At 71.3% G+C, this 115343-nt stretch carries 101 protein-coding genes, 1 pseudogene and 2 riboswitches (1 of these 104 cut by a window edge); of the genes and pseudogenes, 61 read left to right on the forward strand and 41 right to left on the reverse strand.

The features are described from left to right. Positions 1-284: 284 nt before the first annotated feature. The 5 genes from OHT01_RS28355 to OHT01_RS28375 form a co-directional block, all read right to left on the reverse strand. A complete protein-coding gene (locus tag OHT01_RS28355; protein ID WP_328555938.1) occupies positions 285-908 on the reverse strand; it encodes a GntR family transcriptional regulator in 624 nt (207 codons plus the stop codon). A gap of 285 nt (positions 909-1193) precedes the next feature. Next, positions 1194-2984, reverse strand: a complete 1791-nt coding sequence (sucB, locus tag OHT01_RS28360; RefSeq protein ID WP_328555939.1) for a 2-oxoglutarate dehydrogenase, E2 component, dihydrolipoamide succinyltransferase — start codon at positions 2982-2984, stop codon at positions 1194-1196. Positions 2985-3130: 146 nt separating this feature from the next. Beyond that, on the reverse strand, positions 3131-4519 hold the full coding sequence (gene lpdA / locus OHT01_RS28365) for a dihydrolipoyl dehydrogenase (protein ID WP_328555940.1): 1389 nt from the start codon (positions 4517-4519) through the stop codon (positions 3131-3133). 315 nt (positions 4520-4834) lie between these two features. After that, complete coding sequence (locus OHT01_RS28370; protein ID WP_328555941.1) at positions 4835-6361, reverse strand: leucyl aminopeptidase; 1527 nt, start codon at positions 6359-6361, stop codon at positions 4835-4837. Between the two features lie 402 nt (positions 6362-6763). Next, positions 6764-7558, reverse strand: coding sequence for an adenosylcobinamide-GDP ribazoletransferase (locus OHT01_RS28375; RefSeq protein ID WP_328555942.1), 795 nt, complete (start codon positions 7556-7558; stop codon positions 6764-6766). Between the two features lie 60 nt (positions 7559-7618). Between OHT01_RS28375 and OHT01_RS28380 the strand changes: the two genes are divergently transcribed. Further along, positions 7619-8386: a hypothetical protein gene (locus tag OHT01_RS28380; protein WP_328555943.1), complete on the forward strand. Its 768-nt coding sequence runs from the start codon at positions 7619-7621 to the stop codon at positions 8384-8386. On the opposite strand, the gene OHT01_RS28385 is transcribed toward OHT01_RS28380, so the two are convergent. From OHT01_RS28385 to cobT, 3 genes are all read right to left on the reverse strand, one after another. Then, positions 8323-9024: a hypothetical protein gene (locus tag OHT01_RS28385; RefSeq protein ID WP_328555944.1), complete on the reverse strand. Its 702-nt coding sequence runs from the start codon at positions 9022-9024 to the stop codon at positions 8323-8325. The two genes, OHT01_RS28380 and OHT01_RS28385, sit on opposite strands and share 64 nt — an antisense overlap. A 61-nt stretch (positions 9025-9085) precedes the next feature. Further along, positions 9086-10882 (reverse strand): phosphatidylglycerol lysyltransferase domain-containing protein, encoded by a 1797-nt coding sequence (locus OHT01_RS28390; protein WP_328555945.1) that lies wholly within the window; start codon positions 10880-10882, stop codon positions 9086-9088. 628 nt (positions 10883-11510) lie between these two features. Next, positions 11511-12653 (reverse strand): nicotinate-nucleotide--dimethylbenzimidazole phosphoribosyltransferase, encoded by a 1143-nt coding sequence (gene cobT, locus OHT01_RS28395; protein ID WP_328555946.1) that lies wholly within the window; start codon positions 12651-12653, stop codon positions 11511-11513. A gap of 122 nt (positions 12654-12775) precedes the next feature. Between cobT and OHT01_RS28400 the strand changes: the two genes are divergently transcribed. Then, a complete protein-coding gene (locus OHT01_RS28400; RefSeq protein ID WP_328555947.1) occupies positions 12776-13852 on the forward strand; it encodes a class I SAM-dependent methyltransferase in 1077 nt (358 codons plus the stop codon). Positions 13853-13898: 46 nt separating this feature from the next. Here OHT01_RS28400 and OHT01_RS28405 read toward each other — a convergent pair whose 3' ends face one another. Further along, positions 13899-15098, reverse strand: coding sequence for a bifunctional adenosylcobinamide kinase/adenosylcobinamide-phosphate guanylyltransferase (locus tag OHT01_RS28405; protein WP_328555948.1), 1200 nt, complete (start codon positions 15096-15098; stop codon positions 13899-13901). A 113-nt stretch (positions 15099-15211) separates the two neighbouring features. On the opposite strand from OHT01_RS28405, the gene OHT01_RS28410 reads away from it, so the two are divergent. Next, complete coding sequence (locus tag OHT01_RS28410) at positions 15212-15424, forward strand: hypothetical protein (RefSeq protein WP_261706966.1); 213 nt, start codon at positions 15212-15214, stop codon at positions 15422-15424. A gap of 320 nt (positions 15425-15744) precedes the next feature. Here OHT01_RS28410 and OHT01_RS28415 read toward each other — a convergent pair whose 3' ends face one another. Together OHT01_RS28415 and OHT01_RS28420 are read right to left on the reverse strand one after the other, a co-directional pair. Beyond that, on the reverse strand, positions 15745-16446 hold the full coding sequence (locus tag OHT01_RS28415; RefSeq protein ID WP_328555949.1) for a class I SAM-dependent methyltransferase: 702 nt from the start codon (positions 16444-16446) through the stop codon (positions 15745-15747). An 83-nt stretch (positions 16447-16529) separates the two neighbouring features. After that, positions 16530-17156 carry a DUF3043 domain-containing protein gene (locus tag OHT01_RS28420; protein WP_328555950.1) on the reverse strand — a complete coding sequence of 209 codons (627 nt, stop codon included), beginning with the start codon at positions 17154-17156 and terminating at the stop codon, positions 16530-16532. A 245-nt stretch (positions 17157-17401) separates the two neighbouring features. On the opposite strand from OHT01_RS28420, the gene OHT01_RS28425 reads away from it, so the two are divergent. The 6 genes from OHT01_RS28425 (at position 17402) to OHT01_RS28450 (ending at position 25211) form a co-directional block, all read left to right on the forward strand. Continuing rightward, positions 17402-18199, forward strand: a complete 798-nt coding sequence (locus tag OHT01_RS28425; protein WP_328558301.1) for a PspA/IM30 family protein — start codon at positions 17402-17404, stop codon at positions 18197-18199. A gap of 30 nt (positions 18200-18229) precedes the next feature. Next, a complete protein-coding gene (gene pspAA / locus OHT01_RS28430) occupies positions 18230-18508 on the forward strand; it encodes a PspA-associated protein PspAA (protein ID WP_328555951.1) in 279 nt (92 codons plus the stop codon). Positions 18509-18643: 135 nt separating this feature from the next. After that, positions 18644-19876: a sensor histidine kinase gene (locus tag OHT01_RS28435; RefSeq protein ID WP_328555952.1), complete on the forward strand. Its 1233-nt coding sequence runs from the start codon at positions 18644-18646 to the stop codon at positions 19874-19876. Continuing rightward, a complete protein-coding gene (locus tag OHT01_RS28440; RefSeq protein ID WP_328555953.1) occupies positions 19873-20556 on the forward strand; it encodes a response regulator transcription factor in 684 nt (227 codons plus the stop codon). Before OHT01_RS28435 ends, OHT01_RS28440 begins: the two co-directional genes overlap by 4 nt. Positions 20557-20712: 156 nt before the next feature. After that, positions 20713-23862, forward strand: coding sequence for an efflux RND transporter permease subunit (locus OHT01_RS28445; protein WP_328555954.1), 3150 nt, complete (start codon positions 20713-20715; stop codon positions 23860-23862). Positions 23863-24098: 236 nt separating this feature from the next. After that, positions 24099-25211 carry a glycoside hydrolase family 19 protein gene (locus OHT01_RS28450; protein ID WP_328555955.1) on the forward strand — a complete coding sequence of 371 codons (1113 nt, stop codon included), beginning with the start codon at positions 24099-24101 and terminating at the stop codon, positions 25209-25211. Positions 25212-25281: 70 nt separating this feature from the next. On the opposite strand, the gene nadA is transcribed toward OHT01_RS28450, so the two are convergent. Then, the gene (gene nadA / locus OHT01_RS28455) at positions 25282-26466 is read right to left on the reverse strand and encodes a quinolinate synthase NadA (protein ID WP_328555956.1); all 1185 of its coding nucleotides are present in this window, start codon (positions 26464-26466) and stop codon (positions 25282-25284) included. Between the two features lie 336 nt (positions 26467-26802). Between nadA and OHT01_RS28460 the strand changes: the two genes are divergently transcribed. Continuing rightward, complete coding sequence (locus tag OHT01_RS28460; RefSeq protein ID WP_328555957.1) at positions 26803-27159, forward strand: HesB/IscA family protein; 357 nt, start codon at positions 26803-26805, stop codon at positions 27157-27159. Between the two features lie 197 nt (positions 27160-27356). On the opposite strand, the gene OHT01_RS28465 is transcribed toward OHT01_RS28460, so the two are convergent. After that, positions 27357-29807 (reverse strand): hypothetical protein, encoded by a 2451-nt coding sequence (locus OHT01_RS28465; RefSeq protein ID WP_328555958.1) that lies wholly within the window; start codon positions 29805-29807, stop codon positions 27357-27359. A 209-nt stretch (positions 29808-30016) separates the two neighbouring features. After that, positions 30017-30238 carry a hypothetical protein gene (locus OHT01_RS28470; RefSeq protein ID WP_328555959.1) on the reverse strand — a complete coding sequence of 74 codons (222 nt, stop codon included), beginning with the start codon at positions 30236-30238 and terminating at the stop codon, positions 30017-30019. Between the two features lie 133 nt (positions 30239-30371). Here OHT01_RS28470 and OHT01_RS28475 point away from each other — a divergent pair, with 133 nt between their 5' ends. Continuing rightward, positions 30372-31346, forward strand: a complete 975-nt coding sequence (locus tag OHT01_RS28475) for a carbohydrate kinase family protein (protein ID WP_328555960.1) — start codon at positions 30372-30374, stop codon at positions 31344-31346. Positions 31347-31477: 131 nt separating this feature from the next. Here OHT01_RS28475 and OHT01_RS28480 read toward each other — a convergent pair whose 3' ends face one another. After that, a complete protein-coding gene (locus OHT01_RS28480; RefSeq protein WP_328555961.1) occupies positions 31478-32860 on the reverse strand; it encodes a cysteine desulfurase/sulfurtransferase TusA family protein in 1383 nt (460 codons plus the stop codon). A gap of 270 nt (positions 32861-33130) precedes the next feature. On the opposite strand from OHT01_RS28480, the gene ctaC reads away from it, so the two are divergent. The 4 genes from ctaC to OHT01_RS28500 all read left to right on the forward strand — a co-directional run bounded on the left by ctaC (position 33131) and on the right by OHT01_RS28500 (position 37626). Further along, a complete protein-coding gene (gene ctaC / locus OHT01_RS28485) occupies positions 33131-34096 on the forward strand; it encodes an aa3-type cytochrome oxidase subunit II (RefSeq protein WP_328555962.1) in 966 nt (321 codons plus the stop codon). Beyond that, positions 34093-35829: an aa3-type cytochrome oxidase subunit I gene (ctaD, locus tag OHT01_RS28490; protein ID WP_328555963.1), complete on the forward strand. Its 1737-nt coding sequence runs from the start codon at positions 34093-34095 to the stop codon at positions 35827-35829. The genes ctaC and ctaD overlap by 4 nt, the downstream gene beginning before the upstream one ends. Further along, on the forward strand, positions 35826-36224 hold the full coding sequence (locus tag OHT01_RS28495; protein WP_328555964.1) for a cytochrome c oxidase subunit 4: 399 nt from the start codon (positions 35826-35828) through the stop codon (positions 36222-36224). The genes ctaD and OHT01_RS28495 overlap by 4 nt, the downstream gene beginning before the upstream one ends. 130 nt (positions 36225-36354) lie before the next feature. Beyond that, the gene (locus OHT01_RS28500; RefSeq protein ID WP_328555965.1) at positions 36355-37626 is read left to right on the forward strand and encodes a L,D-transpeptidase; all 1272 of its coding nucleotides are present in this window, start codon (positions 36355-36357) and stop codon (positions 37624-37626) included. 73 nt (positions 37627-37699) lie between these two features. On the opposite strand, the gene OHT01_RS28505 is transcribed toward OHT01_RS28500, so the two are convergent. Continuing rightward, a complete protein-coding gene (locus tag OHT01_RS28505; protein WP_328555966.1) occupies positions 37700-38101 on the reverse strand; it encodes a hypothetical protein in 402 nt (133 codons plus the stop codon). Positions 38102-38303: 202 nt separating this feature from the next. On the opposite strand from OHT01_RS28505, the gene ctaE reads away from it, so the two are divergent. From ctaE to OHT01_RS28535, 6 genes are all read left to right on the forward strand, one after another. Beyond that, entirely contained in the window at positions 38304-38924 is a 621-nt protein-coding gene (gene ctaE, locus OHT01_RS28510) for an aa3-type cytochrome oxidase subunit III (protein WP_328555967.1), read from the forward strand. 64 nt (positions 38925-38988) lie between these two features. Further along, positions 38989-39798 carry a cytochrome bc1 complex diheme cytochrome c subunit gene (gene qcrC / locus OHT01_RS28515; protein WP_328555968.1) on the forward strand — a complete coding sequence of 270 codons (810 nt, stop codon included), beginning with the start codon at positions 38989-38991 and terminating at the stop codon, positions 39796-39798. Beyond that, complete coding sequence (gene qcrA / locus OHT01_RS28520; RefSeq protein WP_328555969.1) at positions 39795-40871, forward strand: cytochrome bc1 complex Rieske iron-sulfur subunit; 1077 nt, start codon at positions 39795-39797, stop codon at positions 40869-40871. The genes qcrC and qcrA overlap by 4 nt, the downstream gene beginning before the upstream one ends. Further along, positions 40868-42508: a cytochrome bc1 complex cytochrome b subunit gene (qcrB, locus tag OHT01_RS28525; protein WP_328555970.1), complete on the forward strand. Its 1641-nt coding sequence runs from the start codon at positions 40868-40870 to the stop codon at positions 42506-42508. Before qcrA ends, qcrB begins: the two co-directional genes overlap by 4 nt. Before the next feature lie 169 nt (positions 42509-42677). Further along, complete coding sequence (gene trpD, locus OHT01_RS28530) at positions 42678-43742, forward strand: anthranilate phosphoribosyltransferase (RefSeq protein WP_328555971.1); 1065 nt, start codon at positions 42678-42680, stop codon at positions 43740-43742. 85 nt (positions 43743-43827) lie between these two features. Further along, a riboswitch (SAM riboswitch) is annotated at positions 43828-43944 on the forward strand. Positions 43945-44131: 187 nt separating this feature from the next. Further along, positions 44132-45508 (forward strand): aminotransferase class V-fold PLP-dependent enzyme, encoded by a 1377-nt coding sequence (locus OHT01_RS28535; protein WP_328555972.1) that lies wholly within the window; start codon positions 44132-44134, stop codon positions 45506-45508. 66 nt (positions 45509-45574) lie between these two features. Here OHT01_RS28535 and OHT01_RS28540 read toward each other — a convergent pair whose 3' ends face one another. Together OHT01_RS28540 and OHT01_RS28545 are read right to left on the reverse strand one after the other, a co-directional pair. Further along, a complete protein-coding gene (locus OHT01_RS28540; RefSeq protein ID WP_326788250.1) occupies positions 45575-45856 on the reverse strand; it encodes an Lrp/AsnC family transcriptional regulator in 282 nt (93 codons plus the stop codon). A 42-nt stretch (positions 45857-45898) separates the two neighbouring features. Next, complete coding sequence (locus OHT01_RS28545; protein ID WP_328555973.1) at positions 45899-46654, reverse strand: rhomboid family intramembrane serine protease; 756 nt, start codon at positions 46652-46654, stop codon at positions 45899-45901. Positions 46655-46807: 153 nt separating this feature from the next. On the opposite strand from OHT01_RS28545, the gene OHT01_RS28550 reads away from it, so the two are divergent. The 5 genes from OHT01_RS28550 to OHT01_RS28570 all read left to right on the forward strand — a co-directional run bounded on the left by OHT01_RS28550 (position 46808) and on the right by OHT01_RS28570 (position 52462). Next, positions 46808-47047 (forward strand): hypothetical protein, encoded by a 240-nt coding sequence (locus tag OHT01_RS28550; RefSeq protein ID WP_328555974.1) that lies wholly within the window; start codon positions 46808-46810, stop codon positions 47045-47047. Positions 47048-47082: 35 nt separating this feature from the next. Further along, a complete protein-coding gene (locus tag OHT01_RS28555; protein WP_328555975.1) occupies positions 47083-48432 on the forward strand; it encodes an NYN domain-containing protein in 1350 nt (449 codons plus the stop codon). A 465-nt stretch (positions 48433-48897) separates the two neighbouring features. Then, positions 48898-49932: a C40 family peptidase gene (locus OHT01_RS28560; RefSeq protein ID WP_328558302.1), complete on the forward strand. Its 1035-nt coding sequence runs from the start codon at positions 48898-48900 to the stop codon at positions 49930-49932. Positions 49933-50171: 239 nt separating this feature from the next. Continuing rightward, positions 50172-51194, forward strand: a complete 1023-nt coding sequence (locus tag OHT01_RS28565) for a C40 family peptidase (protein ID WP_328555976.1) — start codon at positions 50172-50174, stop codon at positions 51192-51194. A gap of 77 nt (positions 51195-51271) precedes the next feature. Then, the gene (locus OHT01_RS28570; RefSeq protein WP_328555977.1) at positions 51272-52462 is read left to right on the forward strand and encodes a hypothetical protein; all 1191 of its coding nucleotides are present in this window, start codon (positions 51272-51274) and stop codon (positions 52460-52462) included. Between the two features lie 36 nt (positions 52463-52498). On the opposite strand, the gene OHT01_RS28575 is transcribed toward OHT01_RS28570, so the two are convergent. Beyond that, on the reverse strand, positions 52499-53023 hold the full coding sequence (locus tag OHT01_RS28575) for a PadR family transcriptional regulator (protein WP_328555978.1): 525 nt from the start codon (positions 53021-53023) through the stop codon (positions 52499-52501). A gap of 115 nt (positions 53024-53138) precedes the next feature. On the opposite strand from OHT01_RS28575, the gene OHT01_RS28580 reads away from it, so the two are divergent. Further along, positions 53139-54458, forward strand: a complete 1320-nt coding sequence (locus tag OHT01_RS28580) for an MATE family efflux transporter (protein ID WP_328555979.1) — start codon at positions 53139-53141, stop codon at positions 54456-54458. Here OHT01_RS28580 and OHT01_RS28585 read toward each other — a convergent pair. Beyond that, entirely contained in the window at positions 54419-55663 is a 1245-nt protein-coding gene (locus tag OHT01_RS28585) for a glycosyltransferase family 87 protein (RefSeq protein ID WP_328558303.1), read from the reverse strand. The two genes, OHT01_RS28580 and OHT01_RS28585, sit on opposite strands and share 40 nt — an antisense overlap. A 144-nt stretch (positions 55664-55807) precedes the next feature. On the opposite strand from OHT01_RS28585, the gene OHT01_RS28590 reads away from it, so the two are divergent. Continuing rightward, the gene (locus OHT01_RS28590; RefSeq protein WP_328555980.1) at positions 55808-56950 is read left to right on the forward strand and encodes a glycosyltransferase family 4 protein; all 1143 of its coding nucleotides are present in this window, start codon (positions 55808-55810) and stop codon (positions 56948-56950) included. Positions 56951-57250: 300 nt separating this feature from the next. Here the strand turns inward: OHT01_RS28590 and OHT01_RS28595 are convergent, their stop codons facing one another. Then, on the reverse strand, positions 57251-59047 hold the full coding sequence (locus OHT01_RS28595) for an AMP-dependent synthetase/ligase (RefSeq protein ID WP_328555981.1): 1797 nt from the start codon (positions 59045-59047) through the stop codon (positions 57251-57253). A gap of 338 nt (positions 59048-59385) precedes the next feature. Between OHT01_RS28595 and OHT01_RS28600 the strand changes: the two genes are divergently transcribed. The 6 genes from OHT01_RS28600 (at position 59386) to OHT01_RS28625 (ending at position 64727) form a co-directional block, all read left to right on the forward strand. After that, entirely contained in the window at positions 59386-60141 is a 756-nt protein-coding gene (locus tag OHT01_RS28600) for a metallophosphoesterase family protein (RefSeq protein ID WP_328558304.1), read from the forward strand. 125 nt (positions 60142-60266) lie between these two features. Then, on the forward strand, positions 60267-60707 hold the full coding sequence (locus tag OHT01_RS28605) for an SRPBCC family protein (protein WP_328555982.1): 441 nt from the start codon (positions 60267-60269) through the stop codon (positions 60705-60707). A 371-nt stretch (positions 60708-61078) separates the two neighbouring features. Further along, on the forward strand, positions 61079-62248 hold the full coding sequence (locus OHT01_RS28610) for an ArsA family ATPase (RefSeq protein ID WP_328555983.1): 1170 nt from the start codon (positions 61079-61081) through the stop codon (positions 62246-62248). 91 nt (positions 62249-62339) lie between these two features. Beyond that, positions 62340-62825, forward strand: coding sequence for a DUF5304 domain-containing protein (locus OHT01_RS28615; RefSeq protein WP_328555984.1), 486 nt, complete (start codon positions 62340-62342; stop codon positions 62823-62825). Positions 62826-62879: 54 nt separating this feature from the next. Next, a complete protein-coding gene (locus OHT01_RS28620; RefSeq protein WP_328555985.1) occupies positions 62880-63833 on the forward strand; it encodes an ROK family glucokinase in 954 nt (317 codons plus the stop codon). A 129-nt stretch (positions 63834-63962) separates the two neighbouring features. Then, on the forward strand, positions 63963-64727 hold the full coding sequence (locus OHT01_RS28625) for an endonuclease/exonuclease/phosphatase family protein (protein WP_328555986.1): 765 nt from the start codon (positions 63963-63965) through the stop codon (positions 64725-64727). 43 nt (positions 64728-64770) lie between these two features. Here OHT01_RS28625 and OHT01_RS28630 read toward each other — a convergent pair whose 3' ends face one another. Together OHT01_RS28630 and OHT01_RS28635 are read right to left on the reverse strand one after the other, a co-directional pair. Then, positions 64771-65388 (reverse strand): hypothetical protein, encoded by a 618-nt coding sequence (locus OHT01_RS28630; protein ID WP_328558305.1) that lies wholly within the window; start codon positions 65386-65388, stop codon positions 64771-64773. Between the two features lie 139 nt (positions 65389-65527). Further along, positions 65528-66337 carry an alpha/beta hydrolase gene (locus tag OHT01_RS28635; RefSeq protein WP_328555987.1) on the reverse strand — a complete coding sequence of 270 codons (810 nt, stop codon included), beginning with the start codon at positions 66335-66337 and terminating at the stop codon, positions 65528-65530. A gap of 159 nt (positions 66338-66496) precedes the next feature. Here OHT01_RS28635 and OHT01_RS28640 point away from each other — a divergent pair. The 5 genes and pseudogenes from OHT01_RS28640 to OHT01_RS28660 all read left to right on the forward strand — a co-directional run. Then, positions 66497-67282: pseudogene (locus OHT01_RS28640) on the forward strand (lysophospholipid acyltransferase family protein); the annotation flags it as partial. Positions 67283-67570: 288 nt separating this feature from the next. Next, complete coding sequence (gene macS, locus OHT01_RS28645; protein ID WP_328555988.1) at positions 67571-68794, forward strand: MacS family sensor histidine kinase; 1224 nt, start codon at positions 67571-67573, stop codon at positions 68792-68794. A 19-nt stretch (positions 68795-68813) separates the two neighbouring features. Further along, positions 68814-69515, forward strand: coding sequence for a response regulator transcription factor (locus OHT01_RS28650; protein WP_328555989.1), 702 nt, complete (start codon positions 68814-68816; stop codon positions 69513-69515). 155 nt (positions 69516-69670) lie between these two features. After that, the gene (locus OHT01_RS28655) at positions 69671-70699 is read left to right on the forward strand and encodes a 6-phosphofructokinase (RefSeq protein ID WP_328558306.1); all 1029 of its coding nucleotides are present in this window, start codon (positions 69671-69673) and stop codon (positions 70697-70699) included. A gap of 69 nt (positions 70700-70768) precedes the next feature. After that, positions 70769-71764 (forward strand): 2-hydroxyacid dehydrogenase, encoded by a 996-nt coding sequence (locus OHT01_RS28660; RefSeq protein ID WP_328555990.1) that lies wholly within the window; start codon positions 70769-70771, stop codon positions 71762-71764. On the opposite strand, the gene OHT01_RS28665 is transcribed toward OHT01_RS28660, so the two are convergent. Both OHT01_RS28665 and OHT01_RS40200 read right to left on the reverse strand, forming a co-directional pair. After that, positions 71716-73671, reverse strand: a complete 1956-nt coding sequence (locus OHT01_RS28665) for an anthranilate synthase family protein (RefSeq protein WP_328555991.1) — start codon at positions 73669-73671, stop codon at positions 71716-71718. The two genes, OHT01_RS28660 and OHT01_RS28665, sit on opposite strands and share 49 nt — an antisense overlap. A gap of 108 nt (positions 73672-73779) precedes the next feature. Next, complete coding sequence (locus OHT01_RS40200) at positions 73780-73962, reverse strand: trp operon leader peptide (RefSeq protein WP_405917346.1); 183 nt, start codon at positions 73960-73962, stop codon at positions 73780-73782. Between OHT01_RS40200 and OHT01_RS28670 the strand changes: the two genes are divergently transcribed. The 3 genes from OHT01_RS28670 to OHT01_RS28680 all read left to right on the forward strand — a co-directional run bounded on the left by OHT01_RS28670 (position 73961) and on the right by OHT01_RS28680 (position 77109). Beyond that, positions 73961-75178: a glycoside hydrolase domain-containing protein gene (locus OHT01_RS28670; protein WP_328555992.1), complete on the forward strand. Its 1218-nt coding sequence runs from the start codon at positions 73961-73963 to the stop codon at positions 75176-75178. The two genes, OHT01_RS40200 and OHT01_RS28670, sit on opposite strands and share 2 nt — an antisense overlap. Before the next feature lie 130 nt (positions 75179-75308). Continuing rightward, positions 75309-76661, forward strand: a complete 1353-nt coding sequence (locus OHT01_RS28675; protein ID WP_328555993.1) for a class II 3-deoxy-7-phosphoheptulonate synthase — start codon at positions 75309-75311, stop codon at positions 76659-76661. Positions 76662-76821: 160 nt separating this feature from the next. Continuing rightward, positions 76822-77109, forward strand: a complete 288-nt coding sequence (locus OHT01_RS28680) for a (2Fe-2S)-binding protein (RefSeq protein WP_328555994.1) — start codon at positions 76822-76824, stop codon at positions 77107-77109. On the opposite strand, the gene bfr is transcribed toward OHT01_RS28680, so the two are convergent. Further along, positions 77106-77585, reverse strand: a complete 480-nt coding sequence (gene bfr, locus OHT01_RS28685) for a bacterioferritin (RefSeq protein WP_328555995.1) — start codon at positions 77583-77585, stop codon at positions 77106-77108. The two genes, OHT01_RS28680 and bfr, sit on opposite strands and share 4 nt — an antisense overlap. 155 nt (positions 77586-77740) lie before the next feature. On the opposite strand from bfr, the gene OHT01_RS28690 reads away from it, so the two are divergent. Further along, a complete protein-coding gene (locus tag OHT01_RS28690) occupies positions 77741-78373 on the forward strand; it encodes a sulfite oxidase-like oxidoreductase (protein ID WP_328555996.1) in 633 nt (210 codons plus the stop codon). A gap of 22 nt (positions 78374-78395) precedes the next feature. Here the strand turns inward: OHT01_RS28690 and OHT01_RS28695 are convergent, their stop codons facing one another. From OHT01_RS28695 to thiO, 6 genes are all read right to left on the reverse strand, one after another. Further along, entirely contained in the window at positions 78396-78941 is a 546-nt protein-coding gene (locus OHT01_RS28695; protein WP_328555997.1) for a DUF4396 domain-containing protein, read from the reverse strand. Between the two features lie 104 nt (positions 78942-79045). Then, positions 79046-79915, reverse strand: a complete 870-nt coding sequence (locus OHT01_RS28700) for a deoxyribonuclease IV (RefSeq protein WP_328555998.1) — start codon at positions 79913-79915, stop codon at positions 79046-79048. Between the two features lie 163 nt (positions 79916-80078). Next, on the reverse strand, positions 80079-82016 hold the full coding sequence (gene pknB / locus OHT01_RS28705) for a Stk1 family PASTA domain-containing Ser/Thr kinase (RefSeq protein ID WP_328555999.1): 1938 nt from the start codon (positions 82014-82016) through the stop codon (positions 80079-80081). Between the two features lie 366 nt (positions 82017-82382). Beyond that, entirely contained in the window at positions 82383-83177 is a 795-nt protein-coding gene (locus tag OHT01_RS28710) for a thiazole synthase (protein WP_328556000.1), read from the reverse strand. Positions 83178-83180: 3 nt separating this feature from the next. Further along, on the reverse strand, positions 83181-83381 hold the full coding sequence (thiS, locus tag OHT01_RS28715) for a sulfur carrier protein ThiS (RefSeq protein WP_328556001.1): 201 nt from the start codon (positions 83379-83381) through the stop codon (positions 83181-83183). Further along, positions 83378-84544, reverse strand: coding sequence for a glycine oxidase ThiO (gene thiO, locus OHT01_RS28720; protein ID WP_328556002.1), 1167 nt, complete (start codon positions 84542-84544; stop codon positions 83378-83380). Before thiO ends, thiS begins: the two co-directional genes overlap by 4 nt. Beyond that, positions 84542-84655: riboswitch (TPP riboswitch) on the reverse strand. It overlaps the preceding gene by 3 nt. 52 nt (positions 84656-84707) lie before the next feature. On the opposite strand from thiO, the gene OHT01_RS28725 reads away from it, so the two are divergent. The 6 genes from OHT01_RS28725 (at position 84708) to OHT01_RS28750 (ending at position 89702) form a co-directional block, all read left to right on the forward strand. Continuing rightward, positions 84708-85085 (forward strand): hypothetical protein, encoded by a 378-nt coding sequence (locus OHT01_RS28725; protein WP_328556003.1) that lies wholly within the window; start codon positions 84708-84710, stop codon positions 85083-85085. Positions 85086-85117: 32 nt separating this feature from the next. After that, positions 85118-86356, forward strand: a complete 1239-nt coding sequence (locus OHT01_RS28730; RefSeq protein ID WP_328556004.1) for an NAD(P)/FAD-dependent oxidoreductase — start codon at positions 85118-85120, stop codon at positions 86354-86356. A gap of 64 nt (positions 86357-86420) precedes the next feature. Continuing rightward, positions 86421-86792 (forward strand): Rv2175c family DNA-binding protein, encoded by a 372-nt coding sequence (locus tag OHT01_RS28735; protein ID WP_328453378.1) that lies wholly within the window; start codon positions 86421-86423, stop codon positions 86790-86792. Positions 86793-86884: 92 nt separating this feature from the next. Next, a complete protein-coding gene (thiE, locus tag OHT01_RS28740; protein ID WP_328556005.1) occupies positions 86885-87544 on the forward strand; it encodes a thiamine phosphate synthase in 660 nt (219 codons plus the stop codon). A 158-nt stretch (positions 87545-87702) separates the two neighbouring features. Further along, positions 87703-88626: a methylenetetrahydrofolate reductase [NAD(P)H] gene (gene metF / locus OHT01_RS28745; protein WP_328556006.1), complete on the forward strand. Its 924-nt coding sequence runs from the start codon at positions 87703-87705 to the stop codon at positions 88624-88626. Between the two features lie 56 nt (positions 88627-88682). Beyond that, complete coding sequence (locus tag OHT01_RS28750; protein ID WP_328556007.1) at positions 88683-89702, forward strand: hypothetical protein; 1020 nt, start codon at positions 88683-88685, stop codon at positions 89700-89702. Between the two features lie 58 nt (positions 89703-89760). Here OHT01_RS28750 and OHT01_RS28755 read toward each other — a convergent pair whose 3' ends face one another. The 5 genes from OHT01_RS28755 to OHT01_RS28775 form a co-directional block, all read right to left on the reverse strand. Further along, positions 89761-91296: a phytoene desaturase family protein gene (locus OHT01_RS28755; RefSeq protein ID WP_328556008.1), complete on the reverse strand. Its 1536-nt coding sequence runs from the start codon at positions 91294-91296 to the stop codon at positions 89761-89763. Between the two features lie 81 nt (positions 91297-91377). Continuing rightward, positions 91378-92016 carry a DUF4126 domain-containing protein gene (locus OHT01_RS28760; RefSeq protein ID WP_328556009.1) on the reverse strand — a complete coding sequence of 213 codons (639 nt, stop codon included), beginning with the start codon at positions 92014-92016 and terminating at the stop codon, positions 91378-91380. 399 nt (positions 92017-92415) lie between these two features. Beyond that, entirely contained in the window at positions 92416-93045 is a 630-nt protein-coding gene (locus tag OHT01_RS28765) for a TetR/AcrR family transcriptional regulator (protein ID WP_328556010.1), read from the reverse strand. 35 nt (positions 93046-93080) lie between these two features. Then, on the reverse strand, positions 93081-95165 hold the full coding sequence (locus OHT01_RS28770) for a YhgE/Pip domain-containing protein (protein WP_328556011.1): 2085 nt from the start codon (positions 95163-95165) through the stop codon (positions 93081-93083). Then, a complete protein-coding gene (locus OHT01_RS28775; protein ID WP_328556012.1) occupies positions 95152-95973 on the reverse strand; it encodes an ATP-binding cassette domain-containing protein in 822 nt (273 codons plus the stop codon). Before OHT01_RS28775 ends, OHT01_RS28770 begins: the two co-directional genes overlap by 14 nt. A 176-nt stretch (positions 95974-96149) precedes the next feature. On the opposite strand from OHT01_RS28775, the gene OHT01_RS28780 reads away from it, so the two are divergent. The 3 genes from OHT01_RS28780 (at position 96150) to OHT01_RS28790 (ending at position 98358) form a co-directional block, all read left to right on the forward strand. Beyond that, positions 96150-96704, forward strand: a complete 555-nt coding sequence (locus OHT01_RS28780) for an SAV_6107 family HEPN domain-containing protein (RefSeq protein WP_328556013.1) — start codon at positions 96150-96152, stop codon at positions 96702-96704. A 210-nt stretch (positions 96705-96914) separates the two neighbouring features. After that, positions 96915-97685, forward strand: a complete 771-nt coding sequence (locus OHT01_RS28785) for a methyltransferase (RefSeq protein WP_328556014.1) — start codon at positions 96915-96917, stop codon at positions 97683-97685. Between the two features lie 274 nt (positions 97686-97959). Beyond that, complete coding sequence (locus OHT01_RS28790) at positions 97960-98358, forward strand: DUF3040 domain-containing protein (protein ID WP_328556015.1); 399 nt, start codon at positions 97960-97962, stop codon at positions 98356-98358. Positions 98359-98629: 271 nt separating this feature from the next. Here the strand turns inward: OHT01_RS28790 and OHT01_RS28795 are convergent, their stop codons facing one another. The 4 genes from OHT01_RS28795 to OHT01_RS28810 form a co-directional block, all read right to left on the reverse strand. Further along, positions 98630-101032: a transglutaminase family protein gene (locus tag OHT01_RS28795; RefSeq protein ID WP_328556016.1), complete on the reverse strand. Its 2403-nt coding sequence runs from the start codon at positions 101030-101032 to the stop codon at positions 98630-98632. After that, positions 101029-102393: a DUF58 domain-containing protein gene (locus tag OHT01_RS28800; RefSeq protein ID WP_328556017.1), complete on the reverse strand. Its 1365-nt coding sequence runs from the start codon at positions 102391-102393 to the stop codon at positions 101029-101031. The genes OHT01_RS28795 and OHT01_RS28800 overlap by 4 nt, the downstream gene beginning before the upstream one ends. Continuing rightward, entirely contained in the window at positions 102393-103427 is a 1035-nt protein-coding gene (locus tag OHT01_RS28805) for an AAA family ATPase (RefSeq protein WP_328556018.1), read from the reverse strand. The genes OHT01_RS28800 and OHT01_RS28805 overlap by 1 nt, the downstream gene beginning before the upstream one ends. 264 nt (positions 103428-103691) lie before the next feature. Further along, positions 103692-104240, reverse strand: a complete 549-nt coding sequence (locus OHT01_RS28810; RefSeq protein WP_328556019.1) for a beta-class carbonic anhydrase — start codon at positions 104238-104240, stop codon at positions 103692-103694. 427 nt (positions 104241-104667) lie between these two features. Between OHT01_RS28810 and rsmH the strand changes: the two genes are divergently transcribed. The 9 genes from rsmH to murG all read left to right on the forward strand — a co-directional run. Next, the gene (gene rsmH, locus OHT01_RS28815; RefSeq protein WP_328556020.1) at positions 104668-105675 is read left to right on the forward strand and encodes a 16S rRNA (cytosine(1402)-N(4))-methyltransferase RsmH; all 1008 of its coding nucleotides are present in this window, start codon (positions 104668-104670) and stop codon (positions 105673-105675) included. A 22-nt stretch (positions 105676-105697) separates the two neighbouring features. Next, a complete protein-coding gene (locus tag OHT01_RS28820) occupies positions 105698-106270 on the forward strand; it encodes an FtsB family cell division protein (RefSeq protein ID WP_328556021.1) in 573 nt (190 codons plus the stop codon). Between the two features lie 5 nt (positions 106271-106275). After that, entirely contained in the window at positions 106276-108228 is a 1953-nt protein-coding gene (locus OHT01_RS28825; protein ID WP_328556022.1) for a peptidoglycan D,D-transpeptidase FtsI family protein, read from the forward strand. Between the two features lie 194 nt (positions 108229-108422). Further along, on the forward strand, positions 108423-109943 hold the full coding sequence (locus OHT01_RS28830; RefSeq protein WP_328558307.1) for a UDP-N-acetylmuramoyl-L-alanyl-D-glutamate--2,6-diaminopimelate ligase: 1521 nt from the start codon (positions 108423-108425) through the stop codon (positions 109941-109943). 4 nt (positions 109944-109947) lie between these two features. Continuing rightward, positions 109948-111369 (forward strand): UDP-N-acetylmuramoyl-tripeptide--D-alanyl-D-alanine ligase, encoded by a 1422-nt coding sequence (locus tag OHT01_RS28835; protein WP_328556023.1) that lies wholly within the window; start codon positions 109948-109950, stop codon positions 111367-111369. Continuing rightward, complete coding sequence (mraY, locus tag OHT01_RS28840) at positions 111366-112439, forward strand: phospho-N-acetylmuramoyl-pentapeptide-transferase (RefSeq protein WP_328556024.1); 1074 nt, start codon at positions 111366-111368, stop codon at positions 112437-112439. Before OHT01_RS28835 ends, mraY begins: the two co-directional genes overlap by 4 nt. After that, positions 112421-113848 carry a UDP-N-acetylmuramoyl-L-alanine--D-glutamate ligase gene (gene murD, locus OHT01_RS28845; protein WP_328556025.1) on the forward strand — a complete coding sequence of 476 codons (1428 nt, stop codon included), beginning with the start codon at positions 112421-112423 and terminating at the stop codon, positions 113846-113848. Before mraY ends, murD begins: the two co-directional genes overlap by 19 nt. 67 nt (positions 113849-113915) lie before the next feature. Then, positions 113916-115280 carry a putative lipid II flippase FtsW gene (gene ftsW, locus OHT01_RS28850; RefSeq protein WP_328556026.1) on the forward strand — a complete coding sequence of 455 codons (1365 nt, stop codon included), beginning with the start codon at positions 113916-113918 and terminating at the stop codon, positions 115278-115280. A 6-nt stretch (positions 115281-115286) separates the two neighbouring features. Further along, positions 115287-115343, forward strand: partial view of an undecaprenyldiphospho-muramoylpentapeptide beta-N-acetylglucosaminyltransferase gene (murG, locus tag OHT01_RS28855; RefSeq protein ID WP_328556027.1) — the 5' end (the start) only. The gene runs 1035 nt beyond the window's last position; the window shows 57 of its 1092 coding nt (coding positions 1-57); the start codon lies at positions 115287-115289; the stop codon falls past the right edge of the window.

Consider the following 115343-nt stretch of genomic DNA (forward strand, 5'->3'; position numbering starts at 1 on the left):
CGGATGCGGAGGGGGGTTCCCTCATCGGCAAGGGGTGTTCGGGGGGTGCCCTTGGTCTATGGCAGGACAGGGCGGCGGGCCCTTGTAGGAGCCCGTCGGTGACTGTAACTCCCTGATCGATGATCGATCAAAGGATTCCGGAGGAAATCCTCTTCAGATCGGAAAGTCGGCACGGGGTGTCTTGAAGCCAGGCACCGAGTGCCGTGAATATCGACGGTTTTCGCAGGTGGGAGCACGGTTGAGCGCGGGTGTGCTCCGCTGCGCCGACGTCGTCCGGCCGTACCTCACGGGCGAGGGGCGCAGCCGAGGACATGGGCCTTCACGAGGTCCGCGATCAGTGGGTCGCGCCGACGGAAGGCGTCCACGAGGGCCTCGTGCTCCTCCGCGTACGACTGCTGCACGGTCCCCAGCCAGCGGATGGACAGGGCCGTGAAGACCTCGATGCCCAGGCCCTCCCAGGTGTGCAGGAGGACGGAGTTCCCGGCGGCCCGGACCAGTTCGCGGTGGAACCCCACGGTGTGCCGCACCTGGCCGGTGCCGTCGGCCAGCCGGTCGGCCTCGTACAGCGCCGTCACGTGCGGTTCGAGGGCGGAGCAGTCCTCGGCCAGCCGCCCGGCGGCCAGCTCCGCCGCGATGGCCTCCAGACCGGCTCGTACGGGGTAGCTCTCCTCCAGGTCGGCGGCGGTCAGGTTCCGCACCCGTACGCCCTTGTTCGGCGCCGACTCGATCAGCCGCAGCGACTCCAGCTCACGCAGCGCCTCCCTGACCGGGGTCTGGCTGACCTCCAGCTCGGTGGCGATCCGCCGCTCCACGATCCGCTCGCCCGGCTTCCAGCGCCCGCTGACGATCCCCTCCACGATGTGCTCGCGGATCTGTTCGCGCAGCGAGTGGACGACGGGCGCGGTCATGAAGGCTCCTTTGGGAGGGGCGGCGAGACGACGAAACCCCGAGGGCGTTTGACCTTTAGACAATAAGGCCGTGCCCCGGTCGGTGAGGGGTGCTTGGCGGCGCTTTCCCGCAGGTGAGACGAGACTTACACGCAGTCAGAGTGTTCCCGGCGGTACGGGCCCGTACCGGGTGATATCCCGATTCGTCATGCCTGTGTCCTCGTGGGATGCCGGGTGGTCCGGAAACACGGCACCCCCGTCCGGAGGTCCGGACGGGGGTGCCGTGCTCAGCGGGGGTGGTGCGGGTTACAGGCCGAGCTCGACCTCGAACTCGCCCGCCTCCAGGATCGCCTTGACCGCGGTCAGGTAGCGGGCCGCGTCGGCGCCGTCCACCAGACGGTGGTCGTAGGACAGCGTCAGGTAGGTCATGTCGCGGACACCGATGACGGTGCCCTCCTCCGTCTCGATGACGGCCGGACGCTTGACCGTGGCACCGATGCCGAGGATCGCGACCTGGTTCGGCGGCACGATGATCGTGTCGAAGAGCGCGCCGCGCGAGCCGGTGTTGGAGATGGTGAAGGTCGCGCCGGACAGCTCGTCCGGGGTGATCTTGTTCGCCCGGACCTTGCCCGCCAGGTCGGCGGTCGCCTTCGAGATACCGGCGATGTTCAGGTCGCCCGCGCGCTTGATGACCGGGGTCATCAGGCCCTTCTCCGAGTCCACCGCGATACCGATGTTCTCGGTGTCGAAGTAGGTGATCGTGCCCTCGTCCACGTTGATCCGGGCGTTGACGGCCGGGTGGGCCTTCAGCGCCTGGGCCGCGGCCTTCACGAAGAACGGCATCGGGGAGAGCTTGACGCCCTCGCGGGCCGCGAAGGAGTCCTTCGCCTGCGCGCGGAGCTTCATCAGGCGGGTGATGTCGACCTCGACGACCGAGGACAGCTGCGCCTGCTCGTGCAGCGCCTTCACCATGTTGTCGCCGATGACCTTGCGGATGCGGGTCATCTTGACGGTCTGGCCGCGCAGCGGGGAGGCCTCAAGGGCCGGCGCCTTCTTGGCGGAGGCGGCCGGGGCGGCGGCCGGGGCCGGAGCGGCGGCGGCCTTGGCGGCCTCCGCGGCGGCGATGACGTCCTGCTTGCGGATACGGCCGCCGACGCCGGTGCCCTTGACGGCGGCCAGGTCGACGCCGTTCTCGGCGGCGAGCTTGCGCACCAGCGGGGTCACGTACGCACCGTCGTCACCGGCGGTCGCGGCGGGCGCCGGGGCCGGGGTGACGGGGGCGGGCGCGGCCACCGGCGCGGGGGCCGGGGCGGCGGGCGCGACCGGAGCGGCCGGCTGGACCGGAGCCGGGGCGGCGGCGGCCGGAGCCGGAGCCGGAGCGGCAGGGGCGGCCGGAGCTGCGGCGGGGGCCGGAGCCGGAGCCGCGGCGGGGGCCGCCGGGGCGGCCGGAGCGGGGGCGGCAGGAGCCGCGCCCGGAGCGCCGATGACGGCCAGCTTGGCGCCGACCTCAGCGGTCTCGTCCTCGCCGACGACGATCTCCAGCAGCACGCCGGCGACCGGCGCGGGGATCTCGGTGTCGACCTTGTCCGTGGAGACCTCGAGCAGCGGCTCGTCCTCCGCGACCTCCTCGCCGACCTGCTTCAGCCAGCGGGTGACGGTGCCCTCGGTGACCGACTCGCCCAGCGCGGGCAGCACGACGTCGGTGCCGGAGGCGCCACCGGCCGGAGCGGCGGGGGCGGCGGCGGGCGCGGGCGTGGCCGGGGCCGCGGGGGCCTCGGCGACCGGGGCGGGGGCGGCCGGAGCGGCGGCCGGGGCCGGGGCTTCGGCGGCGGGAGCCGGGGCGGCGGCGGGCGCGCCCGTGCCGTCGTCGATGACGGCCAGCTCGGCGCCGACCTCGACGGTCTCGTCCTCGGCGACCTTGATGGACGCCAGGATGCCGGCGGCGGGGGAGGGGATCTCGGTGTCGACCTTGTCCGTCGACACCTCCAGCAGCGGCTCGTCGGCCTCGACGCGCTCGCCCTCGGCCTTCAGCCAGCGGGTGACAGTGCCCTCGGTGACGCTCTCACCGAGTGCCGGAAGGGTTACGGAAACCGGCATGGTTTCTGTTGCTCCTTATTGGGGTCTCCCCTGCTCGATCGGAATCGAGAGCTAGGGGAAGTGCGGAAGTCTGTGGTCGTCGTCGCGCCCTGCTCGACGCGGGGACTGGGTACGGCCGACGGCCGGGAGGACCCGGCCGGGGCTGATCAGTCGTGCGCGTGCAGCGGCTTGCCCGCGAGGGCGAGGTGGGCCTCGCCGAGCGCCTCGTTCTGCGTCGGGTGGGCGTGGATGAGCTGAGCGACCTCGGCGGGCAGCGCTTCCCAGTTGTAGATGAGCTGGGCTTCGCCGACCTGCTCGCCCATGCGGTCGCCGACCATGTGGACGCCGACCACGGCACCGTCCTTCACCTGGACGAGCTTGATCTCGCCCGAGGTGTTGAGGATCTTGCTCTTGCCGTTGCCCGCGAGGCTGTACTTCAGGGCGACGACCTTGTCCGCACCGTAGATCTCCTTGGCCTTGGCCTCGGTGATACCCACGGAGGCGACCTCGGGGTGGCAGTACGTCACGCGGGGGACGCCGTCGTAGTCGATCGGGACGGTCTTCAGACCCGCCAGCCGCTCCGCGACCAGCATGCCCTCGGCGAAGCCGACGTGGGCGAGCTGGAGCGTCGGGACGAGGTCGCCCACGGCGGAGATCGTCGGGACGTTCGTGCGCATGTACTCGTCGACCAGGACGTAGCCGCGGTCCATCGCGACGCCCTGCTCCTCGTAGCCGAGACCGGCCGAGACCGGGCCGCGGCCGACGGCGACGAGCAGCAGCTCGGCCTCGAACTCCTTGCCGTCGGCAAGGGTGACCTTGACGCCGTTCTGGGTGTACTCGGCCTTCGAGAAGAAGGTGCCCAGGTTGAACTTGATGCCGCGCTTGCGGAACGCGCGCTCAAGAAGCTTGGAGGAGTTCTCGTCCTCGAGGGGCGCGAGGTGCTTGAGGCCCTCGATGATCGTCACCTCGGCGCCGAAGGACTTCCACGCGGAGGCGAACTCCACGCCGATGACACCGCCGCCCAGGATGATCGCGGACTGCGGCACGCGGTCCAGGACGAGGGCGTGGTCCGAGGAGATGATGCGGTTGCCGTCGATCTCCAGGCCCGGCAGCGACTTCGGCACGGAGCCGGTCGCGAGGAGCACGTGGCGGCCCTGGACGCGCTGCCCGTTCACGTCGACGGAGGTCGGGGAGGACAGACGGCCCTCACCCTCGATGTACGTCACCTTGCGGGACGCGATGAGACCCTGGAGACCCTTGTACAGGCCCGAGACGACCCCGTCCTTGTACTTGTGGACGGCGGGTACGTCGATGCCCTCGAAGGTGGCCTTGACGCCGAACTGCGCGCTCTCGCGGGCCTGGTCGGCGATCTCACCCGCGTGCAGCAGGGCCTTCGTGGGGATGCACCCACGGTGCAGGCAGGTACCGCCGACCTTGTCCTTCTCGATCAGGGCGACGTCCAGGCCCAGCTGCGCTCCGCGCAGCGCCGCGGCGTAACCGCCGCTACCGCCGCCGAGGATCACTAGGTCGAAAACGGTGCTGGCGTCGTTCGCCACGTCACGTCCTCCATGCATGTGCGCCGTAACGCCGGGCACCTTTGTCCCTTACGGGCGGTTGACCGGTCGGTCGGCTGGTGTCCGGCCGCTCTTTCTACGGCCCTGTGGTGGGGGCCCTGTCCTGCCGAGAACCCATCTTCGCACTTGTCGAGGGCGAGCGAGACGCCGGGCCGGGGTGTGGGACGTCTGATCCATCACGTCGAGGGGGTACGGAGCCGGGTGAACCTGCGGATTTCGTCGAGGGCGAAACCCCCGTACGCCCGAACGAGCGGCCCCGGGCGGGGAATCGCCCGGGGCCGCTCGCCGTACGGAGGGTCAGCCCAGGTCGCCGGCCGCCGTCAGCTCGGCGAGGCGGACCAGGGTGCGGACCGCGGAACCGGTACCGCCCTTGGGGGTGTAGCCGAACGGACCGGCCTCGTTGAACGCGGGGCCCGCGATGTCCAGGTGCGCCCAGGTGATGCCCTCGCCCACGAACTCGCGCAGGAACAGACCGGCGACCAGGCCGCCGCCCATGCGCTCGCCCATGTTCGCCAGGTCGGCGGTGGGGGAGTCCATGCCCTTGCGCAGGTGCTCGGGCAGCGGCATCGGCCAGGACTCCTCGCCGACCTCGTCGGCGGCCTCGACGATCGAGGCGCGGAACGCGTCGTCGTTGGCCATCACGCCGAAGGTGCGGTTGCCGAGCGCCAGCACCATCGCGCCGGTCAGCGTCGCCACGTCGACGATCGCGTCGGGCTTCTCCTCGGACGCCTTCCACAGCGCGTCCGCGAGGACCAGCCGGCCCTCGGCGTCGGTGTTGAGGACCTCGACGGTCTTGCCGCTGTACATGCGCAGCACATCACCCGGACGGGTGGCGGAGCCGGACGGCATGTTCTCGGCGAGGGCGAGCCAGCCGGTGACGTTGACCTCCAGGCCGAGGCGCGCGGCGGTGACCACGGCGGCGAAGACCGCGGCGGCGCCGGCCATGTCGCACTTCATCGTCTCGTTGTGCCCGGCGGGCTTCAGCGAGATGCCGCCCGAGTCGTAGGTGATGCCCTTGCCGACGAACGCGAGGTGCTTGGTGGCCTTGGCGGAGGTGTACGACAGCTTCACCAGGCGGGGACCGGCGGCCGAGCCGGCGCCGACGCCGAGGATGCCGCCGTAGCCGCCCTTCGCCAGGGCCTTCTCGTCGAGCACCTGCACCTTGATGCCGTGCTCCTTGCCGGCCGCGGTGGCGACGGCGGCGAAGGACTCCGGGTTGAGGTCGTTCGGCGGGGTGTTGACGAGGTCGCGGGCGCGGTTGAGCTCCTCGGTCACGGCGGTGGCGCGCGCGACGGCCGCCTTGTAGGCCGCGTCCCGCGGCTTGCCGCCGAGCAGCGTCACCTCACCGAGCGGACCCTTGCCGCTCTTGGCGGCGTCGCCCCGGCCGGTCTCCTTGTAGGCGTCGAAGCCGTACGCGCCCAGGCGGGCGCCCTCGGCGACGGCACCGGCGTCGGCGGCGTCCTGGATCGGCAGCGCGAAGGCGGCCTTCTTGGCTCCGGCGAGCGCGCGGGCGGCGACACCGGCCGCGCGGCGCAGCGCCTCGGCGTCGAAGCCGGCGTCCTGCTCGGGGACGGCTCCCAGGCCGACGGCCACCACGACGGGCGCCTTGAATCCGGACGGCGAGGGCAGCTTGGTCAGCTCGCCCTCGGATCCGGAGGCACCGAGGGTCTCCAGGATTCCGGCGAGCCCGCCGTCGTACGCCTTGTCCACGGCCTCGGCGCCCGGTGCGACGACCGGGCCCTTGGGGCCCTTCGCGACACCGACGACGATCGCGTCGGCCCGCAGACCGGACGCTGCGGCGGTGCTGAGAGTGAGAGCAGTCACGGTGGTGAGATCTCCGCTTCCATCGATATTCGTGTGGCCGAGTGGGGGTTGGGTCGACCGGGCCCGACGGCTGACCCTAGATCCGTCCTCGGGGGCGGTCCTTGCCGGGGCCCCTGACAGGGCGGGCGAGTACCCGGGACGAGCCTACGCTCGGGGTCGGGTTTCGCTCATTTCCGCGGAGGTTCACCCGCAAGTGGCGCCGTGCCGGGATTCCGTTCCTCACTCCGGGTGATCCGGGACGCGCTCAGCGTGCCCGGTGGGCACGCCGTTGACCGCGCATGCGCGATTTCCACGGATCTCCCGTCGTTTCCACCCGAAGGGGGATCTTCGAGGGGGAGGCGCCGCGCAGGGAAGCGCCGTTCCCGGGGCCGCTGACCCACCGGGCCGCCGGCCCGCCGGTGGTCAGCTCAGCGACAGCACCACGAGCGCGGTCGTCGCCGCCGTCTCGGCGAGAGCTCCGAACACATCGCCGGTTATGCCGCCGAAGCGCCGGGTGCAGTGCCGCAGCAGCAGTTCGGCGGCCAGGCAGGAGGTACCCGCCGCCACCGCGGCGCGCACCAGGTCGTACGCCCCGACGAGCGCGCCGGCGCCCGCGGCGGCGCCGGTCACGGCCACCGCCACCAGCAGGGCGCCGCGCAGCGGCACGGTGCCCGCGACCGCCGCGCCCAGGCCCTCCGGACGGGCCGCGGGCACCCCGGCGCGGGCGGCGAGCGTGAGGGCGAGGCGGGCCGCGGTCGCCGAGACGACGGCCGCGAGGACACCCCTGGCCCACGAGACGTCGTACGCCTGGGCGAGTGCGGCCACCTGGGCGAGCAGGACGAAAAGGAGGGTGATCACCCCGAACGGGCCGATGTCCGACTGCTTCATGATCCGCAGCGCGTCCTCGGCGGGCTTGCCGCTGCCCAGCCCGTCCGCGGTGTCGGCGAGACCGTCCAGGTGCAGGCCCCGGGTGAGCGCGGCCGGCACCGCGGCGGTGGCCACCGCCGCGAGCAGCGGACCGGCCCCCATGGCCAGCAGCGTCACGCCCACCAGTGCCGCGCCCGCCCCGACGACGAGACCGGCCACCGGAGCGCAGAGCATGCCGCCGCGTGCCGCGCCGCGGTCCCAGCGGGTCACCTTCACGGGGAGGACGGTCAGGGTGCCGAAGGCGAAGCGGAGGCTGTCGGCGAGGGAGGCCCCGGAGGCGGTCTTGGACATCGGCGCAGGCTACCGGGGCGCACGGAGGGCGGATGCAGCGGCGGTGGATAAAGTTCACATATGGGTCATTGGTTGTATCGGAACGTCGTCGAGCCCGGGAAGCTCCCGGTGTTGCTGGCGCTGGCCTCGTTCGTCGTGACCTTCGTGGTCACCCGCGTCATCGTCCGGCTCATCCGCGCCGGCAAAGGGCCGTTCGGCAACGTCAAGGCCGGTGATCTGCACATCCACCACGTGGTGCCCGGCGTCGTGCTCACGGTGATCGGCGGCTTCGGCGCGGTCGCCAGCAGCCGGTACGGGTTCGGGGCGTGCGCCAGTGCCGTGGTGTTCGGCATCGGAACGGGCCTCGTACTCGACGAGTTCGCGCTGATCCTGCACCTCGACGACGTCTACTGGACCGAGGCCGGGCGCAAGAGCGTCGAGGTCGTCGTGGTCACGGCGGCCCTCGTCGGTCTGATGCTCAGCGGCTTCTCGCCGTTCGGCGTCAACGACGTCAGCAACCAGGAGGCGCAGGACCGCGCCAGCGCGATCGTGACCATCGGCCTGAACTTCCTCTTCGCGCTGCTCTGCCTGAGCAAGGGCAAGACGCGCATGGCGATCTTCGGGGTGATCGTTCCCTTCATCGCCCTCATCGGCACGGTCCGGCTGGCCAAGCCCGGTTCACCGTGGGCCAAGCGCCTCTACCGGCGTCGCCCGCGCGCCCGCGCCCGGTGCAGGCTGCGCGCCTACCGCCACGACCGCCGCTGGGCGGGCCCCAGCCGCAGGGTTCAGGAGTGGATCGGCGGCAAACCCGACCCGGCGCCCGCCCGCTCCCTGCCCGAACGACGGTGACGCGCCGCGGAGAGGGAACACATCACCAGCACCGCCGCGATGGCCGCCAGATGCTCCCTGCCCGCCAGGTTCTCCTTGACCAGCACCTCGGCCACCATGGCCCCGATCACCACCCCCGCCGTCACGTACGCCCGGTAGCGCCAGCCCAGGAACACGGCCAGGCCCACCACGGCCGCCGACGGACCGGTGTCGACGATCAGCGCGTCCGCCCCGGGCAGCCCCAGCGGGCGATGCGGTCCGAGCGCGATGCCGACGCGGGCGTACAGCGTCCCGGCCAGCGTGGCGACGTACGCGATGACGAGCGTGCGCCACCAGCCCAGACAGATCTCGGCGATCCCGAAGACGACCAGGATCTGCGCGAGCGCGCCCCACACGGGCAGATCCAGCGCCGGGACGAACAGCGAGAGCGGAGTGCGGAGCAGGGCGAGCCACAGCGGGTCCTCGGCCCGGACCGCGCCGGTGTTCTGCACCAGTTGATAGCCCCACGACTGGTTCTGCACGAACTGGAGCCCGGCCGTCAGGCACACCGCGCCGAGCGTCATCGGGACCGCCCGCAGACCGTTCGCCGTCAGGGCCCGGCGTACGGTGGCGTACAGCAGACCCCACTCCGCGCGGGCCCAGCGGGCGACGGTGCTCATCCGGTGGTCCCCACGGCTCTCCTCACGTCGGGTCTCGCCGGTCCCGTCGGTCCGGTCCGTCTCATCTGTGCGACTCCAGGTGCTTGCGGTGCAGCCACTTCGGCAGGCCCGGCGCCTCCAGGAACCCCTCGGCGCGCGCGGACGCGACACCGATGCGCAGCAGGTCCGCGCTCTTCTCGAAGAGCAGGAACCGCGGCTCCCAGATGGGCCGGTACTTGGCGTTGGCCCGGTACAGCGACTCGATCTGCCACCAGCGCGAGAAGAAGCTGAGCAGCGAGCGCCACAGCCGCAGTACCGGACCCGCGCCGAGACGCGCGCCACGTTCGAAGACCGAACGGAACATGGCGAAGTTGAGCGAGACCTGAGTGATCTCGATCTCCCGGGCGCGCCGCAGGAGTTCGATCACCATGAACTCCATCAGCCCGTTCTCCGCGTCACGGTCACGCCGCATCAGGTCGAGCGAGAGCCCTTGCGGCCCCCATGGCACGAAGGACAGCACCGCCCTCAACTCGCCCTCGGAGTCCGTGCATTCGAGCATCACGCACTGTCCGTCCTCGGGGTCGCCGAGCCGGCCGAGCGCCATGCTGAAGCCGCGTTCGGTCGCGCCGTCGCGCCAGTCGTCCGCGCGCGCCAGCAGATACGCCATCTCGGCGGCCGGGATGTCCTCATGGCGGCGGATGCGCACCCGGTACCCGGCCCGCTTGACCCGGTTGTAGGCCTGCCGGACGGTACGCATGGCCCGTCCTTCGAGGGTGAACTCGGCGGTCTCGACGAGGGCTTCGTCACCCAGTTCGAGGGCGTCGAGTCCATGCCGGGAGTAGACCGTGCCCGCCTCCTCGCTCGCGCCCATCACCGCCGGGATCCAGCCGTGCTCCCGGGCCTCGGCGAGCCAGGGCTCGATCGCTCCGGGCCACGCCTCGGGGTCGCCGATGGGATCGCCGCTCGCCAGGGAGACCCCGCCCACCACGCGGTAGGCCACCGCCGCCTTGCCGGTGGGCGACCAGACCACGCTCTTCTCCCGGCGCAGCGAGAAATAGCCCAGGGAGTCCCGGTCGCCGTTGCGGTCGAGCAGCGCGCGCAGTCGCTTCTCGTCGTCCTCGGTGAGCGGGTCGACGGCGCGCCGGGAACGGAAGGCCGCGAAGAGCACGGCGAGCACCAGCAGGGTGCTGAGCACGTTGATGGTGACGTTGACCCAGTTCGGTGTCGCGATCCCGGGATAGTGGGAGTCGTCGGCGGCGACCGAGACGAGCCGCAGGGTGCCGTAGCGCCAGCGGTCCAGGAAGGTCGAACGGTGCGCGTCGTGCGCGTCGTTGGTGACCGTGACGAGCAGCGCGGCGAGCAGTGAGGTGACCAGCAGACCGCCGACCGCGACGGCCGCGGCGAGCTTCGGGTTCGAGCGGTCGCCCTTGGCGTAGAACTCCCGGCGGCCGATGACGAGGGACCCCACGAAGGCGGCGGTCAGGACGAGCGAGATCCAGTTCTGTCCGTACCGGCGGATCTCAGGGAACGCCATCGCGACGGCGAACAGCAGCAGGAACAGCCCGCTGAGCACGGAGTTGAGGATCCACGCGGCCCGCTTGCGTCGCCGCATCGTGATGGCCAGGAACATCGTGAACACACCGGAGGCGAATCCCGCGGTCAGCAGGTACGGCGTGAAGTAGTTCTCGGTGTTGTGCCGTCGTACGTCCTGTCCGAGCGACACCCAGGCGGCGCTCAGGAAGTTGATGAACGTGACCGCGCGCAGGTACCACACGGCGAAGGCGGCGGACCGCCGAGAGGAAGCCGTGGACCGCCGGTCCCCGTCACTCCGGCGGGCCGACGCCCGTTCCTGGTCAGCGGCAATTCGGGCATCTCCCATAAAGCGCGATGATATGGGGCGGCGTGGCCCATGCGGGGGAGTGGCAGTGCGGGCGCTGCCCCACCGCGCAGCGGGTCCTCACCATCCCGGCCCGCCTCACCCGGACCTCACCGTCCCGGCCCGCCTCACCCGGACCTCAGGGCATCAGGCCGTCCCGTCCGGGCCTCAGGACATCGCCCCGTCCCGTCCGGGCCTCAGGACACCGGCCCGTCTCGCCCGGGCCTCAGGACATCGGGCCGTCCCGTCCGGACCTCAGGGCATCGGGCCGTCTCGTCCGGGCCTCAGGGCATCGGGCCGTCCCGTCCGGGCCTCAGGGCATCGGGCCGTCCCGTCCGGGCCTCAGGGCATCGGGCCGTCCCGTCCGGACCTCAGGGCATCGGGCCGTCCCGTCCGGACCTCACGGCACCGGGCCGTCTCGCCCGGACCTCACGGCACCGGGCCGACGCCGGTTGGTGGCTCTCCCCGGTGGGTTCGGGGTGCCTGGGTCGTACGGGGTGCGTCCTCGGGGCCCTCGGGGTCGGGCTCGGGGCCGGTCCGCCGCTTGCCCTGCCCGGGGGGCGAGTCGGTGGCGGGCCTGGATGTGCCTTACGGGCCGGGGTCTGACCCGGTGTCCGGCCTGCCAGGCCTGTCAGGCCTCGGGCTGGGAGCCGGGCTCGGGCTCGGTGTCGGACGCGGCGACGGGCTCGGACTCCGGCTTGGGCTCGGCTGCGGGCGCCGTCTCCGGGGACGGGGCCTCCGGCAGGTCCGCGGCGAGGCTCGCGGCGGCCTGGACCAGGGGCAGGGCGAGCAGGGCGCCCGCACCCTCCCCCACCGTCACCCCGTGGTCGAGCAGCGGTTCGAGGGCCATCCGGTCCAGCGCCTTGGCCTGGGCCGGTTCCCCGCTGCGCTGTCCGGCCAGCCACCAGTCCGGCGCGCGGAACGCGACCCGCTGTCCGACCAGCGCACACGCGGCCGACACGACCCCGTCGAGAATCACCGGCATCTTCCGCGCCGCGCTCTGCAGCAGAAACCCGGTCATCGCCGCCAGGTCGGCCCCGCCCACCGTCGCGAGCAACTGGAGCTGGTCCCCGAGCACGGGCCGGGCCCGCCGCAGGGCGTCGCGCACCGCGGCGCACTTGCGCATCCACGCGAGGTCGTCGATGGGCCGCCCGCCCCGCCCGGTGACGACGGACGCGTCGGTCCCGCACAGCGCCGCGACCAGGACCGCCGCCGCCGTGGTCCCGCCCACGCTGATGTCGCCGAGCACCACCAGATCCGTACCGGAGTCCGCCTCCTCGTCGGCGATGGCGACCCCGGCCCGGAACGCGGCCTCCGCCTCCTCCAGGGTCATCGCGTCCTCGACGTCGATCCGGCCCGAACCGCGCCGGATCCGGTGCCGCACGACCTCGTCGGGGAACCCCTCGGGATCGGCCTCCAGCGCCATGTCGATCACCCGCACCGGCACACCGAGCCTGCGCGCCAGCACCGACGCGGGGCTCGCGCCCTCCAGGACCGCCCGTACCAGCAGGCCGGCACTGCCCGCGGGACGCGCCGACACGTCGAGGGCGGCGATCCCGTGGTCCCCCGCGAACAGCACCACACGCGGACGCTCGATCGGCCGCACCGGTACCGCGGACTGCGCCGCCGCCAGCCACTCACCCAGGTCGTCGAGGCGGCCCAGCGCCCCGGGCGGCACGATCCGGCGCTCCCGGTACGCCTCGGCGTCACGGCGTACGCCACCGTCGGGACGCTCGATCAGATCGGTGAAGTCGTCGAGATTAAGCGAGCTCATTCGCCGAACAGTACCGGCAGCGATCGAACACGTCCGCGCCACGTCGTTGCGCTCCGGATCTCTTTCACATACGTACCGTTTGTGTCGGATTGTCGTACGGCTCGTCCCCGACAGGAGCACCCATGCCTCCCACCCCACAGCCGGTCGCCGAACGCCGTGCCGCCTACGCGGCCGAACTCGCCCAGGGCACCGCCCGGTTCCACGAGCCGCGGCGCGCCGACTGCCCCTGGTGCGGCTCGAAGCGCCTGCGCACCCGGCTGCGTACGCCGGATCTGCGGCAGCGCAAACCGGGGACCTTCGTCGTCGACGAATGCGGGGACTGCGCCCACGCCTTCCAGAACCCCCGGCTCACCCCCGAAGGGCTGGCCTTCTACCACCGGGACCTCCGCGACCTCCCCGCGGACGCCCACGACAGCCTCGCCGAACGGCTGCTCGGCGCCCGCGGCGGAGCCGGACGCCACCTCGCGGCGGCCCGCGCCATGCTGCCCTTCCCGGAACCGGAGAGCTGGCTGGACATCGGCACCGGGCACGGGTACTTCCCGGCGGCGGCCAAGGAGGTCCACCCGTACACGTCCTTCGACGGGCTCGACCCGACGCGGCGCGTCGAGAAGGCGCGGGCGGCGGGGCGGGTGGAGGAGGCGCACGTGGGGCGGCTCACCGACCCGCGGATCGCCGAGCGGCTGCGCGCCCGCTACGACGTCGTGAGCATGTTCCACCATCTGGAGCACACACCCGACCCGCGCCAGGAACTGCGCGCCGCGCTGGAGGTGTTGCGCCCCGGCGGACATCTCCTCGTCGAAGTGCCCGACCCCGACTGCGCGTTCGGGTTGCTGCTCGGCAAGTGGTGGGTGGCGTACGGCCAGCCGCGCCATCTGCACCTCATGCCGCTGCCCAATCTGCTCGGCGAGCTCGAATCCCTCGGCTGCGTGGTCGTCGCGACGGACCGCAGGGAGCCGCACATCCCCGACGACCTCTCGGGCGCCCTCGCGCTGGCCCTCGGCCGCGTCCTCCCGGGACTCGACGCCCCCTGGCGTCCGGCACCCCCGACCCCGCTCCAGCGCACCGCGCGCCTGGCCCTGACCCGGGCGTCGGCCCCGCTCCTCGCCTCGACCGCCGCGCTGGACCGGCTGATGGCCCCCCTGCTCCGCCGCACCCGCTTCTCGAACGCGTACCGCGTGGTCGCCCGCAAGGAACCCTGAGACGACCACCCGGGACGGGGGAAGGGGGGAGCGAGGGCGGGCCGGGTCAGCCCCGCAGCTTCAGGGCCTGACCCGCCACCACCAGCAGCACGTGCTCGCACTCCCCGGCGAACCCCGCGTTCAGCCGCCCGAGTTCGTCGCGGTAGCGGCGCCCGGAGGCGGTGGCGGGGACGATGCCCGAGCCGACCTCGTTGGAGACGGCGACGAGCGTGCGACGGGTGGCCCGGACCGCGCCGACGAGCTCCTCCACCCGGGCGCGCAGGGCCCGTTCGCCTCCACCGGACCACTCGGCGTCGTCCCAGGCGTTCACCGTGTCCATGGCGTCCGTCAGCCACAGCGAGAGACAGTCCACGAGCAGGGGCGGGCCGTCCTCCGCGAGGAGGGGCACGAGGTCGCAGGTTTCGAGGGTGCGCCAGGAACCGGGCCGCCGCTCACGGTGGGCGCTGACGCGCTGCGCCCACTCGCAGTCCCCGTTGCGGGACCCTCCCGTGGCGACGTACACGACGTCGGGGAAGGCCTCCATCCGCCGTTCCGCCTCCACCGACTTGCCCGAACGCGCTCCGCCGAGCACCAGCGTCCTGCGTGGCACATCGGGTACGTCCTCGTAGACACCCACGTCGAGCGTCGTCCCGTCGGGCACGGCCCGCGCGCCCGCCGCGGCCAGCCGCCGCCGCAGTTCGGGGCCCGGCGGCACGTCATGGTCGAGGTGTACGCCGATCACGTCCGTCGTCGGGTCGACCGCGCCCACCGCGCGCAGCTTCGCCAGGGCGTCAGGACGTCCCACCACGTCGAGCAGGACCATGTGGTAGGCGTCGCCCTTCTCGTCCAGACCGGCCGGGGCCGCACCCGGCGGCAGGTACAGCAGCCGCCGCCCGTCCGGGCCGGTCACCGCGTACCCGGTGCCGGGCGCGTCCATCGGCACCGCCCGTACCCGGTGTCCCGTCAGCAGCGCCAACTCCCGTCCGTCGGGCACCCGGCCGGGCTGCGGGAGCCCGGCCGGCACCTCCACGGCGGGTCCGTCGTGCGGGTGCGAGAGCAGTACCTGCCGTACGCCGCCCAGCGAGTGTCCGGCGCGGGCGGCCGCGAACGCGGCGCCGGGGGTGAGGTCGAGGAGCAGTGTGCCGTCCACGAGCAGCGCGGTGGCCGCCCGCGCCCTCTCGCCGAGCGCGGTCGCGCAGGCGGCGCAGGGACAGTCGGGGCGGGGCAGGCCCGCGGGGGCACCGGTGCCGAGCAGAGTCAGTTCCACGTCGCCGATTTTTGCGTGTCCCCGCAGGTCTTGCGCGTCCGGCTAGGCTTCTGACGGGAGACGGATCTTGTCCGGCTTCCGCTGTGCAGTGTGCTCACACCTTGGAGGCGTACATGGCGGCATGGACGTGGCGGTTCGAGAAGTCCGACGGGACAGAGGTCCAACCCGCGGTGCAGCCCGAGGAGTTCACCACCCAGGGCGATGCCGAGTCCTGGATCGGTGAGGTGTGGAAGGACCTTCTGGCGGGCGGCGCGGACCAGGTGTTCCTCTTCGAGGACAGCACGCAGATCTACGGTCCGATGAGCCTGCACGCCGAACCGGAGTAGGCCGGTAGGGGTTGCCGGGCCACACCCCGGCAACCCGTCACCGCCCGCCCCGGCGCCCACCCGAGCGACAACACGGCACACCCAGGCAACCCGTCACCGCCAGGTCGGCCCCTCGTCGTCCGCCCCTGCCGGGCACGACAGGTCGGGGCCGTCGTCCGGTTCCGCGGGGGACGGCAGCCGGCCGGGTTCGCCGGGGGCGGGTCGGCCTTCGGCTCTGCCGGGCCGGGAGTCCCGGTGGCCCCGGAGCGTCCGGGGCCCGCCCGGGTCGTTCCGTCCCGCCCCGAAGGGGTCGTCCCGGACCCGCCCGGAGAGGGGGGGGGTCAGCCCCGCACACCGCACAGGTGCAGCAGCGCCGCCACCTGACGGTACGGATCCGTCCGCCCGGCCCGCTCCTCCGCGGCCAGCAGCGTCTCCGCGTCCGGCGGAACCGGCGCGCCGTCGGCCGCCGTGTCCGTGAACACCCGCACCCCGTACCAGGCGTGCAGCGGCGCACCGATCCCGGCGAGCGTGCCGGTCAATGTGGCGAGCCGGTCGGCCCGGACGTCGAGTCCCAGCCGGTTCGTGTACGCGGTGGTGTCGAACGAGGCCAGCGTCGACGGCCAGTCCCCGCCGAGTCCGGGCCGCATGGCCAGCGCGTCGGCGTTGCGCACCAGCACCGACAGCAGCCCGCCCGGGGCCAGCATCCGTGCCAGGCCCGCCAGCAGCGCGTCCGGGTCCTCGACGTACATCAGGACGCCATGGCACAGCACCACGTCGAAACTGCCCGGCAGGAAGTGCACGCCGGTCTCGCGCCCGTCACCCTCGATGAGGCGCACCCGGCCGCGGATGCCCTCGGGCTCGGCGGCCAGCGCCTGCCGGGCCACGGACAGCATCGCCGGGTCCTGTTCGAGCCCGGTCACCTGGTGGCCGGCGCGGGCGAGCCGCAGGGCCTGGGTGCCCTGCCCGGTCCCGACGTCCAGCACCCGCAGGCGCTGCCCCACCGGGTACCGCCCGGTTATCTGCTCGTCGAGCTGCCGGGCCACCAGCTCCTGTCGTACGACATTCCGCAGCCCGCCCAGCTTGCTCAGCCAGGCATCCGCCGCGCCCCCGGAGAATGACGTCGTGCTCAGGGCCGCTCTCCGCGCTTGACCTGCGGCTTCGGAAGCCGGAGTCGACGCATCTGGAGAGTGCGCATCAGCGCGTAGCGCACCGCGCCCTTCGTGGGCTGGTCGGGGAAGCGCGTGGCCAGCCGCTTCCGCAGACGGACCGCGATGAGGACCGAGTCGACCACGATCATCACGATGATGACCGCCCACAGCAGCAGCGCGACGTTCTTGAGCGCGACGTTCGGCACCACGCTCAGGACGAGGATGACCACGGCCAGTGGCAGGAAGAACTCGGCGATGCAGAACCGCGAGTCCACGAAGTCACGCGCGAACCGGCGTACCTGGCCCTTGTCGCGAGCGGGCAGGTAGCGCTCGTCGCCGTTGGCCAGCGCCTGGCGCTGGCGCTCCATCTGGACACGGCGGTCGTCACGCTGCCGCTTGGCCGCCTCCTTGCGCGTCGTCGGCGTCTGGGCGACGCTGCGGCGCTGGGTCTGGGCCTCACTGCGCTTCGGCGTGGGGCGGCCCTTGGGGGCCTGAGGGTCACGGGTCACTTTGGAGTCGGTCACCGCCGCCTTGTCGGCGGGGGCCTTCTCTTCCTTCGCGCGGCTACGGAACACAAAACCCAAGGGTACGGGGTCGGCGGGCATGGACGTCGATCGAGTGGGGAACGATCCGGCAACACCGTGCGTCTGTAGTGGGACAGAGGGGATGTCGCTCCGGGTGGCCCCCGGGTGGCACCTACTCCTCACGCCGGAGCGGTGGTGGGCGCAGTCGTCCTTGGGGATGAGCGCATCCGTCCCCGAACAGTGCGGTAATGGATGCAGGGCCCGTACTGTGGGTCCTGTTGCAGTACCTGGAGCTGGAGTCCGTCAGAAGGGGGCGCGCGAAGCCCATGAGCGGTGTCATGAAGCGTATGGGGATGATCTTCCGCGCGAAGGCGAACAAGGCCCTTGACCGGGCCGAGGACCCGCGCGAAACCCTCGATTACTCATACCAGAAGCAACTGGAGCTGCTCCAGAAGGTCCGGCGCGGTGTCGCCGACGTGGCGACCAGCCGCAAGCGTCTCGAACTGCAGCTGAACCAGCTCCAGAACCAGTCCTCCAAGCTGGAGGACCAGGGCCGCAAGGCCCTCGCGCTCGGCCGCGAGGACCTGGCCCGTGAGGCGCTGTCCCGCCGCGCAGCCCTCCAGCAGCAGGTCACGGACCTGGAGACGCAGCACCAGACCCTGCAGGGCGAGGAGGAGAAGCTCACCCTCGCGGCCCAGCGGCTTCAGGCCAAGGTCGACGCCTTCCGTACGAAGAAGGAGACGATCAAGGCCACGTACACGGCGGCCCAGGCGCAGACCCGGATCGGAGAGGCCTTCTCCGGCATCTCCGAGGAGATGGGCGACGTCGGCATGGCCATCCAGCGGGCCGAGGACAAGACCGCGCAGCTCCAGGCGCGGGCCGGCGCGATCGACGAGCTGCTCGCGTCCGGAGCCCTCGACGACCAGTCCGGGCTGGCCAAGGACGACATCCAGAGCGAGCTGGACCGGCTCTCCGGTGGTACTGATGTGGAGCTGGAGCTTCAGCGCATGAAGGCGGAGCTGGCCGGCGGCTCGTCGGCGCAGCAGCAGGCCATCGAGGGCGGCACGGGCAAGTCCCAGCCGTCGTCGCAGCCCCAGGACACTCCGCGCTTCGACAAGCAGTGACCTACCGGGCCCACGCCTGAGGAGGGCGACATGATCGTACGGATCATGGGGGAGGGGCAGGTGAGGCTGGACGACGGCCACCTCACCACCCTGAACAAGCTGGACAACGAGCTGCTCGCCGAAATGGAGAGGGGTGACGAGTCCGGCTTCCGCCGCACGCTGGGAGCGCTTCTGGACGCGGTGCGCCGCGCCGGGACCCCGCTCCCCGACGACGCCCTGGAGCCGTCGGAGCTCATCCTCCCGTCTCCGGACGCCACGCTCGACGAGGTCCGGGACATGCTGAGCGACGACGGCCTGATCCCCGGCTGAACCCGCGCCCCTTCCCCACGGAAGGGAACGCGGCCCGCCCACCTTCCCGAGCCGCTTGAGCGGCTTCCCGAGCGGGGTCGGGCGGGGCCGTACCGGGTGGGTTCAGGCCCGGCGGGGCCCCGTACCGTTGGGCGGGTGAGCACCCTGGAGCGCATGAGGGACTGGCTGCGGGCCCACCCCCTCGCCCTGGACGCCGGCCTCGCCTCGGGCGTCCTGGTCAGCATGATGGCCGGCTCCTTCGTCGACCCGCACGGGGCCGACGGCACGACCTGGGGCGCCCGCACCCCGGACGCCCTCAGCCTCGCCCTCATGGTCCTCGGCTCCGCGGCCCTGGTCTTCCGCCGCCGCGCCCCGATGAAGGTCCTCGCGGCGACCGTCGCCGTCTCCCTGGTGGAGCTGGTGACCGCCGACCCCCGCGCCCCCGTCGCGATGTCCGCCGTCGTCGCCCTCTACACCGTGGCCTCGGCCACCGACCGCCCCACGACCTGGCGCGTCGGCCTGGTCACCATGACGGTCCTCACGGCGGTCGCGATGCTCGCCGGGCCGCTGCCCTGGTACGCGCAGGACAACCTCGGCGTGTTCGCCTGGACCGGCATGGCCGCCGCGGCGGGCGACGCCGTCCGCAGCCGGCGCGCCTTCGTGCACGCGATCAGGGAACGGGCCGAACGGGCCGAACGCACCCGCGAGGAAGAGGCGCGCCGCCGGGTCGCCGAGGAGCGGCTGCGGATCGCCCGCGATCTGCACGACGTCGTCGCCCACCACATCGCCCTGGTCAACGTGCAGGCCGGAGTGGCCGCCCATGTGATGGACAAGCGCCCGGACCAGGCCAAGGAGGCGCTCGCCCACGTGCGGGAGGCCAGCCGGTCGGCGCTGAACGAACTGCGCGCCACCGTGGGCCTGCTGCGCCAGTCCGGCGACCCCGAGGCCCCGACCGAGCCCGCCCCCGGGCTGGCCCGGCTCGACGAACTCGCGGACACCTTCCGCAACGCGGGGCTCCCCGTCGAGGTGGCCCGCTCCGACGCCGGCACCGTGCTGCCCGCGGCCGCCGACCTCGCCGCGTACCGGGTGATCCAGGAGGCCCTGACCAATGTGCGCAAGCACGCGGGCCCCGGGGCGAAGGCCGAGGTCAGCGTGGTCCGGGTCGGGCCGATGGTGGAGGTGACCGTCCTCGACAACGGGCCCGGAAACCCGCCCGGACAGGACACCGGCGACGACGAGGGCGGCGGCCACGGGCTGCTCGGCATGCGGGAACGGGCCACCGCGATCGGCGGGAGCTGCACGGCCGGTCCCCGGTACGGGGGCGGCTTCCGCGTCCATGCGATCCTTCCGGTCGAGAACCGCACGCCTGCGCTGGGGGACCCCGTATGACCATCCGTGTCGTGCTCGCCGACGACCAGGCGCTGCTGCGCAGCGCGTTCCGTGTGCTGGTCGACTCGGAGCCCGACATGGAGGTCGTGGGCGAGGCGTCCGACGGCGCCCAGGCCGTGGCGGTGACCCGGGACGAGCGGGCCGACGTGGTGCTGATGGACATCCGGATGCCCGGGACCGACGGCCTCACCGCCACCCGGCTGATCACCGCCGACCCGGGCCTCGCGCACGTCCGGGTCGTGATGCTGACGACCTTCGAGGTCGACGAGTACGTCGTGCAGTCGCTGCGGGCCGGCGCGTCCGGATTCCTCGGCAAGGGCGCCGAGCCCGAGGAACTGCTGAACGCCATCCGGATCGCGGCCGGCGGTGAGGCGCTGCTGTCCCCGGCGGCGACCAAGGGGCTGATCGCCAGGTTCCTCGCGCAGGGCGACGGCGCCGACGACGGACGCGGGACCGCCCGCGCCGAGCGGCTCGACGCGCTCACCGGGCGCGAGCGCGAGGTGCTCGTCCAGGTCGCCGCGGGCCACTCCAACGACGAGATCGCCGAGCGTCTCGAAGTGAGTCCGCTCACGGTGAAGACACACGTCAACCGCGCCATGGCCAAGCTCGGCGCCCGTGACCGGGCACAACTGGTCGTCATCGCGTACGAGTCCGGTCTGGTACGCCCGAGGGTGGACTGAGCGTTACCTGGGCGTACTGCGCCTGGAGTAGGTTCCCGGTTAGGAAATGGACCCAGGGGCTACGGATCGTCGCCCGTTCATGGACCAGGGTGTGACGTGGGGAGTTCCCCCGTCCCCCGCATTCCGCTCGAACCACAGAAGAGAGACCCACCACCCATGTCCTGGCTGTCCAGATTCAGCCTCGCGCAGCGGGCCCTCATAGGGCTGATGTCGATCATCGCGCTCGTCTTCGGGGCGATAGCGATCCCCCAGCTCAAGCAGCAGCTGCTGCCCACCATCGAACTGCCCGTGGTGTCCGTGCTCGCGCCGTACCAGGGTGCGTCTCCGGATGTGGTCGAGAAGCAGGTCGTCGAGCCCGTCGAGAACAGCCTCCAGGCCGTCGACGGCATCACCGGTGTCACCTCCACCGCGAGCGAGGGCAACGCCGTCATCATGGCGTCCTTCGACTACGGCAACGACACCAAGCAGCTCGTCGCCGACGTCCAGCAGGCCGTCAACCGGGCCCGCGCCCAGCTCCCCGACAGCGTCGACCCGCAGGTCATCGCCGGTTCGACGGACGACATCCCGACCGTCGTCCTCGCCGTCACCTCCGGCCAGGACCAGCAGGCCCTGGCCGACCGGCTCGACCGCACGGTCGTCCCCACCCTCGAGGGCATCGACGGCGTCGGCCGGGTCGATGTCGCCGGTGTGCGGGACCTCCAGGTCACCGTCACGCCCGATGACAAGAAGATGGCGCAGGCGGGTCTCACCACGGCCGCCCTCGGCCAGACGCTCCAGGCGGGCGGGGCGACCGTTCCGGCCGGCTCGTTCGACGAGGGCGGCAGCAACCGCACCGTGCGGGTCGGCGGCGGCTTCACCTCGCTGAAGCAGATCCAGGACCTGATGGTCACGGGGCTGCCCGGCAAGAAGCCCGTGCGCCTCGGCAGTGTCGCCACCGTCAAGCAGGAGGAGGCCAAGGCCGACTCCATCACGCGTACCGACGGCCGCCCGAGCCTCGCGGTGACCGTCACCATGTCCCACGACGGCAGCGCGGTCGCCATCTCCGACGCGGTCAAGAAGAAGCTGCCCGGCCTGCGGGCCGACCTGGGCACGGGATCGGCGATCACCGTCGTCAGCGACCAGGGCCCGGCGGTCTCCAAGTCCATCCACGGGCTGACCACCGAGGGCGCCCTCGGCCTGCTCTTCGCGGTCCTGGTCATCCTGCTCTTCCTCGCGTCGGTGCGTTCGACGCTGGTCACCGCGGTGTCCATCCCGCTGTCCGTGGTGCTGGCCCTGGTCGTGCTGTGGACCCGTGACCTGTCGCTCAACATGCTGACGCTGGGCGCGCTCACCATCGCGATCGGCCGGGTCGTCGACGACTCGATCGTCGTCCTGGAGAACATCAAGCGGCACCTCGGGTACGGCGAGGAGCGCCAGGAGGCGATCCTCACGGCGGTGCGCGAGGTGGCCGGCGCGGTCACCTCCTCGACGCTCACCACGGTCGCCGTCTTCCTGCCGATCGGTCTGACCGGCGGCATGGTCGGCGAACTGTTCGGCTCCTTCAGCCTGACGGTCACGGCGGCGCTCCTCGCGTCCCTGCTCGTCTCGCTGACGGTCGTCCCGGTGCTCTCGTACTGGTTCCTGCGCGCTCCCAAGGGCACCCCGGCGGACGCCGAGGAGGCCCGGCGCCTGGCCGAGGAGAAGGAGGAGCGCAGCCGTCTGCAGCGCTTCTACGTCCCCGTCCTGCGCTTCGCGACCCGTCGCCGGCTGACCAGCGTGCTGATCGCGGCCGCCATCCTCGTCGGCACGTTCGGTATGGCGCCCCTGCTGAAGACGAACTTCTTCGACCAGGGCGAGCAGGAAGTCCTCACCGTCAAGCAGGCGTTGAAGCCGGGCACCAGCCTGGCCGCGACCGACACGCAGACGCGGAAGGTCGAGAAGGTCCTCGCGGGCGTCAAGGGCGTCAAGGACTACCAGGTCACCATCGGTTCGTCCGGCTTCCTGGCGGCCTTCGGCGGCGGTACGGACACCAACCAGGCGTCGTACCAGGTCATGCTGGAGGACTCCGCGTCCTCCAAGGACGTCCAGGCCCGTATCGAGAAGGGGCTCGGCGGGCTCTCCGGCGCCGGCACCCTCACGGTCTCGGCCGGCAACGGGTTCGGCAGCCAGGACCTCAAGGTCGTCGTGAAGGCGGCGGACGGCGACGTCCTGCGCAAGGCGGCCGGCCAGGTCCGCGACGAGGTGGCCAAGCTCGACGACGTCACCGACGTCACGAGCGACCTCTCCCAGAGCGTGCCGCGCATCTCGGTCACCGCCAACTCCAAGGCGGCGGCGGCCGGTTTCAACGAGGCCACGCTCGGCGCGGCCGTCACCCAGGCGGTGCGCGGCACGACCACCGGCAAGGCGATCCTGGACAACACCGAGCGGGACGTGGTCATCAAGACCGCCGAGCCGGTCGGCACGCTCCAGGAGCTGCGCGGGCTGCGGCTCGGCGCGGTGAAGCTCGGTGACATCGCCGACGTGAAGCTGGTCGACGGACCGGTCGCGATGACCCGGATCGACGGCCAGCGGGCCGCCACGATCACGGCCAAGCCGACCGGCGACAACACCGGCGCGGTCAGCGCGGACCTCACGGCGAAGCTCAAGACGCTGAAGCTGCCCGCCGGTGCCACGGCGTCGATCGGCGGTGTCTCGTCGGACCAGAGCGACGCGTTCAAGAACCTCGGCCTGGCGATGCTCGCGGCGATCGCGATCGTCTTCATGCTGCTGGTGGCGACGTTCCGCTCGCTGGTCCAGCCGCTGATCCTGCTGGTGTCGATCCCGTTCGCGGCGACCGGCGCGATCGGCCTGCTCGTCGTCACGGGTACCCCGATGGGTGTTCCCGCGATGATCGGCATGCTGATGCTCATCGGCATCGTGGTGACGAACGCGATCGTGCTGATCGACCTCATCAACCAGTACCGCGCACAGGGTCATGGCGTGGTCGAGGCCGTGATCGAGGGCGGCCGGCACCGGCTTCGCCCGATCCTGATGACGGCGCTGGCGACGATCTTCGCGCTGCTGCCGATGGCGCTGGGCGTGACCGGTGAGGGCGGCTTCATCGCGCAGCCGCTCGCGGTGGTCGTGATCGGCGGTCTCATCACATCGACGCTGCTGACGCTGCTGCTCGTTCCGACGCTCTACGCGATGCTCGAACTGCGCAAGGAGCGCCGGGCGAAGAAGCGGGCGGCGAAGCGGGAGCCGGCGGCGGAGAACGCCGAGCCGGGCGAGTCCGGCGAGAGCGCCGTCGGTGACGAGGACAAGTCCCCCGAACCGGCCGGAGTCTGAGCCGATCGCAGGAAAGGGCCCCCGCCCCGGCGTTCACACGCCGGGGCGGGGGCCCACCGCTTTCCGGCCACACCGGGACCGCCGGGATCTCGGCCACACCCGAGCCTCCCGGAATTGGTCCATACCAAAGTCTTGACGGGCCTTTGCTCGCGCCTTAAAACAACGGGTGAACACAACTCTTTCGACCCCCCACCAGGGCGACCGGAGCACACCTCGGCGAAAGGTATGACATGGGCATGCAACTTCGATGGAGGCGTGCGGCGTACGCCGCGGTCGGCACTCTCGCACTCGGACTGCTGAGCGTGCTCCCGGCCTCGCCCGCGGCGGCCGCAACAGGGCAGATCAGCGGCCTCGCGGGCAAGTGCGTCGACGTGGCCGGCGCGGGCACCGCCAACGGCACGGCCGTCCAGCTCTACGACTGCAACGGCACCGCCGCGCAGCAGTGGAACGTCGGTGCGGACGGAACGGTCCGGGCGCTCGGCAAGTGCCTGGACGTCACCGGCAACTCGACCGCCTCGGGTGCCCAGCTCCAGCTCTGGGACTGCAACGGCGGCCCCAACCAGAAGTGGGTCGTCACAGCCGCCCGGGACATCGTGAACCCCCAGGCCGACAAGTGTGTCGACGTCACCGGGAACAACTCGGCCAACTCCACCCGGCTGCAGATCTGGACCTGCACCGGCGGCGCGAACCAGAAGTGGACGGCCCCGGCCACCGGGGGCGGCACCCCGAGCGGATTCGTCGTCTCCGAGACCCAGTTCAACCAGATGTTCCCGAACAGGAACTCCTTCTACACCTACAGCGGACTGACCGCCGCGCTCGGCGCCTATCCCGCCTTCGCCACGACCGGCAGTGACACGGTCAGGAAGCAGGAGGCCGCCGCGTTCCTCGCCAACGTCAGTCATGAGACCGGCGGGCTCGTGTACGTGGTGGAGCAGAACACCGCCAACTATCCGACGTACTGCGACTGGAGCCAGTCCTACGGCTGTCCGGCCGGGCAGGCGGCGTACTACGGGCGGGGTCCGATCCAGCTCAGCTGGAACTTCAACTACAAGGCGGCGGGCGACGCGCTCGGCATCGACCTGCTGGGCAACCCCTGGCTGGTGCAGAACGACGCGGCCGTGGCCTGGAAGACGGGTCTTTGGTACTGGAACACCCAGTCGGGCCCCGGCACGATGACCCCGCACAACGCGATGGTCAACAGCGCCGGCTTCGGCCAGACCATCCGCAGCATCAACGGCTCGCTGGAGTGCGACGGCAGGAACCCCGCGCAGGTGCAGAGCCGCGTGGACGCCTACCAGCGCTTCACGTCGATCCTCGGCGTCGCGCAGGGAGCCAACCTATACTGCTGAGCGGACCGGCGACACGGCAAGGGGCGCCCCTCGGTCATGAGGGGCGCCCCTTGCCGTCGAGCCGTCAGGTCTACGGCAGCGCCAGCATCCGCTCCAGCGCCAGCTTCGCGAACGCCTCGGTCTCCTTGTCGACCTCGATGCGGTTGACGAGGTTGCCCTCGGCGAGCGACTCCAGGGTCCACACCAGGTGCGGCAGGTCGATGCGGTTCATCGTCGAGCAGAAGCACACCGTCTTGTCGAGGAAGACGATCTCCTTGCCCTCGGGCGCGAAACGGTTCGCCAGGCGCCGTACGAGGTTCAGCTCCGTGCCGATCGCCCACTTGGAGCCGGCCGGGGCGGCCTCCAGGGCCTTGATGATGTACTCCGTCGAGCCGACGTAGTCCGCCGCCGCGACGACCTCGTGCTTGCACTCGGGGTGCACGAGGACGTTGACGCCGGGGATGCGCTCGCGCACGTCGTTCACCGAGTCCACGCTGAAGCGGCCGTGCACCGAGCAGTGGCCGCGCCACAGGATCATCTTCGCGGAGCGGAGCTGCTCCGTGGTCAGTCCGCCGTTGGGCTTGTGCGGGTTGTAGAGCACGCAGTCGTCCAGGGACATGCCCAGGTCACGGACGGCGGTGTTGCGGCCGAGGTGCTGGTCGGGGAGGAACAGCACCTGCGAACCCTGCTCGAAGGCCCACTCAAGGGCCCGCTGGGCGTTGGACGACGTACAGATCGTGCCGCCGTGCTTGCCGGTGAACGCCTTGATGTCCGCGGACGAGTTCATGTACGAGACGGGCACGACCTGCTCGGCTATGCCGGCCTCGGTCAGTACGTCCCAGCACTCGGCGACCTGCTCGGCGGTGGCCATGTCGGCCATCGAGCAGCCGGCGGCGAGGTCCGGCAGGACGACCTTCTGGGCGTCGCCCGTGAGGATGTCGGCGGACTCCGCCATGAAGTGCACACCGCAGAAGACGATGTACTCGGCCTCCGGACGGGCCGCCGCGTCCCGGGCCAACTTGAACGAGTCGCCCGTGACGTCCGCGAACTGGATGACCTCGTCGCGCTGGTAGTGGTGGCCGAGCACGAAGACCTTGTCGCCGAGCTTCTCCTTGGCCGCGCGGGCGCGCTCGACCAGGTCCGGGTCGGACGGCGAGGGCAGGTCGCCGGGGCACTCGACGCCTCGCTCGCTCCTCGCGTCGGCCTCACGGCCGAGCAGCAGCAGGGCGAGGGGCGTCGGCTGTACGTCGAGCTCCTGGGTCTGGGCGGTGGTCACGACACGCACCCTTTCTGTTCTGCGGGTCGCCGGGCTCCTAGGGGAGCGGCCCGGCGGAACGATGCCTTTTCGTCGATTTGACGCTATCTATCATAACCGCTTCACGTCACGTTGACGATGGCCATAGCGTCCATGTGACGTGAATCCCGATCGCCTCTCCGGCGGGTGACACCCGGGCGTCCGTGGCGTTGTCCACAGGCCGGTGTTCGTGCGGGGGCGCATGTGCGAGCATGAAGAGAGAAGGCAAAAGACATGAGCTCGGCCCGGAATGAATCCGCGGCCCCGCCGGTTGCAACCGTCGGCAAGCAGTCTCCGTACAACCCGGGAGAGAAGCAGATGTCCGTATCGGACGAGACCACCACCGTGAGCGACGGCATCATGCTGTCCGACGCCGCCGCGGGCAAGGTCAAGGCCCTGCTCGACCAGGAAGGCCGCGAGGACCTGGCGCTGCGCGTCGCCGTTCAGCCCGGCGGCTGCTCCGGCCTGCGATACCAGCTCTTCTTCGACGAGCGTTCGCTCGACGGCGATGTCGTCAAGGACTTCGACGGTGTGAAGGTCGTCACCGACCGCATGAGCGCCCCGTACCTGGGCGGCGCTTCGATCGACTTCGTGGACACCATCGAGAAGCAGGGCTTCACGATCGACAACCCGAACGCGACGGGCTCCTGCGCCTGCGGCGACTCCTTCAGCTAATCCGCGACCGGCGGGGCCCGGGACCGTCCGGGCCCGTGATCGGCCGGCCCCGACTGCCACTGAGCCGAGCCCGCGGCTCACGGCTCCGGCCGAACGCGTACGTACACGCCGAGTACGGACGAAGGCGGCGTCCCCCTTTGACGGGGACGCCGCCTTCGCGTATCCGGAACCTCCGCGTATCGGGTACCGCGCTACCGCTACCGCGCCGACTTCGCCGTGGATGTCTCGGGCAGACCGAAGTTCCCGTGGTGGACCGCCTTGCCGTTCGTCCCCACCACCGCGCGGCCGTCGAGCGGCTTGTCCAGGTGCACCGTCTTCCGGTAGATCTTGGCGATCATGATGCAGACCGTGTTCTTCCAGGGCTTCTCCGTCACGGTCACGGTCACCTTGCCGGAGCTCTCGCTCGCCGACGCGGTGTAGTCGGCGCACACTCCGCCGGTGAAGACGACCGTCAGGTCGCTGCCGTCCGCCGTGTAGCCCTGGACGGCGACGTCACGGGTGGCCGCCGGTGAGGACGGCTGGTCCCGCGGCCCGCTCGGATCGGCGCTCGGCCGCCACACGGGCACCGACGGTGAGGCCGACGGTGTCCCCGGGTCCAGGAACTTCGGGTCGACCGCCGGATGCGTCACGGTGTACGTGTCGCTCGCGCTCGGCGACCGCACCTCGAACAGCCAGGACGGCACGAGCACCTGCCGCCCGTTCGCGCGGTGCGCGGCCAGTCCGAAGGTGGCCTTCTCGACGGTCACCGACTGCGGCTGCGGTGCCGGGGTCGGGTGCTCGCACGGCATCTCGTCCCGGTCCTTCAGCGGTACGGGGCTGGCGCAGCCGCCGATGCCCATGCGCCGGTCGCCCGACGCCGACGCCGACTTGTTCATCAGGTCCAGGGTCTTGCCCGCGCTGACGACCGGGTACGCGTCGCCCCCCACCGGCTCCTTCAACTGGCCGCTGCCGCCGATGACATGACCCTCCACGTTGATCTGCAGGCCGGTCGTCCACCCGTACGTGGGCAGCCCGCCGATCACCGGGTCGGCGTTCACCACCCTTACCTGGCCCATGAGTTGGCTCGCGTCCGTCTTCGCGTCGTCCTGGCCGACGGCCTTCAGCACCGGCGCCGCCGCCTTCTCGGCCGCCGCCTCGCTCACCGGGCCCGGTCCCATCCCGGCCAGGGAGCCGGAGCCGACGGTCCGGCACGGCTTGCCCTTGGGGCAGTTGTCGGTCCCGGGAAGGTAGGAGCTGAAGGTCCAGGTCCCGGGGGCGTTCACGTTCACCCGCAGGTTCGGCTCGGCGCCGTCCTTGCCGGTGCCGACCGTCCAGGCGTCCCCGACGAGCCGCGGGGTGCCCGCCAGGTCCAGCGCCTTCGCGAGCCGGGCCACCTCGGCCCGGGTCACCGTGCCCTCGGCCCACTGGACGCGCGCCGAGCCCGGTCCCGCCGGGAGCGAGCCGGACGCGTGATAGGTCGTGCCGTAGGGGTCCGGCTCTCCGGGCGCGATGCCCGCGGTGCCGCCCGTGGCCCCGGTGCCCGTGGTGTAGCCGTCGAGGGCGAGCCGCGGGGGAGCGGAGCCGTCGCCGGCCGCACCGGAACGGCCGCCACCGGAGGCCGTCGCGGCGACGTAGGCTCCGCCGCCCCCGACGATCAGCACGGCCGCGACGACCGAGGCGACGGCCATCGGGGTCCGCCGCCGACGCCGCGCACCCGGCCCGACACCCCCGGGCACGGAACCTGCGGCAAGGCCGCCGACACCCTCGACGAGAGCGCCCTCACGCTCCCCTGCGCCGGCGTTCTCGCGGGCGCCCGTGACACCGTCTCCTCCGGGAGACCCGTCGGACCCGTCTTCGCCGGTGCTTCCGCCCACACCTTCGACACCGCCCTCACGGGGGCCTTCGGCAGTCCCCTCGGCGTTGCTCTTGCGGGGGCCTCGGGCCGTCCCGTCGGTGCCGCTCCGGCCGGGACCGCCGGCCGTCCTCTCGTCGGCGGGGCTTCCGACCGGGCCTTCGGCCGAACCTTCGGCAGGGCTTCCGCCGGGACCCTGGGCCGTCCCTTCGGTACTGCCCTCGGCGAGGCCCGGGGCCGTTCCTTCGGTGCTGCTCTCGCCGGGACCTTCGCCCGTCTCCTCGGTGCTGCTCCGGCCGGAACTGTCGGCCGTCACTTCGGCGCTGTCCTCGGCAGTGGCTTCGGTCGGCCCTTCGGCGGGGCTTGCACCGGGACCTTCGCCCGTCTGCTCGGCGCTGCTCGGGCCGGGACCGCCGGCCGTCCCTTCGGCGCTGTCCTCGGCAGTGCCTTCGGCCGGCCCTTCGGTGGGGCTTGCGCCGGGAGCGTCAGCCGTCCCTTCGGTGCCGCCCGCGGCAGTACCTTCGGCCGCCCCCGCGGCGGGGCTTCCGCCAGGGCCCTCGGCGCTGTCCTCGGCAGGACCTTCGCCGGGAGCGTCGGTCGTCGCCACGGCGGGGCCTCCGCCGGGGCTCCCGGGCGGGCGCTCGCCGGGATCTTCGGCGGCGCCCTCGCCAGGGCGCGCGGTCGTTCCGTCGGTGGTGCCCTCGGCGGGTCCACCGGCGGACCCGTCCGCCGCGTCCTCGGCGGGACCCGCGACCGCGTCCTCGGCGGGACCTTCGCCGGGATCGGTCACGTCGTTGTCGGGTCGCTCGGTGCCCACCGCATCGCTCCTTCGGCTCCACTGCTGTCCTATGACCCGGCCCTGTCAATGACGGGCACTCCAGGGTCGTATGGCGCATCCCCTATACGGGGGACAGCGATGGGACGCAGCGGGGGAGCGCACGGTTCCCTGCGAGCGCTCTCCGACTTCACCCGTTCGGCGCCGCCGGGCTCTCACCCGTACGGCGGCGCCGCTCGGGCCGAGGCCGATCAGTCGCCGTAGTCGGACATCGCGTCCAGCAGCCGGGCGGAGGTGGGCGGGACGGTCACCCCGTGGATGAGGGAGAGGGAGACGTGAAGGGGAGGGACCGGTGCGGGAGCCGACCAGTGGCCGGCCATCCGGGCGCAGTCGCCGCGCAGCGACGCCAGATCGCCTTCCAGGTCACTGACCGGGCCGAGCGGAGCGGTGTCATGGACCTTGAGGTTCGTCATACCGGAACCGTATGCACCGTTGCCGTCACGAAGAAAGATCTACTATCGGGTAGTTTTGGCCCTTCAGGGGTCGTGCGCGGACCCGGTAGCGTTAACTGTCAATCCCCTCCCCTCGCAGGAGTGTGTCCTAGCCGTGCGTATCGCAGTCACCGGCTCCATCGCCACCGACCACCTCATGACCTTTCCCGGCCGCTTCGCCGACCAGTTGGTCGCCGATCAGCTGCACACGGTCTCCCTCTCCTTCCTGGTCGACAACCTCGACGTCCGCCGGGGAGGGGTCGGCGCGAACATCGCGTTCGGTATGGGCCAGCTCGGTACCCGTCCGATCCTGGTCGGGGCCGCGGGCTCCGACTTCGACGAGTACCGCGCCTGGCTGGACCGGCACGGTGTCGACACCGCCTCCGTCCGTATCTCCGAGGTGCTGCACACCGCCCGCTTCGTGTGCACCACGGACGCCGACCACAACCAGATCGGCTCCTTCTACACCGGCGCGATGAGCGAGGCCCGCCTCATCGAGCTCAAGGCCGTCGCGGACCGGGTCGGCGGACTCGACCTCGTCCTGATCGGCGCTGACGACCCCGAGGGCATGCTGCGCCACACCGAGGAGTGCCGCACGCGCGCGATCCCGTTCGCCGCCGACTTCTCGCAGCAGATCGCGCGGATGAACGGCGACGAGATCCGGGTCCTGCTGGACGGCGCGACGTTCCTCTTCTCGAACGAGTACGAGAAGGGGCTCATCGAGTCCAAGACGGGCTGGACCGACGAGGAGATCCTCTCCAAGGTCGGCCACCGGGTCACCACCCTCGGCTCGCGCGGTGTGCGCATCGAGCGCGCGGGCGACGACCCGATCGAGGTCGGCTGCCCCGAGGAGGAGCTCAAGGCGGACCCGACCGGCGTCGGCGACGCGTTCCGCGCCGGCTTCCTCTCCGGTCGCGCCTGGGGCGTCTCCCTGGAGCGCGCCGCCCAGGTCGGCTGCATGCTCGCCACCCTGGTCATCGAGACGGTCGGCACGCAGGAGTACCAGCTGAGCCGCACCCACTTCATGGACCGCTTCACCAAGGCGTACGGCCACGAGGCCGCCGCCGAGGTCCGCGCGCACCTCTCCTAGGCAAGGAGCCGGGCCCGCCTCCGCCGCAAGGAGGTCCGGGCCCGGCTCGCCCGGGCGGCAGCGGGAACCCGCCCCGCCCCGCGGATGTCCTGACCCGTCTCGCGAGCCCGGCGGGAACGGCCGGGCAGGTCCTAGGACAGCCGGCGGACGACATACGCCGAGCCGTGGTCCGCCCCCTCCTCGCCGACGTACTCCTGGCCCCGCATCTCGCACCACGCGGGGATGTCGAGGCGGGCCGCCTCGTCGTCGGACAGGACCCGGACCGTGCCGCCGACCGGCACGTCCCCGATGACCTTGGCCAGCTCGATGACGGGGATCGGGCAGCGCCTGCCCAGCGCGTCGACGACGATCGCGTCGACGGCCGCGGGGACCTTCGTCACCGCCGTCGGCGCGCCCAGCTTCTCGCGGACCCCCGAGACCACGCCCGGGAGGACGGCGAGGAAGCGGTCGACGTCCTCCTCCGGGGTGCCGGGCGGCAGCGACACCCGCACGTTGCCCTCACTCAGGACGCCCATGGCCTTCAGGACATGGCTGGGCGTGAGGGTGCTGCTCGTACAGGACGAGCCCGAGGAGACCGAGAAGCCCGCCCGGTCCAGTTCGTGCAGCAGGGTCTCCCCGTCGACATAGAGACAGGAGAAGGTGACGATCCCCGGGAGCCGGCGGACCGCGTCGCCGACCACCTCGACATCCGGCACCAGTGCGGGCACCCGTGCGCGGATCCGCTCCGTCAGTTCACGCAGCCGTACCGCCTCCACGGCCGCCTCCGCGCGGACGGCTCGCAGCGAAGCCGCCGCCGCCACGATCGCCGGGATGTTCTCGAACCCCGCCGCCCGCCCCGACTCCCGCTCGTCCGCGGGCCCTTGGGACGCGAACCGCACCCCTTTGCGTACGACGAGCAGTCCGACACCCGCGGGGCCGCCCCATTTGTGGGCGCTCGCCGTCAGCAGGGACCAGTCGCCCTCCACCCGTCCCCAGCCCAAAGACTGCGCCGCGTCCACCAGCAGGGGCGTCCCCGCCTCCCGGCACATCTGTGCTACCTCGGCCACCGGTTGCTCCGTGCCCACCTCGTGGTTGGCGGACTGGAGACAGGCCAGAGCGGTGTCGGGGCGCAGGGTCGCGGCAAAGGAAGAAGGGGACATCCGGCCCGCGCGGTCGACCTGGACCCGGGTCACCGCGCCGCCCGACGCCTCGTGGGCGTCTGCCGAATGGAGTACCGACGAGTGTTCGACGGCTGACACGATCAGGTGGTTTCCGACGCGCCGTCGGCCCGCCAGGGCACCCTCGATCCCGGAGTGCACCGCGCGGGTGCCGGAGGCGGTGAAGGCCAGTTCGTCGGGGCGGCAGCCCACCGCGTCGGCCGCCGCCTCGCGCGCCGCGTCGAGGAGCAGCCGGGCCCGCCGGCCCTCACGGTAGAGGCGGGCGGGATCGGCCCACCCCTCGTCGAGCGAGGCCAGCAGGGCCTGTCGGGCGACGGGGTGCAGCGGAGCCGCGGACGCGGCGTCGAAGTAGGACACGCCACCACGCTAGCCCGTGCTCCCAAGGGGGCGTCAGAAGCCATCCGGACTGGGGCATTCCAGGAGTCCGCGGAGTGCCTCCCAGGCGAAACAGCACTCCTTCGGGGAGTCGGGCGGCGCGTTGGGCACCCTCCCCGCGCGACCCCAAATAGCGTCCAGTAGGGTTTGGTCCGCATAAACATCCAAACCCCTGCCCGACGCAGGGCGGCGACCGGACCAGCGAGAAGGCCGCAGCCAACAGCGCGGGCGAGACTCTCGGGAAGGCGCTACGTGAGTCCCAACGGCTCCGACCGCTCGCCGCGGCGCCCGATGCGGCGGAAGCTGCTGCAGGCAATGACTGCGGGCCTGGTCCTGGCGACAGCCACTGGTTGCTCGTACAACTGGGAAGACTTCCCCCGCCTTGGTATGCCCACCCCGGTCACGGAGGAGGCTCCGCGGATCCTCTCCCTCTGGCAGGGCTCGTGGGCGGCCGCGCTCGCCACGGGCGTGCTGGTCTGGGGCCTGATCCTGTGGAGTGTCATCTTCCACCGGCGCAGCCGGACCAAGGTCGAAGTTCCTCCGCAGACCCGGTACAACATGCCCATCGAGGCGCTGTACACGGTGGTCCCGCTCATCATCGTCTCGGTGCTGTTCTACTTCACCGCGCGCGATGAGACGAAGTTGCTCAGCCTCAGCCCGAAGCCCGACGTCACGGTCAACGTGGTCGGCTTCCAGTGGAGCTGGGGCTTCAACTACATCGAGAACGTCCCCGGTTCCACCGGGAACGCCAAGACCGACCCGAACCTGGCCGCCATTCCGGACCGGTTCAAGAAGGACTTCCCGGCGAACGCCGGCGGTGTCTACGACGTCGGCACGCCCGCCACGAAGAACCCGCAGACCGGCAACCCCGGTCCGACCCTCTGGCTCCCCGAGGGCAAGACGGTCCGCTTCGTCCTCACTTCGCGTGACGTCATCCACTCCTTCTGGGTGGTGCCGTTCCTCATGAAGCAGGACGTCATCCCGGGGCACACCAACTCGTTCCAGGTGACCCCGAACCACGAGGGCACCTTCCTGGGCAAGTGCGCCGAGCTGTGCGGCGTCGACCACTCCCGGATGCTCTTCAACGTGAAGGTCGTCTCCCCCGAGCGCTACGAGGCCCACCTCAAGCAGCTCGCGGTCAAGGGACAGACCGGTTACGTCCCGGCCGGCATTGAGCAGACGGGCCACGAGAAGAACCGGGAGACGAACAACCTGTGAGCATCCTCAACGAACCCCAGGGTGCCGACGCAGCCGAAGACTCGTACGAGAACGAGCTGCCCGTACGGCGCAAGCAGCCCGGCAGCGTCGTGATCAAGTGGCTCACCACCACTGACCACAAGACGATCGGCACGCTCTATCTGGTGACGTCGTTCGCGTTCTTCCTCATCGGTGGCGTCATGGCGCTGCTGATGCGTGCGGAACTGGCGCGTCCCGGACTGCAGATCCTGTCGAACGAGCAGTTCAACCAGGCGTTCACGATGCACGGCACGATCATGCTGCTGATGTTCGCGACGCCGCTGTTCGCCGGTTTCACGAACTGGATCATGCCGCTCCAGATCGGCGCGCCCGACGTGGCGTTCCCGCGGCTGAACATGTTCGCCTACTGGCTGTACCTCTTCGGCTCGTCGCTCGCCGTCGGCGGCTTCCTCACCCCGCAGGGCGCGGCCGACTTCGGCTGGTTCGCCTACAGCCCGCTGTCGGACGCGGTCCGCTCGCCGGGCATCGGCGCGGACATGTGGATCATGGGTCTGGCCTTCTCCGGCTTCGGCACCATCCTCGGCGCGGTCAACTTCATCACCACGATCATCTGCATGCGCGCTCCCGGCATGACGATGTTCCGTATGCCGATCTTCGTGTGGAACGTGCTGCTCACCGCGGTCCTGGTGCTGCTGGCCTTCCCCGTCCTCGCGGCGGCGCTGTTCGCGCTGGAGGCGGACCGAAAATTCGGGGCGCATGTCTTCGACGCGGCAAACGGCGGAGCCCTGCTCTGGCAACACCTCTTCTGGTTCTTCGGCCATCCAGAGGTGTACATCATCGCCCTGCCGTTCTTCGGCATCATCTCCGAAGTCATCCCGGTGTTCTCGCGCAAGCCGATGTTCGGTTACATGGGCCTGATCGGCGCGACCATCGCGATCGCCGGTCTCTCCGTGACCGTGTGGGCGCACCACATGTACGTCACCGGTGGCGTTCTGCTCCCGTTCTTCTCCTTCATGACGTTCCTCATCGCCGTACCGACCGGCGTGAAGTTCTTCAACTGGATCGGAACGATGTGGAAGGGCTCGCTGTCCTTCGAGACACCGATGCTCTGGGCCGTCGGCTTCCTCATCACCTTCACCTTCGGTGGTCTGACCGGCGTCATCCTGGCCTCGCCGCCGATGGACTTCCACGTGTCCGACTCCTACTTCGTGGTGGCGCACTTCCACTACGTCGTCTTCGGCACCGTGGTGTTCGCGATGTTCTCCGGCTTCCACTTCTGGTGGCCGAAGATGACCGGCAAGATGCTCGACGAGCGTCTCGGCAAGATCACCTTCTGGACGCTGTTCGTGGGCTTCCACGGCACGTTCCTGGTGCAGCACTGGCTGGGTGCCGAGGGCATGCCGCGTCGTTACGCGGACTACCTCGCGGCCGACGGCTTCACCGCGCTGAACACGATCTCGACGATCAGCTCGTTCCTGCTCGGCCTGTCGATCCTGCCGTTCCTCTACAACGTGTGGAAGACGGCGAAGTACGGCAAGAAGGTCGAGGTCGACGACCCGTGGGGTTACGGCCGTTCGCTGGAGTGGGCGACCTCCTGCCCGCCGCCGCGGCACAACTTCCTCACCCTGCCGCGGATCCGCAGTGAATCCCCGGCGTTCGACCTGCACCACCCGGAGATCGCCGCTCTCGACCAGCTCGAGAACGCCGGTCACGGTTCGGCGTCCCTCGCTGGTGGCAAGGAGGCCGGCAAGTGAAGGTCCAAGGCAAGATGTTCCTCTGGCTGGCCGTGTTCATCCTCATCATGGGGATCGTCTACGGCGTGTGGTCCAAGGAGCCGGCCGGTACCACGGCCCTCTTCATGGGCTTCGGCCTCAGCATGATGATCGGCTACTACCTGGCCTTCACGGCCCGGCGGGTCGACCAGCTCGCGCAGGACAACAAGGAGGCCGACGTCGCGGACGAGGCCGGCGAGGTGGGCTTCTTCAGCCCGCACAGCTGGCAGCCGCTCTCGCTCGGGGTCGGCGGCGCGCTCGCCTTCACCTCCGTCGTCTTCGGCTGGTGGCTGCTGTACTTCTCGGCACCGCTCATCGTGCTCGGCCTGTGGGGCTGGGTCTTCGAGTACTACCACGGTGAGAACCGCACCCAGTAGCACGCGCTGAACGCCCGGGAGCCCGGACACTCCGTCAGGAGAGTCCGGGCTCCCTCGTTTGCCGCGGCTTCTGTCCCTCACTCGGCTCACCCGGCGCGCCGTGCTTGACGAGCGTTCATAACGTGAGCTCATGAACCACTCACCGCGAATCCGCACGGTCGTCAGCTGCACCGCGCTGGTGGTCGCCCTCGGAGCGGGCGCCACCGCCTGCGGCTCCGACGGCCACCCGCTCTCGGCGAAGCCGTACGACGCGGCGGGACAGATCTCGTTCAAGGGCCTCGCCGGAGACGGTAGGAAGTCGGCCAAGGTCGACCCCGACAAGCCTCTGGAAATCACCTCCGAGAGTGACAGCGGGCGCATCACCGACGTGACCGCCACGGACGCGTCAGGACGCTACGTCGCGGGCGAACTGGCCGCCGACGGCAGCCGCTGGCACAGCACCTCGCCGCTCGCCGCAGGCGCCCACTACACGGTCCGTGTGAGCACGGAGGACGAGGACGGCGCCCCCGGCCGCAAGGTCATCGGCTTCGACACCAGCACGCCCAGGACCAAGAAGCTGCTGAACGTCGAGTTCGGGCCCAAGGCGGGCAAGTACGGCGTCGGCCAGCCCATAACCGCCGAACTCAGCGCCCCCGTCAAGGACAAGGCGGCCCGCACCGTCGTCGAACGCGCCCTCAGGGTCGACTCCACCCCCGCGGTGGACGGCACCTGGTACTGGGTGGACGACAAGACGCTGCACTACCGTCCCAAGGACTACTGGCCCGTCCACGCCACCATCACGGCACACAGCAACCTCGCCGGCGTCAGGATCGGCGAGCGCCTGTGGGGCGGCGACGCCAAGCCTGTGAAGATCACCACGGGCGACCGCCTGATCGCCATGACCGACGCCGCCACGCACTCCATGACGGTCTACCGCGACGGCCAGGACATCAAGGAGATCCCCGTCACCACCGGGAAGCCCGGCTTCGACACCCGCAACGGCGTCAAGGTCGTGCTCGGCAAGGAGTCCCTCGTACGGATGCGCGGTACCAGCATCGGTATCGCCGAGGGCAGTTCGGACTCCTACGACCTGGAGGTGCGCTATGCGACCCGGGTCACCTGGAGCGGCGAGTACGTCCACGCCGCGCCCTGGTCGACCGGCTCCCAGGGGTACGCCAACGTCAGCCACGGCTGCACCGGCATGAGCACCGAGAACGCCGAGTGGTTCTTCGACACGTTCAACGAGGGCGACATAGTCAAGGTCGTCAACTCCGACGGCAAGACGATGGACGCGTTCGGCAACGGGTTCGGCGACTGGAACCTCGGCTGGAAGAGCTGGCGCGCGGGCAGCGCCCTGGTGGGCGGCTCCCCGGACGCGCCGAGCCCGGCCCAGCGCGCGAGGCTGCGTCCCGAGAGCGTGTGAAGCCGCGCTCCCCGAGTGTGTGCGAAGGCCGCGCCCCCAGGGAGGGGGCGCGGCGCTCGGCCGACCGGGTCCCTCAGGCGCTCTGCAGGTTCCTGCGACGCAGCAGGGAGGCCAGCGAGGCGGCGAACTCCACCGGGTCGACCGGAAGGGTCACCGCGGCGTCCGCGCGGCTCCAGGTGGCCAGCCAGGCGTCCTGCGGGCGCCCGATGAGCACCAGCGCGGGCGGGCAGTTGAAGATTTCGTCCTTGATCTGCCGGCAGATCCCCATGCCGCCCATCGGGACCGCCTCGCCGTCCAGGACGCAGACGTCGATGCCGCCCTTGTCCAGCTCCTTGATGACGGCGGCCGGCGTCGCGCACTCGATGAACTCGACGAGGGGAACGTCCGGGGCGGGCCTGCGCCCAGTGGCGAGCCGCACCTGTGCGCGGGTGTTGGAGTCATCGCTGTAGACCAGCACCGTGGCGGTCGGCTGCATTCTTCCTCCGAGACGTCAGCGTCGTACGGACAGCAAGCGATCGGGCTGATCGTCCCCGGCCCGATGCGCGGATGCTACTCCCTTGAACACCTCGTCAACACCGGTTCGGACAGGGCTTCGATGGGCCATACGGGCTGGACACACCCCGTCAACACCCCGAACGGCACCCCCCGGGGTGAGGGCGGGATAAGCGACCGACATAATGTCGGTCGTGGCGACAGCAACGACAGTAGAAACCGGGCACGCGCACCCGTCGGTCAATCGGCCGAACCTCACCAGCGTCGGAACCATCATCTGGCTGAGTTCCGAGCTGATGTTCTTCGCGGCCCTCTTCGCGATGTACTTCACCCTGCGATCGGTGACCGGGCCGGATCACTGGAAGGAGATGGCAGGCCATCTCAACCTTCCGTTCTCCGCGACGAACACCACGATCCTGGTGCTCTCCTCCCTGACCTGCCAGCTCGGCGTGTTCGCCGCCGAGCGCGGGGACGTGAAGAAGCTCAGGATGTGGTTCATCGTCACCTTCATCATGGGTGCGATCTTCATCGGCGGTCAGGTCTTCGAGTACACCGAACTGGTCAAGAAGGACGGGCTCTCGCTCTCCTCCGACCCGTACGGCTCGGTGTTCTACCTGACCACCGGCTTCCACGGACTGCATGTGACGGGCGGACTCATCGCCTTCCTGCTGGTCCTCGGTCGCACCTACGCGGCTCGGAGGTTCACTCACGAGCAGGCAACCGCCGCCATCGTCGTGTCCTACTACTGGCACTTCGTCGATGTCGTCTGGATCGGCCTTTTCGCCACGATCTACCTGATCAAGTAATCGGGCCCACAGCCCGAAACATCCAGAAGCACCGACGCAGAAGATCCTGACACCGGGGTAATCCGTGAAAAAGCTCTCCGCACGACGACGCCATCCGCTGGCGGCGGTCGTCGTCCTACTCCTCGCGCTGGCGGCCACCGGGGGGCTGTACGCCGCGTTCGCTCCCGCGGGCAAGGCGCAGGCCGATGAAACCGCCCAGTCCCTCGGTATCACCGAGGGCCAGAAGCTGTACTCCGTGGGCTGCGCAAGCTGCCACGGATCCGGCGGTCAGGGCAGCTCCGACGGTCCGAGCCTGGTGGGTGTGGGCGCCGCGGCGGTCGACTTCCAGGTCGGTACCGGCCGTATGCCGGCCCAGCAGCCGGGCGCTCAGATCCCGCGCAAGAAGGTCATCTACTCGCAGGCCGAGATCGACCAGATCGCGGCCTACATCGCCTCGCTCGGCGCCGGACCCACGATTCCGACCAAGAGCCAGGTCAGCCCCGAGGGCGCGGACATCGCCAACGGCGGTGAACTCTTCCGCACCAACTGCGCCCAGTGCCACAACTTCACCGGCAAGGGTGGCGCGCTGACGCACGGCAAGTTCGCGCCCAGCCTGGAGGGTGTCGACCCGAAGCACATCTACGAGGCCATGCAGACGGGCCCGCAGAACATGCCGTCCTTCCCCGACACCACGCTGACGGAGAAGAACAAGAAGGACATCATCGCGTACCTCGACGCGGTCAACGGTGACGACACCGAGAGCCCGGGCGGTCTTGAGCTGGGCGGCCTCGGGCCGGTCAGCGAGGGCCTGTTCGGCTGGGTCTTCGGTCTCGGAACCCTGGTCGCCGTCGCCGTCTGGGTCGCCGCTCGGACCGCAAAGGCCAAGAAGTCATGAGTAGCCAAGACATTCCAGAAGAGAACGTGCCCGCTGAGCGGGCCTCCGACGACCACGCCGAGCACGGTCATGGCTCGGTAGCCGTCGCGGACGAGCAGAACCCGTTCGCGGACCCGGGGCTGCCGCCCCACGAGCACCGCATCCAGGACATCGACGAGCGGGCCGCCAAGCGGTCCGAGCGCCTTGTCGCCATGCTGTTCGTGCTGTCGATGCTGGCCACCGTCGGCTTCATCACCTCGTACGTGGCGATCCCGAACGACAAGTCGATCTTCGTCTTCCCGCTCGGGCACATCAGCGCGCTGAACTTCGCGCTGGGCATGTCGCTCGGTGTGGCGCTCTTCGCCATCGGCGCGGGCGCGGTCCACTGGGCCCGCACCCTGATGTCCGACGTGGAGATCGCCGACGAGCGTCACCCGATCGAGGCGGAGCCCGCGGTCAAGGCCAAGGTCATGGCCGACTTCAAGGCCGGTGCCAAGGAGTCCGCGCTCGGCCGCCGCAAGCTGATCCGCAACACGATGTTCGGCGCGCTGGCCCTGTTCCCGCTCTCCGGCGTCATGCTGCTGCGCGACCTCGGCCCGCTGCCCGGCACGAAGCTGCGCCACACGCTGTGGTCCAAGGGCAAGCTCCTCGTCAACATGAACACGAACGAGCCGCTGCGTCCCTCGGACGTGGCAGTCGGTTCGCTCACCTTCGCCAAGCCCGAGGGCCTGGAGACGGACGACGAGGACTTCCAGAAGGAGATCGCCAAGGCGGCCCTGATGATCATCCGGCTCCAGCCGGACAACATCAAGGACAAGCAGGAAGTCGAGTGGTCCTACGACGGCATCGTGGCCTTCTCGAAGATCTGCACCCACGTCGGCTGCCCGATCTCCCTGTACGAGCAGCAGACGCACCACGCGCTCTGCCCGTGCCACCAGTCCACCTTCGACCTCTCCGACGGCGCCCGGGTCATCTTCGGCCCGGCGGGTCACGCCCTGCCGCAGCTGCAGATCGGTGTGAACGCTGAGGGCTACCTCGAGGCGCTCAGCGACTTCACGCAGCCCGTCGGTCCTGCATTCTGGGAGCGCGGATGAGCACTACCACCACCTCCGACTCGCGCTCCTCGCGCGAGAAGGCGCCCGCCGGTGAGCGGGTGGCCGACTGGGCCGACGGCCGTCTGGGGATCTACTCCCTGGCCAAGTCCAACATGCGCAAGATCTTCCCCGACCACTGGTCGTTCATGCTGGGTGAGATCTGCCTGTACAGCTTCATCATCATCATCCTCACGGGTGTGTACCTGACGCTGTTCTTCCACCCGTCGATGAACGAGGTGGAGTACCACGGCAGCTACATCCCGCTGCAGGGCCAGCTGATGTCCGAGGCGTTCAACTCGACCATGCACATCTCCTTCGATGTGCGCGGTGGTCTGCTGATCCGGCAGATCCACCACTGGGCGGCGCTGATCTTCCTCGCCGGCATGTTCGTGCACATGATGCGCGTGTTCTTCACGGGTGCGTTCCGCAAGCCGCGTGAGGTCAACTGGGTCTTCGGATTCCTGCTGTTCGTCCTCGGCATGTTCACCGGCTTCACCGGTTACTCGCTCCCGGACGACCTGCTCTCCGGCACCGGTGTCCGCTTCATGGAAGGCGCGGTCCTGTCCGTGCCGATCGTGGGCACGTACCTGTCGTTCTTCCTGTTCGGCGGCGAGTTCCCGGGCGGCGACTTCGTGGCCCGCTTCTACTCGGTGCACGTGCTGCTGCTGCCGGGCATCATGCTCGGCCTCGTGGTGGGCCACCTGATCCTGGTCTTCTACCACAAGCACACGCAGTTCGCGGGCCCCGGCAAGACGAACAACAACGTCGTCGGCATGCCGCTGCTGCCGGTCTACATGGCCAAGGCCGGAGGCTTCTTCTTCCTGGTCTTCGGTGTCATCGCGGCCATCGCGGCGATCGCCTCGATCAACCCGATCTGGGCCATGGGTCCGTACCGTCCGGACATGGTGTCCACGGGCGCCCAGCCCGACTGGTACATGGGCTTCTCCGAAGGCCTGATCCGTGTCATGCCGGGCTGGGAGATCAACCTCTGGGGTCACACGCTCGTCCTGGGCGTGTTCATCCCGCTGGTGATCTTCCCGCTGGTCCTGGTCGCGATCGCGGTCTACCCGTTCATCGAGTCCTGGGTCACCGGCGACAAGCGCGAGCACCACATCCTGGACCGCCCGCGCAACGTCCCGACCCGGACCGCGTTCGGTGCCGCCTGGATCAGCTGGTACTTCGTCCTGCTCGTCGGCGGCGGCAACGACATCTGGGCCACGCACTTCCACCTGGCGATCAACTCGATCACCTGGTTCGTGCGGATCGCGTTCTTCGTCGTGCCGGTGCTCACCTTCATGGCCACCAAGCGGGTCTGCCTCGGCCTCCAGCGCCGGGACCGGGACAAGGTGCTGCACGGCCGTGAGTCGGGCATCATCAAGCGCCTGCCGCACGGTGAGTTCATCGAGGTCCACGAGCCGCTCAGCCAGGACGCGCTGCACACGCTCACCGCGCACGACCAGTACAAGCCGGCCGAGATCGGCCCGACGGTCGACGAGAACGGTGTCGAGCGCAAGGTCTCGGGCGCGCAGAAGCTGCGCGCCAGGATGAGCGAGGGCTTCTACGGGGAGGAAGGCCAGATCCCCAAGCCCACCGTCGAGGAGTACAAGGAGATCACGAGCGGCCACGGCCACCACTGATCCCCGGCAGTTCGCCACGGCAGGAGCCCCGTCCAGGCAATGGACGGGGCTCTTTGCCGTCTCCCGGGCTGGATAGGGTGGACTCACCCCGTGGTGCGGGGTGATCCACCCCGCGTCACCCACGACCGCGGCACCCGAGACCGCGTGACCTACGAACCCAGGAGCGACCATGAGCGCTGTGAACCCCGCTGGAGGCGACACCGCGGCGGGCCGTTCCTGGCCCGCGGTACTGAACGGCCTGCTCGAAGGCCGCGACCAGAGCGCTGACGACACGGCCTGGGCGATGGACCGGATCATGCGCGGCGAGGCGACCGACGCCCAGATCGCCGGGTTCGTGGTGGCCCTGCGGGCCAAGGGCGAGACCGTCCAGGAGATCTCCGGACTCGTCCGGGCGATGTACGAGCACGCCAATGTCATCGAAGTGCCGGGACACACCGTCGACATCGTCGGAACGGGCGGCGACGGCGCGAAGACCGTCAACATCTCCACGATGTCCTCGATCGTGGTGGCCGGCACCGGCGCCAAGGTCGTCAAGCACGGCAACCGGGCCGCGTCCTCCGCGTCCGGCTCGTCGGACGTCCTGGAGAAGCTCGGCGTCAATCTCCAACTGACGGTGAAACGGGTCGCCGAGGTGGCCGAGGAGGCCGGGATCACCTTCTGCTTCGCGGTGAAGTTCCACCCGGCTCTTCGTCATGTGGCGGCGGCACGCGGCCAGTTGGGCATCCGGACGACCTTCAACGTGCTCGGGCCGCTGACGAACCCGGCGCGGGTGAAGGCCCAGGCGGTCGGTGTCGCCGATCCCCGGATGGCGCCCATCGTGGCGGGCGTGTTCGCCGAGCGCGGCAACTCCTCGCTGGTCTTCCGCGGCGACGACGGTCTCGACGAGCTGACCACCACCGGGGGCTCCCATGTCTGGGTGGTCCGCGACGGCAAGGTCACCGAGGAGCGCTTCGACCCGCGCGACGTCGGGCTCGGCATCGTCCCGGTGGAGGCCCTGCGCGGCGCCGACGCCTCGTACAACGCGGAGGTCGCCCGGCGCCTGCTGGACGGCGAGACCGGTCCCGTACGGGACGCGGTGCTGCTGAACTCGGCGGCGGCCCTGGTGGCTCTTTCGCCGACCGGGGCACCGCTCGCGGACCAGCTCCGCGACGGAATGGAGAAGGCGGCCGAGGCGATCGACTCCGGCGCCGCGAAGCGCACGCTCGACCGCTGGGTGGCCGCCAGCAACGCCTGATCCGCCGGTGGCACGGAGCGAGGCGCAGTCCAGAATCTGGACTGCGCCTTGCGCGTGGAAGATCCTCTGGCAGGATGCTGTATCAGGTCATGAGTGACAGTCATCAGGCCCCGGCCGACTGTCCGGCAACCCTCCGTCCGTGGCGGGGTGCCCCGGGTGAAGACCAGGTCGTAGGCAGCGAGGCCTACGGCAAGCGCGGACCCCTCCCGCCCATCGGGCGGACGCAACCAGGGGTCCTGGTCGTTCGAGGGAGCCTTCTGTGAGCAAGCGAATGCGATAGGGCGCCGAGCCCCGCCCCCGCACACCCTTTTCACCTTTTCCGCGCTGAGCGCTGCCCTCGGGCGGCCGGCTCGCGCGGTGATCCCGCCTGCCTCTCACAGGAGCTCGCCATGTCTGTCTCCACCGTTGCCGCCGACCAGACCGTTTGTGCCCCTCTGGCCGTTCTGGGCCGGGATGTCACCGTCCCGCTCGTCACCGGCGGCGAGGTGACCTACGCGGCCCTCGACTACGCCGCCAGCGCGCCCGCCCTCCAGCGGGTGTGGGACGACGTGGCCGCGTACGCCCCGTACTACGGCAGCGTCCACCGGGGCGCCGGCTACCTCTCGCAGCTGTCCACCGACCTCTTCGAGAACGCCCGCAGGACCGTCGAGGAGTTCCTCGACTGCCGCGCCGACGACCAGGTGGTCTTCACCCGCTCCACCACCGACTCGCTCAACCTGCTCGCCGCCGCGCTCCCGGCCGACTGCCAGGTCTTCGTCTTCGAGACCGAGCACCACGCCTCGCTGCTGCCCTGGCGCGACGCCCGGGTGACGTACCTGAACGCCCCGCGCACCCCCGGCGAGGCCGTCGCCACCCTGGAGCGCGCCCTCGCCGCCCGCACTGTGTCCATTGAAGGGGGCTACGGACCGGCCCTGGTCTGCGTCACCGGCGCCTCGAACGTCACCGGGGAGCTGTGGCCGGTGCGGGAACTGGCCGCCGCCGCGCACGCCCACGGCGCCCGGATCGTCCTCGACGCCGCGCAGCTCGCCCCGCACCACCCGGTGTCGGTCCAGGACCTCGACGTCGACTGGGTCGCCTTCTCCGGGCACAAGCTGTACGCGCCCTTCGGCTCCGGTGTCCTCGCGGGCCGCTCCGACTGGCTGCTCGCCGCCGAGCCCTACCTCGCGGGCGGCGGCGCCAGCCGCAAGGTCACCCGGCGTACGGACGGCGGCGTGGACGTGGAGTGGCACGACAGCGCCGCCCGGCACGAGGCCGGTTCGCCGAACGTCATCGGCGCCTACTCGATCGCGTCGGCCTGCAAGGCGCTCACCGAGGAGGGCTTCGACAACCTTCTCGCCCGCGAGCAGCACCTGATCCGTACCGTCCGCGCGGGCCTCGCCGAGGTCCCCGAGGTCCGGGTCCTCTCGCTCTTCGGTGACGACGCCCCGCGGGTCGGCGTCATCTCCTTCGTCGTCGAGGGCTGGAACAGCTCGCACTTCGCGGCCGCGCTCTCCGCCGAGTACGGCATCGGTGTCCGCGACGGCCTCTTCTGCGCCCACCCGCTGGTCCGCACGCTGCTCGGCAGCGACCCGGGGACCCAGGGGGAGTGCGGCGCCCCCGAGGCGGCCCCCGGCGAGAAGTCCCTCAACGCCATCCGCGTCAGCTTCGGGGCCGGTACCCCCGACGAGCACGTCGAGCGGTTCGTCCGCGCGGTGCGCGAGCTCGTCAGGGACGGTGCGCGCTGGCAGTACCGCACCGAGGGCGGCCGCTGCGTCCCGGCGGTCTGACGCCCTCGGGACGTTCGCCCGCAGGGGGTTGTCAGGAGGCGGTGCCGGGAGGCGGTGTTCCGTCGGTCAGGAGTCGAGACCGATCGCGAACGCCGCCTCCAGGTCGTGCTGGGAGTACGTACGGAACGCCACGTGCGTGTCCGTCGCCTCGACGCCCGGGATCTTGCTGATCTTGCCGGGAATGACGTCCGCGAGGTCGTCGTGGGCCTTGACCCGGACCATGGCGATCAGGTCGTAGGTGCCGGTGACGGAGAAGACCTCGCTGACGCTCTCCAGCGACGCGATCGACTCGGCGATCTCGGGGATCCGGTCCACGCTGGTCTTGATGAGGACGATCGCGGTGATCACGGCTGGTTCTCTCCCTAGGGGGCCACTGCTGGGGATCTCACCCTACTCGCGGTCCACCCGGCCCGGCTGATCCACCGGGGGCCCCGGCAGCACCCCCGGAGCGGGCACGGCGGCCGTACGGCGGCGGAACCGCGCCCAGGCGTACACGAATCCCAGGGAGAAGCCCACGAGGTGGGCCAGATAGGCGACCCCCGGTCCCGAGGCGCTGCGGCCCGCCGCCAGCCATTGCAGGGTGAACCAGAACGGCAGCACCACCCAGGCCGGGAAGCGCAGCGGCAGGAAGAACAGGAACGGGAAGAGACTGGTCACCCGCGCCTTGGGGAACAGGTACAGAAACGCGCCGAGCACCGCGGAGATGGCCCCGGAGGCCCCGACCAGGGACTGCTGCGAGGTGGCGTTGGCGGCGGCGTAGCCGAGCAGGGCCAGGTACCCGCAGCCCAGGTAGAAGAGGGCGAACTCCAGGTGACCCATGCGTTCCTCGGCCATCAGCCCGAAGACGTAGAAGAAGAGCATGTTGCCCAGGAGGTGGAGCCAGCTGCCGTGGATGAACAGGGCGGTGGCCGGGGTGAGCGCCTCGTGCGGGGCCCCTCCGAACAGCTCGGCCGGCACCACGCCCCAGCGGCGGAAGTACGCCCGCTGGGCGGCCAGCAGTTCGTCCCCGGTGCCGTACGCGGGATCGAGGCCCGACGCGGGACCGATCACGAAGACCAGACAGCACAGGACGATCAGCCCGTACGTCACCGGCGCCGACTGCCCCCGCAGCGCCCTGCCGGCCGCCGTACTCCAATTGCCGATCATGTTGCAGAGCATGACGTAACCGGACCGATGCGTACGGACCGCCTCGCCGCCGTGGGCAGCCGAGCGTCGAGTACCCGCCAGGCCGTAGGGTTACGAGCCACATGCACCGGGAGACCGGCGCCGGACGGACACTAGAAGGAAAGCGACTGCCCTATGACGGTTCCCCTGCCCGACGCCAAGACCCGCTGGCGCTGCGCCCTCTGCGGCAACCTCACGCGTTTCGACGTGACCCGCTCTTCGAAGGTCGTCGAGTACGTACATCTCGACCTGGCCGGTGAGCCGAAGATCGAGGAGCGCGAGGTGGTCAGTGAGACCATCGAGTCGGTGCGGTGCCGCTGGTGCAACGCGGTGGATCAGGTCGAACTCGTGGACAGGCCGGGCGCCGGCTCCTGACGGAGCGGGCCCCACACGGATAGTTGGGGTGACGGATGGTGGAGACCACGGGCGGGGAGCCGGACGACGGCACCGCCGAGGTGCTCGACCGTCCGCTGCCCGACGGCGTGCGCCGACGCGTCGTGCAGATCGTCTCGGACGGTTTCGGCGGGCTGACCATGACCGAACTCCCGGTCCAGTTGCGGCAGTACGCCCGATTCGCCCCGAACCGGCGGGCCAAGTTCGCCGGTAACGCCATGGCCGCGGCGCTGGAGACGGACCCGCTGTTCCGGCAGCGCATCGCCGAGAAGCTGAGAGAGGCCCAGGCGGAGCTCATCGGCGCCCTGGACTCGGGCGCGCCGCCGCCGGCCGCGGATCCGCTGGACGTGGCGGCCGCGGCCTATGTGCTGCGCCCCGCGGGCTGGGTGAAGCTGGTGACCGCCGCAGGCGAGGAAGCCCTGCGGGCGGACGCCGAGCGCGCCGGCGAGGAGAGCCGCGCCGAGCTGGAGCGGCTGCGCACGGAACTCGCGGAGGCCCGCGGGCAGACGAGGGCCGAGACCGAACGGCTGCGCGCGGAACTGGAGTCGGCCAGGAAGGAAGCGGAATCGCTTCACCGCAAGCTGCGCAGCGCCCTCAGTGACGTCAAGCGGGGCGAGGCCGCCCTGCGCAAGCTCCAGACGGAGACGGACGCGACGAAGACGGAGGGCCAGGCCCAGGTGTCCGTCGCCGAGAGCGAGACCCGGCGGCTCAAGGCGCGGCTCGCGGAGGCCGAGGCCGCCCTGGAGGCCACCCGCAAGGCGGCCCGCGAGGGGCGCAGCGTCGAGGACATGCGGGTGCGGCTGCTGCTCGACACCGTGCTGGACGCGGCCCAGGGCCTGCGCCGGGAACTGGCGCTGCCCCCTGTCTCCGTCCGCCCCGCCGAGACCGTGGAGGCGGTCGAGCCGGGACGGATGACCCCCAAGGACATCGCCACCCGGGCGCTGTCCGAGAACGACCCGGCGATCCTGGACCAGTTGCTCGCGCTGCCCCAGGCGCATCTGGTCGTCGACGGCTACAACGTCACCAAGACCGGCTATCCCCAGATGCCGCTGGAGAAGCAGCGGCTGCGGCTGCTCGGGCAGCTCTCGCAGTTGGCCGCGCAGACCGGCGCCGAGGTCACCTGCGTCTTCGACGGGGCCGAGCTGGCCGCGCCGGTGCTGCTGGCGCCGCCGCGCGGGGTACGGGTGCTGTTCTCCAAGCCCGGTGTCACGGCGGACGAGCTGATCCGTCAGCTGGTGCGTGCCGAGCCGCCCGGCCGGCCGGTCATCGTCGTCTCGACCGACCGTGAGGTGGCCGACGGCATCGCCAAGGCGGGCGCCCGGCCGGTGGCGTCGGTGGTGCTCCTCAAGCGCTTCTCGCGCGGCTGACCGATCCTTTTCGTTCTGTTCTTCGCTTGTGTTCCTTTCGCGCGCTTCCTTCCGCGCGTTTCCTCACGTTCGTCCGCTTCCGTGACGCTTCCCGTCGCGCTCTCGCCGCGCTCTCGGGATGTCATCTCCCGTTCCCGGCCTCGGGTTTCGTGCGCGCGGCGATCCGGGCGCTAAGTCGCATGAGCAACCTACGCACCATGCGTAACCTCTGGGCTGGATGACCGTATTCGTCGCATCTTCACGCGACGTAGTGTCAAGCGCACATCACTGCAGGTGAGTTGATTGCAAAGAATGCGCTCGGTGACAAAGAATTTTCAGGTTTGGATTTGAACTGATCACAAGAAGGTCACTAGGGTCATGCCTCGAACCTCCAACTAGGGTGATCACTCATGAGGAGTGACGGTGGAGGGGCACCGCCCGTCGGCGTTCTCGGCAGGCGGCTGGAGGAAGAAGGAGCTCGCCTTCGTGGCGTCCCACCGTCGACCCAAGCAGCCGAGCCGCACCCGTGTGACCGTGCTCACCACCGTCGCTGCCGCTGCCGTTGCTCTCAGTGCCAACGCCGCGAACGCCGCGCCGTCCGAGAAGCCGAACAAGGACGAGGTCAAGTCCAAGGTCGACAAGCTGTACCAGGAGGCCGAGCAGGCCACTGAGAAGCTCGACGGCGCCAAGGAGAAGCAGCAGAAGCTGCAGAAGCAGATCAGCGCTCTCCAGGACAACGTCGCCCGTGGCCAGCAGGAGCTCAACGACCTGCGTGACGGTCTCGGTTCGATGGCCAGTGCCCAGTACCGCACCGGCGGCATCGACCCCTCCGTGGCACTCTTCCTCTCCTCGAACCCGGACGACTTCCTGGACAAGGCGTCGGCGATGGACCAGCTGACCGCTCAGCAGGTCGAGTCGCTCAAGAAGGTCCAGGAGAAGCAGCGTTCGCTCGCCCAGCAGCGTGCCGAGGCCTCCGCGAAGCTCCAGGACCTCGCCGACACCCGGACCGAGCTCGCCAGCAAGAAGAAGGAAGTCCAGAACAAGCTGGGCTCCGCGCAGAAGCTCCTGAACTCGCTGACGGCGCAGGAGAAGGCGGCACTGGCGTCCAAGGAGCAGGAGCGGGCGACCCGCGCCAGCGAGCGCGTCGACCTCGGCACCACCAAGGCCGCCTCGGGCCGGGCCGGCGCCGCGTTCGCCGCGGCCCAGAGCGTGATCGGCTCGCCGTACGTCTACGGCGCCTCCGGTCCCAGCTCCTTCGACTGCTCGGGCCTCACCTCCTGGGCGTACGCCCAGGCCGGCGTCTCCATACCGCGCACCTCGGAGGCCCAGGCCAACGCGGGCACCCGCATCTACTCGCAGAGCGACCTGCAGGTCGGCGACCTGGTCATCTTCTACGGCGACCAGCACCACGTCGGCCTCTACGCGGGCGGCGGCCAGGTGCTGCACGCCCCGCACACCGGCGCGGTCGTCCGCTACGAGGCGATCGCCAACATGCCCTTCCAGTTCGGCGTCCGTATCTGATCCGTACGGGCGGTCGGATCGGACGTCCGCCGCCCGCAGGGACCTCCTGCCGCTCCGCCCAAACGGGCGAATTGCGACAACTCCCGCTGACCCCACGCCCCGTCGGTGACCTGCGTCTCCGGCGGGGCGTCACTTTGTGTGCCCGCGCGTGCCTTTGGCCGACGCGTAGTCGCCCGGCTACTGTCTGGCGCGATCCCCCGACGGCGGGGGACCGTCAGCGGAAGGGAGAGCGGCTACCCGTGGGGTTCCATCGCCGCATTGCACCGACCGGCTTCGACCGGGGCGCCGGCGCCTTCGGCGTCGCCGCCTGCGTGATGTCCGCGGCGGCCGTCGCGATCGGCGCCCTGCCCGCCTCCGCGGCGCCGCAGGACGACACCCGGGCCGAGGTGGACCGCCTCTACACCCAGGCGGAGAAGGCCACCGAGGCGTACAACGAGGCCGACGAGCGCGGCGACGCGCTGCGCGAGCAGATCGGCACGGTCCAGGACGAGATCGCCCGGCAGCAGGAGCGCGTCAACACCATGCGGGACGCGCTGGGTTCGCTCGCCGGGGCGCAGTACCGCTCCGGCGGTCTCGACCCCTCCCTTGCGCTGCTGTTCTCCGACAGCCCGGACGACTACCTCGACAAGGCCTCCGAGCTGGACCGGATCAGCGCCCGGCAGGCCGGTGAACTCAAGGACCTCCAGTTCGCCCTGCGCGGTCTCTCGCAGGAGCGCGCGCTGGCCGACGGGAAACTCGCCGAACTGGAGCGCAGCCGCACGGCCGTCGCCCGGAACAAGCGGGTCATCGAGGGCAAACTCGCCAAGGCGCGGCAGCTTCTCCACTCGATGCCGTACGCCGACCGTGCCGCCTTCGACCGGGCCTCGCGCTCGACCCGCGCCGACCTGCCCGGCCTCGGTGACGCCGTCGCGTCCTCGTCGCGCGCGGCCATCGCCGTCGCCGCGGCCCGTTCGGCACTCGGCCGGCCCTATGTGTGGGGCGCCAACGGGCCGGGCGGATTCGACTGCTCGGGCCTCATGCAGTGGTCGTACGCGCACGCCGGGGTCGGTCTGCCGCGCACCTCGCAGGCCCAGCGGTACGCGGGACACCAGGTGCCGCTCTCCCAGGCGCGGCCCGGTGACCTGGTCACCTATCGGTCCGACGCCAGCCACGTCGGGATGTACGTGGGCAACGGCCAGGTGATCCACGCGCCCTACCCGGGTGCCCCGGTGCGCTACGACCCGGTCGGGATGATGCCGATCTCGTCCGTCACCCGGGTCTGACGGGGCGCGCGGGGGCGCCCGGTCGGCTCCGGTCGCGCGGTCCGGCGAGCGGGCGCGGGCACCGTACGATCGGGAGGATGGCCGGTCGAAGGTGTGCGTCGCGAGCGGGGCTCTCCCTGGTGCTGCTGCTCGCCGTGCTCGTCGGCTGCGGAGGCCGGGCGTCCTCGGACACCGCGACGGCCGCGGTGCGGCGGGTCCTCGACCGGCGGGCGGCCGCGGTCCTGGACCGGGACGAGGCGGCCTTCCGGGCCACCGGGACAGCCACCGGGACCGGCTTCGCGAACCTGCGCGAGGTGCCGCTGGCCGGCTGGTCCTACCGGCTGACCGCTCTGCACCGCTCCGGCGACCGGGCCACCGCCCGCGCCGAGCTGAGCTACCGCGTCCGGGGCTACGACACCGCGCCCGTCACCGTGGACCGCGCCCTGCGGCTGGCCCGTACCGGCGGAGCCTGGCGCGTCACCTCCGACCTGCCCGCGGGCAAGGGGGGTGCCCAGTTGTGGGACCAGGGAGCCGTGACGGCCGTGCGGGGCGAGCACAGCCTCGTCCTCGGCGTCGGGCAGCCGGGTGCGCGGCTGCGGTCCTTCGCGGATCTCGCGGACCGCGCCGTGCCCGCCGTGTCGGAGGCCTGGGGCACGGACTGGGCGCGGCATGTCGTCGTCCTCGTACCGAAGTCGCTGGAGGGGATGGCGGGGCTGCTCGGGGCCCCGGTGTCCGGGTACCGGGGGATCGCGGCGGTCACCACCGGTGAGGCGGGCGGCTCGGCGAAGGCGCCGGCGGACCGGATCATCGTCAACCCGGACGCGTACGGCGTTCTCGGCGACCTCGGCAAGCAGGTCGTGCTCACCCACGAGACCACGCACGTCGCCACCCGCGCCCACACCACGGCCGCCACCCCGCTGTGGCTCTCCGAGGGGTACGCGGACTGGGCCGGCTACCGCGGCAGCGGGCGGGCACCCGGGCAGGTCGCGCCGGAGCTGGAGCGCGCCGTGGTGGAGGGGCAGGTCCCGGCCGCGCTGCCCGAGGACGGGGACTTCGGGTTCACCTCGGACGCGGGCCGGCTGGCGCGGGCCTACGAGGGCGGCTGGATGGCCTGCCGGCTGATCGCCGACCACTGGGGCGAGGTGCGGCTGAACGACTTCTACCGGGCGGTGGGCGACCACCCCGGGCGCGCGGGCGCCGTCGAGGACGCGCTGCGGGACGTGCTGCACACGACCCCGGAGCGGTTCACCCAGTTGTGGCGGCAGTACCTCAGGGATCAACTCGGCTGACAGGGAAGGCTGTTCGCCCTTCGGGGGCGACGCCGTTCACTCCTCCAGCCGGGCGACTGCCTCCGCGAGCCAGGCCCGTTCCGCCTCGCCCGTCGCCCGCGCCACCCGCAGCATGCCCTGCCGGAACAGGTCGCCGGCCTCCTCCGCGCGCACGGGCTCGCCGTCCCGGTAGAAGAAGCTCGCCGGTGTGTTGAGGAAGTCCTGGCGCCGGCGCAGCACCGCGGCCTGCTCGCGGGGGTCGTCCAGGTGGCGCAGGAACGCGAGCAGGGTGTTGAAGCGGACCTGGTCGGTGATCTCGGCCTGCTTGGGGTGGCGCAGCCGCTCCATGAGGCTCTCGCGGCCCTTGTCGGTGAGCGACAGGATGCGCCGCGGGGCGGCGCTGCTGCCGGGCTCGGTGTGCTGGCCGAGCAGCCCCGCGGTGACCAGGCGGGTGATCGCCGGGTAGAGGGCGCCGTCGCTGACCGGGCGGACATGGCCGCTGAGGGCCTTGATGCGCTCCTTCAGCTCATAGCCGTGCAGGGGCTCCTCGTACAGAAAGCCCAGGATCGACAGCTCCAGCATCCGGTCGGCTCCTCACTGGTGTCCGGTGCTGCCGGCGCTTGCGGGGTTTCGCGCGGCCATGGTACCTCTTACCGAGCTACCTCGAAACGATGTAGCTCGTATCGAGGGAGGCCGTGTGAACGCCCATCGCAAGCAGCTCATGACGCTGGCCCACCCCGTCTACTTCTCGCTGCTCGCCTCCGTCGCCGCCGGAATCATCAACACCCTCTGGGTCTCCCGGCTGGGCAAGGACGCGGTGGCCGCCGTCGCCGTCGCCACCAACACCGAGAACGTGCTGCTCGGCGTCGCCCTGGTCTTCGCCTCCGGCACCACCGTCCTGGTCGCGCACGCCCGGGGCGCCCGCAGGCCGGGCGCGGTCCGGGCGGCGGTCCGCGGAGGCTGGGCGCTCTGCGCCCTGGTCACGCCGGTGATCGCGCTCGGCGGCTACCTGCTGCGCGAGCCGCTGGCCCGGCTGGTGCTGGGCGACGACGGACGAGCGCTGACCCTCGCCGTCCGGTACTTCGCCGTCTCACTGCCCGGCATCGCCGTCTTCTTCGTCCAGAACCTGGTCGACGGCATCCTGAAGGGCACCGGCGACACCCGCACCCCGATGCGCCTCGCCCTGCTGGCCAACGGCCTGATCCTCGGCCTCGACCCGCTCCTCATCCACGCGTACGGCGTCCGGGGCGCCGCCGTCTCGACCGTGCTCTGCCGCTGCGTGGCCCTCGGCGCGGGCCTGCGCGCCCTGCGCCGGAACACCCTGCTGACCGAGACGGCCGGCGCGGTGCCCGCCGAGGCCACCGGCGCCGCGCTGCGCCGCACCCTCACGACCGGACTGCCCATGTCCGCGGACTTCACGGTCCGGCAGGGCGGGGCGCTCGTACTGGTCGCGATCGTGGCCCGGCTCGGGACGACGGCGGTGGCGGCGTACGGGATCGCGTACAAGGTCATGTACGTCGCCACCATGGCGTTCTACGCGGTCCGGCAGGCCGCCTCGATCCACACCTCGCACACACGGGGCGAGGGCCGCGACGAGCGGGGCGCCATCGCCCGGCAGGCCGTCCTCGTCTCGGGGGCCGTTGGCCTGCTCGCCGCGGGGCTCCTGTGCGCCCTGGCCCCCTGGATCATGCGGGCCTTCGGCGCCGGTCCTGCGGTCGCCCACGACGGTGTGCTGTTCCTGTGCTGCGCCGGCCCCTACCTGCTGCTGATGGCCTGCTTCATCGCCGTCGGCGGGGTCTTCGAGGGCAGCGGGGGAGCGCCGGTGCTGTTCCGGGTGACACTGGCCGGCACGGCGGTCCAGCTACCGCTCGCCCACGCCCTGTCCGGATTCGGTCTGCCCGGGATCTGCCTGGCCCTCGCCCTGTCCATGACGGTGCAGTGCGCGGCCCTGTGGCTGTGGACCGGGCGGGCCCGGCGTCAGGAGGACGCCAGGGTCTCCTTGGCGCGGGCCGCCTGAGCCGGGAGCGCCGGCGTCGGCTCGGAGACCGTGTCGCGCCACAGTCGCCGGGCGGCGAGCAGCGAGGCGATCACCAGCAGGCCGTTGCGGACGACGAGCAGGGTGACGCCGAGGGTGGTGCTGCCCACGACGTCCGCGAACCAGGTGGGGAACTCCAGCACCGTCACGAAGCACGCGACCAGCACCAGGCAGGCGGGCACGGCCATCCGGCTCGCGCGGAAGCAGAGGCACACCGCCGCGATGCCGACCAGCCACACCAGGTACTGCGGGCTGATGACCCGGCTGGTGGCCGTGAACATCAGGACGGCGGTGAACGCGGCGTCGGCGAGCGTGTGCGGCAGGAACCGCTTGGCGCACAGCCGCCACAGCAGCAGCCAGCCGAAGGCCAGCACGCTCAGGAACAGCGCCGCCGTGCTCACCAGGTCGACGTAGGGGCCGACGAACTCCACCGAGCCGTAGTTGAGCAGCACCCGTCCGTTCCAGCCGTGATGCCGGGCCACGTGGAAGACGAGGGAGCCGAGCGACTCCACCTCGGTGCCCCGGTCGCGCTGGAAGGTCAGGAAGGCGAACGCGCCCGGCATCGTCATCCAGAACAGCGCCGCGATCCCGGCCGTCGTCGCCGCGGCCCACACCCAGGCCCGGCGGCGCACGGCGGCGAGCAGCAGCAGGACCGGCCAGACCTTCACCATCGCGCCGAAGCCCGTGAGAACCCCCATCACCCGGGGATGGCGGGCTCCGGCGAGCAGCGCGGCGACCGCGACGGCCGTCACCATCACGTCGTAGCGGGCGTACACGGTGGGTCCGAGCAGCGGAACCCCGACGGCCCACACCCAGGCGCCGCGCAGCGTCTTGCCGGAGCGCGGGCCCGCGTACAGGAGCAGTCCGAACACCACCAGATCGGCGAAGAAGGCCAGCACGAAGAAGGCTTGCGGGTAGGCCAGGAACGGCAGCAGGGCGGGGGAGAGGATCGCGAGGGAGGCGGCCGGCGGATACTGCCAGGTCACGTCGTTCAGCGGGAAACTGCCGTTCCGCAGGACCCCGTACCAGCCGTGGTAGATCACGGAGACGTCGCTGGTGACGTCCGGACCTGGGAAGACGTACACCTTGGCCACGAAGAGCAGCAGCACGAACCTGGTCAGTCCCCAGATTCCCAGCAGTGCGGCCACGCCGAACGGGAACCTCGTGCTCCGTGCCGCCCCCGTCATGCCCACCTGGCCCTCTTCGTCCGGAAACCGCTCGCGTCGCGGCCGCGTTTCTCGCTGACCCGATGGTGACGCGCCGGTCTGTGTGCGAGCCGTCAGGCGCGGCCGCGCGAAGCTGTGAGTATAGATTCGATAGTGTCGAACACGATGCACAAGACCCTGATCGTGACGAACGACTTCCCGCCCCGCCCCGGCGGCATCCAGGCCTTTCTGCACAACATGGCGCTGCGTCTGGACCCCGAGCGGATCGTCGTCTACGCCTCGACCTGGAAGCGCGGCCCCGAGGGCGCCGAGGCCACCGCCGCCTTCGACGCCGAGCAGCCCTTCACCGTCGTACGGGACCGCACGACGATGCTGCTGCCGACGCCGGGGGCCACCCGCCGGGCGGCCGGTCTGCTGCGCGAACACGGCTGTACGTCGGTGTGGTTCGGGGCGGCGGCCCCGCTCGGCCTGATGGCTCCCGCCCTGCGCAGGGCGGGCGCTCGACGCCTCGTGGCGACCACGCACGGCCACGAGGCCGGCTGGGCCCAGTTGCCCGCCGCCCGCACGCTGCTGCGCCGGATCGGCGAGTCCACCGACACGATCACCTACCTCGGGGAGTACACGCGCTCGCGGATCGCCTCCGCGCTGACCCCCGAGGCGGCCGCGCGCATGGTCCAGCTTCCGCCCGGCGTCGACGAGGGGACCTTCCACCCCGGCTCGGGCGGCCCGGAGGTCCGGGCCCGGCTCGGCCTCACCGACCGGCCGGTCGTCGTCTGCGTCTCCCGTCTGGTCCCGCGCAAGGGCCAGGACACCCTCGTGCTCGCGATGCCGCGGATCCTGGCCAAGGAGCCGGACGCGGTACTGCTGATCGTCGGCGGCGGGCCGTACGAGAAGGAACTGCGCAAGCTCGCGCACGACACCGGTGTCGCCGGCTCGGTCCGCTTCACCGGGGCGGTGCCCTGGTCGGAGCTGCCCGCGCACTACGGAGCCGGTGACGTCTTCGCGATGCCGTGCCGGACCCGCAGAGGCGGCCTCGACGTCGAGGGGCTCGGAATCGTGTACCTGGAGGCGTCCGCGACGGGCCTTCCGGTGGTCGCCGGTGACTCGGGCGGCGCGCCCGACGCCGTGCTCGACGGGGAGACGGGCTGGGTCGTACGCGGCGGCTCCGCGGAGGAGGCCGCCGACCGTGTCGTCACCCTGCTCGGCGACTCCGAGCTGCGCCGCCGGATGGGCGAGCGGGGCCGGGCCTGGGTCGAGGAGAAGTGGCGCTGGGACCTCCTGGCCGAACGCCTGCGCGAGCTGCTCTAGCGTTTACCGGGTGCGCCTGAGGGGCTGCCACTCGCGGCCTGCCGGCGTCTGCGGACCACCCTGGGCCGGCCGCGCAGTTCCTCGCGCCCCTACGGGCCCCGTAGGGGCGCGAGGAACTGCGCGAGCAACCACGACGCACCTCCCTCCCGGGAACGACCTGCACCGCCTACGGCGGCTCCCGGCGCCCCCCGGCGGCCCCCGGAAACACCTGGGCCGGGACGGAAAACGGCTCGGCCCCCTCCAGTGAAGGGGGCCGAGCCGTGATGTCTCCGGCCGGGGCGGAACCCGGTCGCTCGGGCGTCAGCCCCGATAGATCGCCTCGATCTCGTTCGCGTAGTCCTTCGCGACCACGTTGCGCTTGAGCTTCAGGGACGGCGTGAGGTGCCCCGACTCCTCGGTGAACTGGTGGGAGAGGATGCGGAACTTGCGCACCGACTCCGCCTTGGACACCGCCGCGTTGCCGTCGTCGATCGCGTCCTGGATCGCGGCGATCAGATCGGCGTCCTCGCGCAGCGACGCCGCGGTCGAACCGGCCGGCTTGCCGTGCTCCGCGGCCCAGCGGGCCAGGAACTCCTCGTCGACCGTGACCAGCGCGCCCACGAACGGACGCCCGTCGCCGACCACCATGCACTCCGCGACCAGCGCGTGCGCGCGGATACGGTCCTCGATCACGGCCGGAGCGACGTTCTTGCCGCCCGCGGTGACGATGATCTCCTTCTTGCGGCCGGTGATGCGCAGGTAGCCGTCCTCGTCGAGGGTGCCGATGTCGCCGGTGTGGAACCAGCCGTCGGCGAGCGCCTCGGCGGTGGCGGCCTCGTTGTTCCAGTACCCCTGGAACAGGTGCTCGCCGTGCAGCAGCACCTCACCGTCGTCGGCGATACGGATCACCGAGCCGGGCAGCGGCTGGCCGACCGTGCCGATCTTCGTACGGTCCCACGGGTTGAAGGCGGTGGCCGCGCAGGACTCGGTGAGGCCGTAGCCCTCCAGGACCGTGAAGCCGATACCGCGGAAGAAGTGGCCGAGCCGCTCACCCAGCGGGGCACCGCCCGAGATCGCGTACTCGCCGCGCCCGCCGAGTACCGCGCGCAGCTTGCTGTAGACGAGCTTGTCGAACGTCTTGTACTTGATCTTCAGACCGAGCGACGGGCCCGCGGGGGTGTCCAGCGCGCGACTGTACGCGATCGCCGTGTCCGCCGCCTTGTCGAAGATCTTGCCCTTGCCGTCTGCCTGGGCCTTGGCGCGCGCCGAGTTGTAGACCTTCTCGAAGACGCGCGGCACACCGAGGATCAGCGTCGGCCGGAACGCGGCCAGCTCGTCGGTGAGGTTCTTGATGTCCGGGACGCAGCCCAGCTTGATCGGCGCCATCATCGGCGCGACCTGCACGAGCCGCCCGAAGACGTGCGCGAGCGGGAGGAAGAGCAGGACGGAGCACTCACCGGTGCGGAACAGCGGGCGCAGCCGCTCCACGATGTTGCCGCACTCCGCGAAGAACGCGCGGTGGGTCAGGACGCAGCCCTTGGGGCGTCCGGTGGTCCCGGAGGTGTAGACGATGGTCGCCGGGTCGTCCGCCTTGGCGAGCGAGCTGCGCTCCTCGACGGTGGCGTCGCTGACGTCCCTGCCCAGGCGCCCCAGCTCCTCGACGCCGCCGGCCTCGATCTGCCAGACGTGCGTCAGGGCGGGCAGCCGGTCGCGCACCGACTCCACGGACGCCGCGTGGGTCGGCAGCTCCACGATGCAGGCGGTCGCGCCCGAGTCACCGAGGATCCACTGCACCTGCTCGGCGGAGCTGGTCTCGTACACCGGCACGGTGACGGCGCCGGCGCTCCAGATCGCGAAGTCGAGCAGCGTCCACTCGTAGCGGGTACGGGACATCAGGGCGACCCGGTCACCGGGCCGCACGCCGGAGGCGATCAGGCCCTTGGCGGCGGCCCGCACCTCGGCGAGGAAGGTGGTGGCGCTGACGTCCGTCCACGTGCCGCCCACCTTGCGGGCGATGACGGCCACGTCGGGATGCTGCGCGGCGTTTCTACGGACGATGTCGGTGAGATTTCCGTCCGCAGGGACCTCGTACAAAGCCGGAAGGCTGAACTCGCGCAAGACTGCTGCTCCTCATAGGGCGCCGACGCCACGACTCTGTGTGATGCGACGGTGCGGTCCAAGGCTCGGGCAGGTACTCGGGAGATCGCTGGTTGAAATCCTGAGTACGACTGGACTGCCCGGACGTTACCCGTCGGTATGGCTTCTTCGACAGGGGGTCCCGACGAGATGTTCTATGCGTCACACGTGTTGGCTTTCCTTCGCGCACAGTAGTCCACGCCCTTCCGGACTAGCCAGTAATCGCAGGTCCGGCCGCCTCTGTTCACGTCTGCCGCACAGGCCTACGCTTGATCGTCATGGCATTCACACCTGTCGGCCGTCCGAGGACGCGCATTCATGTGGTCAGTGACGTGCACGGCAACGCCCGGGACCTGGCCCGCGCGGGCGACGGCGCCGACGCCCTGATCTGCCTCGGTGACCTGGTCCTCTTCCTCGACTACGCCGACCACGCGCGCGGCATCTTCCCGGACCTGTTCGGAGTGGAGAACGCGGACCGCCTCGTCGAGCTGCGCACCGCCCGCCGCTTCGAGGAGGCGCGCGCGTTCGGCTCCCGGCTGTGGGCGGGCATCGGCACCGACCGGGCCGCCGCGATCGAGAAGGCGGTGCGCGGGCAGTACGCCGAGATGTTCGCCGCGTTCCCGACACCGACGTACGCCACCTACGGCAATGTCGACATGCCGAACCTGTGGCCGGAGTACGCCGGCCCCGGCACCACCGTCCTCGACGGTGAGCGGGTCGAGATCGGGGGCCGTGTCTTCGGATTCGTCGGCGGAGGGCTGCGGACACCGATGCGGACGCCGTACGAGATCAGCGACGAGGAGTACGCGGCCAAGATCGAGGCGGTCGGCGAGGTCGACGTGCTGTGCACGCACATTCCGCCGGAGGTGCCGGAGCTGGTGTACGACACCGTGGCGCGCCGCTTCGAGCGCGGCTCCCTCGCCCTCCTGGACGCGATCCGGCGCACGCGCCCCCGCTACGCGCTCTTCGGTCACGTTCACCAGCCCCTCGTCCGCAGGATGCGTGTCGGAGCGACGGAATGCGTGAATGTGGGGCACTTCGCCGGGTCGGGCCGGCCCTGGGTGCTGGAGTGGTGAGCCCGGCCGCCCTGGTGAAGGCCAGGTGGGGTGACGGCACCCGCGGCCGTGCGCGGTAGCCTTCACGCTGCACACACGTGCGCACCGACCTCCCTCACCGGACCGCATCTGGAGGAGCCACCGCGATGGCGGAACACACCAGTTCGAGCATCACGATCGAGGCGGTACCGGCTGACGTCATGGCGGTGATCGCCGACTTCGCCCGCTACCCGGACTGGACGGGTGAGGTGAAGGAGGCGGAGGTGCTCGGGACGGACGAGAAGGGCCGCGCCGAGCAGGTCCGCCTGGTCATGGACGCCGGCGCCATCAAGGACGACCAGACCCTCGGCTACACCTGGACCGGCGACCACGAGGTCTCCTGGACCCTGGTCAAGTCCCAGATGCTTCGCTCCCTGGACGGCTCCTACCTCCTGAGGCCCGCGGGCGAGGGCGCCACCGAGGTCACCTACCGGCTGACCGTCGACGTCAAGATCCCCATGCTCGGCATGATCAAGCGCAAGGCCGAGAAGGTCATCATCGACCGTGCCCTGGCAGGCCTGAAGAAGCGCGTCGAGGAAACCGTCTAGTCACCCACGGACGCCCGCCCCACACCCCCGGGGCACCGTCGCGCCCGGCTCTCGGAGCACACCCCGCTCCCCAAAAGCCGGAGGGGCGGAAGACTGCGCCCGCAGCCGGAGCTGAAATGCGGCCGGGCCACCACGATGCACCCGCACCCGCAGCCGGGCCACCACGACGCACCCGCGGCCGGGAGCCGGCGTGAGGGGCCGTGCCGGTACATCAAATGCCCGCAGGCCGGACGGATCGTCAGCCGCGCCCGCTTCGGATCGCCGGTGGGATCCGTTCGGATGCGGGCGGATGTACCGGCGCGGCCCCGACCCACCCACCGGACCGGAACCCGAAAACCGCCGAGGCCCCCGCACCGGTAGCGTTCACCCCCATGCGCACCATCCTGATCACCGGCCAAGGCGGCACAGGCCGTACCACCGTCGCCGCGGCCACCGCGCTGAAGGCGGCCCGGGAAGGCACCCGCACCCTGGTGCTCACCGCAGACCGCACCGACACCCTCGGAGCCGTCCTCGGCGTCCCCACCGGCCCGGACCCCGTCGAGGCCGCGCCCGGCCTCACGGCCTGGCGCCCCGACGCCGCCGCCCGCTTCCGCGACGACCTCACCGCGTTCCAGCGCCGCGCCACCACCGCCCTCGACCTGCTCGGCGCCTCCCGCCTGGACGCCGAGGAGGTCACCCCGCTCCCGGGAGCCGAGGAACTGGCCCTGCTGCGAGCGCTGCGCAACGCCGCGCTGTCGGAGGCGTACGGACTGCTCGTCGTGGACCTCCCCCCAGCCCCCCAGGCCCTCGCCCTGCTCGCCCTGCCCGAGGAGCTCCGCCGCTATCTGCGCCGCCTGCTCCCGCAGGAGCGCCAGGCGGCCCGCGCCCTGCGTCCCGTCCTCGGACGGCTCGCGGGCGTCCCCATGCCCGCGGACTGGCTGTACGAGACGGCAGGGCGCTGGGACGTCGAGCTCGCCGCCGTTCAGGCCGTCGTCGAAGACCGCGCGACGACCGTACGGCTGGTCGCGGAGCCCGGCCCGGCGGGCGCCGACGCGGTCCGCACCGCCGCCCTCGCCCTCGCCCTGCGCGGCCTGCCCGTGGACGGCCTGGTCGCGAACCGGGTGCTGCCGGGCGCCACCAACGACGCCTGGCTGGCGGCCCTCGCGGCCCAGCAGGGCAAGGCCCTGGACGAGTGGCGGGAGACGTACGACCTGCACGAGATCCCGCACCGCGGCCACGACCCGCGCGGCACCGACGACCTCGTCGCGCTCCCCGTGCCCGGCGTCAACACCGCGCCCACCCCCGTCGAGTGGCCCGTGACCGACCACCTCGCCGGGGACGGCGTGCTCGTCTGGCACATCCCGCTGCCCGGCGCGATACGCGACGAACTCGACCTCATCCGGCGCGGCGACGAACTCGTCGTCACCGTCGGCCAGTTCCGCAGGATCGTGCCGCTCCCCTCCGCGCTGCGCCGCTGCACGGTGGCGGGCGCGGCGCTGCGCGAGGGCGAACTGCGGGTCCGCTTCACGCCCGACCCCGGGCTGTGGCCGCGCGAGAAGTGACCGTGCCGCGATCCGGGCTCCGGACACGGTGAACGGGGTACCCCCGTTCGGGTAACGTCGAAGGCACGAAAAAGTAGGCAGGAGTCCCGCCATGAGCGAAGAGCGCCCCCCATCCGACGCCGCTCAGGAGGAGACGGCCGACGAGGTGCGTGTCGAAGAAGCGCACGCCACGGACGACGACGCCTGGGCGAAGGCCTGCGCGGAGGACCTCGCGGCGGAGAAGGCCCGCCGCCGGGCCCAGCACGGCCCGCCGCCGGGCTCGGCCGCCGAAGAACTGCGCAAACTCGTCGACGCCGTCGCCGACAAGCTCTCCGGGCTCCAGTCGCCGCTGTTCGGCGCGGTCGCCTCGGGCACCGCCCAGCAGATGGTCAACCAGGTCGTGCAGCAGGCCAAGGCGGCCGTCGAACCGGTACTGGAGCGCAATCCCGAGGTCTTCGACCACCTCGCGGCGGCGGGCTCCGAACTGCTCGCCGCCTACCGTTCGGCCGTCGAGAACCAGGAGCGCCGCTGGACCGCCCGGGGCACCGGATCCGGGGACGAGGAACCGGGTCCGGGCGAACACATCGACTTGGACTAATCGCCCCTCGGGTACGGTTGGCCGTAGCGGGGCTCGACCGAAACTGAGGGATTCATGGGACTCACCATCGGCGTCGATATCGGCGGCACTAAGATCGCGGCCGGTGTGGTCGACGAGGAAGGCAATATCCTCTCGACGCACAAGGTGCCGACCCCCACCACGCCGCAGGCCATCGTGGACGCCATCGCCTCGGCCGTGGAGGGTGCGCGTGCCGGTCACGACATCGTCGGCGTCGGCATCGGTGCCGCCGGATATGTGAACCGTCAGCGCTCGACGGTCTACTTCGCGCCGAACATCGACTGGCGCAACGAACCGCTCAAGGCCGAGGTCGAGCAGCGCGTGGGCCTCCCCGTCGTCGTGGAGAACGACGCGAACGCGGCCGCCTGGGGCGAGTACAAGTTCGGCGCGGGCAAGGGCCACCGCAACGTCATCTGCATCACCCTGGGCACGGGCCTCGGCGGCGGCATCATCATCGGCAACAAGCTGCGCCGCGGCCACTTCGGCGTGGCCGCCGAGTTCGGCCACATCCGGATGGTTCCGGACGGTCTGCTGTGCGGCTGCGGCTCGCAGGGCTGCTGGGAGCAGTACGCCTCCGGGCGCGCCCTCGTCCGCTACGCCAAGCAGCGGGCCAACGCCACCCCGGAAGCCGCCGAGGTCCTGCTGGGCCTCGGCGACGGCACACCGGACGGCATCGAGGGCAAGCACATCTCCATGGCCGCCCGCCAGGGTGACCATGTCGCCGTGGACTCCTACCGCGAGCTGGCCCGCTGGGCCGGCGCGGGTCTGGCCGACCTGGCCTCGCTCTTCGACCCGTCCGCCTTCATCGTCGGCGGCGGCCTCTCGGACGAGGGCGAGCTCGTCCTCGACCCGATCCGCAAGTCGTACAAGCGCTGGCTGGTCGGCGGCAACTGGCGCCCGGTCGCCGACGTGATCGCCGCCCAGCTGGGCAACAAGGCGGGTCTCGTCGGAGCGGCGGACCTGGCCCGGGAGCCCGACCCGATCATGTAGTACCCGCACTCCGGTCGCACGGCAGCGCCCGCCGAACCCCCACGGGACGGCGGGCGCCGCCGTGTCCGGGACCGGTCGCGCCCGGCATTCACCCCTACGAGGAGGTTGCCGGCGCGTATCTTGATCGCCATGCCGACCAGCCCGTCCGCCAGTCCGCTGCCCGAGTCCCGCACCGAATCCGACGGTTCGGCGGTCATCCGGGTGCTCAGCTACAACATCCGCTCGATGCGCGACGACACCACCGCGCTCGCCCGTGTGATCGGCGCCTGCGCACCGGATCTCGTCCTGGTCCAGGAGGCGCCGCGGTTCTTCCGCTGGCGCAAGAAGCTCGCACGGCTGGCCGCCGCGTCCGGACAGGTCGTCCTGTCCGGCGGTGCCACCGCCTCCGGCCCCGCGCTGCTGTGCTCCCTGCGGGCCACCGTGGAGCGCACCGAGGACGTACTGCTCCCGCTCACCCCCGGACTGCACCGACGCGGCTTCGCCACGGCGGTCGTCCGGTTCGGGGGTGCCCGGCTCGGCGTGCTGAGCTGCCATCTCTCGCTCGACAAGGACGAGCGCCGGCAGCAGAGCGGCATGCTCCTCGACCGTCTCGCCGGGCTCGGCACGCCGTACGCGGTCGCGGGCGGCGACCTCAACGAACGCCCGGCCGGGCCGGCGTTCCGCCGCCTCGCGGGCGCGCTCCAGGACGGCTGGGCGACCCGCCCCTGGGGCGGGGAGCACACCTGGACGTTCTCGGGCCCGGAGCGGCGCATCGACGCGGTCTTCGCCACGCCCGGCGTCGAGGTCCTCGGCTGCGGGGTGCCCCTCGGCCTGCCCGGTGTCACCGGGACGGACCTGAGGGCGGCCACGGACCATCTGCCCGTGCTGGCCGCCCTCAGAGTGCCCGCGTCCTAGGCTCGCGCGCCCCGGGTGTACGCGTCCCGCGTCCTGGCCGGGGTCAGACCACCGCGCCGCGCCCCGGATCGTCGAGGTCCTCGTCGTCGCCCTTCATCCGCGTCACCAGGGTGGCGAAGCCGCCGAGGAAACCGCCGATGCCGAGGGTGGTGAGCCACCAGGTCATGTCCCAGCTGAGCAGAACGGCCAGCAGAAGCAGGGCGGGGCCGCCGAGCACGCCGAGCCAGGCGAACTTGGCGGTCGTGTCCGCGGCCGGCAGCGGAGGCGGCTCGGGCGGCACGAAGTGGCCCTCGTCGTCCTCGTCGAAGTCGTCCTCGGCCGGCTCCGGCGCACGGTAGTCGCGGGGGCCGCCGACACCGGGCGCGAAGGCGATCGAACTGCCGAGGGGCTTGATGGCGGAGGGCCCGTCGCCGGTGGCGGCCTCCGGCTCGGGCGCGGCTCCCGGCGCCGGGCTGCCGTCGCCGTCGTCCGCGTCGTCGTCGCCCCCGTCGTCCCCGTCGCTCCCGGGTCCGGTGTCCGTGCCGGGCTCGGGGAGCGGGAGGTCCTCGACCGATCTGAAGGGCCGCGCACCGGGCGGGTCCGGCGGTTCCTCGCCGTATCCCTCGATGATCGACTGCCAGGCGGCGTCCTCGTCGAAGGGCACGCTCTGCTCGTCGCCCAGCGACTCCGCGCGGGCGTCACCGGGCGACTCTCCGAGCGGGTCCCCCGCGGACGCGCCGCGCACGTCGCCGAGAGCCCCGTCGAGCGGCTCGCCGACGGGTACGCCCTTCTCCTCGGAATCGCCCCGGTCCGCGTCGTGCTCAGCCACCGGCTGCCGTCCCTTCCTGCCGAACCACCCGACCCGCGTCGGCCTCCTTGCCGGCACCGGGCGCGAGCCGGGTGACGAAGGAGTAGCTCTCCTCGAAGATCCGGTCCGCGTCGTGGTCCAACGTCGCGACGTGGTAGCTCTGTTCCAGCACGATCTCCGTCACGTCCGTGGACGACACCCGGCCGAGGATGCGCGCCGAGTCGGCGGGGGAGACCACATGGTCCTTGAGGCTGCGCAGCAGCAGGAGCGGCTGGGTGACCTGCGGCAGCTGCCCGTCCACGACCGCGCACAGCTTCCGCATCGAGTACGCGGCGTGCAGCGGCACCCGGTCGTAGCCGACCTCGTCGGAGCCCTCCTTCGCGATGTCGCTCGCGATGCCCTTGACGGAGGGGACGAGGTGGCGGAGCACGGGCAGCGCGTGCGCGGAGAGGCCGTGCACCTTGTTCAGCGGGTTGACGACCACGACGCCGCTGATGTCGTCGCCGTGCCCGGCCGCGAGCCGCAGGGCCAGCGCGCCGCCCATGGAGAGCCCGAAGACGAAGACCTGTGAGCAGCTCTCGCGCAGGGCGCGCAGCTCGCGGTCGACCTCCGCGTACCAGTCCTGCCAGCCGGTCGGCTGCATGTCCTCCCAGCGGGTGCCGTGTCCCGGCAGCAGGGGCAGGGCGACCGTGAGACCGCGCTCGGCCAGATACTCCGCCCAGGGGCGCAGCGACTGCGGGGACCCGGTGAAACCGTGGCAGAGGAGGACGCCGACCTCGCCGCCCTCGTGGCGGTACGGCTCGGCTCCAGGAAGGACCGGCACCTCGGTCTCCTGTTCATGAGTTGGGCGGAAAACGACTCCAGGTGTGCTTCACCGTACGCGACCGTACTGACACCGACCAGGGTCGTCGGGTCCTTTGCCGGTGCTCCGGGTTAAGGTCTGATCTACGACACAGGAGGCACTCGGGTGATCTACGGCGCAATGAAGTTTTCCATCGGAGGGCCGCTGAAGCTCGCCTTCAGGCCCTGGGTGGAAGGCCTCGAGAACATCCCCGCCGAGGGCCCGGCCATTCTGGCGAGCAATCATCTGTCGTTCTCGGACTCGTTCTTCCTTCCGGCGGTCCTCGACCGCAAGGTCACCTTCATCGCGAAGGCCGAGTACTTCACGACCCCGGGTATCAAGGGCCGGATGACCGCCGCCTTCTTCAAGGGTGTCGGCCAGCTCCCGGTTGACCGCTCCGGCGCGCGCGGTGCGGGCGAGGCGGCCATCAAGAGCGGCATAGACGTGATCGAGCGCGGCGAGCTGTTCGGCATCTACCCGGAGGGCACGCGCTCGCCCGACGGCCGTCTCTACCGGGGCAAGCCCGGTGGCCTCGCGCGCGTGGCCCTCGCCACCGGCGCGCCCGTCATCCCCGTGGCGATGATCGACACCGAGAAGATCCAGCCGCCGGGCAAGATGATGCCCAAGCTGATGCGGCCGGGAATCCGTATCGGCAAGCCGCTGGACTTCAGCCGCTACAGCGGCATGGAGCACGACCGGTTCGTGCTCCGCGCGGTGACCGACGAGGTCATGTACGAGATCATGAAGCTCTCGGGCCAGGAGTACGTCGACATGTACGCGACGGCTGCCAAGCGGCAGATCGCGGACGCGGCGAAGGCCGAGAAGGAAGCGGAGAAGGCGGCGAAGGCGGCGCTCGCCCAGGCCGAGAAGCAGGCGGCCAAGGAGCAGGCCGAGGCGCAGGCCGCCGAGCAGGCGGCCGCGGCACAGGCGGCCTCCGGGCACGCGGCCGAGGGGCCGACGGCCGCCGATCAGGCCGTCGGGGGACAGGACGTCGAGGCACAGAGCGACCCGGGGCCGGTGGCCGAAGGACAGGCCGCGGCGCCGTCCGAGGAGCAGGCGGCCGAGGAACCGGCCGGGGATTCCGTCGGGGAGCCGGTGACCGGGGACCAGGCCGACGAGCGGACCGGCGGGGAAGCCGAACCGACCGACAGGCAACGGTCCGGCTCCTAGAAGCGTCCGTCAGGACGTCGGCAGGGCAGTCGTGGGGTGGGGGACATGGCCAGGCGCGAGATAGTCATGAGGATGTCGGTCGAGCAGCCGCTGTGGCGCGCGCTGACCGGATACCGGGTGCTGACCGTGCTGTACGCGATCGGGCTCTTCGCCACCGCGTACGACAGGTTCGCCCGCCCGTGGGTGGCCGTCGCGTTCTTCGCGTTCCTGCTCGTCTGGACGCTGGCCACGCTCCCGAGAGTCTCCGGCGCGGCCAACTGCACCAAGCGGTTCCTCGCCGCCGACCTCACGGTCGCGCTGGCCGGGATCATGCTCACCCGCGTCGCCGACTCCACCGCGCGCATCGACGCGGGCGGCCCGACGCTGCCGTCGATCTGGACCGCGGGAGCCGTCCTGGCGTTCGCGATCAAGGGCGGCTGGCGGTGGGCGGCCTTCGCCTCCACGCTCGTCGCCGCGGCCAACCTCGTCGAGCGCGGCGCCCCGACCCGCGACACCGTGCACAACGTGGTCCTCGTCTGGGTCGCCTCCATCGCCATCGGCTACGTCGTCGAGGTCGCCCGCGCCTCCGAACGCACCCTCGCCCGTGCTCTGGAGATCGAGGCCGCCACCCGCGAACGCGAGCGCCTCGCCCGGGACATCCACGACGGTGTGCTCCAGGTCCTCGCCATGGTGCAGCGGCGCGGCACCGCGCTCGGCGGAGAGGCGGCCGAACTCGGCCGGATGGCCGGTGAGCAGGAGGTCGCGCTGCGCACCCTGGTGTCGGGGGGACTGGTGCCGGTCTCCCGGGTGTCGGAGGACGCCGCGCTCGGCGCGGTCGTACGCGTCGTCGACGAACCCGACGACGAGGATCCCGCGGGCGACGTCGACCTGCGCGCCCTGCTCGCCCCGTACGCCACCGCGCGCGTGACCCTCTCCGAGCCCGGCGCGCCGGTTCCGCTCGACCCGCCCGCCGCGCGGGAAGTGGCCGCGGCCGTCGGTGCCGCCCTGGACAATGTCGGCAAGCACGTGGGCCCGGACGCCCGTGCCTGGATCCTGGTCGAGGACGAACCGGACGCGGTGATCGTGACCGTACGCGACGACGGCCCCGGCATCCCCGAGGGGCGGCTCGCCCAGGCCGAGGGCGAGGGGCGGCTCGGAGTGGCGCTGTCGATCCGCGGCAGGCTGCGCGAGCTGGGCGGCACGGCGGAACTGATCTCGGTCCCGGGGCAGGGCACCGAGGTCGAGCTGAAGGTACCGAAGGACGCGCGGGGGAAGGCAAGGACGCGATGACGAAGGTGACGGTAGGGCGATGACGGACGGGACGGCGGCGGGGGAGCGGGCGGGCGGGGACCCCGTCAGGGTCATGGTGGTGGACGACCACCCCATGTGGCGCGACGCCGTGGCGCGTGACCTGGCGGCCGCCGGGTTCGACGTGGTCGCCACGGCGGGGGACGGCGAACAGGCCGTGCGCCGCGCCCTGGCGGTGGCGCCCGATGTCCTCGTACTCGACCTGAACCTGCCCGCCAAGCCCGGCGTCCAGGTCTGCAAGGAACTGGTTGGGGCCGATCAGACCCTGCGCGTCCTGGTCCTGTCGGCCAGCGGGGAGCACGCCGATGTGCTGGAGGCGGTGAAGTCCGGCGCGACCGGGTATCTCCTGAAGTCGGCGTCCGCCGAGGAACTGGCCGACGCGGTGCGCCGGACCGCGGTGGGCGACCCGGTGTTCACGCCGGGCCTCGCGGGCCTGGTCCTCGGCGAGTACCGCCGGCTGGCCTCGGAGCCGGTCACGGCCGCGGGCGCCGACGAGCCGAGGGCCCCGCAGCTGACCGACCGTGAGACCGAGGTACTCCGCCTGGTGGCCAAGGGCCTGAGCTACAAGCAGATCGCGGAGCGCCTGGTCATCTCCCACCGCACCGTCCAGAACCATGTGCAGAACACCCTGGGCAAGCTCCAGCTGCACAACCGCGTCGAGCTGGTCCGCTACGCCATAGAGCGGGGGCTCGACGAGGCGTGACCCGGGCGGATGCCGGTCCGGATGCCGCCCTTCGGGTGATCTGCACTGATCAACTGGCCGACAATTCACCGGAATAGACCTTCCGCACCATGCCGAAGTGACCTGGATCACTATTAGCGTGAGTCCATCAGCCAACCATGGCGAAGGGACTTTCCATGCGGGTCGGAGTACTGACCGGAGGCGGCGACTGCCCCGGGCTCAACGCCGTCATCCGGGGCATCGTCCGCAAGGGCGTGCAGGAGTACGGCTATGACTTCGTCGGTTACCGCGACGGCTGGCGGGGGCCGCTCGAAGGCGACACCGTCCGGCTCGACATCCCCGCCGTGCGCGGGATCCTGCCGCGCGGCGGCACCATCCTCGGATCCTCGCGCACCAACCCCCTCAAGCACGAGAACGGTATCCGCCGGATCAAGGAGAACCTGGCCAAGCAGGAGGTGGACGCCCTCATCGCGATCGGCGGCGAGGACACCCTGGGCGTGGCCGCACGGCTCGGCGACGAGTACGGGATCCACGTCGTCGGCGTACCCAAGACCATCGACAACGACCTCTCCGCCACCGACTACACCTTCGGCTTCGACACGGCGGTCAACATCGCGACCGAGGCCATCGACCGCCTCCACACCACCGCCGAATCACACATGCGCGTCCTGGTCTGCGAGGTGATGGGCCGTCACGCGGGCTGGATCGCGATCCACTCGGGCCTGGCCGGTGGCGCGAACGTCATCCTCATCCCCGAGCAGCGTTTCGACGTCGAGCAGGTCTGCGCCTGGGTGACCTCGCGCTTCAAGGCGTCGTACGCGCCGATCGTGGTCGTCGCCGAGGGCGCCATGCCCAAGGACGGCGACATGGTCCTCAAGGACGGCACCCTGGACTCCTTCGGCCATGTCCGGCTCTCCGGTGTCGGCGAGTGGCTGGCCAAGGAGATCGAGCGGCGGACCGGCAAGGAGGCCCGCACCACGGTCCTCGGGCACGTCCAGCGCGGCGGGACGCCCAGCGCCTTCGACCGCTGGCTCGCCACCCGCTTCGGCCTGCACGCCATCGAGGCCGTCCGCGACGGCGACTTCGGCAAGATGGTGGCCCTGCGCGGCACGGACATCGTCCGCGTCCCGATCGCGGAGGCCACCGCCAAGCTGAAGACGGTCGACCCGACGCTCTACGAGGAGGTCGGGGTCTTCTTCGGCTGACGCGGCGCCTCTGCGGCCTGGGGGTGTGAGCCGTATATTCGGCCCATACCCCCAGAACGGGAGAAACCGGTGGAGATCCTGGCGTTCGGCGTCCAGTCCGACGAGAAGCCCCTGATCGAGAAGGCCTTCGCCGGACGCCACGAGGTCCGCTGCCTCGGCGTCTTCCTCACCGAGGACACCGCCCGCATCGCGTCCGGCTACGAGATCATCTCCACCAGCGTCAACTGCGGGCTGGGACACCGTGTTCTGCAGACCCTGGCGGCCGGCGGCACCCAGCTCGTCGCCCAGCGCTCCACCGGGTTCAACAACATCGACCTCGAAGTCGCCGAGCGCCTCGGCATGACGGTCGCCCGGGTCTCGTACTACTCGCCCTACTCGGTCGCCGAGTTCGCCTGGACCCTCGGCATGGCCGTCAACCGCCGCATCGTGCGCGCCGCCAACCGCACCCGCGACTTCGACTTCCGCCTCGACGGACTGATGGGCCGTGACATGCACGGCCGCACCGCGGGCGTCCTCGGCACCGGGAAGATCGGCGAGGCCTTCACCAGAATCGCCCACGGCTTCGGCATGAAGCTGCTCGGCTGGGACATCACCGAGAACCCGGTCTGCGTCGGACTCGGCATGGAGTACGTCTCCAAGGAACGCCTCCTCGCCGAGTCCGACCTGGTCACCCTGCACGTCCCGCTGATGCCGGGGACCCGGCACCTCATCGACGCCGACGCCCTGCGCGCGATGAAGGACGACGCGATCCTGGTGAACTCCAGCCGCGGCGGCCTGATCGACAGCCAGGCCCTCGTCACCCAGTTGCGCGAGGGCCGCTTCACAGGCGTCGGCCTCGACGTGTACGAGGCGGAGGCCGGACTGTTCTTCCTCGACAAGTCCCTCGAAACCGTCGAGGACGACACCCTGGCCCGCCTGGTCACCTTCCCGAACGTCCTGGTCACCTCGCACCAGGCGTACTACACCGGCGACGCCGTCGGCCAGATCGTCGACACCACCGTCGGGAACGTCCTCGACTACACCGAGGGCCGCCGCTCGGAGAACGTGCTGGTGCCCCGCAGCTGACCCGTCAACTCCCGCACGACGGCGGCGCCGTTCAGCGTCAGCACCGACTCCGGGTGGAACTGCACACCCGCGAACCCGGGACCGCGCAGCGCGTGCACCTCGCCGTTGGCGGCGCGGCTGACCTCGACGCCGTGCGCCGACAGCTCCACCAGCGCCTCGTCGTCGCAGCGCGCCACGAAGCTGTTGTAGAAACCGACGGTCTCCGCCCGCCCGAAGAGGTCGATGCCGGTCTGCGCGCCCTGGTACGGCACGTCCTTGCGGACGATCTCCAGTCCCAGCTCGGCCGCGATCAGCTCATGACCGAGGCAGACGCCGAGGACGCCGTGCCGGTGTCCCCGGAGGACCTCGGCGGTGAGCGCCCGCAGGAAGCGCATCTTGGGGTCCGCCGGATCGGAGGGGTCCCCGGGACCGGGGCCGAGGACCACCGGCCCCTCGTGCGCGAGGACCGCCGCACGCAGCCCCGGCTCGTCGTAGCGGCGCACGGTCACGTCCAGCCCGGACGACCTCAGCAGATGCGCCAGCATGGCGGTGAAGGTGTCCTCGGCGTCCACGACCAGCGCGTGCCCGGCGAGCTCCTGGGAACGCTCCTGCATCCGCAGCCAGAACGGCGCCAGCGAGGCCCGCCGCCCGTCCAGCGACGCCCGCACCCGCGGATCGTCGCCCAGCTTGGGCCGTACGCCGTCCGGGCGCGGCCTTGTCGGCCGCACCCCCAGCGCCGCCAGCACACCCGCCGCCTTGGCATGCGTCTCGGCGACCTCGCCCGCCGGATCCGATCCCCGTACGAGCGTGGCGCCGACCGGCACCCGCAGCCGCCCGTCCGCGTCGATGTCGGCGGTCCGGATGAGAATCGGGGAGTCGAGCGTCTGTCCCCCGGGCCCCGCGTCCGGCCCGTCCCCCGGCTGCCGCCCGACCAGCGCCAGCGCGCCCGCGTAGTAGCCGCGCCCGCCGACCTCGTGGCGCTCGATGACCCGGCAGGCGTTCTGCACCGGCGAGCCGGTGACGGTCGCCGCGAACATGGTCTCCCGCAGGACGTCCCGCACGTCCAGCGACGAGCGGCCCCGCAACTCGTACTCGGTGTGCGCGAGATGGGCCATCTCCTTGAGTCGCGGCCCGATCACCACCCCGCCCATGTCGCCGACCGTGCACATCATCTTGAGCTCCTCGTCGACGACCATCGAGAGCTCCTCGATCTCCTTGCCGTCGGCGAGGAACGCGAGCAGGTCCTCGGGCGTCGGGCCCCCGGCCGGATAGCGGTAGGTCCCGCTGATCGGGTTCATCACGACCGTCCCGGCGGACATCCGGACATGCACCTCCGGACTCGCCCCCACCAGCGTCCGCCCACCCGTCTCCCGCCCCCGCCCTTCCAAGGAAGGCCCTTCGGGCCCTTGCTCATTTCCGGTGTGCACGACGAACGTCCAGTACGCGCCCCGCTCGCCGACCAGCAGCCGGCGGAACAGCGCCAGCGCGTCGGCCCGTCCGAACCCCGGGACGTGTCCCTCGTACGTCCGCCGGATCACGAAGTTCGCGCCCTCGCCGCGGCCGATCTCCTCGCGAAGCACCCGTTCGACGATCCCGGAGTACTCCTCGTCGCCGACGTCGAAGCCGCCGCCCTCGACCCGGACGTCGTGCGCCGGAAGCTGCTCCAGCGCCTGCCCGAGCGGCAGTTCGTGGCGCTCCTCGGGGACGAGCACCGACAGCGGGGTCCCGTCGTCGCGTACGTCGAAACCGCGCTCCCGGATCTGCCGGAAGGGGATCAGGGCGAGGCCCTCGTCGGGGATGTCGGCCAGGCGCTCCACCTCGCGCACCGGCCCCAGCAGCAGCTCCACCACCTCGTGGTCGCGGCCAGGGGTACGGCGGCGCAGCAGGGCGAAGGGGCGGGGATCGTCCAGCAGGTCGAGCAGATTCATCGGTGCGGTCCTTCTCTCGGATCGTGATCTCGGAGAGGAACGGCCCGGGTCCGCAAACACCGAAGGCCGCCCCTCGGGCGGCCTTCGCGAAGTCGTGTCTACGCGCAGTCAGTGGGCCGCCGGATGAGCGGTCCACCACCAGTTCTGGTTCGAATGCGCGAACATGCGGCGCACATTACCCGACGTGAGGGGTGCGCAACAGCGTGAACCGTTCCCGCAGGGCGTTCCGGCGGCCCGGTCACCGGCCATGGATGGCCAGACAGCCCGAACCCACCGTGAAACGAGAACCATGTACGCAGCCCGTCCGTCCCAGACCCGCCGGACCCGTGCCCGCGCCCTGACCGTGCTCCTCGCGGCCGCCGCCCTCGCCGCCGGGCCGCTCGGCCCCGCGAGCTCGGCCCCGCGCCCGGCCGACTCCGAGGACCTCACCCAGGTCGCCTACCGCGGCCACATCTTCACCGTGCCCTCCTCCTGGCAGATCGTGGACCTGAAGAAACATCCCGACACCTGCGTCCGCTTCGACCGGCACGCCGTCTACCTCGGCACGCCCGGCAGCGACCAGAACTGCCCGGCCAGGGCCAGCGGACGCACCGAGGCGCTTCTCGTCCAGCCCGCGTCCGCCACCGACCGGGCCGTCACCGAGAACGCCACGGCCCGCACCTACCGGGCCACCGCGGACCGCATCGTCGTCACCGCCGCCTACGGATACGACCGCGCCCGTATCCAGGACGTCCTGCGCAGCGCCGGACTGCCCGTCGCCGCCGCCCGGCCCGAGGGGCCCGCCGAACGGCCCGCGGCGGCCCCGCTGCCGACCGACGCCACCTCCTACCGCGGCGAGGGCTTCGACGCCTGCACCGCCCCGAGCCAGTCGGCGATGGACGCCTGGCGCGACGACTCCCCGTACGGCGCCATCGGCGTCTACGTCGGCGGCCTCAACCGCGCCTGCGCCCAGCAGCACCTCACCGCCGACTGGGTGCGGAGGCAGTACACGGACGGCTGGCGGTTCTTCCCGCTGTACGTCGGCCGGCAGCCCTCCGCGGACGGAGGCAGCTGCGGGGGCGGCTGCTCGGCGATCACCAGCCCGGTGTCGCAGGGCACCGCGGCCGCCGACGACGCGGTCAAGCAGGCCGCCGCGCTGGGCTTCGGCAAGGGTGCGGTGATCTATCTCGACCTGGAGCACTACGAGCCCGGCGGCAAGGTCACCGACCAGGTGCTTTCGTACCTGGAGGCCTACACCGTGCGCCTGCACGCACTCGGCTACCGCTCGGGCGCGTACGGCAACACCTCGTCCCTGGTGTCCGACCTGATCGCCAACCGGGGGGACGTCACCCTGCCCGACGTGATCCACTTCGCCCGCTGGAACGGCGCGTCGAGCACGTCCGACTCCTCGATCCCCTCGACGCTGTGGGCCAAGCACCAGCGCATCCACCAGTACGTGGGCGACACGACCGAGACCCACGGCGGGGTGAGGATCTCCATCGACCGCGACCGGCTCGACGTGGACTAGCGGTTCTCCCTCTCCGGGCGGCCCCGGCAGGTGCCGTACCGCCGCCCGGAGAGGTGTCGATCGAGCGGGGTTCGTCTCAATTGATGAGCATGTGAATGGACGCCCGACACGACCCCGTAATGTTGTCGGGGTGACCGTGAACGCTAAGTCCAGCGCGAGCGCTGGCAACACCTGGCGAGACCTGCCCGCGGCGCAGCAGCCCGAGTACCCCGATGCCGAGGCTCTGCGCGATGTGATCGCGGACCTCGAGTCGTATCCGCCGCTCGTCTTCGCGGGCGAGTGCGACCAGCTGCGCGCCCGGATGGCGTCCGTCGCCAAGGGAGAGGCGTTCCTTCTCCAGGGCGGCGACTGCGCCGAGGCCTTCGACGCCGTGTCGGCCGACCACATCCGCAACAAGCTCAAGACCCTGCTCCAGATGGGCGCCGTCCTCACGTACGCCGCCTCGGTGCCCGTGGTGAAGGTCGGCCGGATCGCCGGCCAGTACTCCAAGCCGCGCTCCAAGGGCACCGAGACCCGCGACGGCGTGACCCTGCCGACGTACCGGGGCGACTCGGTCAACGGCTTCGACTTCGACGAGAAGTCCCGCATCCCGGACCCCGAGCGCCTGAAGCGGATGTACAACGCGTCCGCCTCCACGCTCAACCTGGTGCGCGCCTTCACCACCGGCGGCTACGCCGACCTGCGCCAGGTGCACGCCTGGAACCAGGACTTCGTGAAGTCGTCCCCGTCCGGCCAGCGCTACGAGCAGCTCGCGCGTGAGATCGACAACGCGATGAACTTCATGCGGGCCTGCGGGACGGACCCGGAGGAGTTCAAGACCGTCGAGTTCTACGCCTCCCACGAGGCGCTGCTCCTCGACTACGAGTCGGCGCTGACCCGCGTCGACTCGCGTACGGGCCACCTGTACGACGTCTCGGGCCACATGGTGTGGATCGGCGAGCGCACCCGTCAGCTCGACGGCGCGCACATCGAGTTCGCCTCGAAGATCCGCAACCCCGTCGGGATCAAGCTCGGCCCGACGACCACGGCCGAGGAGGCGCTGCAGTACATCGAGCGCCTCGACCCCGACCGCGAGCCGGGCCGTCTCACCTTCATCGTGCGCATGGGCGCGGACAAGGTCCGCGACAAGCTGCCCGAGCTGGTCGAGAAGGTCACAGCCTCCGGCGCGACCGTGGCCTGGGTGACCGACCCGATGCACGGCAACACCTTCGAGGCGGCCTCGGGCCACAAGACCCGCCGCTTCGACGACGTGCTCGACGAGGTCAAGGGCTTCTTCGAGGTCCACAAGGGACTCGGCACGCACCCGGGCGGCATCCATGTCGAGCTCACCGGTGACGATGTCACCGAGTGCGTGGGCGGCGGCGACGAGATCTTCGTCGACGACCTGCACCAGCGCTACGAGACGGCCTGCGACCCCCGTCTGAACCGCAGCCAGTCCCTTGACCTGGCGTTCCTCGTCGCCGAGATGTACCGCGACCAGTAGTAGATCAACAGGCGCGACGCCTGTTACCGGTACCTGAAGTGGGGCGCGGATCACATACGATCCGCGCCCCGCACCACTTTTGTGGTTCCTGTGTCACGGGTAAGGTTAGGTTTGCCTCACCGATCATCGGGACGGCACGACCCCACGATTCCGGCGGGAGGTGAACCGCGTGTACGTCTGCAGTTGCTTCGGGATCACCGAACAGCAGGTGAAGAAGCACGCGGAGAACGGCGCCTGTACTCCTCGGCAGATAGCCTCGGCCTCCAAGGCGGGCACGGACTGCGGTTCGTGCGTACGCCGGATCCAGGCACTGCTGGGCAGGGGCTCCTGTCCGCGCCGCGAGCTGGCCGACCAGGGCATGCCGGTGCTCTCCGACGTCCTCGGGACCGTCGAGGCGGACCGCCGCGAGACCGTCGAGTACGGGACCGCCGGGCGCGAGGCCGCCTAGCTCTCCGGCTGCTCGACGAGCTGCGCGATGTAGAGCGCCTCGCCGAGCTTCTCGACCAGTTCGAGCTGGGTGTCCAGATAGTCGATGTGGTGTTCCTCGTCCTCGAGGATCGACTCGAAGATGTTCGCGGACGTGATGTCGCCCTTCGTGCGCATCACCTCGATGCCGCGCTTGAGGCGGTCGATCGCCTCGACCTCCACCTGCCGGTCGGCCTGGAACATCTCGGTGACGGTCTGCCCCACCCGGACATGGAAGAGCCGCTGGTAGTTGGGCAGCCCGTCCAGGAAGAGGATCCGGTCGGTCAGCACCTCCGCGTGCTTCATCTCGTCGAACGACTCGTGCCGGGTGTACTTCGCGAGCTTCGTCCAGCCGAAGTTCTCCTGCATCTTCGCGTGCAGGAAGTACTGGTTGATCGCGGTGAGCTCACCGGTCAGCTGCTCGTTGAGGAATTCGATGACCTCGGGGTCGCCCTGCATCGCAGAGGCTCCTTCCAAGCGGGGGACTGGGCAGATTGCGCCGCATCTTCGCACCGGCGCCGGAGAGCGTCCAGTAAGTGCATGCTTACTACGAGTTGCCCGATTCCGGACCGTGCTGGTCATGGGCACTGTTCCGGGTCTGTCAGGATGGAGTCATGGGTCAGCCGGTGGAGCGCGAATCTGGAGAAACGGCACAGTCGGAGCTTCCGCCGGGACAGCGACTTCAGCGCGGCTGGCCCGTCACGCACTACGGACCCGTCCCCAAGTTCCGCGCCGAGCGCTGGGAATTCAGGGTGTTCGGCGCCACCGCCGACGGTGAGAAGCGCTGCTGGACCCACGACGAGTTCACCGCCCTCCCGTACGACTCCGTGGTCGCCGATCTGCACTGCGTCACGAAGTTCAGCATGCTCGGGGCCGAATGGGGTGGCGTCCCCGCTCGTACGATCCTGGAGATAGCCCCGCCCGCACCCACCGTCACCCATGTGATGGTCTGGGCCGAGTACGGGTTCAGCTCGAACCTGCGGCTCGCGGACTTCGCCTCCGAGCGCACCATCTTCGCCACCCACAAGGACGGCGAACTGCTGACGGCGGAGCACGGCTTCCCGTTGCGCCTGGTCGTCCCGCACCTGTACGCGTGGAAGGGTCCCAAGTGGGTGCGCGGCATCGAGTACATGACCGCCGACCGCCGCGGCTTCTGGGAGGAACGCGGCTACCACAACGTCGGTGACCCCTGGCGCGAGCAGCGCTACTCCTACCAGGAGGAGCCCGGGGACGGCCCCGAGCTCTGATCCCGGCGTTCGCGCGGGTGCGTCAGCGGTGGTACCGGTGGACCGCCGCGTGTCCCTTGCCCCGGCCGATGAGCCACTTGTTGACGGGCGTCGTGACCGCGAAGGCGATCACCAGGGAGACGGCCAGCGAGAACCAGAACAACGCGTCGGCCGGTTTCGCGTCCATCGCGGCCGGCCACAGCACGATCACCCCGTTGTCGATCAGCTCCATCACGGCGATCGACAGGGTGTCCGCGGCCAGGGCCACCCGGAACGCCGTCCGGAAGCCGACCCCCGCCGTCAGGATGCCGCGCAGGGTGAGCGAGTAGCCGAAGAAGAAGGCCAGCACGATCGCGAGCACCGTCGTGGGTGCGTTCCCCCAGCCGAACGCCGTGCCGATCACCATGCCGAGCACCTCGCCGACGGCACAGCCGGTCAGGCAGTGCAGGGTCGCCCGCGCGGCCGTCGGCCAGGTCGCCCCGGCCGGGGTGTGCGGATGTCCGTGCGCCCCGTGGTGCCCGTGCGCCTCGGCGGCGATTCCGGGGTGAGGCGTGTGCCCCGCCCGCCGCGTGTCCGTCTCGTGCCGCATGAGTGGCCCCCAATGCCGGGTGACGGTTCCTGTGTCTCAGTGAACCGCATACCCCCATGGGGTATTTCCCGAGGGTGTTCGCGAAGGGCCGGGCGGGTTCGGGCTCAGCCGTCGCGGAGCTTCTTCAGCCGCTCCACATCGGCCGCGTGCCCTTCCTTCCCACCGGGTGTCTCGATGATCAGGGGGACGCCCTCGGTGGCGGGATGGGTCATCAGGGCGCGGAACGGGTCCTCGCCTATGTGGCCGGAGCCGATGTTCTCGTGACGGTCCTTGTGTGCGCCGACCACATCCTTGGAGTCGTTGGCGTGGATCAGCTTCAGCCGTCCCTCGCCAACCGTGTCGACCAGCAGATCGAGGGTCTGGTGCATACCGCTGGGCCCGGTCAGATCGTGGCCCGCCGCGAAGATGTGGCAGGTGTCGAGGCAGACGCCCAGCTTGGGGTGGGCGTCGAGGGCCTCGAAGTACGGTCCGAAGTCCCAGGTGCGGGAGCAGAGCGAGGCGCCCTGGCCGGCCGTCGACTCCAGGAGGAGGAACGGGTCGTCGTCGTGGGTCAGCTCGTCCAGCAGCGGCAGCAGGCGGTCGCGCACCTGCCGCAGGGCGACGGACCGCTCCCGGCCGCCGGTGGCGCTCCCGGTGTGCACGACCACACCCAGGGCGCCGATCTCCCGCCCCCGCCGCAGTGAGTGCCGCAGCGACTCCACCGACTTCTCGGCCGTCGCCTCGGTGTGCGAGCCGAAGTTGATCAGATACGGGGCGTGGACGTACGCGGGGATCGACCCGGCGGCGCAGGCGGCACGGAAGTCCTCGTCCTGCTTCGGGTTCCCGTCGGGGGTCGCCCAGCCGCGCGGGTTGGCGACGAAGACCTGGACGGTCTCGGCCGCGAGATCGCGGGCGTAGGCCAGGCCGACGGAGGCGAGGCCGCCGGCCACCGGGACATGGCCGCCGACGGGGTTGCGGAGCTGCTTGCTGGTCACACCCGTCAGGGTGTCACGCGCCGCCGGGCGCCCCGCGGGCGGACCTGGGACAGGGCGCCGGACGGGCAGGGGACGCGGGACGGGCGGGCCTCAGGGGCTCTCGGGTCCCCGTGGGGGAGCGGTCCCCGAGCGGCGCCCGGCCCGGGGACCCGCGTCCCGCGGCTCAGCGGATCTGGATCGTTATCGTCGAGCCCTTGGGCGCCGTGTCGCCCCCGTGCACGGACTGCTTCTTGACCGTGTCGCCGAAGAGCCCGAGCAGTCCGCGGTCCTCGTCGACCTGGAAACCGGCGTCCCCCAGGGCCTTCTTCGCGTCGTCCACGCTGTCGCCCACGACGTCCGGGACCTCGATCATCGGGGGGCCCTTGGACAGCGTCAGCGTCACCGTGTCACCGGTGGCGGCCTCCTGACCCCCGCCCGGCGCCTGCACGGCGACCTGGCCCTTGTCGAAGTCCGAGTTGACCCGCTCCGCGGCGATCTTCACCTTCAGGCCCGCGCCCTCCAGCTGAGCGGTGGCGTCCTCCACCGACGCGCCGGTCACGTCGGGCAGCTCCACCGGGGCGCCCTTGCTGACGACGATCGCGATCGCCGAGCCGGAGTGCCGCGGGGTACCCGCGCCCGGATCCGTACCGATCACGAAGCCCCTGGGCACGTCCTCGCTGGTCGCGCGGGTGACCATGCCCGCGGCGAGGCCGTCGCCCTTCAGCACGTCCTTCGCCTTGAAGAGCGCGAGGCCCTTCAGGTCGGGCACCTTCACCGTCTTGGGGCCGTTGGAGATGACGAGCGTCACGGAGTCGTTGTCGCGGATCCGCGAGCCGACACCGGGGTCGGTGCTGATGACCGTGCCGCGCTTCACGGTGTCACTGTAGGCGTGCTCGACCCGCTTGACATCGAGTCCGGCGTCGTGGAGCCGGGCCGTGGCCTGCTGCTCCGTCTTCGCCAGGACCGGCGGGACCTTGGTGAACTGGCCGGAGTTGATGTACCAGACCCCGGCGCCGAGGCCGAGCACCAGCACGATCGCGGCGACGGCCATCATGATGCCGCGCCGCGGCCGTGAGCCCGGCTGTCGCGGTGCCACGTCCGGCGCGGTGACGAAGGGACTGCTCTGCTCGAACCGGCTGGTCCGGTCGAGGGCGTCGTCGTCGTTCACGGGCAGTGGACGGGGGACGGACAGCGAGCGCGGGATCACGCTCGTCCGGTCGTCGGCGTTGTCGTGGCCCACGGACAGCGCCCCCGGCGGAACCGCGTCGAGCTGCTCGGCGGTGAGGCCGGCCCGTGCTTCGAGCACCTGGCCGAGGAGCGCCACCGCGTCGGCGGGGCGGACCTCGGGATTGCGGGCCGTGGCCGCCGCGACGAGTTCGTCCAGCCCGTACGCCATGCCCGGCACCAGGGCCGAGGGAGGCGGCACGTCCTCGTGGAGGTGCTGGTAGAGGACCTGCGCGGGGGACTCGGCGGTGTACGGTTTGGCGCCGGTGAGCATCTCGTAGAGGACGACCCCGCTGGCGTAGACGTCGACGCGGGTGTCGGCGGTGCCGTGCTCGATCTGCTCGGGGGCGAGGTACGACACGGTGCCGAGGACGGTGCCCGTCGTGCTGGTCACCGTGTCCACGGCTCGGACGAGGCCGAAGTCAGCCACCTTGACCCGGCCGTCGTCCCCGATCAGGACGTTCTCCGGCTTCATGTCGCGGTGCACGAACCCGGCCCGGTGCGCGGCGCCGAGCGCGGCGAGCACCGGCTCCAGGATGTCGAGCGCGGCCCGGGGCTGCAGGGCGCCGCGCTCGCGCAGCACGTCCCGCAGGGTGCACCCGGCGATGTACTCCATGGCCAGATAGACGTACGACCCGTGCGCCCCCTGGTCGAAGACCTGCACCACGTTGGGGTGCGCCAGCCGTGCCACCGACTTGGCCTCGCGGATGAACCGCTCGACGAAGGAACCGTCGGCGGCCAGCGTCGGATGCATCACCTTGAGGGCGAGCACGCGGTCGAGGCGGGTGTCCAGGGCCCTGTAGACCGTGGCCATCCCGCCGACCGCGATCCGTGCGTCGACGCGGTAGCGGCCGTCGAGCACGTGTCCGACAAGGGGGTCCTGAAGGGTCGTATCCACGCAGGTGAGTCTACGAGCCACCACTGTCACGCCGCCCCGTTCGGCCGGTACAGGGGCCCGACTGCAGCCGAGCTGTGACGCACACCGCGCATATGAGGGTGCGATCTTCGCACTGATGTCCGATCAGGCCCGGTCCGTCACCGCAAGGCCACAACGCGACAACCTGCACCACCGCGGGAAACCGCCCGGAACCGGCCGCGGCATCCCCGCCCCGTGGCCCGTCCCGAGGCGTGAGGCGCACGTCGCACGGGGCGCATTCGGGGGCGCACGGATATTTCGTCCCGCGGCACCCATCGCCGGCGAGCGCCCCCGAGGGGGCCCGCCGTGTCCGTCCGGCCGGAAACCGACGGCCCGCCCGACGGCGGGTCAGAACGCCGGGCGCTCCGGGTCCAGCGCCGCCATGCCCTCCGCCGGAGAGGACGCCGTGGCGAAGTGCCGCCGGGGAATGCGCCCCGCCCGCCGCGCCAGGCGCCCCGCCTCCACCGCGTGCCGCATGGCCTCCGCCATCAGCACCGGCTCCTGCGCCCGCGTCACAGCCGAGGCCAGCATCACCCCCGCACACCCCAGCTCCATCGCGAGCGCCGCGTCCGAGGCCGTCCCCGCCCCGGCGTCCAGGATCACCGGCACGCGCGCGTGCTCGACGATGAGCTGGAAGTTGTGCGGGTTGCGGATCCCGAGCCCGGACCCGATGGGCGAGCCGAGCGGCATGACCGCCGCGCAGCCGACGTCCTCCAGCTTGCGCGCCAGCACCGGGTCGTCGTTCGTGTAAGGCAGCACGGTGAAGCCGTCGTCGACCAGAGTCTCCGCCGCGTCGAGGAGTTCGATCGGATCGGGCAGGAGGGTGCGCTCGTCGGCGATGACCTCCAGCTTGACCAGGTCGGTGCCCAGCGCCTCGCGCGCCAGCCGGGCGGTCAGCACGGCCTCACCGGCGGTGTAGCACCCGGCCGTGTTCGGCAGGACGCGGATGCCCAGACGGTCGAGCACCGACAGGACCGAGCCGTGCACGGACGCGTCCACGCGCCGCATCGCGACCGTCGTCAGCTCCGTACCGGACGCCACCAGCGAACGCTCCAGCACGTCGAGACTGGGCGCACCGCCCGTCCCCATGATCAGCCGGGACCCGTAGGCCGTACCGCCGAGGACGAAGGGATCGTCGGCCATGGGTCAGCCTCCCTGGACGGCGGTGAGGACTTCGACGCGGTCGCCCTCGGTGAGCGAGGTGGACGACCACTGCGCGCGCGGGACGACGGTCTCGTTCAGGGCGGCGGCCACTCCGGCCGGTGCCGGGGTGAGGGTCGCGACGAGCGTGTCGAGAGCGGTGCCCGCGGCGATCCGCTGCCGCTCCCCGTTGACGACGATGTTCATACGGGCTGCTCCGTGAGGGCGGTGGCGCCGAAGCGCAGGGGACTGAAGGGGCGGGCCTCGGCGGGGAGTTCACCGGTGGTCAGGACGTGCGCCATGGCATCGCCCGTGACGGGCGTCAGGAGCACGCCGTTGCGGAAGTGCCCGGTGGCCAGCAGCAGTCCGTCGAGCGCGGTCGGGCCGAGCAGCGGCGCGTTGTCGGGCGAACCGGGGCGCAGTCCGGCGCGGGTCTCGGTGAGCGGCAGCTCGGTGATCCCGGGGACCAACTCGTGCGCGTCGCGCAGCAGTTCGTACACGCCGCCCGCCGTCACGGTGGTGTCCCAGCCCAGCTCCTCGCTGGTCGCCCCCACCACGAGCTCGCCGTTCTCGCGCGGCACCAGATAGACGTGGCTGCCGCGCACGACGGCCCGCACGGTGCGGTTCAGGAAGGGCGCGTACCGGGGCGGCACGGTCAGCCGCAGCACCTGCCCCTTCACCGGGCGGACCGGCGGGAGGGCGTCGTCCGGGACGCCCGCCAGGCGGCCGCTGAGGCTGCCCCCGGCGAGCACCACCTGGCCCGCGGCGAGTTCGGTGCCGTCCGTGGTGACGACCCCGGCGGCCCGGTCCCGTACGACGGTCAGGCGCTCCGCCCAGGTCCGGTGCAGGACCACTCCGGCCCGTTCGCACGCCGTGACGAGGGCTCCCGCGAGGCGCCGCGGGTCGATCTGGTGGTCGCCGTCGACCCGCAGGCCCCCGCGCACGCCGGGCGCGAGCATCGGCTCCAGACGGCGGCACTCACGGCCGCTCAGCCACTCCGACTCCAGCCCCGACCGGCTCTGCAGAGCGTGCAGCTCCCGCAGATGGGCGCGGTCGTCGGCGTCCAGCGCGACGGCCAGCGTGCCGCACCGGCGGTAGCCGAGGTCCTGGCCGGTCGCCTCGGTGAGTTCGGCGGCGAAGTCCGGATAGCGGCGCGCGGAGGCGAGGTTGAGGCCCAGCAGGGTCTCCTCGCCGAAGTGCAGCTCGGTGACGGCGGCGAGCATTCCGGCCGCGACCTGGGCGGCCCCACCGCCCGGCCCGGGGTCCACCAGCGCGGTGGTGAACCCGCGTTGCGCGGCCCGCCAGGCCGTCACCAGACCGATGATTCCGCCCCCGATGACGAGGACGTCTGACGAACGCGTGGGCGACATGGGCGTCCAGCCCCTCCCTTCGCCGGCATGACCCGGATCAGGTTCGTACGGTCGGAGGCCGCCCCAGCCTCCCTCTCAGCCCGGTGCGTCCGGACTCCCGCGAGTGCTTTACGTTGGCCACCCTAGCCCGCCCCGCTCCGTCTCAGTAAGGGAGCCTCCGCCCATGGCGCGACCGCTCGACGGCCTGGTCCTCGCCCCTGTCGCCGACCAGGCACCGGGCCAGGTGGGCACCCGCACCCGGTTCGTCTACCACGAGGAGGACGGCACGGTCTGGGCCGACTACGCGGGCGGCGACATCGTCCGCGGGCACCTCGTCGGCACGCGCGAGGGCGACCGCCTCGACTTCCGCTATGTGCAGCTCAGGCGTGACGGGACCACCGCCTCGGGCCACTGCGTGTCCCTCGTGGTGGAGCTGCCCGACGGCCGCGTCCGGCTGGAGGAGACCTGGACGTGGGAATCGCGCAAGGGCACGGGGACGAGCGTGGTGGAGGAGCTGCGCGGGACCGGCCGTGTGGAACAGGTCACCGAACGCGTCGGCTGACTGACGAATTGTCAGGTGTCTAAGGTGACCAGGTGAGCGAGCAGACGCAGGCACAGTCTCAGTCGCAGGGGCCCGCGGCACGGCGGGTCGTCGTGGTGGGCGCGGGCATGGCCGGAGTCCAGACCGCGGTCGCCCTGCGCGAGCAGGGCTTCACGGGCCCCGTCACGCTGATCGGCGCGGAGCCGCATCAGCCGTACGACCGGCCACCCCTGTCCAAGGCCGTACTGCTGGGCAAGGCCGAGGGCTCCGCCTTCGACATCGACTTCGAGGCCCTGGACATCGGCCTCGTGCTGGGCCGCGAGGCACTCGGCGTGCGCGCCGGGGACCACGAACTGGACACGGCCGCGGGACCCGTGCCGTACGACGTCCTGGTCGTCGCCACCGGCGCCGAACCGATCCAGCTCCCCGGCGCCGCGGGCATGCCGGGAGTCCACCTCCTGCGCACCCTGGACGACGCCGAGCGGCTGCGTCCCGTCCTCGCCAGGCAGCACGACATCGTGGTGGTCGGCGCGGGCTGGATCGGCGCCGAGTTCGCCACGGCGGCACGCGAGGCGGGCTGCGCGGTCACGGTCGTCGAGGCCGCCGACCGGCCGCTCGCCGGCGCGCTGCCCGACGAGGTGGCCGCGCCGATGGCCGCCTGGTACGCGGACAGCGGGGCCACCCTGCGCACCGGCGCGCGGGTGGAGCGCATCGAGCCCGGCGCGGTGATCCTCGACGACGGCTCCCGGGTGCCCGCGGGCGCCGTCGTGGTCGGGATCGGGGCGCGGCCCGCGACCGCCTGGATCGCCGGCTCCGGCATCGAACTGGGCGCCGAGCGCGAGATCCTCGCCGACGACCACCTGCGCACCTCCCTGCCGGACGTCTACGCGGTCGGCGACTGCGCCTCCTTCCCGTCGGGGCGCTACGAGGACCGCCTCCTCGTCCATCACTGGGACAACGCCCTCCAGGGGCCGCGCACGGTCGCCGCGAACATCGTCGGAGAGGCGCCCGCCGCCTACGATCCGGTGCCGTACTTCTGGTCCGAGCAGTTCGGCCGCTTCGTGCAGTACGTCGGCCACCACGCGCCCGCCGACACCCTGGTCTGGCGCGGGGACCCCACGGGCGCCTCCTGGTCGGTGTGCTGGCTCCGCGAGACCCGTCTGGTCGCCCTTCTCGCGGTGGGCCGCCCACGGGATCTCGCCCAGGGCCGCCGGCTCATCGAGGCGGGGCAGCGCATGGATCCGCGGCTCCTCGCGGACCCGTCGAGGCCGCTGAAGGGCGCCACGGCCTGACCGGCCACCCCGGGTCGGACGCTCCTGGCTTCCGGCTGCCGGTCCGGGATGGCAGGCTTGTCCCGTGACCGAGATTGACGCAAAGATCGATGCTCTCGTCCCCGCCTGGCTCACCCTCCCCGACATCGCCGAACAGTTCGGCGTCGAGGTGACGCGCGTCCGGCAGCTGGTCAAGGACGGCCAGCTGATCGCCGTACGCCGTGGTGAGAACCGCGCGCTGCACGTCCCCGCCGACTTCATCGACGCGGACGAACAGAAGGTCGTCAAGGGCCTGGCCGGCACCCTGACGCTCCTGAGGGACGACGGCTACTCCGACGAAGAGGCCCTGGAGTGGCTCTTCACCCCCGACCCGAGCCTGCCCGGCACCCCCGCGCAGGCTCTGAGCGAGAATCGCGGCACGGAGGTGAAGCGCCGCGCCCAGGCGCTCGCCGTCTGACCTGAACGCGACCGTCCGGCACGGGGAGCGCGGCGGCGGGACCATCCCGGCCGCCGCCCTCTCCGCGCACCGACAAACGGGGGACCCCACGCATGCCCGAGAACACCGTCACGACCGCGCGCGGCCGGCTCGCCGACGCCCGCGTCTACCTGTGCACGGACGCCCGCAGGCGCCAGGGCGACCTCGCCGGGTTCCTCGACGCGGTCCTGGCGGGCGGTGTCGACATCGTGCAGCTGCGCGACAAGGGCATGGAGGCGGGGGAGGAACTGGAGCACCTCCAGGTCTTCGCGGACGCCTGCGCCCGGCACGGCAAGCTCCTCGCGGTCAACGACCGGGCGGACGTGGCCCACGCCGTCCGCGCCGACGTACTGCACCTGGGCCAGGGGGACCTCCCGGTTCCCGCCGCCCGCGCGATCCTCGGCGACGAGGTGCTCATCGGCCGCTCCACGCACGCCGGGCCCGAGGCCGCGGCCGCCGCGGTCCAGGACGGCGTGGACTACTTCTGCACCGGCCCCTGCTGGCCCACCCCCACCAAGCCGGGCCGCCACGCCCCCGGCCTCGACCTGGTCCGCAGCACGGCGGCCCTCGGCACGGACCGCCCCTGGTTCGCGATCGGCGGCATCGACCTCGGCCGGCTCGACGAGGTGCTCGAAGCGGGTGCCCGCCGGGTCGTCGTCGTACGGGCGATCACCAAGGCGGACGACCCCGGCGCGGCGGCGGCGGAGTTCGCGAAGCGGCTGCGCGAGGCGTAGCCACGCCGTCCGTACGAGCGGAGCGTCCTGGCGCGGCCGCCGTCCGGAGGGCTCCAAGGGTGTCCGAGGGTGTCCGAGGGGTGGACAAGAAATCGACAGATCGGACAAATGTCAGCGGTTCGGTTGGGGGACCGACGCCCTCTGGCTAACCTGCGAGTATGGCCCACGGATCTGCTTCCACCAGGACTGATCGCGCACGCACCGTGCGCGACATGCTCGCGACCGGCAAACAGACCTGTTCCTTCGAGTTCTCGGCGCCGAAGACTCCCAAGGGCGAGCGGAACCTGTGGAACGCCCTGCGGCGGGTCGAGGCCGTGGCGCCCGACTTCGTCTCCGTGACCTACGGAGCCGGCGGCTCCACCCGGGCCGGCACGGTCAGGGAGACCGAGCAGATCGTCCTCGACACGACGCTCACCCCGGTCGCGCACCTCACCGCGGTCAACCACTCCGTCGCGGAACTGCGCAACATCATCGGGCAGTACGCGGACGCGGGCATCCGGAACATGCTCGCCGTGCGCGGCGACCCGCCCGGCGACCCCATGGGCGAGTGGGTCCCGCACCCCAAGGGCCTGACCTACGCGGCCGAACTCGTCAGCCTCATCAAGGAATCCGGCGACTTCTGCGTAGGGGTCGCGGCCTTCCCCGAGATGCACCCCCGGTCCGCCACCTGGGACCTGGACGTCTCCCACTTCGTCGACAAGTGCCGCGCCGGCGCCGACTACGCGATCACGCAGATGTTCTTCCATCCCGAGTCCTACCTCCGCCTGCGCGACCGGGTGGACGCGGCGGGCTGTGCGACGCCGGTCATCCCCGAGGTCATGCCGGTGACGAGTGTGAAGATGTTGGAACGGCTGCCCAAACTCTCGAATGCTTCGTTCCCGGACGTCCTGAAAGAGCGGATCCTCACAGTCAAAGACGATCCGGCGGCTGTACGCTCCATTGGGATCGAGTTCGCGACGGAGTTCTGCGCGAGGCTGTTGGCCGAGGGAGTCCCCGGACTTCACTTCATCACGCTCAACAACTCCACGGCGACGCTGGAAATCTACGAGAATCTGGGCCTGCACCACCCGCAGCAGGCCTAGACCGGTCGCACCCGCGTACGACACACTGCGTAGCGGCCACTGGGAGAGGGGCGTACATGGGCTTGACGGTCCTCTATCTGGCATTCGGCGTCGTCGCGTTGTGGCTGCTCGGCGAGGTGCTGCTGCAGTACAAGGCGCGGCTGCGGTTCCGGCTGCTCGCCTTCGTCGGCTTCCTCGGTGTGGTTCTCGGCGTCCTGATGCACTCGGTCGTGGTCATCGGCCTGGGCGCGGCCGCCTTCACGGTCGGCCAGACGTACGTGACGCTGTCGTTCCGCCAGGGCTTCGCGCAGGGCTGGGCCATCAACGGCCGCTCCGCGCCCGCCAAGCCCAGCAAGCGCCGCCGCGGCGAGCCGGAGGACCCGGAGAACGAGGACCTGTCGGCGGAGGAGTCCGGCCTCGACGGTGTCGAAGAGGCGGCCTACCGGCGGGACGACCAGTATTCCGCCGAGGACGACGTCTTCACGCCCGCCCCGTCCGACCGGTTCCTGCCCCCGGAACAGGCCGAGCCCACGGCCGCCGAGTCCACCTCGGTGTACGAACCGCAGCCCCTGCCCGAGGACACCGGCTCCTACGGCGTCTACAACGGCGCCGCCTACGCCGACGCGTCCCAGGCCCAGGACCAGCAGGCCTACGCGACGGCCGGGCAGTCCCAGGACCAGCAGGCCTACGCGACGGCCCAGGACCAGCAGGCCTACGCGGCGGGCGCCCAGGGCCAGCAGGCCTACGGGTACGACGGCTACACGGGCTACGACCAGCAGCAGTACGGCTACGACAACAGCCAGCAGCAGTACGCGGCCTACTCGGACCCGTACATCGGCCAGCAGACGTACACGGGTGCCTCGTACGACAACACCGCCTACAACGGCGGCGAGCAGCAGTACACGCAGCAGCAGCAGACCTACGGCCAGGACCAGTACGGCAACGGCACGTACGGCGGCGAGACCCCGGCCGGCGGCGTCTGGGTGCCGCAGCAGCGCACCGACGAGCAGTACGGCGCCGAGGTCCCGCCCGAGCAGCAGCAGTACCCCTACCAGGGCAACGGCAACGCCGGCTTCGACGAGCAGTACCGCTACTGACCGGCGGCCGGACAGCGGCCGGTCTCCCGCCGAGCACCGTTCCCGCCCACCGGGCCCTTCACTGAGAGCCCTGGAACTCCGGTCCTTCCACGATCAGCCCGGCCACCAGCGCGCCCGACATGCCCGCGTGCGGCAGACCGCCACCGGGATGCGCCCAACCCCCGGCCGCGAACAGTCCGGTCGCCCGCGTGCTGTTCGACGGGTGCAGAAGCCGCCCGTCCGCCGCGGCGAGCGCGGGGGCGGGAACCGCGCCACCCTCCGCACCGGTCGCCTCCATGATGTCGGCCGGGGTGCGGACCTCGTGCCACAGCAGCCGGTCGCGCAGACCGGGCAGAGCACGCTCGGCGGCGTCCAGCACCCGCTCCACGTCAGCCTCGGCCACCTGGGCGCCCGACGGCACCGTGACGGTCAGCGTGACCGCCTCGTGCCCCGCGTCCGGGACGAGCGCGGGGTCGTCGGGACGCGACACCACGACGGTGGGTGCCGCGGGCACCCCGGGACGCCCGCCGAACAGCCGGTCCAACTCGCCGTCGCGGTCGACCGTGTGGACCACCGTCCGATGCGCCACCCCGGCGGGCCGCGCGCCGCGCAGCGCGAGCAGCACGGTCAGCCGGCTGGCCCCGCCGGGCTGCGGCGGGACCTCGTCGGCGCCCCGGAGCGCGGCCCCGGGGACGAGGCCGTCCAGAATGCCGGGCGCCACTCCCGCGACCACGAAGTCGGCCTCAGCGAACAGGCCTCCCCCGGTTCCTCCGAGCCCTCCGGCCTCCCCGGGGCCGCCCTCGGACAGCTCCACGCCGACGACCCGTCCGTCCTTCTCGACGATCCGCTCGACGGAGGTGGTGAAACGGAACTCGACCCGGCGCTCCAGACACCGCTCGTACACCGCGCGCGCCAGCTCCCGGATGCCGCCGCGCACGTACCAGGTGCCGAAGGCGTGCTCCATGTACGGCAGCACGGCGGCGCTCGCCGGGGTGACGCGCGGATCGAGCCCGTACGCCAGGGCGTGGCTTTCCAGCAGGGCCCTCAGCCGGGGGTCGCGCAGCTCCCAGGCGCCGACCTCGGCGAGGGTGCCGGCCCGGCGGGTACGCAGCAGCTTCTTGTGCGGCACCGAGGGATAGGGTTCGCGGTCGGCCAGCACCGCCCAGTTGGGCCACAGCGGCTCCTCCAGGAGCGGTCTGCGCGAGCGGTCCCACGCCTCGCTGGCCCGGACCAGGAAGTCGCCCCACCGCGCGCCCGCGTCCGCGCCGAGCGCTTCGTCCAGCGCGGTGAGCACACCCGCGCGCGAGGCGTTCGGCAGCGACACCCGGGTGCCGTCGGCGAAGACATGGCCGGCCGAGGGGTCGACCTGCACCAGCTCGACGCACTCCTCCAGAGGCCGCTTTCCCGTCTTGACGAACAGGTCGCGGTAGACCGCGGGCACCGGCAGCAGACCCGGGCCCGTGTCGAAGGCGAAGCCGTCCCGTTCGAATCGGCGCACCGCGCCGCCGTACGTCTCCGTCCGCTCGTACACCACCACCCGGTGGCCCGCGACGGCCAGCCGGGCGGCGGCCGCCATCGCGCCCATCCCGGCGCCGATCACCGCGATCTGTCCCATGCCGGCGACTTTATCGGCCCCCGCCGACAGCCCCGTCCGCAGGCCGGGCGGGCCGGCCTGCCCCGCCGCGGTCAGTCGAGGTCAGTCGAGGTCCACCCGCGGGGCCCGGCCCGGCGGTTCCCCCACCCGGGCGGTCATCCGGCGCTCCTCCCGGCGCTGCGCACGGCGGCGCAGGAATCGTCTGATCCGCGAGACGAGGAAGTAGAGCACCGCGAGCCCGGTGAACAGCAGGACACCGGCGATGACCGCCGCGGCCCGTGGATGGAACATCGCGAACGTGAGCAGGCCCGCGACCCCGAGGTCCTCGGCGGTGCTCATCACGAAGTTGCTGAACGGCTCCGGCGAGGTGTTGATCGCCATCCGTGTCCCGGCCTTGACCGTGTGGCTCGCCAGCGCCGTCGAGCCGCCGATCAGGCCGGCCGCCAGATCGGAGACCGAGCCGCTCTGTCCGGCCAGCAGCGCCCCGACCCACGCACCCGCCGCCGGCCGGATCACGGTGTGCACGGAGTCCCACACCGAGTCCACGTACGGGATCTTGTCGGCGACGGCCTCGCACAGGAAGAGAACGCCGACTGTGACCAGGATCTCAGGGCGTTGCAGGGATTCCGGGACCTCGTCGCTCAGTCCGGTCGCGCCGAAGAGGCCGAGGAGCAGCACCACCGCGTACGCGTTGACACCGCTGGCCCAGCCGCTGGTGAAGACCAGGGGGAGTACGGACACGGACGCGATCGTAGCCAGTCGGCGACGAGGCGTCCTGGGCATGAGCACTTATGCCTGAGTACGCGTACTCACCGGTGGAGATGAGTAGGCGCACGGATGGGGTCCGACCTGCGTGAACGGGAGAGTGGAGGCACGGAGAGGGGCGCGGCTCCGGCACCGCCGACACGGGGCGGCGGAACGGAACTCGCGCCCTTGGCCGCTCCTTCCGCCGACCCGCTCGGCGGGAGTGAGACACGGGGGAACCCGGGGGACGACCGAACGGGGGCCCAACGGGGGTTACGGGGATACGGGGAGCACGGCGAAGCGCCGGTACGCATGGCCCGCGGGGGACGCGGCCACTCGTACCGGCGCTTTCGTGTGCGCTGCGCGAGGCCCTTCGGGACGGGCTTCGCCCCCGGCTCAGTGGTGGCCGCTCACCCGTCCCTGGAGGAGCCGGGACAGCGCCGCGTGGACGTCGTCCAGGGAGCGCTCCGGCTGGAAGGCCTGCCAGTCCAGGGCGGCCACCAGGACCATCCCGACGAGCGCCGCAGCCGTCAGCGGGATGTCGATCTCGTCGCTGAGCTCCCCGCCCGCCACGGCGTCGCGCAGTACGTCCTCGACGACCGCCACCGCCTGCTGCCGCACCACCATCAGGGTGGACTGCCAGGCCCGGTTGGTGCGCCAGAGCTCCGCCACGTACAGCTGGGTGAAGGCCGGGTAGCGGTTGATGAAGACGAGCCCCGCGCGGATCATCGCGTCCAGCGCGTCGACCTTGCTCCCGCCGTCCCGGGCGGTCTTCTCCGCCGCCTCCCGCAGCGAGGCGGTGAGGAGCCCCACGCCATGGCGGAGCAGCTCTTCGAAGAGGACCGATTTGCTCGCGAAGTTGTAGTAGACCGTGCCCTTCGCGACCCCGGCCCGCTCGGCGATCTCGTCCACCGTGGTGGCGGAGAACCCCTGTTCGGCGATCAGGGTGACGGCCGCCTCGTAGAGCTTCTGCCGGGTCGCCTCGCGGCGGCCGCCGCCGCCCGCCGTGGTGCTGCTGCTTTCCATGGCACCGATTGTCACAGGAGCGCCCGCGCCCGTGGTCACAGGCTCAGTTCCGGGTGCAGCCGGTCGAGGGTCCACACCTGCTTGCGGCGCGCCGTGAGGGCGGTGAGCGCGAGGGCGCCCACGGTGAAGGCCGTCAGTACGAGGCACGCCGTCCGGACCGGCTCCAGGCCACCGCCGGTGATGAGCCGGCGCAGGGCCTCGACGACGTAGCTCATCGGCAGGTAGGGGTGGATCGCGTTGAAGAAGCGCGGACTGGTCTGGACGGGGTAGGTGCCGCCCGCCGAGGTCAGCTGGAGCATCAGGAGGGCCAGTACGAGGATCCGGCCGGCCGCTCCGAAACGCGCGTTCATCCACTGCACGATCGCGGCGAAGCAAGCCGTCACCAGGAACAGGAAGCCCACGGTTCCCGCCGCCCGCACCATCTGGAGACCGATCGCCCAGTGGAGCACCGCCATCAGGGCGGCCGTCTGGAGCACGCCGACGGCGGCCACCGGCAGCCATCCCGCCAGCGCGATCCGCCACGCCGAGGCCCCCGCCGCGAGCGCGCGCCGGTTCAGCGGCTGGATCAGCATGTACGCCACCATCGCGCCGACCCACAGGGACAACGGGATGAAGTAGGGGGCGAATCCCGTGCCGTAGTTGGGCGCCTTGTGCAGGTCCCTGGAGGCCATCTGCACCGGGTCGGCCATGACCTGGGTGCGCCGGTCGCGGTCGGGCTTGTCGTAGTCGGGGATGCGCTTCGCGCCGTCGTGCAGGCCGCCGGCCAGCTTCCCGGAGCCGCCGACGAGCTTGTACAGGCCGCCGTCGAGATCGCTCGCCCCGGTCTCCAGCCGGCCGACGCCCTTGTCGAGGTCCGCCGCGCCGGTCCTGGCGGTGCCCAGGCCGGAGTGCAGCCTCTTCGCGCCCTTGGCGACCGCGGAGGCCCCGTCGTTCAACTTGTCGATCCTGGAGACGGCGTCGTCGAGGTCCTCGGAGAGATGCGGCGAACGGTCGGCGAGCGCCTGCGCCTGCTTCTCCAGTTCCTTCAGGTTCCTGTCCATCGAGGCGAGGTCGCCGTCCTGGTCGGCTATCAGCGTGTTCACGTCGTCGGCGACCAGGACGACGTCGGCGGCCGCCTCCTTGGCCTTCTTCAGCTCGGGACACGCCGGGTCGGGGACCGGCAGGCTCTCGCACCGCCCGCGGTAGACGGTGTTCAGCGCGTCGGACGCCGCGTGCGCGCCCTTGGCCGCGACCGGAGCCGTCTTCACCAGGGTGTCGAGGTTGTGGCGGATCCCCGCGGTCGAGTCGGCGACCAGCCGGGCCGTGTCCCCGATCGACTTCTCGTTGTCCTTCAGGAAGGGGCCCACCTTGCCCGCGACCCCGTCGACCTTGTCCGCCAGCGCCTGGGTGCCGTCGGCGACCTGCCGCGAACCGTCCTCCAGGTCACCGGCGCCCGTGGTGAGCTTCCTCATGCCACCGGAGAGCTGCCCGCTGCCCTTCTTGGCCTCCTTCAGGCCGTCGGCCAGATCCTTGGAGCCCTTCTTCGCCTTGCCGAGGCCGCCGTTGAGCTGGGCGGCTCCGTCGGCGGCCCGCACGGTCTTCCCGTGGATGTCCGAGAACGAGATGAAGATCTTGTCCAGGAACGAGCGCGAGGCCTTCGTGGACGCGGCCGTCCGCACCTCGCTGAACACGGTGCGGGAGATCTGCCCGACGATGTAGTTGTTCGCGTCGTTGGTCCGCACCTGGAGCGCGCTCGTCTCGGGCGACGTCCCGGAACTGGAGGCGACCCTCTCGCTGAAGTCGCCCGGCATGGTCAGCGACAGGTAGTACGTGCCGTCCTCCACGCCGCGGCGGGCCTCGGCGGAGCTCACCTCGTGCCACTCGAAGGTGTCGCTGTCGCGCAGCCCCTCGGTGATGGAGTCCCCGACCGTGACCTTCCGGCCGTCGGCCGTCGCCCCCTTGTCGTCGTTCACCAGCGCCACCGGGATGCGGTCGAGACGGCCGTACGGGTCCCAGAAGGACCACAGGTAGAGGGCGCCGTACAGCAGGGGCAGCAGCAGGAGCGCGACCAGCGCGGCCCGCGGAAGCTTGCCCCGGCCGAAGCGGCGGAGTTCCAGAAAGGCCAGTTCAGGCGCGCGCATCGGCCGACTTCCTGTCGTCGTTCTCGTTCTCGTTCTCGTTCTCGCTGTCGCTGTCGCTGTCGCTGTCGGAACCGGGACCGGGATCCTGTACGTCCGTGGTCGTCGAGGTGTCACGCGGTGCGGTGGACACGACGACCGCGCCCTCGGGAGCCTCGCTGCACACCGCCAGGACCGTGGTGCCGGACTCGGCGACAGAGCGCAACAGGGCCCACACCTCGGAGCGTTCGGCGTCCGCGAGCTTGAGGTCGGTGTCGTCGACACCGAGCAGCCGCGGCCGGCCGATCAGGGCCAGCGCCACGGACAGCCGCAGCGCCTCGATCCGTTCCAGATCGCGTACGGCGGTCCGCGGGCCCTTGGGCAGCGTCTCCGGGTCGAGCCCGGCGGCGGTCAGCGCGGCCTCGATCCGCAGCCCGGCCTCGCGCCTCCGCTCGCCGCGCGGCCGCAGCAGGGCGCGCAGCGAACCTCCGAACCGCCTCTGCAGCAGGGCCCGTTCACGCAGGTGCTCCCCGACGGTCAACGCGGGTTCGAGGTCCGTGACCCCGGGCACATGGGCGAGCGCGCTCACCCGGCGCACGGCGCCCAACTGCTTCGGCAGCCTCGACGGGCCCACGGCCGCCGTCCCCTCGGTGGCCTTCATCCGGCCCGTGAGGGCGAGCAGCAGGCACGTGCGGCCGGACCCGGACGGCCCCTCGACCGCGATGAGCGATCCGGGCTCCGCGTCGAGACGAACCCCGCGGAACGCCCAGCCGCGGGGCCCCTCGAGTCCGAAGTCCTCGGCCGTGACGCCCAGTCCGTGCGGACCGTCCACAGCTACCCCATCCCCTGACACACCATCGAACTACTTTTGAACTGACTGGTCAGTGCAAAAACTATCCCGAACTTTCGATCGAAGCAAAAGCCCAGGTCAGAACGGATTGTCAGTGGCATACCGCACGATGGGCACATACGGCCACAGTGCCGTCACACGACGACAGGAGGTTCGTCATGGCCAGCTCGTCCGCAGCCGCCGCCCGTCGGCGCCGCGCCACCGGCCCTGCCCCCTCACCGACCGGACCGGCGGGCGACGTCCACCCCGTGCTCCGCCGGGCCACGGCCCCGCCCGCCGCCCTCGACCTGCTCTCCCAGGCCCGCGCCGGACTCGACGAGGCGACGACCCTGGAAACGTCCAACGAGCGTTACGCGACGGCCCACTTGGCCGCGCTGCGCACCGCCGCTGCCGTCCTCGCCGCGCGCGCCCGCCCGGAGCCCACCTCCCGGCGCAGGGCCCGCATCCGCAGCGCCTGGGAAGTACTCCCGGAGATCGCGCCCGAACTGACCGAGTGGAGCGCGCTGTTCGCCTCCGGGGCCACCCGCCGTGCCCGCGCCGAGGCCGGCATCCAGGGAGCCGCCACCACCCGCGACGCCGACGACCTGATACGCGACGTCGCCGTGTTCCTGCGTCTCGTCGAGCGGATGCTGGTGCTGCAGCCCGTGCTGCCCCAGCCCCGGCAGGACGGAGACCGGGAACGGGCGGACAGGGGGGTCCCGGACGCGGGTTGACCGGTGAGGGACCTCCGGGGAGCCCGGGGGGCGGGCCGCGGCCCGGCGTCTGCCGGGCACCCGCTCAACACACCGTCCGGCGCACGTGAGACGGGGGATCGGACACAGCGGCGGAGGCAATAGGGTGGAGGCGCCTGCTGCCTCCCGCCGGGAGGCCCGAAGATCGCTCCGCCGTACCAGAGGCGGTGCCGCGCCGAGGAGTCAACTGCCGTGTCGGACCCGATGCGCCCCCGCGCTTCTCTCCGTACCGCCGTCGTCTGGGAAGTCCTCAAGGACGCCCTGGACCGTCGGGTCAAGGCCGCCGGGCGGGAGTCGCTGGACGTACTGGACACGGGCGGCGGCAGCGGCAACTTCGCCGTGCCCGTCGCCCGCCTCGGCCACCGTGTCACCGTCGTCGACCCCAGCCCGAACGCGCTGTTCGCGCTTGAGCGCCGCGCCGCCGAGGCCGGTGTCGCCGACCGCGTGCAGGGTGTCCAGGGAGACGCGCACGGACTGTTCGACGTGGTCGAGCGCGGAGGGTACGACGCCGTGCTGTGCCACGGCGTCCTGGAGTACGTCGACGACCCGGCCGAGGGTGTCCGCAACGTGGTGGACGCACTGCGGCCCGAGGGTGTGCTCAGCCTGCTCGCCGCGGGCCTGGGCGGAGCCGTGCTGGCCCGTGCCCTCGCCGGGCACTTCAACGAGGCCCGGCACGCCCTCGACGACCCGGACGGACGCTGGGGCGAGGGTGATCCCGTCCCGCACCGGTTCACCGCCGAACAGCTCACCTCCCTGGTCGCCGGCGCCGGTCTGCACGTCGGGGCCGTGCACGGCGTACGGGTCTTCGCGGACCTGGTGCCGGGGGTCCTGGTGGACACCGAGCCGGGCGCTCTGGAGGCCCTGCTGAAGCTGGAGGCGGCGGCGGCCGAAGTCGCCGCGTTCCACTCCGTGGCCACACAGCTCCACGTTCTCGGTGAGGCCCGAGGGGTCGCCGGGGACTGAGGCGCTCCCGTGGTGCGCCGCTGATCAGGGGCTCGGCAGCGGATGGAGTACGCCACAGACCACCCGATCGAGTGCTCGGCGCCGTATGATCGGTGGAGACCGTCCGGCATGACGGACCGTTCGCTGGGGAATGCACGCCTCAGCGCATCGGGGTGCCATGACGGGTTCCGGTTGGCGAATTGGCGTAGAGGGGCGGGTTTCACGGGGGCGATTCCCTGCCTATCCTGAAGGGGACCCCCGGTCGCCCCGGCGACTGCACGATGAGGAGGACTCCGTGCCGCTCTCGGAGCACGAGCAGCGAATGCTCGAGCAGATGGAGCGAGCGCTGTACGCCGAAGATCCCAAGTTCGCGACAGCGCTTGAGGGAAGCGGGCTGCGTACGTACACCCGGCGACGGGTTTACCAGGCGGTCGCGGGCTTCCTGGTGGGTATCGCGCTCCTCATTGCTGGAATGGCCACGATTCAGATCTGGCTGAGCGTGGTGGGCTTCCTCGTCATGCTCGGCTGTGCGGCGCTTGCCGTCACCGGTTGGCGCAAAGCTCCCAAGCCGGGTGAACAGCCGGCCGCGTCGGGCTCGCCCGCCGCTCGCCGTCAGGTCCGACAACGCCGTTCCATGATGGACCGGATCGAACAGCGCTGGCAGCGCCGTCGCGACGAGCAGGGCGGTAACTGAGCCTCCGGCGTCGCGGCCGCAGACATACGTGTGAGGGGCGTCCACCCGGGATTCGGGTGGACGCCCCTCACACGTATGTCTGCGGCCGGACAGCCCCCGCTCACCCCCGGCGCCCCCGCGGCAGGCACTCGATGCGCGCCGCCGGTCCGTGCGGGCGGTGCGCGCCAATGCTCCCCGCGGGCGGTGCGCCGACGAGGGCGGGCCCCGACAGACCGCCCGGACCGCAGGCCGCACGCGTCGGTGCGGCCCACGGCCAGCGGTCTGTCGGCAGTCAGCCGTTCTGGCCGGACGGGCGGCGGAGCAGGGCCTGACGGCGGGCCGACAGGCGGGTTCTCAGCGAGGTCAGGGCGGCCGAGACCGACCACATCACCCGGACGGACGAACGGGGGGCGAGGAGAGCCCGCAGACGGGCGGGACGGCTCGCGGAGGTACCGAAGGCCTCGGCGACCCGGCGCGCGTCGTTCGCGAGGCCCGCCACCTGCCGCGGGCGCGGAGCGTAGAGAACCTGCTCCACGGCCGCGGCCAGCCGGTGCACCGCTGCCGCGGCCTCCGGATCCAGCTCTCCGAGCCCGATGATCCGCTCGGCGGCCTTCCTCGGTGTCTGTGACTCCTCCGGCGGGATCCCGTGGTCCCACGCCGTATCGGTCACCTCCAGCCAGGCCCTCAGCGTGTACGCGGCCACGTCCGCCTCAGCGCGGCCGTGACCGCCGAGCCGGGCGGCCCGTACCCGCATGCGCCACAGCATGGGCAGCAGCGGCACTCCCAGGATCAGGAGCCCGGCCAGCGTCAGCCCGAGCGTCCTGAATCCGAACCAGTCGTCGTCCTGGGTGCCGACCGCCGCCGCCGAGGACTGGCTCGGGCAGGCCGCGAGCTTCCGCAGCTGGGTCGAGCAGCTCTCACTGGCCGACGGCGCGGTGGAGGGCGCCGCGGAGGTCGAGAACGTCGGCTTCGGCGCTACGGGCTCGGTGTTGCCCGGCGTGTTCGTCTGGGTGTACGACGGCACCGTGCCCCGGCTCGGGGTCGGCTCGAAGCGGGTCCAGCCCACGCCCTCGAAGTACAGCTCGGGCCAGGCGTGCGCGTCCCGCAGCCCCACCGACATCGAACCGTCCGCCTGCGGAGTCCCGGGCGTGAAGCCCACCGCCACACGGGCCGGAATCCCGAGCGTCCGCGCCATCGAGGCCATCGCGAAGGAGAAGTGGACGCAGAAGCCTTGCTTTTCCTTCAGGAAGTTCGCGATCGCGGTGGAGCCGCTGCCGGCCTGCACCTGGGTGTTGTACTGGAAGTTGCCGCTGACGGCGAAGTAGTCCTGGAGCTTGACCGCCTGCTCGTAGTGGTTGGCCGAGCCCGCGGTGACCTTGCGGGCCGTCCTAGCCACCACCGCGGGCAACGACTCCGGAACCTTGGTGAACTCGCGCCTCATCGCGGGCGAGGGCTCCGGGGCGCTCGCGAGCTGCTGCGCCGTCGGCTCCACCATCAGGCTGGTCACCTGGTACTGCACACCGCGGGTGTTCTGGCCGTGGTCGCCGACGAGGGCGCGCCCCACGGGTTCGTACCGCCAGCTGCCGTTGATGTCGACCTTGCTGGCCGGATACGGCATCGGCAGCCAGTCCTGCGCGTACCAGTCGGCCGCCGAGATCCGGGTCTGGATCGTCGCCCGCTTGACCTGGCCGGAGAGACCGATCGGCGCCGGGAACGTCTTCGGCACGTCCACGATGTGGCGCTGGGTCGGCGTCCAGGCCGTGCCGTCGAAGTCGTCCAGCGAGACGATCCGCAGATACAGGTCCTGTGTCTCCGAGGTGTTGGTGCGGTACGTCATGACCGTGCGGTCCTCGTTCACGTTCAGACTGTCGCGGAGCGAGACCACCGGGTTCACCGCGGAGATCGTGCCGCCGTCCCCGGTGCCGTTGCCCACCCCCCGCCCCGCGGCGCCCAGCAGACCTCCGTCGAACGAGGGCAGGGCGAGCGGCACGAACAGGGCGATGCCCAGCGCGACCGCGCCGATCCGCCGCCCGGTGCGGACGGGCGCGACGGCGCCGCTCGTGGACTCCGGGGAGCGGGCCGCTGCGCCGGAGCCGCCGGAGCCGCCGAAGACACGGCCCCACTGGGAGAGCCGGTCCCGGCCCTCGGCCAGCAGCAGCATCAGATAGCCGGCGGCCGCGAGCAGGAACCACAGCCAGGCCGCGCCGCCGCCGGAGAGGCCCGCGGCGACCGAGTACAGGGCGAGCAGCGGAAGGCCGGCGGGCGCGGCGCTGCGGTAGGTCACCGCGAGCGCGTCCACCGCGAGCCCGATCACCAGGACACCGCCGACCACCATCAGCCGGATGCCGTCCGACAGCGGGGCCGGAATCGAGTACCTGCCGACGTCGTCGGCGCCCGCCTGGAGCAGCGTCCCGAAGTGCTGGAAGACCTCGGGCCCGGGGACGATCACGGCGACGGCCTGCTGCCGGGCGAAGACCAGCGTCAGCAGCATCAGCGTCACCAGTGCCTGCGCCGCCACGGTCAGCGGCCGGGCCAGCGGGACCCGTCGGGTCAGCGCGCCCACACCGGTCTGCACGGCCAGCAGGAACGCCGCCTGGAAGATCCACGTCGCCGGGCTCACCAGGGGCAGCATCGCGCAGGACGCCATCAGTGTCGCCGCCGCCGCACACAGCGCCAGCCGGGCTCGCCCGCTCATACGCCACCACCCCCCGCGGTAGTCCCCGTCGACGCCACGTGCGTGCGCTGACGGTCCGCCTCCTGCCACAGGGCGGCGAGCGACGCCCCCCGCGGCACCATCACGGCGGTCCAGCCCGCCTCGCGCAGCATGCGCAGCCGGTCCACGCTCCCGTCCAACGGGCCGGGCACCTCGGTCGGTTCCCGCACCCAGGACTCGCTGTCCAGCAGAAACGCGACGGCTCCGCCGCTGCGCTGGCGCATCTTGCCGAGCACGGTCGCCTGCTCCTCGTCGAGATCGCCGAGGAAGGCGATCAGCAGTCCTTCGTTGCCGCCGCGCAGCACGTCGTACGCCCGGGACAGGCCCGTGCCGTCCGAGTGGTCGATGACGGCGAGCGTGTCCATCATCATCCCGGCGGCGTCCGCCGAGTCCTGGCTGGCGCCCGCGAACCCGTCTGCGCCCTCGCCGGGCACCGAGGTGCCGGTGTCCGTCAGGAGGCGGACCGAGAAGCCCCGTTCGAGCATGTGCACCAGCGTCGACGCCGTACCCGAGACGGCCCACTCGAAGGCCGAGTCGGGGCCCGCGCCCTGGAAGGCGATGCCCCGGGTGTCGAGCAGCACCGTGCAGCGGGAGCGCTGGGGCTGCTCCTCGCGGCGGACCATCAGCTCGCCGTAGCGCGCGGTCAGCCGCCAGTGCACGCGGCGCAGGTCGTCTCCGTAGCGGTAGCCGCGCGGAATGATGTCGTCCTCGCCGGCCAGGGCCAGTGAGCGCTGGCGCCCGTCCCCGTACCCCTTCGCCTCGCCGGTCAGCCGCACCGGCGGCAGCGCCTCCACGCGCGGGATGACCGTCAGGGTGTCGTACGTCGAGAAGGAGCGGGTCAGCTCGCACATGCCGAACGGGTCGGTCAGCCGGAGCTGGAGCGGGCCCAGCGGGTAGCGGCCGCGCAGGTCCGAGCGCACCCGGTAGGACACCTCGCGGCGGCCGCCCGCCTCGACCCGGTCGAGCACGAAGCGGGGGCGCGGACCGAGGACGTAGGGCACCTTGTCCTGGAGCATCAGCAGGCCGGTGGGCAGCCGCGAGACGTTGTCCATGCGCAGATGGACGCGGGCCTCGGAGCCGGCGGGCACGCGCCCCGGAGAGAGCCTGCGGCTGCCCGAGACCCGGTACCGGGTGCGTTGGAGCACGGTCGCGCAGACCAGCGGCAGGACCGCGAGGAGCAGGCCGACCCGGAGCAGGTCACCCTGCCCCAGGACGTACGCGCAGATCGCGGCGGCCACTCCGGCGGCCAGGAACGAGCGACCGCGTGTGGTGAGTCCGGCGAGCGCGGTGCGCAGCCCGCCCTGGTCCTCCTCGGCGGTGTGTCCCGTGCTCGCCCGCGTCATCAGAGCCTCCGGGGCGGCTGCTGACCGTAGGTGGGCGCGCCCCGGCCCATCGAGAGGCCGGACTGCTGGGGAGCGGCGGGCACCGGGGTGCGCTGGAGGATCTCCTGGACGACCTGTTCGGCCGTGCGGCGGTTCAACTGGGCCTGGGCCGTCGGCAGCAGGCGGTGGGCCAGGACCGCGACGGCGAGTTCCTGCACATCGTCCGGCAGCGCGAACTCCCGGCCGCTCAGGGCGGCGGACGCCTTCGCCGCGCGCAGCAGATGCAGCGTGGCACGCGGCGAGGCGCCGAGTCTGAGGTCGGGGTGCGTGCGCGTGGCCGCCACCAGGTCCACCGCGTAGCGGCGCACGGGGTCGGCCACATGGACCGTGCGGACCGCGTCGATCAGCTTCACGATCTCGTGCGCGTGGGCGACCGGTTGCAGGTCGTCCAGCGGGTTCACCCCGCCGTGGATGTCCAGCATCTGCAACTCGGCCTCCGCGCTGGGGTAGCCGATGGAGACACGGGCCATGAAACGGTCGCGCTGGGCCTCGGGCAGCGGGTAGGTGCCCTCCATCTCGACCGGGTTCTGCGTGGCCACCACCATGAAGGGGCTGGGCAGTTCGTAGGTCTGCCCGTCGATGGTGACCTGTCGCTCCTCCATCGACTCCAGGAGCGCGGACTGCGTCTTGGGCGAGGCGCGGTTGATCTCGTCGCCGATCACGATCTGCGCGAAGATGGCGCCCGGCTTGAACTCGAAGTCCCGGCGCTGCTGGTCCCAGATGGACACTCCCGTGATGTCCGAGGGCAGCAGGTCGGGTGTGAACTGGATGCGCCGCACCGAGCAGTCGATGGACCGCGCCAGCGCTTTGGCGAGCATGGTCTTGCCGACGCCCGGGACATCCTCGATCAGAAGATGGCCCTCGGCGAGCAGCACGGTCAGCGAAAGCCGTACGACCTCAGGCTTGCCTTCGATCACTCCTTCCACCGAACTGCGGACACGCTCCGCAGTGGCGGTCAGATCTGTAAGGCTCGCTCGATCGTCATAGGTCGTCACCCGGCCCTCCTCGGCCCGTTCGGGCCGACGCCCTGTGCGGACCGGCCCACCCCGAAACACGGACACCACGCGCGAAAGGTTCCGCGTGACGTCACACCCGCATTCTTGTTGCCGTTACCGGTTCGTGTCACTCGCCTGTGGACAAGTGGCCGCGATATGTCAGTTCTTACGGCTCTTTGGGCAACGGACGGCCGGGGTTTTTTGTGAGGAGAGGGTCCCACGAGCTGCGCAGGGCCGGCGACCGGGGGCCTGCGGGCCCCGCGGTCAGGAGGGGTCGATCTCCCGCAGCAGGCCGGTCGTGACGTCGAAGACGAAGCCGCGTACGTCGTCGGTGTGCACCAGGAACGGGGAGGTGCGCACGCGCTGCATCGACTGCCGTACGTCCTGCTCGACGTCCCGGAAGGCCTCGACCGCCCACGCGGGGCGCTGGCCGACCTCCATCTCCAGGTCGTGCCGGAAGTCCTCGGTGAGGGACTCCAGGCCGCAGCCGGTGTGGTGGATGAGGACCACGCTGCGGGTGCCGAGCGCCCGCTGGCTGATGGTGAGGGAGCGGATCACGTCGTCGGTGACCACACCGCCGGCGTTGCGGATGGTGTGGCAGTCACCCAGTTCCAGTCCGAGCGCCGCGTGCAGGTCCAGCCGGGCGTCCATGCACGCGACCACTGCGACACGCAGCACGGGGTGGGCGTCCATCCCCGGGTCGGTGAACGCGGCCGCGTATTTCCCGTTCGCGTTCACGAGACGGTCCGTGACGGTGCGCTCTGCGGCTATGGCGCCTTCGGGCTCGGTGGGAACAGATGCGGAAGTCGTCATACCCATGACGGTACTGGTCACGTATGGAGCGGTCCTGCTGTGAGAGGGGACAAAGAATGTCATCGCGCCTTGTTGTGAGGTAATCCACACGGGCGGTGACGACCAGCCCGTTCGGGTGATTCTTCCGGATCGGCGGCTTCGATCCGAGCGGCGCCCGCGACGCGCATGCCGGTTGATTGACCGCGAGACACCGTGGACTAAAGTGACGCGAAGCGGGAGGCGAGGCTCTCCCCGCTGGACTGTTTTCCCCTGGAGACCCGGCGACTTTCCGGAGTCTCCCCGCGTGCGCGGCGCGTACGTACGGCTCGGCCTCCTCCCGCTCCCGGTCGGCTGACGCCATTCATCCGGCGCCAGCAGACCCTCCCCTTCCCGAGCGGGTGGGGACCCGGCGGTGCGTATGGCCGCGCCGGACCTGAGAGGGCCCGGAATGCAAGGGCGCGAAGCGCTTACCGACGACGGTGACAGCGGGCGACCGGAGGGGCAGAGCCGACACGTCCCGGTCATGCTCCGGCGGTGCCTGGACATGCTGGCCCCGGCCCTCGCCGAGCCCGGAGCCGTGGTCGTCGACTGCACGCTCGGTCTGGGCGGTCACAGCGAGGCACTGCTCACCCGGTTCCCCGAAGTGCGACTCGTGGCCCTGGACCGCGACAAGGAGGCGCTGCGCCTCTCCGGAGAGCGGCTCGCCCCCTACGGAGACCGTGCCTCGCTGGTGCACGCCGTCTACGACGAACTCCCCGGCGTGCTCGACCGCCTGGACATCCCGCGCGTCCAGGGCGTGCTGTTCGACCTCGGCGTCTCCTCCATGCAACTCGACGAGGCGGACCGGGGGTTCGCGTACTCCCAGGACGCCCCGCTCGACATGCGCATGGACCAGACGACCGGCATGAGCGCGGCCGAGGTCCTCAACACCTACCCGCCGGGCGAACTGGTGCGGATCCTGCGGGCGTACGGCGAGGAGAAGCAGGCCAAGCGGATCGTCTCCGCGGTCGTGCGCGAGCGCGACAAGGAGCCCTTCACCAACAGCGCGCGGCTCGTCGAGCTGATCCGCGACGCACTGCCCCAGGCGGCCAAGCGCACCGGCGGCAACCCCGCCAAGCGCACCTTCCAGGCGCTGCGCATCGAGGTCAACGGCGAACTGAGTGTCCTGGAGAGGGCGGTTCCCGCCGCCGTGAAGGCGCTCGCCGTCGGTGGACGCATCGCCGTGCTGTCGTACCACTCGCTGGAGGACCGGCTGGTCAAGCAGGTGTTCGCGGCCGGTGCCGCCAACACCGCGCCGCCCGGACTGCCGGTCGTCCCCGAGCGCTACCAGCCCCGGCTCAAGCTCCTCACCCGCGGTGCCGAACTTCCCACCGAGGAAGAGGTCGCCGAGAACCGGCGAGCGGCTCCCGCCCGGCTGCGGGGGGCGGAGCGCATCCGCGAGGAAGCCGCCGAGTGAGGCGCGGGGAGGAGGAGGCGGCGTGAGCGGCAAACCCGAACTCAGGGGGCGGGCCGCCCGGCTCGCGCGGCTCCTCCCGGCCGGGGCCGGGCAGGCCGCCCGCACCCCCTTCGTGCTGCTGGTCGTCCTCCTGCTCGGCGGCGGTCTCATCGGTCTCCTCGTGCTGAACTCGGCACTCAGCGAAGGGGCGTTCCGCCTCGACGACCTCCAGAAGGAGACCAAGAGCCTGACCGACGAGGAACAGGCCCTCCAGCGGGACGTGGACGCCTACTCCGCCCCGGACGCCCTCCAGCGCCGCGCCCGCGAACTCGGCATGATCCCCGGCGGCGACCCGGCCTTCCTCGACCCCGACGGTACGGTCAAGGGCGTCCCCGGAGCGGCGGGCCGGCAGTCCGCCGCGCGGACCCCGATGAGCCCCGCGCCCGCCGTCCTCGCCCCCGTCCCGGCCGGCACCCCGAGCGCGGCCGCGATCCCGACGCGGAGCGCGGCACCCTCCTCCGCCTCGGCCACCACCCCGCGGCAGCCGTCCCCGGGCACGCCCACCGCCCGCGCGTCCGCCCCGTCCACGCAGCCCTCCACAACCCCCGGCAGGTGACGGAAGTGTCCGACAGGGAACCGCCGCGCCGCCGAGTACCCGGCCCCGCCAGGCCCGTACGGCCCGGCGGCCGCAGCCGTCCGGGGCCCGGCGCCCGCCCCGTACGCCGGCCGGCCGCGAACCGCTCCGACGGCCCGCGCGTCATCCGGCTCGGCAGCCCCCGCCCCCGCCTGCGCATGGTCAGCCTCGCGCTGACCCTGGTGATGATCGCGTTCGTCGTACGGCTGCTCCAGGTGCAGGCCGTGGACGCGAGCACCTACGCGGCGAAGGCCGAGCAGAACCGCTACGTCGGGCGGACGCTGGCCGCCGAGCGCGGCGGGATCACCGACCGCGACGGCGTCGAACTGGCGACGAGCGTGGACGCGTACGACATCACCGCGGACCCGACGATGTTCACGCGCGCGGCCACCAAGGTGGGGGACGCTCCCGAGCAGGCCGCCGCGCTCCTCGGTCCGATCATCGGCCAGGACGTGGACACCGTCGCCAGGAAGCTGCGGGCGAAGAACACCCGCTACACGCTCCTCGCGCACCGCCGCACCCCCCAGGTCTGGCAGCAGATCAAGGACCTGAAGAGCACGCTCGGCACCAAGGCCGAGACCGACCGGAACACCGTCAACGTCCTCGCGGGCGTCCTCGCGGTGCCGGCCAGCAAGCGCGTGTACCCCAACGGTGATCTCGCCGCCGGGATACTGGGCTGGGTCAACGCCGACGGCAAGGGCGGCGGCGGTATCGAGCAGCAGCTGAACAAACAGCTCACCGGCAAGGACGGCAAGATCCGCTACGCCCAGTCCGGCGGCCGCCAGGTGCCGACCGTGGGCTCCACCGAGACCCCCGCCGTGGCCGGCTCCGACGTCGAGCTGACCATCGACCGGGACATCCAGTGGGCCGCGCAGGACGCCATCACCCAGCAGGTGAAGGAGTCCAGGGCGGACCGCGGCTACGTGGTCGTGCAGGACACCAGGACCGGCCAGGTCCTCGCCATGGCCAACTCGCCCGGCTTCGACCCCAACGACCTCACCCAGGCCAACGCGGCGGCCATGGGCAACGCGGCCCTCCAGGACGCGTACGAGCCCGGCTCCACCGCCAAGCTGATGTCGATGGCCGCCGTCCTCCAGGAGAACGTGGCCACCCCCGAGACCCATGTCGTCGTGCCCAACCGGCTGCACCGCGGCGACCGGCTCTTCCAGGACGACATCGACCACAAGACCTGGGACCTCACGCTCAACGGAGTGCTCGCCAAGTCCAGCAACATCGGCACCATCCTGGCGACCGGCCAGCTCGGCAAGACCCAGAAACAGGCCGACGAGGTCCTCTACTCGTATCTGCGCAAGTTCGGCATCGGCAGTCATACCGGGCTCGGCTTCCCCGGGGAGACGGCCGGCATCCTCGCGCCCGCCGGCAAGTGGTCGACCTCGCAGCAGTTCACGATCCCTTTCGGTCAGGGCGTGTCGATCAACGCGATGCAGGCGGCCTCCGTCTACTCGACCATCGCCAACGGCGGCGTCCGCATCGAGCCGACCCTGGTACGCGGCACGAAGGGACCGGACGGCCGCTTCACACCCGCCGCCGCGCCCCGCAAGAACCGGGTCGTGAGCGAGAAGACGGCGAAGAGCCTCGCCCAGATGCTGGAGTCCGTGGTGGACGACGAGCAGGGCACGGGCATCAAGGCGCGCATCCCGGGGTACCGGGTCGCGGGCAAGACGGGTACGGCCAACCGCGTGGATCCGGCCACCGGCAAGTACCACGGATACACCTCCTCGTTCGCCGGATTCGCGCCCGCCGACAAGCCGCGGATCACCGTCTACTGCGCGATCCAGAACGCCACGAAGGGCAGCTACTACGGCGGCCAGATCTGCGGACCCGTGTTCAAGCAGGTGATGGAGTTCGCGCTGAAGACCCTTCAGGTCCCGCCCACCGGCGCCCGCGCGGCCCGGCTGCCCGTCTCGTTCGGGCCGTGACCGCACGCCAAGATCAGCACCCACGCACAACGGACCAGGAACCACTCGTGACAACGATCACTCCGGACCCCGGGGACCACTCCTCCCCGCACACCCCGTCCGCGCCCTCGCTTCGCCCCGGCGGGGGTGAGCCCGGTACGCTCACCGCCGTGCCACAAGCTGATCAGTCCCAAACCACCCAGAAGGGCGCTCCTGTGACATATCCGGGGCCGCCGCGGCCGGTTCACGTCTCCGCCATCCACCTCGCGGAGCTGGCCGATCAGCTGGGCGCCGAACAGCCGGGGAGCGAAGCCGGGGTCACGGGCATCACCCATGACTCCCGCGCGGTGCGACCCGGCGACGTGTACGCCGCCCTTCCCGGCGCGCGACTGCACGGCGCCGACTTCGTGACCCAGGCGGCCGGCCTCGGCGCCGTCGCCGTCCTCACCGACCCGACCGGCGCCCAGCGCGCCGCGGCCACCGGTCTGCCGGTCCTCGTCGTCGAGGACCCGCGCGGATCGATGGGCGAGCTCGCGGCCACCATCTACGGCCACCCGGGCCGCGATCTCCTCCAGATCGGCATCACCGGCACCTCCGGCAAGACCACGACGGCCTACCTCGTCGAGGGCGGCCTGAGGACGGTCCGCTCCACCGGGCTGATCGGCACGGTCGAGATGCGCATCGGCGACGAGCGCATCAAGTCGGAGCGCACCACGCCCGAGGCCACCGACCTGCAGGCCCTGTTCGCCGTCATGCGCGAGCGCGGCGTCGACTCGGTGGCGATGGAGGTCTCCAGCCACGCGCTGGTCCTCGGCCGCGTCGACGGCTGCGTCTTCGACGTCGCGGTCTTCAACAACCTCAGCCCGGAACACATGGAGTTCCACACGGGCATGGAGGACTACTTCCAGGCCAAGGCGCAGCTGTTCACGGCCCGGCGCAGCCGGCTCGGCGTGGTCAACCTGGACGACGAGTACGGCCGCCGGCTCGCCGAGGAGGCCACCGTCCCGGTCGTCACCTTCTCCGCGGAGGGCCACCCGGACGCCGACTGGCGCGCCGAGGACGTGGAAGTCGGCCCGATGGACTCGACGTTCACCGCGGTCGGACCCAAGGGTGAGCGGATCACCGCCCGCTCACCCCTCGCCGGCCCCTTCAACGTGGCGAACACCCTCGCCGCGATCGTCGCCCTCGCGGTCGCCGGGCTCGACCCGCAGACCGCGGCCGACGGTGTGGCCGCCGTCCCCGGGGTCCCGGGCCGGCTGGAGCGCGTGGACGAGGGCCAGCCCTACCTCGCCGTCGTCGACTACGCCCACAAGACGGACGCCGTCGAATCCGTCCTGCGCGCCCTGCGCAAGGTGACCGAGGGCAGCCTGCACGTGGTGCTCGGCTGCGGCGGCGACCGTGACAGGACCAAGCGGAAGCCGATGGGCGCGGCCGTGGCCCGGCTCGCCGACACCGCCGTACTGACGTCCGACAACCCCCGTTCCGAGGACCCGCTGGCGATCCTCGCCACGATGCTCGCGGGCGCCGCCGAAGTGCCGGCGCACGAGCGCGGCGAGGTCCAGGTCTTCGAGGACCGGGCCGCCGCCATCGCCGCGGCCGTCGCGCGCGCAAAGCCGGGCGACACCGTGCTGGTCGCGGGCAAGGGCCACGAACAGGGCCAGGACATCGCCGGGGTGGTGCGTCCCTTCGACGACCGCCAAGTGCTTCGCGAAGCAATCCAGCAGACCCAGGGATGAACTTGTGATCGCCCTCTCTCTCGCCGAGATCGCAGCAGTCGTCGGCGGGCAGACGTACGACATACCGGATCCGGCGGTACAGGTCACCGGACCGGTCGTCAGGGACTCCCGTGAAGTGGAGCCCGGCAGTCTCTTCGTCGCCTTCGTAGGCGAACGCGTGGACGGCCACGACTACGCCGAGGCGGTGATCGGAGCCGGCGCGGCCGCCGTCCTGGCGTCCCGCCCCGTCGGCGTGCCCGCCATCGTCGTCGACGACGTGCAGACGGCCCTCGGCGCCCTCGCCCGCCATGTCGTCGAACGGCTCGGCGCGACCCTCGTGGCCCTCACCGGTTCCGCGGGCAAGACCAGCACCAAGGACCTGATCGCCCAGGTGCTGCGGAGCAAGGCGCCGACCGTCTTCACCCCCGGCTCCCTCAACAACGAGATCGGACTGCCGCTCACCGCGCTCAGCGCCACCGAGGAGACGAAGTTCCTCGTGCTGGAGATGGGCGCCCGCGGCATCGGCCACATCCGCTACCTGACGGGTCTCACCCCGCCGAGGATCGGTCTCGTCCTCAACGTCGGCACCGCCCACATCGGCGAGTTCGGCGGCCGTGAGCAGATCGCGCAAGCAAAGGGCGAGCTCGTCGAGAGCCTCCCCGAGGACGGCGCCGCGGTCCTCAACGCCGACGATCCCCTCGTACGCGCCATGGCCTCCCGCACGAAAGCGCGCGTGATCCTCTTCGGAGAGTCCGACGAAGCGGACGTACGGGCCGAGAACGTCCGGCTCACGGAGAGCGGACAGCCTTCCTTCAGTCTTCGCACACCCTCCGGGTGCAGTGATGTGACCATGCGCCTGTACGGTGAGCACCACGTGTCGAACGCGCTCGCCGCGGCCGCCGTCGCCCATGAGCTGGGCATGTCCGCAGACGAGATCGCCCGCGCGCTCTCCGAGGCGGGCTCCCTCTCCCGCTGGCGGATGGAGGTCACCGAGCGTCCGGACGGCGTGACGGTCGTCAACGACGCCTACAACGCGAACCCCGAGTCCATGCGAGCCGCCCTGCGCGCGCTCGCGGCGATGGGCACAGCCCGTCGGGCACAAGGGGGTCGTACGTGGGCGGTGCTCGGTCAGATGGCCGAGCTCGGGGACGAGGCGCTCGCCGAGCACGACGCGGTCGGACGGCTTGCCGTCCGGCTCAATGTCGGCAAGCTCGTCGCGGTTGGGGGCAGGGAAGCGTCCTGGCTGCAACTGGGCGCATATAACGAGGGTTCGTGGGGTGAGGAGTCGGTGCACGTGTCCGACGCACAGGCGGCTGTCGACCTGTTGCGCAGTGAGCTGCGCCCAGGGGACGTCGTGCTCGTGAAGGCGTCCAGGTCCGTCGGGCTGGAACGGGTGGCGCTCGCGCTGCTCTCCGACGGTACCGAGGGTGAGGTTTCCGCCCGATGATGAAGCAGATCCTGTTCGCGGGAGTCATTGGCCTGTTCCTGACTCTGGTCGGCACTCCGCTGCTGATCAAGCTGCTGGCCCGCAAGGGCTACGGCCAGTACATCCGCGACGACGGCCCGCGTGAGCACGCCAGCAAGCGCGGTACGCCGACCATGGGTGGTATCGCCTTCATCCTCGCGACGATCATCGCGTACTTCCTGTCCAAGGTGATCACGGGTTATCCGCCCACCTTCTCGGGCCTGCTGGTGCTCGGCCTGATGGCGGGCATGGGCCTGGTCGGCTTCCTGGACGACTACATCAAGATCATCAAGCGGCGCTCGCTCGGCCTGCGGGCCAAGGCGAAGATGGCCGGACAGCTGATCGTGGGCATCAGCTTCGCGGTGCTGGCGCTGATGTTCGCCGACAACCGCGGCAACACCCCGGCGTCCACGAAGCTGTCCTTCGTCCAGGACTTCGGCTGGTCCATCGGCCCGGTGCTGTTCGTGGTCTGGGCGCTGTTCATGATCCTCGCCATGTCGAACGGCGTGAACCTGACGGACGGTCTGGACGGCCTCGCCACCGGCGCCGCCACGATGGTCTTCGGCGCCTACACCTTCATCGGCGTCTGGCAGTTCCAGGAGTCCTGCGCCAACGCGCAGACCCTGACCAACCCGGCCGCCTGCTACGAGGTACGAGATCCACTCGACCTCGCGGTGGTCGCCTCCGCCCTGATGGGAGCCTGCTTCGGCTTCCTGTGGTGGAACACCTCGCCGGCCAAGATCTTCATGGGTGACACCGGTTCGCTGGCCCTCGGCGGCGCGCTCGCCGGTCTCGCGATCTGCTCCCGCACGGAGATCCTGGTCGCCCTGCTCGGCGGCCTCTTCGTCCTCATCACGATGTCGGTGGTCATCCAGGTCGGCTCCTTCAAGCTGACCGGGAAACGCGTCTTCCGCATGGCCCCACTACAGCACCACTTCGAACTCAAGGGGTGGTCCGAAGTCCTTGTGGTGGTCCGCTTCTGGATCATCCAGGGCATGTGCGTCATCGTCGGACTCGGCCTCTTCTACGCAGGATGGGCAGCCAAGAAGTGACCAACTGGCAGGGCACGAACGTCACCGTCGCCGGCCTGGGCGTCTCGGGCATCCCGGCCGCCAAGGTCCTGCACGGCCTCGGCGCAGTCGTCACCGTCGTCAACGACGGGGACGACGAAAGGGCCCGGGCGCAGGCCGCGGAACTGGAGGCGCTCGGCGTCACCGTGCGCCTCGGTGACGGCGCGACCCTGCCCGAGGGCACCGAGCTCATCGTGACCGCGCCCGGCTGGCAGCCCGGCAAGCCGCTGTTCGCCGCGGCCGCCGCGGCGGGCGTCCCGGTCTGGGGCGACGTCGAACTCGCCTGGCGGCTGCGGGAACTGGACGGCAGGAAGCCCGCGCCCTGGCTCGCGGTCACCGGCACCAACGGCAAGACCACGACCGTCCAGATGCTCGCCTCCATCCTGAAGGCGGCGGGTCTGCGCACCGCGGCTGTCGGCAACATCGGCGTCTCCCTCCTCGACGCCGTCCTCGGCGACGAGGAGTACGACGTCCTCGCGGTCGAACTCTCCAGCTACCAGCTCCACTGGGCGCCCTCGCTGCGCGCCCACTCCGCGGCCGTCCTGAACCTCGCGCCCGACCATCTCGACTGGCACGGCTCCATGGAGGCGTACGCCGCCGACAAGGGCCGTGTCTACGAGGGCAATCGGGTCGCCTGCGTCTACAACGTGGCCGACAAGGCCACCGAGGACCTGGTGCGCGCGGCGGACGTCGAGGAGGGCTGCCGGGCGGTCGGCTTCACCCTCGGCGCTCCCGGACCGTCCCAACTCGGCGTCGTGGACGGCATCCTGGTCGACCGAGCCTTCGTCGAGAACCGGCAGAAGAACGCCCAGGAGCTGGCGGAGGTCTCCGACGTCCGTCCGTCCGCCCCGCACAACATCGCCAACGCTCTTGCCGCGGCTGCCCTCGCGCGCGCCTTCGGGGTGCCTCCCCGGGCCGTACGGGACGGACTGCGGGACTTCACCCCGGACGCCCACCGCATCGCGCACGTCGCCGATGTGGACCGGGTCGCCTACGTCGACGACTCCAAGGCCACCAACACGCATGCCGCGGAAGCCTCCTTGGCGGCCTACGAGTCGATCGTGTGGATCGCCGGCGGACTCGCCAAGGGTGCGACCTTCGACGAGCTGGTCGCCCGGTCGGCGAAGCGGCTGAGGGGTGTCGTCCTGATCGGCGCGGACCGCGCGCTGATCCGCGAAGCCCTGGCGCGACACGCACCGGAAGTACCCGTCGTCGAGCTCGACCGGACCGACACTGGGGCGATGCTCGCGGCTGTTCAGGAGGCCAGGAGGCTCGCCGAGCCCGGGGACACGGTACTGCTGGCCCCGGCCTGCGCGTCCATGGACATGTTCGCCAACTACAACAAGCGCGGTGACGCGTTCGCGGAGGCGGTCCGCGAACTCGGCGCCTGACCCGGCCGCCTCGCCGGGCGAACTGGGAGGGACGGACGCGTGACATCGTTGTGGCCCGGAGACGCCGATGCCCACTAGCCGTACCGGCCGGCCTCCCGTGCAGCGGGCCGGCCGGCGGCCCGCCGTCGCCGGGGTGCCGCGCGACAACCCCGTACGCCGACTCCTCACGCGCGCCCGCAAGGCCTGGGACCGGCCGCTGACCGCGTACTACCTGATCCTCGGCGGCAGCCTGCTGATCACCGTGCTGGGGCTCGTGATGGTCTACTCGGCCTCGCAGATCACGGCGCTCCAGCTGTCGTTGCCCGGGTCGTTCTTCTTCCGCAAGCAGTTCCTGGCCGCCCTGATCGGCGGTGTCCTGCTGTTCGGCGCCTCACGGATGCCGGTGAAACTGCACCGGGCGCTGGCCTACCCGATCCTGGCGGGCGCCGTCTTCATGATGGCCCTGGTGCAGGTGCCCGGGATAGGGATCTCCGTCAACGGCAACCAGAACTGGATCTCGCTGGGCGGCTCGTTCCAGATCCAGCCCAGTGAGTTCGGCAAGCTCGCGCTCGTGCTCTGGGGCGCCGACCTGCTCGCCCGCAAGCAGGACAAGCGGCTGCTGGCCCAGTGGAAGCACATGCTGGTGCCGCTCGTTCCCGTCGCCTTCATGCTGCTCGGGCTGATCATGCTCGGCGGCGACATGGGCACGGCGATCATCCTCACGGCCATCCTGTTCGGGCTGCTGTGGCTGGCCGGAGCGCCCACCCGGCTCTTCGTGGGCGTCCTGTCCGTCGCCCTGGCCATCGGCTTCGTCCTCATCAAGACGAGCCCCAACCGCATGTCCCGGCTGGGCTGCATCGGCGCCACCGAACCGGGCCCGCACGACACCTGCTGGCAGGCCGTGCACGGCATCTACGCCCTCGCCTCCGGCGGGCTCTTCGGCTCCGGCCTCGGCGCCAGTGTGGAGAAATGGGGCCAACTGCCCGAAGCGCACACCGACTTCATCTTCGCCATCACTGGGGAGGAACTGGGCCTCGCGGGGACGCTGTCGGTGCTCGCCCTCTTCGCGGCTCTAGGCTATGCGGGTATCCGCGTGGCCGGACGCACGGAGGACCCCTTCGTGAGGTATGCCGCGGGAGGCGTGACCACCTGGATCACGGCCCAGGCCGTGATCAACATCGGTGCGGTGCTCGGTCTGCTGCCGATCGCCGGTGTCCCGCTCCCGCTGTTCTCCTACGGGGGTTCCGCCCTGCTGCCGGCCATGTTCGCCATCGGGTTGCTGATCGCCTTCGCGCGTGACGACCCCGCTGCGCGGGCGGCTCTCGCGATGCGGCAACCCCGCTTTGGCAGAAAGCGGGGTGCGGTGAGAGAGTCCGCAAGGGCCGCGGGGCCCCGGAGATGGAACACGATGAGACGGCGTGCCTCTGCGGCGCGTTCGTCCGGAGAGCGGTGAATTTCGGTGCATGTCGTACTCGCCGGCGGGGGGACCGCCGGCCACATCGAGCCCGCGCTCGCC

Origin of the sequence: Streptomyces sp. NBC_00358, from assembly GCF_036099295.1 — a bacterium.
GTDB lineage: Bacteria > Actinomycetota > Actinomycetes > Streptomycetales > Streptomycetaceae > Streptomyces.

Coding starts and splice junctions, on each gene's coding strand:
- metF (WP_328556006.1), top strand. CDS start 87,703: ATGGCCCACGGATCTGCTTCCACCAGGACTGATCGCGCACGCACCGTG.
- OHT01_RS40200 (WP_405917346.1), bottom strand. CDS start 73,962: ATGGTTCTCGTTTCACGGTGGGTTCGGGCTGTCTGGCCATCCATGGCC.
- OHT01_RS28695 (WP_328555997.1), bottom strand. CDS start 78,941: ATGCGGCACGAGACGGACACGCGGCGGGCGGGGCACACGCCTCACCCC.
- OHT01_RS28420 (WP_328555950.1), bottom strand. CDS start 17,156: ATGCCCGCCGACCCCGTACCCTTGGGTTTTGTGTTCCGTAGCCGCGCG.
- OHT01_RS28710 (WP_328556000.1), bottom strand. CDS start 83,177: ATGGCCGACGATCCCTTCGTCCTCGGCGGTACGGCCTACGGGTCCCGG.
- thiS (WP_328556001.1), bottom strand. CDS start 83,381: ATGAACATCGTCGTCAACGGGGAGCGGCAGCGGATCGCCGCGGGCACC.
- cobT (WP_328555946.1), bottom strand. CDS start 12,653: ATGAGCTCGCTTAATCTCGACGACTTCACCGATCTGATCGAGCGTCCC.
- OHT01_RS28665 (WP_328555991.1), bottom strand. CDS start 73,671: ATGAATCTGCTCGACCTGCTGGACGATCCCCGCCCCTTCGCCCTGCTG.
- mraY (WP_328556024.1), top strand. CDS start 111,366: ATGATGAAGCAGATCCTGTTCGCGGGAGTCATTGGCCTGTTCCTGACT.
- OHT01_RS28470 (WP_328555959.1), bottom strand. CDS start 30,238: ATGACGAACCTCAAGGTCCATGACACCGCTCCGCTCGGCCCGGTCAGT.
- OHT01_RS28545 (WP_328555973.1), bottom strand. CDS start 46,654: ATGATCGGCAATTGGAGTACGGCGGCCGGCAGGGCGCTGCGGGGGCAG.
- OHT01_RS28615 (WP_328555984.1), top strand. CDS start 62,340: ATGAGCGAAGAGCGCCCCCCATCCGACGCCGCTCAGGAGGAGACGGCC.
- OHT01_RS28425 (WP_328558301.1), top strand. CDS start 17,402: ATGAGCGGTGTCATGAAGCGTATGGGGATGATCTTCCGCGCGAAGGCG.
- qcrB (WP_328555970.1), top strand. CDS start 40,868: ATGAGCACTACCACCACCTCCGACTCGCGCTCCTCGCGCGAGAAGGCG.
- OHT01_RS28355 (WP_328555938.1), bottom strand. CDS start 908: ATGACCGCGCCCGTCGTCCACTCGCTGCGCGAACAGATCCGCGAGCAC.
- OHT01_RS28440 (WP_328555953.1), top strand. CDS start 19,873: ATGACCATCCGTGTCGTGCTCGCCGACGACCAGGCGCTGCTGCGCAGC.
- OHT01_RS28725 (WP_328556003.1), top strand. CDS start 84,708: ATGGCGCGACCGCTCGACGGCCTGGTCCTCGCCCCTGTCGCCGACCAG.
- OHT01_RS28750 (WP_328556007.1), top strand. CDS start 88,683: ATGGGCTTGACGGTCCTCTATCTGGCATTCGGCGTCGTCGCGTTGTGG.
- OHT01_RS28670 (WP_328555992.1), top strand. CDS start 73,961: ATGTACGCAGCCCGTCCGTCCCAGACCCGCCGGACCCGTGCCCGCGCC.
- thiO (WP_328556002.1), bottom strand. CDS start 84,544: ATGTCGCCCACGCGTTCGTCAGACGTCCTCGTCATCGGGGGCGGAATC.
- OHT01_RS28380 (WP_328555943.1), top strand. CDS start 7,619: ATGGGTCATTGGTTGTATCGGAACGTCGTCGAGCCCGGGAAGCTCCCG.
- OHT01_RS28555 (WP_328555975.1), top strand. CDS start 47,083: ATGGTGGAGACCACGGGCGGGGAGCCGGACGACGGCACCGCCGAGGTG.
- OHT01_RS28810 (WP_328556019.1), bottom strand. CDS start 104,240: ATGACGACTTCCGCATCTGTTCCCACCGAGCCCGAAGGCGCCATAGCC.
- OHT01_RS28780 (WP_328556013.1), top strand. CDS start 96,150: ATGGCCAGCTCGTCCGCAGCCGCCGCCCGTCGGCGCCGCGCCACCGGC.
- bfr (WP_328555995.1), bottom strand. CDS start 77,585: ATGCAGGGCGACCCCGAGGTCATCGAATTCCTCAACGAGCAGCTGACC.
- OHT01_RS28385 (WP_328555944.1), bottom strand. CDS start 9,024: ATGAGCACCGTCGCCCGCTGGGCCCGCGCGGAGTGGGGTCTGCTGTAC.
- OHT01_RS28755 (WP_328556008.1), bottom strand. CDS start 91,296: ATGGGACAGATCGCGGTGATCGGCGCCGGGATGGGCGCGATGGCGGCC.
- OHT01_RS28765 (WP_328556010.1), bottom strand. CDS start 93,045: ATGGAAAGCAGCAGCACCACGGCGGGCGGCGGCGGCCGCCGCGAGGCG.
- rsmH (WP_328556020.1), top strand. CDS start 104,668: ATGCAAGGGCGCGAAGCGCTTACCGACGACGGTGACAGCGGGCGACCG.
- OHT01_RS28770 (WP_328556011.1), bottom strand. CDS start 95,165: ATGCGCGCGCCTGAACTGGCCTTTCTGGAACTCCGCCGCTTCGGCCGG.
- OHT01_RS28460 (WP_328555957.1), top strand. CDS start 26,803: ATGTCCGTATCGGACGAGACCACCACCGTGAGCGACGGCATCATGCTG.
- OHT01_RS28390 (WP_328555945.1), bottom strand. CDS start 10,882: ATGGGAGATGCCCGAATTGCCGCTGACCAGGAACGGGCGTCGGCCCGC.
- OHT01_RS28795 (WP_328556016.1), bottom strand. CDS start 101,032: ATGAGCGGGCGAGCCCGGCTGGCGCTGTGTGCGGCGGCGGCGACACTG.
- OHT01_RS28650 (WP_328555989.1), top strand. CDS start 68,814: ATGACGGACGGGACGGCGGCGGGGGAGCGGGCGGGCGGGGACCCCGTC.
- OHT01_RS28375 (WP_328555942.1), bottom strand. CDS start 7,558: ATGTCCAAGACCGCCTCCGGGGCCTCCCTCGCCGACAGCCTCCGCTTC.
- OHT01_RS28500 (WP_328555965.1), top strand. CDS start 36,355: ATGAACCACTCACCGCGAATCCGCACGGTCGTCAGCTGCACCGCGCTG.
- OHT01_RS28620 (WP_328555985.1), top strand. CDS start 62,880: ATGGGACTCACCATCGGCGTCGATATCGGCGGCACTAAGATCGCGGCC.
- pspAA (WP_328555951.1), top strand. CDS start 18,230: ATGATCGTACGGATCATGGGGGAGGGGCAGGTGAGGCTGGACGACGGC.
- sucB (WP_328555939.1), bottom strand. CDS start 2,984: ATGCCGGTTTCCGTAACCCTTCCGGCACTCGGTGAGAGCGTCACCGAG.
- ftsW (WP_328556026.1), top strand. CDS start 113,916: ATGCCCACTAGCCGTACCGGCCGGCCTCCCGTGCAGCGGGCCGGCCGG.
- OHT01_RS28800 (WP_328556017.1), bottom strand. CDS start 102,393: ATGACGCGGGCGAGCACGGGACACACCGCCGAGGAGGACCAGGGCGGG.
- OHT01_RS28400 (WP_328555947.1), top strand. CDS start 12,776: ATGCCTCCCACCCCACAGCCGGTCGCCGAACGCCGTGCCGCCTACGCG.
- OHT01_RS28535 (WP_328555972.1), top strand. CDS start 44,132: ATGTCTGTCTCCACCGTTGCCGCCGACCAGACCGTTTGTGCCCCTCTG.
- OHT01_RS28625 (WP_328555986.1), top strand. CDS start 63,963: ATGCCGACCAGCCCGTCCGCCAGTCCGCTGCCCGAGTCCCGCACCGAA.
- murD (WP_328556025.1), top strand. CDS start 112,421: ATGGGCAGCCAAGAAGTGACCAACTGGCAGGGCACGAACGTCACCGTC.
- ctaE (WP_328555967.1), top strand. CDS start 38,304: ATGTCGGTCGTGGCGACAGCAACGACAGTAGAAACCGGGCACGCGCAC.
- macS (WP_328555988.1), top strand. CDS start 67,571: ATGGCCAGGCGCGAGATAGTCATGAGGATGTCGGTCGAGCAGCCGCTG.
- OHT01_RS28605 (WP_328555982.1), top strand. CDS start 60,267: ATGGCGGAACACACCAGTTCGAGCATCACGATCGAGGCGGTACCGGCT.
- OHT01_RS28445 (WP_328555954.1), top strand. CDS start 20,713: ATGTCCTGGCTGTCCAGATTCAGCCTCGCGCAGCGGGCCCTCATAGGG.
- OHT01_RS28570 (WP_328555977.1), top strand. CDS start 51,272: ATGGCCGGTCGAAGGTGTGCGTCGCGAGCGGGGCTCTCCCTGGTGCTG.
- OHT01_RS28655 (WP_328558306.1), top strand. CDS start 69,671: ATGCGGGTCGGAGTACTGACCGGAGGCGGCGACTGCCCCGGGCTCAAC.
- OHT01_RS28690 (WP_328555996.1), top strand. CDS start 77,741: ATGGGTCAGCCGGTGGAGCGCGAATCTGGAGAAACGGCACAGTCGGAG.
- OHT01_RS28590 (WP_328555980.1), top strand. CDS start 55,808: ATGCACAAGACCCTGATCGTGACGAACGACTTCCCGCCCCGCCCCGGC.
- OHT01_RS28450 (WP_328555955.1), top strand. CDS start 24,099: ATGCAACTTCGATGGAGGCGTGCGGCGTACGCCGCGGTCGGCACTCTC.
- OHT01_RS28410 (WP_261706966.1), top strand. CDS start 15,212: ATGGCGGCATGGACGTGGCGGTTCGAGAAGTCCGACGGGACAGAGGTC.
- OHT01_RS28610 (WP_328555983.1), top strand. CDS start 61,079: ATGCGCACCATCCTGATCACCGGCCAAGGCGGCACAGGCCGTACCACC.
- OHT01_RS28505 (WP_328555966.1), bottom strand. CDS start 38,101: ATGCAGCCGACCGCCACGGTGCTGGTCTACAGCGATGACTCCAACACC.
- OHT01_RS28585 (WP_328558303.1), bottom strand. CDS start 55,663: ATGACGGGGGCGGCACGGAGCACGAGGTTCCCGTTCGGCGTGGCCGCA.
- OHT01_RS28575 (WP_328555978.1), bottom strand. CDS start 53,023: ATGCTGGAGCTGTCGATCCTGGGCTTTCTGTACGAGGAGCCCCTGCAC.
- qcrA (WP_328555969.1), top strand. CDS start 39,795: ATGAGTAGCCAAGACATTCCAGAAGAGAACGTGCCCGCTGAGCGGGCC.
- trpD (WP_328555971.1), top strand. CDS start 42,678: ATGAGCGCTGTGAACCCCGCTGGAGGCGACACCGCGGCGGGCCGTTCC.
- OHT01_RS28550 (WP_328555974.1), top strand. CDS start 46,808: ATGACGGTTCCCCTGCCCGACGCCAAGACCCGCTGGCGCTGCGCCCTC.
- thiE (WP_328556005.1), top strand. CDS start 86,885: ATGCCCGAGAACACCGTCACGACCGCGCGCGGCCGGCTCGCCGACGCC.